Source organism: Actinoplanes awajinensis subsp. mycoplanecinus, assembly GCF_001509495.1.
In the GTDB taxonomy this organism is placed as follows: domain Bacteria; phylum Actinomycetota; class Actinomycetes; order Mycobacteriales; family Micromonosporaceae; genus Actinoplanes; species Actinoplanes palleronii.
The window spans coordinates 1-81,843 of the sequence record NZ_LLZH01000277.1; the positions used below are offsets into that span (position 1 = coordinate 1).

General features: G+C 72.2%; 73 protein-coding genes. 35 read left to right on the forward strand and 38 right to left on the reverse strand.

Features of this window, described 5'->3' with window-relative positions:
- Positions 1-17 precede the first annotated feature (17 nt).
- Both ADL15_RS27030 and ADL15_RS27035 read right to left on the reverse strand, forming a co-directional pair.
- On the reverse strand, positions 18-1,055 hold the full coding sequence (locus ADL15_RS27030) for an MATE family efflux transporter (protein ID WP_157441626.1): 1,038 nt from the start codon (positions 1,053-1,055) through the stop codon (positions 18-20).
- A gap of 6 nt (positions 1,056-1,061) precedes the next feature.
- Positions 1,062-1,505, reverse strand: coding sequence for a MarR family winged helix-turn-helix transcriptional regulator (locus ADL15_RS27035; RefSeq protein WP_067697043.1), 444 nt, complete (start codon positions 1,503-1,505; stop codon positions 1,062-1,064).
- A 140-nt stretch (positions 1,506-1,645) separates the two neighbouring features.
- On the opposite strand from ADL15_RS27035, the gene ADL15_RS27040 reads away from it, so the two are divergent.
- On the forward strand, positions 1,646-2,800 hold the full coding sequence (locus tag ADL15_RS27040; protein WP_067697045.1) for an erythromycin esterase family protein: 1,155 nt from the start codon (positions 1,646-1,648) through the stop codon (positions 2,798-2,800).
- On the opposite strand, the gene ADL15_RS27045 is transcribed toward ADL15_RS27040, so the two are convergent.
- The 3 genes from ADL15_RS27045 to ADL15_RS27055 all read right to left on the reverse strand — a co-directional run bounded on the left by ADL15_RS27045 (position 2,801) and on the right by ADL15_RS27055 (position 5,503).
- The gene (locus ADL15_RS27045; protein ID WP_067697047.1) at positions 2,801-4,114 is read right to left on the reverse strand and encodes a glycoside hydrolase family 18 protein; all 1,314 of its coding nucleotides are present in this window, start codon (positions 4,112-4,114) and stop codon (positions 2,801-2,803) included.
- A gap of 126 nt (positions 4,115-4,240) precedes the next feature.
- Positions 4,241-4,942 carry a hypothetical protein gene (locus ADL15_RS27050; protein ID WP_067697049.1) on the reverse strand — a complete coding sequence of 234 codons (702 nt, stop codon included), beginning with the start codon at positions 4,940-4,942 and terminating at the stop codon, positions 4,241-4,243.
- A gap of 129 nt (positions 4,943-5,071) precedes the next feature.
- Positions 5,072-5,503 carry a MarR family winged helix-turn-helix transcriptional regulator gene (locus ADL15_RS27055; RefSeq protein WP_083971788.1) on the reverse strand — a complete coding sequence of 144 codons (432 nt, stop codon included), beginning with the start codon at positions 5,501-5,503 and terminating at the stop codon, positions 5,072-5,074.
- 97 nt (positions 5,504-5,600) lie between these two features.
- Between ADL15_RS27055 and ADL15_RS27060 the strand changes: the two genes are divergently transcribed.
- Both ADL15_RS27060 and ADL15_RS27065 read left to right on the forward strand, forming a co-directional pair.
- Positions 5,601-6,752, forward strand: a complete 1,152-nt coding sequence (locus ADL15_RS27060) for an MFS transporter (protein ID WP_198171035.1) — start codon at positions 5,601-5,603, stop codon at positions 6,750-6,752.
- Between the two features lie 199 nt (positions 6,753-6,951).
- Positions 6,952-7,596: a dihydrofolate reductase family protein gene (locus tag ADL15_RS27065; protein WP_067697053.1), complete on the forward strand. Its 645-nt coding sequence runs from the start codon at positions 6,952-6,954 to the stop codon at positions 7,594-7,596.
- Positions 7,597-7,770: 174 nt separating this feature from the next.
- On the opposite strand, the gene ADL15_RS27070 is transcribed toward ADL15_RS27065, so the two are convergent.
- Positions 7,771-8,466 (reverse strand): alpha/beta hydrolase, encoded by a 696-nt coding sequence (locus ADL15_RS27070; protein ID WP_067697055.1) that lies wholly within the window; start codon positions 8,464-8,466, stop codon positions 7,771-7,773.
- A 67-nt stretch (positions 8,467-8,533) separates the two neighbouring features.
- Between ADL15_RS27070 and ADL15_RS27075 the strand changes: the two genes are divergently transcribed.
- Together ADL15_RS27075 and ADL15_RS27080 are read left to right on the forward strand one after the other, a co-directional pair.
- Complete coding sequence (locus tag ADL15_RS27075) at positions 8,534-9,085, forward strand: TetR/AcrR family transcriptional regulator (protein ID WP_067697057.1); 552 nt, start codon at positions 8,534-8,536, stop codon at positions 9,083-9,085.
- Between the two features lie 72 nt (positions 9,086-9,157).
- Positions 9,158-12,238 carry a tetratricopeptide repeat protein gene (locus ADL15_RS27080; RefSeq protein WP_157441627.1) on the forward strand — a complete coding sequence of 1,027 codons (3,081 nt, stop codon included), beginning with the start codon at positions 9,158-9,160 and terminating at the stop codon, positions 12,236-12,238.
- 19 nt (positions 12,239-12,257) lie between these two features.
- On the opposite strand, the gene ADL15_RS27085 is transcribed toward ADL15_RS27080, so the two are convergent.
- Together ADL15_RS27085 and ADL15_RS27090 are read right to left on the reverse strand one after the other, a co-directional pair.
- The gene (locus tag ADL15_RS27085) at positions 12,258-12,950 is read right to left on the reverse strand and encodes a DUF6928 family protein (protein ID WP_083971789.1); all 693 of its coding nucleotides are present in this window, start codon (positions 12,948-12,950) and stop codon (positions 12,258-12,260) included.
- 4 nt (positions 12,951-12,954) lie between these two features.
- Complete coding sequence (locus ADL15_RS27090) at positions 12,955-13,689, reverse strand: TetR/AcrR family transcriptional regulator (RefSeq protein WP_067697061.1); 735 nt, start codon at positions 13,687-13,689, stop codon at positions 12,955-12,957.
- A 117-nt stretch (positions 13,690-13,806) separates the two neighbouring features.
- Between ADL15_RS27090 and ADL15_RS27095 the strand changes: the two genes are divergently transcribed.
- The 6 genes from ADL15_RS27095 (at position 13,807) to ADL15_RS27120 (ending at position 20,626) form a co-directional block, all read left to right on the forward strand.
- On the forward strand, positions 13,807-15,237 hold the full coding sequence (locus ADL15_RS27095) for an MFS transporter (protein ID WP_067697063.1): 1,431 nt from the start codon (positions 13,807-13,809) through the stop codon (positions 15,235-15,237).
- 429 nt (positions 15,238-15,666) lie between these two features.
- Entirely contained in the window at positions 15,667-16,362 is a 696-nt protein-coding gene (locus tag ADL15_RS27100) for an FHA domain-containing protein (RefSeq protein ID WP_157441628.1), read from the forward strand.
- Complete coding sequence (locus ADL15_RS27105) at positions 16,352-18,097, forward strand: serine/threonine protein kinase (protein WP_067697068.1); 1,746 nt, start codon at positions 16,352-16,354, stop codon at positions 18,095-18,097. The genes ADL15_RS27100 and ADL15_RS27105 overlap by 11 nt, the downstream gene beginning before the upstream one ends.
- A gap of 56 nt (positions 18,098-18,153) precedes the next feature.
- Positions 18,154-18,729 carry a GTPase family protein gene (locus ADL15_RS27110; RefSeq protein ID WP_067697070.1) on the forward strand — a complete coding sequence of 192 codons (576 nt, stop codon included), beginning with the start codon at positions 18,154-18,156 and terminating at the stop codon, positions 18,727-18,729.
- Between the two features lie 82 nt (positions 18,730-18,811).
- Positions 18,812-19,735 (forward strand): CHAP domain-containing protein, encoded by a 924-nt coding sequence (locus tag ADL15_RS53270; protein WP_067697073.1) that lies wholly within the window; start codon positions 18,812-18,814, stop codon positions 19,733-19,735.
- A 33-nt stretch (positions 19,736-19,768) separates the two neighbouring features.
- Positions 19,769-20,626 carry a hypothetical protein gene (locus ADL15_RS27120; protein ID WP_067697075.1) on the forward strand — a complete coding sequence of 286 codons (858 nt, stop codon included), beginning with the start codon at positions 19,769-19,771 and terminating at the stop codon, positions 20,624-20,626.
- Positions 20,627-20,761: 135 nt separating this feature from the next.
- On the opposite strand, the gene ADL15_RS27125 is transcribed toward ADL15_RS27120, so the two are convergent.
- The 3 genes from ADL15_RS27125 to ADL15_RS27135 all read right to left on the reverse strand — a co-directional run bounded on the left by ADL15_RS27125 (position 20,762) and on the right by ADL15_RS27135 (position 22,839).
- Positions 20,762-21,838, reverse strand: a complete 1,077-nt coding sequence (locus ADL15_RS27125) for a hypothetical protein (protein ID WP_067697076.1) — start codon at positions 21,836-21,838, stop codon at positions 20,762-20,764.
- A gap of 49 nt (positions 21,839-21,887) precedes the next feature.
- On the reverse strand, positions 21,888-22,274 hold the full coding sequence (locus tag ADL15_RS27130; RefSeq protein ID WP_083971791.1) for a hypothetical protein: 387 nt from the start codon (positions 22,272-22,274) through the stop codon (positions 21,888-21,890).
- 115 nt (positions 22,275-22,389) lie between these two features.
- Entirely contained in the window at positions 22,390-22,839 is a 450-nt protein-coding gene (locus tag ADL15_RS27135; RefSeq protein WP_067697161.1) for a hypothetical protein, read from the reverse strand.
- Between the two features lie 63 nt (positions 22,840-22,902).
- Here ADL15_RS27135 and ADL15_RS27140 point away from each other — a divergent pair, with 63 nt between their 5' ends.
- Positions 22,903-23,892 carry a helix-turn-helix transcriptional regulator gene (locus ADL15_RS27140; RefSeq protein ID WP_067697078.1) on the forward strand — a complete coding sequence of 330 codons (990 nt, stop codon included), beginning with the start codon at positions 22,903-22,905 and terminating at the stop codon, positions 23,890-23,892.
- Here the strand turns inward: ADL15_RS27140 and ADL15_RS27145 are convergent.
- Positions 23,880-24,617 (reverse strand): class I SAM-dependent methyltransferase, encoded by a 738-nt coding sequence (locus ADL15_RS27145; protein WP_067697080.1) that lies wholly within the window; start codon positions 24,615-24,617, stop codon positions 23,880-23,882. The two genes, ADL15_RS27140 and ADL15_RS27145, sit on opposite strands and share 13 nt — an antisense overlap.
- A gap of 22 nt (positions 24,618-24,639) precedes the next feature.
- Here ADL15_RS27145 and ADL15_RS27150 point away from each other — a divergent pair, with 22 nt between their 5' ends.
- The gene (locus ADL15_RS27150) at positions 24,640-25,623 is read left to right on the forward strand and encodes a hypothetical protein (protein ID WP_157441629.1); all 984 of its coding nucleotides are present in this window, start codon (positions 24,640-24,642) and stop codon (positions 25,621-25,623) included.
- Positions 25,624-25,692: 69 nt separating this feature from the next.
- Positions 25,693-26,868 carry a PP2C family protein-serine/threonine phosphatase gene (locus tag ADL15_RS27155; RefSeq protein ID WP_067697084.1) on the forward strand — a complete coding sequence of 392 codons (1,176 nt, stop codon included), beginning with the start codon at positions 25,693-25,695 and terminating at the stop codon, positions 26,866-26,868.
- 4 nt (positions 26,869-26,872) lie between these two features.
- On the opposite strand, the gene ADL15_RS27160 is transcribed toward ADL15_RS27155, so the two are convergent.
- The 5 genes from ADL15_RS27160 to ADL15_RS55655 all read right to left on the reverse strand — a co-directional run bounded on the left by ADL15_RS27160 (position 26,873) and on the right by ADL15_RS55655 (position 31,459).
- Complete coding sequence (locus ADL15_RS27160) at positions 26,873-27,436, reverse strand: DUF305 domain-containing protein (protein WP_067697086.1); 564 nt, start codon at positions 27,434-27,436, stop codon at positions 26,873-26,875.
- A 28-nt stretch (positions 27,437-27,464) separates the two neighbouring features.
- Positions 27,465-28,772 carry a copper amine oxidase gene (locus tag ADL15_RS27165; RefSeq protein WP_232344346.1) on the reverse strand — a complete coding sequence of 436 codons (1,308 nt, stop codon included), beginning with the start codon at positions 28,770-28,772 and terminating at the stop codon, positions 27,465-27,467.
- An 8-nt stretch (positions 28,773-28,780) separates the two neighbouring features.
- Positions 28,781-29,473, reverse strand: a complete 693-nt coding sequence (locus ADL15_RS27170; protein WP_232344348.1) for a hypothetical protein — start codon at positions 29,471-29,473, stop codon at positions 28,781-28,783.
- Positions 29,474-29,942: 469 nt separating this feature from the next.
- Complete coding sequence (locus ADL15_RS27175) at positions 29,943-30,851, reverse strand: S1 family peptidase (protein ID WP_232344350.1); 909 nt, start codon at positions 30,849-30,851, stop codon at positions 29,943-29,945.
- A gap of 71 nt (positions 30,852-30,922) precedes the next feature.
- Positions 30,923-31,459: a hypothetical protein gene (locus ADL15_RS55655; protein WP_157441630.1), complete on the reverse strand. Its 537-nt coding sequence runs from the start codon at positions 31,457-31,459 to the stop codon at positions 30,923-30,925.
- A gap of 108 nt (positions 31,460-31,567) precedes the next feature.
- On the opposite strand from ADL15_RS55655, the gene ADL15_RS55660 reads away from it, so the two are divergent.
- A complete protein-coding gene (locus tag ADL15_RS55660; RefSeq protein ID WP_157441631.1) occupies positions 31,568-32,704 on the forward strand; it encodes an NAD(P)-binding domain-containing protein in 1,137 nt (378 codons plus the stop codon).
- On the opposite strand, the gene ADL15_RS27190 is transcribed toward ADL15_RS55660, so the two are convergent.
- Complete coding sequence (locus ADL15_RS27190; protein ID WP_067697092.1) at positions 32,668-34,068, reverse strand: LysM peptidoglycan-binding domain-containing protein; 1,401 nt, start codon at positions 34,066-34,068, stop codon at positions 32,668-32,670. The two genes, ADL15_RS55660 and ADL15_RS27190, sit on opposite strands and share 37 nt — an antisense overlap.
- 207 nt (positions 34,069-34,275) lie before the next feature.
- Between ADL15_RS27190 and ADL15_RS27195 the strand changes: the two genes are divergently transcribed.
- Entirely contained in the window at positions 34,276-38,571 is a 4,296-nt protein-coding gene (locus ADL15_RS27195) for an FtsK/SpoIIIE domain-containing protein (RefSeq protein ID WP_232344352.1), read from the forward strand.
- A gap of 49 nt (positions 38,572-38,620) precedes the next feature.
- On the opposite strand, the gene ADL15_RS27200 is transcribed toward ADL15_RS27195, so the two are convergent.
- From ADL15_RS27200 to ADL15_RS27210, 3 genes are read right to left on the reverse strand one after another with little or no spacing between them, the layout of a single operon-like run.
- On the reverse strand, positions 38,621-38,917 hold the full coding sequence (locus ADL15_RS27200; protein WP_067697096.1) for a WXG100 family type VII secretion target: 297 nt from the start codon (positions 38,915-38,917) through the stop codon (positions 38,621-38,623).
- A gap of 29 nt (positions 38,918-38,946) precedes the next feature.
- Positions 38,947-39,549, reverse strand: a complete 603-nt coding sequence (locus tag ADL15_RS27205) for a hypothetical protein (RefSeq protein WP_067697099.1) — start codon at positions 39,547-39,549, stop codon at positions 38,947-38,949.
- Positions 39,550-39,551: 2 nt separating this feature from the next.
- Positions 39,552-39,851, reverse strand: coding sequence for a hypothetical protein (locus tag ADL15_RS27210; protein WP_067697101.1), 300 nt, complete (start codon positions 39,849-39,851; stop codon positions 39,552-39,554).
- Between the two features lie 136 nt (positions 39,852-39,987).
- On the opposite strand from ADL15_RS27210, the gene ADL15_RS27215 reads away from it, so the two are divergent.
- Complete coding sequence (locus ADL15_RS27215; RefSeq protein ID WP_067697103.1) at positions 39,988-44,472, forward strand: DUF6531 domain-containing protein; 4,485 nt, start codon at positions 39,988-39,990, stop codon at positions 44,470-44,472.
- 10 nt (positions 44,473-44,482) lie between these two features.
- Positions 44,483-44,941, forward strand: a complete 459-nt coding sequence (locus ADL15_RS27220; RefSeq protein ID WP_232344354.1) for a type VII secretion system-associated protein — start codon at positions 44,483-44,485, stop codon at positions 44,939-44,941.
- Between the two features lie 4 nt (positions 44,942-44,945).
- On the opposite strand, the gene ADL15_RS27225 is transcribed toward ADL15_RS27220, so the two are convergent.
- Genes ADL15_RS27225 through ADL15_RS54465 form a run of 3 tightly spaced genes read right to left on the reverse strand, consistent with a single transcriptional unit; the run spans position 44,946 to position 46,493 of the window.
- Positions 44,946-45,326, reverse strand: a complete 381-nt coding sequence (locus tag ADL15_RS27225; RefSeq protein ID WP_067697105.1) for a PPOX class F420-dependent oxidoreductase — start codon at positions 45,324-45,326, stop codon at positions 44,946-44,948.
- A 10-nt stretch (positions 45,327-45,336) separates the two neighbouring features.
- Complete coding sequence (locus ADL15_RS51785) at positions 45,337-45,672, reverse strand: STAS domain-containing protein (protein WP_198171037.1); 336 nt, start codon at positions 45,670-45,672, stop codon at positions 45,337-45,339.
- Positions 45,669-46,493: an ATP-binding protein gene (locus ADL15_RS54465; protein ID WP_067697107.1), complete on the reverse strand. Its 825-nt coding sequence runs from the start codon at positions 46,491-46,493 to the stop codon at positions 45,669-45,671. The genes ADL15_RS51785 and ADL15_RS54465 overlap by 4 nt, the downstream gene beginning before the upstream one ends.
- A 263-nt stretch (positions 46,494-46,756) precedes the next feature.
- Between ADL15_RS54465 and ADL15_RS27240 the strand changes: the two genes are divergently transcribed.
- The 6 genes from ADL15_RS27240 (at position 46,757) to ADL15_RS27265 (ending at position 52,677) form a co-directional block, all read left to right on the forward strand.
- Positions 46,757-48,115, forward strand: coding sequence for a YcaO-like family protein (locus ADL15_RS27240; protein ID WP_083971795.1), 1,359 nt, complete (start codon positions 46,757-46,759; stop codon positions 48,113-48,115).
- Positions 48,116-48,123: 8 nt separating this feature from the next.
- Positions 48,124-48,753 carry a TOMM precursor leader peptide-binding protein gene (locus ADL15_RS27245; RefSeq protein ID WP_067697109.1) on the forward strand — a complete coding sequence of 210 codons (630 nt, stop codon included), beginning with the start codon at positions 48,124-48,126 and terminating at the stop codon, positions 48,751-48,753.
- A complete protein-coding gene (locus tag ADL15_RS27250) occupies positions 48,750-50,372 on the forward strand; it encodes a hypothetical protein (protein WP_067697111.1) in 1,623 nt (540 codons plus the stop codon). The genes ADL15_RS27245 and ADL15_RS27250 overlap by 4 nt, the downstream gene beginning before the upstream one ends.
- Positions 50,369-51,091 (forward strand): nitroreductase family protein, encoded by a 723-nt coding sequence (locus tag ADL15_RS27255; RefSeq protein WP_083971797.1) that lies wholly within the window; start codon positions 50,369-50,371, stop codon positions 51,089-51,091. The genes ADL15_RS27250 and ADL15_RS27255 overlap by 4 nt, the downstream gene beginning before the upstream one ends.
- 248 nt (positions 51,092-51,339) lie before the next feature.
- Complete coding sequence (locus ADL15_RS54470; RefSeq protein WP_198171038.1) at positions 51,340-51,489, forward strand: hypothetical protein; 150 nt, start codon at positions 51,340-51,342, stop codon at positions 51,487-51,489.
- 75 nt (positions 51,490-51,564) lie between these two features.
- Complete coding sequence (locus ADL15_RS27265) at positions 51,565-52,677, forward strand: site-2 protease family protein (protein WP_067697117.1); 1,113 nt, start codon at positions 51,565-51,567, stop codon at positions 52,675-52,677.
- An 890-nt stretch (positions 52,678-53,567) separates the two neighbouring features.
- Here ADL15_RS27265 and ADL15_RS27270 read toward each other — a convergent pair.
- Positions 53,568-56,306 (reverse strand): ATP-binding protein, encoded by a 2,739-nt coding sequence (locus ADL15_RS27270; RefSeq protein WP_232344355.1) that lies wholly within the window; start codon positions 56,304-56,306, stop codon positions 53,568-53,570.
- Positions 56,273-56,476, reverse strand: a complete 204-nt coding sequence (locus ADL15_RS27275; protein WP_067697119.1) for a hypothetical protein — start codon at positions 56,474-56,476, stop codon at positions 56,273-56,275. Before ADL15_RS27275 ends, ADL15_RS27270 begins: the two co-directional genes overlap by 34 nt.
- 186 nt (positions 56,477-56,662) lie before the next feature.
- Here ADL15_RS27275 and ADL15_RS27280 point away from each other — a divergent pair, with 186 nt between their 5' ends.
- Complete coding sequence (locus ADL15_RS27280) at positions 56,663-57,418, forward strand: GNAT family N-acetyltransferase (protein WP_067697121.1); 756 nt, start codon at positions 56,663-56,665, stop codon at positions 57,416-57,418.
- Between the two features lie 231 nt (positions 57,419-57,649).
- Here the strand turns inward: ADL15_RS27280 and ADL15_RS27285 are convergent, their stop codons facing one another.
- On the reverse strand, positions 57,650-58,360 hold the full coding sequence (locus tag ADL15_RS27285; protein ID WP_067697123.1) for a CPBP family intramembrane glutamic endopeptidase: 711 nt from the start codon (positions 58,358-58,360) through the stop codon (positions 57,650-57,652).
- Positions 58,357-59,268: an NAD(P)H-binding protein gene (locus ADL15_RS27290; protein ID WP_232344357.1), complete on the reverse strand. Its 912-nt coding sequence runs from the start codon at positions 59,266-59,268 to the stop codon at positions 58,357-58,359. The genes ADL15_RS27285 and ADL15_RS27290 overlap by 4 nt, the downstream gene beginning before the upstream one ends.
- 155 nt (positions 59,269-59,423) lie before the next feature.
- Here ADL15_RS27290 and ADL15_RS27295 point away from each other — a divergent pair, with 155 nt between their 5' ends.
- From ADL15_RS27295 to ADL15_RS27305, 3 genes are read left to right on the forward strand one after another with little or no spacing between them, the layout of a single operon-like run.
- Positions 59,424-61,625, forward strand: coding sequence for an Ig-like domain-containing protein (locus ADL15_RS27295; RefSeq protein WP_067697126.1), 2,202 nt, complete (start codon positions 59,424-59,426; stop codon positions 61,623-61,625).
- 45 nt (positions 61,626-61,670) lie between these two features.
- Positions 61,671-62,057: a PadR family transcriptional regulator gene (locus tag ADL15_RS27300; protein WP_067697127.1), complete on the forward strand. Its 387-nt coding sequence runs from the start codon at positions 61,671-61,673 to the stop codon at positions 62,055-62,057.
- Entirely contained in the window at positions 62,054-63,109 is a 1,056-nt protein-coding gene (locus ADL15_RS27305; protein ID WP_067697128.1) for a hypothetical protein, read from the forward strand. Before ADL15_RS27300 ends, ADL15_RS27305 begins: the two co-directional genes overlap by 4 nt.
- Here the strand turns inward: ADL15_RS27305 and murQ are convergent.
- Together murQ and ADL15_RS27315 are read right to left on the reverse strand one after the other, a co-directional pair.
- Positions 63,106-64,005, reverse strand: coding sequence for an N-acetylmuramic acid 6-phosphate etherase (murQ, locus tag ADL15_RS27310; RefSeq protein WP_067697176.1), 900 nt, complete (start codon positions 64,003-64,005; stop codon positions 63,106-63,108). The genes ADL15_RS27305 and murQ overlap by 4 nt on opposite strands.
- Before the next feature lie 92 nt (positions 64,006-64,097).
- Entirely contained in the window at positions 64,098-64,952 is an 855-nt protein-coding gene (locus ADL15_RS27315) for a MurR/RpiR family transcriptional regulator (RefSeq protein ID WP_067697129.1), read from the reverse strand.
- 48 nt (positions 64,953-65,000) lie between these two features.
- Here ADL15_RS27315 and ADL15_RS27320 point away from each other — a divergent pair, with 48 nt between their 5' ends.
- A complete protein-coding gene (locus tag ADL15_RS27320) occupies positions 65,001-66,077 on the forward strand; it encodes an N-acetylglucosamine kinase (protein WP_198171039.1) in 1,077 nt (358 codons plus the stop codon).
- Here ADL15_RS27320 and ADL15_RS27325 read toward each other — a convergent pair.
- Together ADL15_RS27325 and ADL15_RS27330 are read right to left on the reverse strand one after the other, a co-directional pair.
- The gene (locus ADL15_RS27325; protein ID WP_232344359.1) at positions 66,056-67,294 is read right to left on the reverse strand and encodes an exo-beta-N-acetylmuramidase NamZ family protein; all 1,239 of its coding nucleotides are present in this window, start codon (positions 67,292-67,294) and stop codon (positions 66,056-66,058) included. The two genes, ADL15_RS27320 and ADL15_RS27325, sit on opposite strands and share 22 nt — an antisense overlap.
- Entirely contained in the window at positions 67,291-68,973 is a 1,683-nt protein-coding gene (locus ADL15_RS27330) for a glycoside hydrolase family 3 protein (RefSeq protein WP_067697134.1), read from the reverse strand. Before ADL15_RS27330 ends, ADL15_RS27325 begins: the two co-directional genes overlap by 4 nt.
- Positions 68,974-69,082: 109 nt before the next feature.
- Between ADL15_RS27330 and ADL15_RS27335 the strand changes: the two genes are divergently transcribed.
- The 4 genes from ADL15_RS27335 to ADL15_RS27350 are packed head-to-tail and all read left to right on the forward strand — an operon-like array spanning position 69,083 to position 74,012.
- Positions 69,083-70,867 (forward strand): serine hydrolase domain-containing protein, encoded by a 1,785-nt coding sequence (locus ADL15_RS27335; protein ID WP_067697137.1) that lies wholly within the window; start codon positions 69,083-69,085, stop codon positions 70,865-70,867.
- Positions 70,864-72,273 carry an N-acetylglucosamine/diacetylchitobiose ABC transporter substrate-binding protein gene (ngcE, locus tag ADL15_RS27340; protein ID WP_198171040.1) on the forward strand — a complete coding sequence of 470 codons (1,410 nt, stop codon included), beginning with the start codon at positions 70,864-70,866 and terminating at the stop codon, positions 72,271-72,273. Before ADL15_RS27335 ends, ngcE begins: the two co-directional genes overlap by 4 nt.
- Positions 72,274-73,179: a carbohydrate ABC transporter permease gene (locus tag ADL15_RS27345; RefSeq protein WP_067697139.1), complete on the forward strand. Its 906-nt coding sequence runs from the start codon at positions 72,274-72,276 to the stop codon at positions 73,177-73,179.
- Positions 73,176-74,012, forward strand: coding sequence for a carbohydrate ABC transporter permease (locus ADL15_RS27350; protein ID WP_083971799.1), 837 nt, complete (start codon positions 73,176-73,178; stop codon positions 74,010-74,012). Before ADL15_RS27345 ends, ADL15_RS27350 begins: the two co-directional genes overlap by 4 nt.
- Before the next feature lie 1,018 nt (positions 74,013-75,030).
- On the opposite strand, the gene ADL15_RS27355 is transcribed toward ADL15_RS27350, so the two are convergent.
- Positions 75,031-75,459, reverse strand: a complete 429-nt coding sequence (locus ADL15_RS27355; protein WP_157441633.1) for a hypothetical protein — start codon at positions 75,457-75,459, stop codon at positions 75,031-75,033.
- Positions 75,460-75,589: 130 nt separating this feature from the next.
- Here ADL15_RS27355 and ADL15_RS27360 point away from each other — a divergent pair, with 130 nt between their 5' ends.
- Positions 75,590-76,408 carry an ATP-grasp domain-containing protein gene (locus tag ADL15_RS27360; RefSeq protein WP_067697142.1) on the forward strand — a complete coding sequence of 273 codons (819 nt, stop codon included), beginning with the start codon at positions 75,590-75,592 and terminating at the stop codon, positions 76,406-76,408.
- On the forward strand, positions 76,405-76,914 hold the full coding sequence (locus ADL15_RS27365; protein WP_067697145.1) for a GNAT family N-acetyltransferase: 510 nt from the start codon (positions 76,405-76,407) through the stop codon (positions 76,912-76,914). The genes ADL15_RS27360 and ADL15_RS27365 overlap by 4 nt, the downstream gene beginning before the upstream one ends.
- Here ADL15_RS27365 and ADL15_RS27370 read toward each other — a convergent pair.
- From ADL15_RS27370 to ADL15_RS27390, 5 genes are all read right to left on the reverse strand, one after another.
- Positions 76,909-78,081, reverse strand: coding sequence for an FxsB family cyclophane-forming radical SAM/SPASM peptide maturase (locus ADL15_RS27370; RefSeq protein ID WP_067697147.1), 1,173 nt, complete (start codon positions 78,079-78,081; stop codon positions 76,909-76,911). The two genes, ADL15_RS27365 and ADL15_RS27370, sit on opposite strands and share 6 nt — an antisense overlap.
- A 204-nt stretch (positions 78,082-78,285) precedes the next feature.
- Positions 78,286-78,894: a vitamin K epoxide reductase family protein gene (locus tag ADL15_RS27375; RefSeq protein WP_067697149.1), complete on the reverse strand. Its 609-nt coding sequence runs from the start codon at positions 78,892-78,894 to the stop codon at positions 78,286-78,288.
- The gene (locus ADL15_RS27380) at positions 78,891-79,643 is read right to left on the reverse strand and encodes a DsbA family protein (protein ID WP_067697182.1); all 753 of its coding nucleotides are present in this window, start codon (positions 79,641-79,643) and stop codon (positions 78,891-78,893) included. The genes ADL15_RS27375 and ADL15_RS27380 overlap by 4 nt, the downstream gene beginning before the upstream one ends.
- A 164-nt stretch (positions 79,644-79,807) precedes the next feature.
- The gene (locus tag ADL15_RS27385; protein WP_067697151.1) at positions 79,808-80,641 is read right to left on the reverse strand and encodes a patatin-like phospholipase family protein; all 834 of its coding nucleotides are present in this window, start codon (positions 80,639-80,641) and stop codon (positions 79,808-79,810) included.
- Between the two features lie 233 nt (positions 80,642-80,874).
- Positions 80,875-81,843 (reverse strand): LarC family nickel insertion protein (locus ADL15_RS27390; RefSeq protein WP_157441634.1); only part of this gene is annotated, 969 nt, incomplete at its 5' end.

The following is an 81,843-nucleotide window of genomic DNA, read 5'->3' on the forward strand; positions in this document are numbered from 1 at the left end:
GGGCGGGGCGGGGCGGGTCAGGCCAGCACCTGCTCGGCGCGGGCGGGACTGCCGTCGGCCAGGCCGCGGTCGATGGCTCGCCGGGATGCCAGCCACATCGCGGTGCCGACGACGAACACGATGCCCTCCGTGACGGTCAGGGCCCAGATAATGCCGGACAGGCCGAACCACACGTTGCCGAGCAGCACGGTCGGGATGAACAGCACACCCTGCGTGACCGACATGACCGTGGCCGGCAACGCCCGCCCGGTCGCCTGGAACAGCGAGGTGAGCAGGCCGGTGAAGCCGTTCGCCAGCATCGCGATGAGCTGCGCGGTGAGGACCGTGACGCCGATCGCGAGCACCGAGTGGTCCGCGGAGAACGCCGCGAACACCTGCTCCCGGAAGACGATCACGGTGACCGAGAAGAGCAGGCCGATGCCGCCGACGGTCAGGGCCGCGGCGCGCAGCGCGGTGGTCAGCCGCTTGCGGTCGCCTTTCCCGTACGAGTAGGCCAGCAGCGGCAGCACCCCCAGCGTCACGCCCATGATCAGGAACTCCGGCACCTGGGCGATGCGGACCGCGACGCCCATGGCGGCGAGCGGGCCGTCGCCGTACCCGGCTGCCAGGTTGTTCAACACCAGCGAGGTGACGATCAGGAACGCGGCCTGCAGCAGTTCACTGACCCCGACGCCGAAGACCGGCTTCAGCACGACCGGCGCGAGGGCGAACCACCGCGGCGCCAGGCTGAGGTGCTCGCTGTGCCGGTGCAGCCACGTGGCGAAGTAGCCGATGACCACCAGGTTGGACAGGCCGACCGCCAGTGCCGCCCCGGCCACGCCCCAGTGCAGGACCAGGATGAACAGCACGTCGAACAGCACGTTGGCGATAGTGGAGGCGATCAGCCCGACCATCACCTGGCGGGCGGCGCCCTCGGAGCGGACGAGTTGTTCCAGGCAGAACGCGGCGGCCAGCACCGGCACGAAGATCAGCAGGACGGTGACGAAGTCGGTGGTCGCCGCGACGGCGGAGGTGTCCGCGCCGAGCAGCGACACCAGCGGGTGCAGCAGGAGCAGCCAGGGCTACCTGGTGGGCTGCGGCAGCTCTGCGGTGATCTTTTCGAGCAGGGTCTGCAGGGTGGCTCGTTCGGCCTGGTCGAGCGGGGCCAGGATGGTCTCCGAGACGCCGGCCATCGCCGTGTCGAACCCGGCGATGAGCTCGACGCCGGCCGGGGTCGGGTGGATCCGTTTGCTGCGCGAGTCACCGTTCTCGGTGCGGCGCTCGACCAGGCCGCGGCGTTCGAGGCCGGTCAGGAGGCTGGAGACGCTCGCCGCGCTGGTCCGGGTGATCTCGGCGATGTCGCGCTGGATCGCTCCGGGGTTCAGGCGCAGATAACCCAGCACGAAGCTCTGCTCGAAGCTGAGCTCGCGCTCCCGCATCCAGTCCTCACCGGCTTTGCGCTGGGCCCAGCCGACCCAGCGCATCAGGTCGAGGCTGCTCGTGGGGGAGGGTTCCGGCGTGTTCATGGTTAGAACTCTAACCATTCGAGCTCTAACCGTCAATGCTCTAACTAAGCCCAGAACTCGGTTTTGAGGGTTTGACTGCTCTGGCCGTACCACATGGGGGTTGAGGTTTAAACCGAGAGTTCAACGATATCGTTGAGGGAATGACTGCCTCAATCGAAGATGCCACGTGTGCTGTCGATGCTGCGACACTGCTGGGGCTGCTGCCGGCGCGGCCGCGGCTGCTCGCGGTGGGTGAGCCGACCCATGGTGAGGACGTGCTGCTGGAGCTGCGCAACGACCTGTTCCGGCAGCTCGTCGGCGAGGGCTACCGGACGATCACGATCGAGAGCGACTGCCTGCTGGGCCTGATCGTGGACGACTACGTCACCGCGGGCGAGGGCGATCTCGACGACGTGATGGCGCGCGGGTTCAGCCACGGCTGGGGCGCGTCCGCGGCGAATCGGGAGCTGGTGCGCTGGATGCGGGCGTACAACGCGGAGCGGCCCGCGGCGGAACAGGTGCGGTTCGCGGGTTTTGACGGTCCGCTGGAGCTGGCCGCCGCTGCCAGCCCGCGGCAGGCGCTCATGTTGTTGCACGGCCACCTCGCCGCCCGGGTCGACCCGGACCTGCTGCCCTGCACCGCGGAGACGCTCGACCAGCTGCTCGGCGCCGACGAGTCATGGACCGAGCCGGCCGCCATGCGTGATCCTTCCCGGTCCGTGGGCCGGAGCGTGGAGGCCCAGCAACTGCGCCTGCTCACCGATGATCTGGCCGCCCTGCTCGCCACGCAGGCACCCGAGCTGACCGACCGCGCCCTGCTGTATGCCCGCACCGCCACCGGCCTGCTGCGCTACCACGCGGCGATGGCCGATCCCGCGCCGAGCCGCCTCAACCGGATGTGCGCGCTGCGCGACGGGATGATGGCCGCCAACCTGCTCGCCACCGCCGACCGGGGCCCGGCCCTGGTGCACGCCCACAACTCACACCTGCAGCGCGAGCTCAGCACCATGCAGCTCGGCCCGCACCGCCTGCAGTGGTGGAGCGCCGGCGCGATCGTCAGCGCCCGGCTGGGTCAGGGGTACGCGTTCGTGCCCACGGCTCTCGGCACGATCCGTCACCACGGGGTGGGCACTCCGGCCGCGGAGACTTTCGAGGGTCTGCTCTACGCGCTGGCGGGCGACCGTCAGCTGGTCGACACCGGGCGGCTGGCGAAGACGGCACCGGTCGCCCGGGTCTCGGAGTGGTTCGGTTATGCCCCGCTCGACCCGGCCCGGATCACCGCGACCGAGGGCATCCTGTTCGTCCGGGGCGTCTAGCTACAGGCCGGTCGCCGCCTTGAGCAGGGTCGCGGACGCGTCGTCGCTCTCCAGCGAGTACATCATCACGCCGGCCAGCCCGTTGGCCTTGATGTAGCGGCGCTTGCCGGCCAGCGAGAGCGGGGTCTCGACGGAGAAGAAGTTCGTGCCGTCGTGGACCCAGGCGCTCGTGGACACCGGGTCGTAGTGCGGGTTCGTCAGCTTCCCGGCGGCCAGCAGCTCCTTGTACATGGCGACGCCCTCCTGCTGGGAGAACGGGAAGGCGGCGGTCGGGCCGGTGACCGGCTGGTACAGGCCGAACGTGTCACCGGCCGGCACCCCGGTCCAGCCGCGGGCGTAGAACGGCACGCCCAGGGTCAGCTTGCCCGCCGGGAACCCGCCGGCCAGGTACGCCGTGACCGCGTCGTCGGCGGTCATCCTCCCGCCCGCGGACGGGCTGGCCGGCGAGTCGTACAGCGGGGCGTTGAAGTTGGTCGGGCCGGCGGTCTCCCAGGCGCCGTGCATGTCGTACGACATGACGTTGGCCAGGTCCAGGTAGCTGCCGAGCTGGGACAGCTGCAGGTTTGCGATGGCGTCCGGCCCGGCCGGCACCGCCGCGGTCAGCGACCGGTGCGCGCCGCCGAGCGCGTCCAGCTGGCTGCGGAACTCGGCCAGCAGCGCGGTGAAGTTCGCGGTGTCCTGCGGGCCGTAGTGGTTGCCGGGCCGGGCCTCGGTCGCCGGGAACTCCCAGTCCAGGTCGATGCCGTCGAAGACCCCGGCGGCCGCGCCGGTGCCGCCGGCCGGGTCGTCACCCAGCTGCGGCAGGTTGCCCAGGATGAACATGTCGACGCAGGAGGTGACGAACTTCTTGCGGGAGGCGGCGGTCGCGGCGGCGTCGGAGAAATACTTCGAGTACGTCCAGCCGCCGATCGAGACGAGCACCTTGAGGTTCGGATATTTCGCCTTCAGCTTCCTGAGCTGGTTGAAGTTGCCCTTCAGTGACTGGCCCCACTGGTCGGCGACCCCGTCGACGCTGTTCTCGGCGGTGTAGCTCATCTGGTAGTCGGCCCACGCGTCGCCGGCGCCGTCGTTGCCGGTGGTGTCGGTGTCGTCGCTGCTGCCCGGCTTGTTCACGGCCATGCAGGTCAGGTTGACCGGGTCGATGTTCGCGAACGCGTACATCAGCGTGGTGAGCCGTGCCGCCGTGCCGTTGGTGTCCAGGGTCTTCGGGTAGAGCGCGTTGCCGTACACCGACCAGCTCGGGTAATACGCGATCCGTTGGGCCGGCGCACCCGGGTCGGGAGGGGTCTCCGCGGTCTTGTCCACACCCAGCATGAGATAAGCATGCCCGAGCCGGTGATCGAGAGCGAGTCGTGAGTGCCCGGGAACAATGTGGCAAGGGGCCGTGAGGCATTCATCGCTGTCACCGTCACGACCCGCTGCTATGCGTCAGTCCATCGTCTATTCGTGACTCTTGAAATGGCCCGCCAGTTTCTCGGAAATGACATTGTTCGCGGCGGTCAGGAGCGACACTCCCCGGTCGGCGGCGTGCAGGCGCAATTCCGGGTAGGCGTGGCGGGCGCCGACGTCGGGCCGTTCGCCGACCAGGTCGAGGGCGAGCTGGATGGTGGCGCGTACCGACAGCGCCTCGGCGAAACCGGCGATCAGTTCCTCGCTGCCGGCGTCCAGCTCCGGCGACTCTTCGTGGTCGTTCTCCGGTGCCAGGTCGGCGTCGTAGGCGGCGCCGATCCCGGCGGTCAGCGGCGCCATCGCGTCCGCGTCCCGGCCGTAGAGGTCGAGGGTCGCGATCGCCGCACCGCTGCCAGTGAACAGCGGAACCGACACCACCTGCAGACCCATCCCGGCAGCGGCCTCCCGGAACCCCGGCCAGGTGATCATCGTGGACGAGTCGCGGCCGTCGTCGTCGAGCGGCGGCAGTGACGGACAGTCGTCGACCGCGTCGACAAGCTCGTTACTCGCGGCGACCATGCTGCAGCCGTTGCCGGGCCGGGTGGAGACCGCCGCGTATTCGGCGGCGCCGATCCGGTCGGCGGCCAGCTGCGCCAATGCCTCGAGCCGTTGGTCGATTCCCGGCACGTCATCGGGCGTTTCGGCGAGCGCGACGATCGATGCGGCCAGCGGTTGCGGAGTGCCGATTCGCATTTGTGTCGATGGCCGGGTCATCGGTCCGCCCCCTCAGTTTGGGTTCATGGTGACGCTGTGGTGGTACCCGAGTGATCTCGTTTCACACGAATTCACCAACGCCGAGTAGTTGCGGAACCTCCCGGGCCGTCAGCGCCGGGTGGCGGCGGCGTTGTCGCCGACCCGTTCGAGCAGCTGTTTGAGCAGAGTCAACTCGGATGCGGAGAGTCCGGCGCTCAGGGCCACATCCAGCTCGGCGACCCGGGCGTCGGCCTGCTCGAAGGCCGCCCGGCCGGCCGGGGTCATCCGGATCTCGATCAATGTGCCGTGCATCGGGTGCGGCCGGCGCTCGATGAGGCCGCGCCGGTCCAGCCGGCCGAGGGTGCTGTTCATCGTCTGTGGCGTCACGGCGCACTCCCGGGCCAGCTGCGCGGCCGTGATCCCGTCATGGTCGGACAGGATCGCGAGCGCGCTCTGCTGCGCCGGGGTCATCCCGAAGTCGCGCAGCACGAACTCCTTCGCCGCCTGGGTGACCTGTTCCGCCCGCTTCACGTGGCCGAGAAGGCGCTCCGAGTAATGCATGCCACTCAGCGTAGCGGGAAGCATCCGCATGCTGTTAGCTATCAGGCATCGAATAACTAACAGTATGCTGAGGAGTTCTGGTGAATCGACGGAGTTCGTGAACGCCGGGCGGCGGCGCTGGGCCGTGCTGGTGATCGGCATGGTGGCCATGACCGCCGGCTGCGCCTTCCAGTTCGGACTGGCCTACCTGATCCCGGCCCTGATGGCAGACGGGCTCACGCTGGCGCAGGCCGGTCTGCTCGCCGCCGCGCCGACCGTCGGACTGCTCGCCACCCTGATCGCGTGGGGCGCCGCCGCCGACCGCTGGGGCGAACGGTGGGTGCTGACCATCGGGCTGGCCACGGCGGGCGTCATCCTGCTGGCCGGCATCGCGGCCGGTGGCCCGGTTGCGCTGGGCGTCTGCTTCCTGCTCGCCGGGGCGGCCGGCGCCGCCGTGCACGCCTCCAGCGGTCGCCTGATCCTCGGCTGGTTCGCGGCCCACGAGCGCGGACTCGCGATGGGGCTGCGGCAGACCGCGCAACCGCTCGGCGTGGCCGTCGCGGCTCTGGTGCTGCCGTCCCTGGCCCGCCCCGCCGCGCTGCTGTTCCTCGGGGCGTTCTGCCTGGTGGCGGCGGCGTTGGTGGCCATCGTCGTACGAAATCCGGAAGCGGCCCCGGCCACCGCCGGGACGGCGACCGGATCGCCCTACCGCACGCCGGTGCTCTGGCGGTTGCACGCCGCGAGCGCTCTGCTGATCGTGCCGCAGTTCACGGTGGCCACGTTCGCCCTGGTCTTCCTGGTCGAACGACACGCCTGGGAGCCGTCGGCCGCGGGCCGGGTTCTGGCGGCCGGTCAGATCGCCGGCGCGCTGGCCCGGCTCGGCGCCGGCTGGTGGTCCGACCGGGTGCGCTCCCGGACCCGGCCGATGCGGATCGTGGCACTGGGAATCGCGCTGGTCATGGCGTTGCTGGCGGCCGGCGCGACCACCTCGGTGGCGGTCGCCGCCCTGCTCGTCGCGGGCGTGCTGTCGGTGAGCCCGAACGGGCTGGCGTTCACCGCGGTCGCCGAATACGCCGGGCGGGCCTGGGCCGGTCGTGCCCTCGGCGTGCAGAACACCGCACAGAACGCGGTCGCCGCCCTCACCCCACCGATCATGGCGGCCGTCATCGGCACCGGCGGCTATCGCGTCGCCTTCGCCGCGGCCATCGTCTTCCCGCTGCTCGCCACGGTCGTCATCCCCGGCGCACCGTTGTCGCAAGGAACCTCATGACCGCCATCCGCCACATCCCCGCCTTGACCAACGGGCCCTTCACCTGGTGGTCGTCGCGGCCCGACCTTCCTTGACACACCGGTGACGGGTTCAACAGAGAGGTGATTCTGCCGGTGCGGGTCAAGATCCGTCGACCGGCTCCGACCTCATGGTGACGATCCCAGTCTCACCACCGTTATCGCCATCACAGGAGGAGCACGTGGCCCAGCTACTGAAAGTCCAGAACTTCAACGTCTCGAGTGACGGAATCGGTGCCGGTGAAGACCAGACCCTGGAGAGGCCATTCGGTCATGTCGACCCCGAGAGGCTGTTCGCCTGGGCCGGCGCCACGGCCAGCTGGCCCATGCGCACCGATCCCGGGGGCAGCCGGGGTCTCGACGACTACCTCACCCGGGACTACGCCCACAACATCGGCGCCGAAATCATGGGCCGCAACAAGTTCGGTCCCCAGCGCGGGCCCTGGCACGATCACGAATGGTGCGGCTGGTGGGGTGACGAGCCCCCGTTCCGCACCCCGGTGTTCGTCATGACCCATCACCAGCGTCCTGCATTCACGCTCTCCGACACCACGTTCCACTTCGTCGACGGCGACCCGGCCTCGGTCCTCGAGCAGGCCCAGGAGGCGGCGCAGGGCAAGGACGTCCGACTCGGCGGCGGGGCTACCACCATCCGTCAGTTCCTCGACGCCGACCTCGTCGACACCCTGCACGTAGTGGTCTCGCCGGTGAAGCTCGGGTCCGGAGTACGACTCTGGGAGTCGCCCGATGAGCTGCTCGACCGATTCCACCTGGAGGTCGTTCCCAGCCCGAGCGGGGTGACGCACCACCTGTTCTGGCGAAAGTGACCGATCCTCAGGGGTGGCCCCGGGCCTGACCGAGAAGATGCGCGGGGCCTCGGCCAAGTCGGCCGAGGCCCTGGGGCGCGGCCGGGTCCGGTGGGGCGCGATGTCGCGGTGGCCTCATGGACGGGACGCGGCTCGTAGCCTGCGGACGGGACTCGGTATTCGTACCAAAGGGGGTTAAAGGGTGAGCAGGAGGTCGCGGACTGCGGTGGGTTGGGACAGGAACGGGTGGTGGCCCGCGTCGATCTCGACGGTGTGGGCGGCGCGCTGGGCGAATTCGCGCTGCAGGCGTGCCGGGGTGCCGCGGTCCTGGGCGCAGACGAGGTAGGTCGACGGGATGTCGTGCCAGGCGGCGGCGCTCACCGGCTGGGCGGTGACCTGCACGGACTGGCGGGCGAGGTGATCCGCGCCGGCGGCCCGCACCTCGGCGTCGCAGTCGTGCAGGAACGTGTCCACCAGCAGTTCCGGGCGCACGCCGAACGTCCCGGCCTCGGGGTCCACGTCGAGGAACGGGGCGGGGGCGCCGTCACCGAAATCGGACAGGCTCTGGCCCGGCTCGGGCAGATAGCTGGAGATCAGCAGCAGGTGCCGCACCGAGGCGATGTCGGCGGCCGCCTCGGCCGTCACGATCCCGCCGTAACTGTGTGCGACGACGATCGTCGGCTCGGCACTGTCCAGCAGCACGCGGCGGACCGCGCTGACGTCCTCGGCCAGGCCGGGACCGCCGGCGCCGCCCGGCACACCTGTCTCGCCGCAACTCGGCAGGGCCGGGGTCACGCTCGGCACCCCCTTCTCCGCGAGGAGTGCGCCCGTGCGGTGCCACCACCACGAACCGTCCTTGACGCACGCCCCGTGCACGACAACGACCCTCATCCTGACCTCCACTTTTGCTGGTCCCTCAACCGTAGACGTAGCGCCAGTTACGTGAAAAAGTGCGCCGGTGGGACGGCGACCTCAACCCGAGATCAAGCAGCGGCTGCTGGACGCGTGCACGGATCACGCGCTGGAGCACGGCCTGCCCGACCGGCTCGAGCCGCTGGTGTCCGGGACCGGCACCTCGGCCCGGATGCTGATCTACCACTTCGGGACGCGCGACGCCCTGCTGCGCGCGGTGCTGGGGAACGCGCGGGAACGGCAGCTGGCCACGTTCGGCGGGCTGCTGCGGGTGCGGGCGGATCAGGCTTATCCGGGCACGCTGGCGGATGCCTGGACCTTCATCGCCGGTCCGGGTGGGCAGCCCTACCTGCGGATGTTCGGCCAGTGGGGTACGAGCGCGGCCCAGCAGCTGCTGCCGGACTTCCGCCGGGCGGCGACGACCGACTGGCTCGGCCCGCTGGAGGAGGGCTTGCGGAGCATCGGGCGGCCGGAACTCGCCACCCTGGTCCTCGCGGTCATCCGCGGCCTGCTGATGGACCTCGACGCCACCGGTGACACGGCACGGACCGGTCAGGCCTTCGCCGACTTCCTTCGTACGCTGGAACAACCTCGCTGATCGGTTCCCTCCGGTGTCGGATCGAGGCCAACATGCTGCCGGTGCCCGAGTGGTGATTCCTAGGCTGCGGTCGTGGTGATCCTGGATCGGGGCGCTCGGCGATGGGCCCGCCGGATGCGGCTGCTGGCACGGGCCACGGTCGTGCTGCTGGTCGCGGTCGGACTGATCAGCGTGCTCGCCCTGCTGCTCGACGAGCACCGCCGGGACGGCGTGCTGCAGTTCCGTCAGGCCGGCCTGGCGCTGCTGCAGGTCGGCGGCATCCTGCTGCTGCTGTTTCTGGCCATCGGGCTGATCACCTGGCTGTCCCAGCCGATGGGGATGGCGTTCGAGAACGCCACCGGCGATCCGGAGCTCAGCGGCGCCACCCTGGCCCAGTCGATCGCCGGTGAACTGCAGCGCATCGAAGCGGTGCACGCCGCCGAGGCGCAATCGCGCAAACGCCGGGCGGCCGTCCCGTCGGTCAGCCTGCAGCCGGCCGTGCTGAGCCGGCGGGAGACCATGGCGTCCAGCGTGCTGGCACCGCTGGCGCCGAGCGGGCGGGCCGACGCGGTGGCCGCGATCGGCACCATCGACGTCGCCGGGGCGAGCCTGCCGCTCGGCTCGATGCTGGCCGCGGTCAAGCAGCTCTGGCCGCTGCCCCGATCCGGCGTGATGATCGCCGGTCGGCTCCGCCGCGAGGGCGAGAGCCTGGCCCTGACCGTCCACGTGCGCCGGGGGCGGAAGGCCATGCCGCACGAGTTCACCGTCACCGCGCAGTCCGGTGACACCTGGCGCAGCTACAACGCCCTGGTCACGGCGTCGGCGATCCGGATCGCCTACGGGCTGACCCCGGACGACCGGGGCATCAGCAACGCCGGCTTCGGCCATCTCACCCGCGCCCTGGAGTTCTACCACGACTTCCAGCGGATCGGCGATCGGCAGGCACTGGAGTCCGCGGTCGGTGAGGCGCACGCGATCCCGGCCGGCGACGACCGGCAGCCGGACGTACGCGGGCTCATCTACAACCTCGGCATCTGCTGCCTGCAGGTGCGCGACCTCGCAGGCTCGGAGCGGTTGCTCCTGCGGGCCCGCCGCGCCGACCCGTCCGACGCGGTCATCGGCAACGCGGTGGGCATGCTGTACTTCGAGCAACGGCGGTTCACCGAGGCCAAGGAGATCCTCCTGGTCACCACGAGGCTGAACCCCTCACACCTGTGGGACCGGCTGTCCAACGGCGAGTGCCGGTACGCGTCCTGGAACCAGCTGGGCAACACCTACGTGGAGCTGGCCGACTACGTCCGGGCGATCGAGGCGTACCAGGAGGCCGTGAAACGCCCGCGGGACTGGGCGGTGCCGCACAGCGGGCTGGGCAACGCCTACCTGCAGCAGCACCGGTGGGACGACGCCGAGCGCGAGTACGACCGGGCGCTGGCGATCGACGAGACGTCCGCCTACGCGCGGTGCGGGCTCGGCAACCTGGAGGCCCGCCGGTCCCGGTTCCAGAAGGCGTTCGACCACTACAACGAGGCGCTGCGGCACGACGTGCTGTTCGCGTCGGCCTGGAACGGCCTCGGCGAGGTGCACGCGGCACTCGGGCGCTACAAGGAGGCGGTGGCGGCACACGAGCAGGCGCTCGAGCTGCGCCCGGACGACCTCTACTCGCTGAGCAGTCTCGGCGACACCTACCGCAAGCAGCGGGACCTGGACCGGGCCCTCGAGGTGCTGGAACGCGCGCGCGGCATCGACGACAGCGCCGCGTACGTCTGGCGCAACCTCGGCGAGCTGCACCTGGCCCGGAACGACCCGGCCGAGGCGGCACACGCCTTCGCGGAAGCCGTCCGGCGTGACCCGCGGGACGCGGTGGCCTGGGACGGGCGGGCCCGGGCGGCGCGGATCCTGGACAACAGCGGCGAGGAGCAGGACAGCCTGCTGCAGGCGGCCAGGGAGAACCCGATGGAGCCCTGGGGCTGGAACCAGCTCGGTGACGCCTACCGCCGGGGCGGGCTCCACCAGGAGTCACTGCAAGCGCACGAGATGGCGCTGAGCCGGGACCCGGACAACTCGTACGCGCTCGACGGTATGGGCAAGGCGCTGCTGGCCCTCGGCGACTTCGACCAGGCGCGGCGGATGCACGAGGCCGCACAGCGGGCCGACCCCGCCAACGCGTTCGCCGCGCACGGGGTCGCCGACGTGTTGATGGCCCGCGGCGACTACCGGGGTTCGATCGCCGCCAACGAGCGGGCGCTGCGCATCGACGAGCAGGCCGCGTACGCGCGCAACAGCATCGGGGACGCCTACGAGCGGCTGCGCGAATACCCCGAGGCGGAAGGGCAGTTCCGCGCGACGCTGGAGAAGTCCGGCCAGGACGGTGCCGCGACGGCGTACGCGTATGACGGACTGGCCCGGGTCGCGCTCGCCCAGGGCCGGCACGCTTCGGCTCTGGACGCCGCCCAGCAGGCGTACGACCTGCGGCCGCGGCTGGCCTTCCCGCTGGTCACGATCGGCAACATCCACCTGGCGCAGGGCACGTACGACGAGGCCGTGGAGGCGTTCCGGCAGGCTCTGGCCCGGAACCCGGCGAAGATGGCAGCGTGGGACGGGCTGGGCCGGGCGTACGTCTGGCAGGGTGACTTCGCCACCGCCTCGGAGACCTACCAGAAGGCGGTGGCCGCCTGCGGCGACGACGGGCGGCTGTCGCTGGGAGCCGCCGACGTGGCGGTGCGCAGCGCGGTGGCCCGCAGCGAGGGTGGCAGCCTCGACAATGCCCTCAAGGACTACGAGACCGCGATTGCGATGAATCCGGCGTTGTCGACGGTGGCGCACGTCCGCCTCGCGGTCCTCGCCGCGCACCGGGGCGACCCGGCGACCGCCCGGCAGCACGCCGGCGCGGCCCTGCACGACTTCCCTTGCTGCTGGCAACGCCGGCCGTTGCCCGACGCCGACCTGCGGGAGCTGCGGGCGCTCGCCCTGCTGATCACCGGAGACCGGAAATCCGCGGCGGCCGCCCGGGACAAGGCGCGGGCCACCCTGCCGATCGGCGCCCGGTTCGACTCGGTCCGGGTGGGCGTCTACGACCTGCTCACCGAGGACCAGGTGCCGGGCTTCACCGAGTTCGCAGCGGAGATCCCGCGCGGCCCCGAGCTGGTGGGGAACACCCCGCCGGACGGCGGGTAGGTCGGCTGTTCCCGACGGGTCACGTCCCTATCCGGCCGCTGGACGAAGACCGCCGCGCCGACCAGCCAGACGCGGCCGGCTCGTCGCCGACGCGGAAGGTGTGCATCTCGACGCTGGTGGGGTCGACGCTGTCCGGCTCCGGGAAGCCCTCGATGGCGAAACCGAACAGGGCCTGCAGGGCCTCCTCGCCCAGGTCCAGAGGATGGAACGGAAGCGGATAGGGCTCCTCGTCCTCCCACTCCGCATCCGGCTCGACCGGGTGGTGGCCCGCCCAGTACGGGCGCTCGAAGGCGTACGGCTCGCCGATGTTCTCCGCGATGCCGCCGTCGGGGGACAGGCTCAGCGAGCGCACCAGCGTGCCGTTCTCCCAGACGGCGAAGCAGAGCCAGTCGACGACCGAGTGCATGCCGTGCATGACGAAGCGACGGCCGGTGCCGAGCTGCAGCAGGTGGGCGGGCAGCTCGGACGGGCGGTCGAGCACCAGCCTGCGGTCGCACAGCAGTGCAGCGCCGGGCAGCAGCGTGACCTGGGTGATGCCGTCGGGCGGGTAGGTGACATCCAGAGTGCTGTCGCCGGCCGGCTTCACGTCGTACCCGGGAAAGGTTTTTCGCACTAAGGCTTCAGACTCTGCCTGGTCGGACCGGGTCGCGGCCCGCAACGCCGGACGCAGGTCGCCGTCGGCGAACGCCAGCAACGCGCTCTTCGCACCCATCGGATCACGCCCCCGTGAGGCCGTCGAGCATGAGGCCGATGGTGAAGTCGAAGCGGTCGGTGACGGTGCCGCCGGTCAGCTCGGCCGCGTAGCGCTTGGTCTGCGGGAAGTCCTCCGGTAGCGCCGCGAACCGCTCCAGCGCCTCCGCGTGGCTCAGGACCCAGTCGTCCTCGCTGCTGTGGCGCCGGGTCCGGGCCACCGACACCTCGAGGCAGAACGCGTTCACGTAGAGGTTGAGGGAGTCGATCGCCCACGCCGCGACCTGCGGGGCCAGCCCGCCGGCCAGCAGGATGGCGAGCATGCCCTCGCCGACCCGCAGGGTGTCCAGGTTCGACGGGGCGGCCGCGAACGTCGCGCGGGAGATCCCCGGGAACCGCAGGTACTGATCACGCAGCTGGGTGCACACGCTGATGATCTGGGCACGCCAGGTGGCCGGGTCCGGTGACGGCAGGGTGATCTCGGCGCACAGGCGGCCGATCAGCAGCTCGTCCAGGTCGTCCTTGTTGACCACGTGGGCGTAGAGCGAGGCCGGGCCGGTCTCCAGCTCGGTGGCCAGCCGGCGCATGGTCAGGGCGTCGTAGCCCTCGCGCTCGACGATGCCGAACGCGGTGCTGATGATCGCCTCGACCGTGATCGGCTTCTTGCTGCCGCCGGAGGGTCCGCGGCGGGTCGCCGGGGCGGCCGTGGCGGTGCCCAGCTGGTGTCGCGCCGCGCGGCGCTGCTCCGGGGTCGGTGACATGCGGGCCAGTCTAGCGCCCTTGCGAACAGTGTTCTATGTCATTAGGAACGGTGTTCGTATTGCTAGGAACAGCGTTCGGGAGTAGAACTCCTGGTACCCCACCCGAGAGGAGCGCCGATGAGCGCCCCACCCGAGAACACGCTGCGGGGGTCCTGGGTCGCCCTGGCCGGACTCTCCGCCGTCTTCCTCTTCGAGATGCTCGACAACTCGATCCTGAACGTCGCCCTGCCGGTGATCGGCCGGGAACTGCACGCCTCGACGATCGCCCTGCAGTGGGTGACCGGCGCGTACGCGGTCGTCTTCGGCGGCCTGATGCTGGCCTTCGGCGCGCTCGCCGACCGGTTCGGGCGGCGCCGGATCATGCTGGTCGGCCTGGTGCTGCTCGGCCTGGCCAGCCTGGCCACCGCGTTCGTCACCACGGCGGAGCAGCTCATCGCGGTCCGCGCGGTGATGGGCGTCGCCGCCGCGATGACCACACCGGGCTCGATCGCCCTCGCGTTCCGCCTCTATCAGGAGGACGGCCTGCGGGTCCGCGCGATGAGTCTGATCACCACGGTCGGCCTGGTCGGGCTCGCGATCGGCCCGACCGCCGGCGGCTTCGTCCTCGCCGTCGCGCCCTGGCAGGTGCTGCTGCTGGTGAACGTGCCGATCGCGGCGCTCGCGTGGCTCGGCATCCGGTCCGGCATCGCCGCCGACGACCCGGCCGACTTGCACCGCGACCCGCTCGACCTGCCCGGCGCGCTGCTCGGCACCGTGACGATCGTGCTCGCCCTGGTCGCGCCGACCCTGTTCGTCGACCGGGGCGCCGGCAGCTGGGCGCCCTGGACGGCGACCGCCGCGGCGGTCCTGGCCGCGATCCTGTTCGTGCGGCGAGAGCGGTCGGCCCGCTACCCGATCCTCGACCTGACGCTGGTCACCCGCCCGCTGGTCTCCGCCGGGCTCGCGTACAAAGCCGCGTCCGGGCTCGCCGTCGCCGGCCTCGGCTACATGGTCACGCTCCAGCTGCAGCTCGACTGGGGCTGGTCGCCGGCCCTCGCCGCGGCCGGCATGCTGCCGCAGGTCGTCGTCCTGATCGGCGCCGGCCCGTTCGTCGGTCGCTTCGTCGACCGGTTCGGCCTCGACCGCGCCGCCCAGCTCAGCGCCGCGACGATCGTTTCCGGACTCGCCCTCTACGGCTTGCTGGGCCGCTTCGGCTACGTCTTCGTCGCCGTGGCGCTCGCGCTGGTCGCCGCCGGCATCCGGGTGGTCGGCGTCGTCGCCGGCGTCAACGTCCTGCGCGGCCTGCCGGAGAACCGCACCTCGATCGGCGCCGCCCTGGTCGACACCGCCTCCGAGGTGACCTCCGCGGTCGGTATCGCCGTCACCGGAACCATCCTGGCCAGCCTGTTCACCGGCACGATCGCCAGCGGGCACTGGACCGCGGGGCAGACCGCGTCGTTCCGGGAGTCGGTCACCCTCGCGGCCCTGGTGCTCACGGTGGTAGCCGCGGCCCTGGTCGGCTGGGCCATGCGCCGCACCCGCCACACCGCCGCGGTCCTGGTCAGCTGACCTCCGGGCCGCTGCCCCTCACGACCGATCATTTTCGGTACGTATACGGAGCGCCTGTCCGCAGGCTACAAGCCGCGTCCCGTGGTGATCTCGCGCCAGACCGACCTGCTCTGGGCCCGGCCGCGCCTTGCGGTTTCGGGTGGGTCTTGCGCGAGACCGCAGCATGCGACTCGCGGCCGCGCCGTGCGGTTTCGGCTGGCGCTGAGGGGTGTGTCCGCCACGCGGACACACCCCTCAGGCCCAGCCGGGACCTGGACCGCGCCGCGGTCCGGGCCATGGCGGTGCTTGCGGGGGTCTCTCGTCGGTTCGCCCGATCGGTGGAGAAAGGACGTCCGGATGGGCCGGTTTGCCGATGGAATCTGGTGATCTGACCTTGCGGCCTGCAAGACTTCGGCGCCCGTCGGGGGCGGGGGCGAGAGGGCGGTGCGGGTGGCAGGCGCAGCGGCTACCGTCAGCTATCAAGCGGGGCGCTGGACCCTGGTGGCGGGGGAGAAGGTGACCGTCGGGCGCAGCAGCGCGTGCACGGTCCAGTTGCCGAACGACGGCCACTTCTCCCGGCTGGCGGTCGCGATCGAGCTGGTCAACGGCGTGGTGCTGGTCAGCAACACGTCCGGGAGCAAGCCGTTCGTGGTGCGGCCACCGGCCGGGGAGGACCACGTGGTGGCGCCGCGGGCGGCGATCTCACCCCCGTGCGCGCGGTTCGACATCGTGCTGGCCGGGTCGCGGCGTGACGAGAGCGTCGGCGTTGATGCCTCCGCGCTGCGGGCGGAGCCGAGCGGCGAGCCGGCGGCAACCCGGTCAGCGGACACCTTCACCGGGCCAGGGCAGTTCTCCGCGGCGCAGCTGCGCGTCGTGGTGGAGCTGTGCCGGCCGCTGCTCACCGAGTCCGGTGCGGCGGCCCGACCGGCCACCTACGCCGAGATCGGCGAACGCCTCGCGCTGAGCCCGCAGTACGTCCGCAACGTGCTGAAGGCGATCCGGGAGAGCTTGACCGGCTATGGCATCCCCGGCCTGGTCTCGGCCGACCAGAACCCGAACGACGACTTCCGGCTCTCCCTGGCCCGCTGGGCGCTGTGGAACGGCTGGGCCGTGGCTGCGGATCTAGGAGACCCCCGTGGAAAGTGACACCGGCGCGGCCACCGAGGGACCGGCCGACCTGCCCGCCCCACGCCCGAACGGCCTGTTCGCCGGCCCGGCTGACGCCCCGGACCGGTTCGAGCTGCTCGGCGAGGGCCGCCGCGGCGGTGAGGGCCTGACCTGGCGGGCCAGCTACCACGGTGAGCTCCGTGCGGCGGTGCCGCTCGCGGTCAAGGCGCTGCACCGGCCGGACGGCGTGGACGACAGTTGGCCGTCCGGGGAGATCCTGCAACGGTGGAAGGACCGTACGGTCCTGCTCCAGCACTTGCACCTGGACCGCGTGGTCTGGCTCAACGAGGTGTTCGTCGGCGCCGCACCGCACCGGAAGGGCGCGGACGGTGACGGCCCGCCGGTGCCGTACCTCGTGATGGAGTGGGTCGACGGCCCGAACCTGGTCGAGCTGGTCGGCGGGGAACCGGCCACCGCCGCCACCGTGGGGCAGCGCATGCAGTACGTCCACGAGATCGCCGAGGCCCTGCACGAGCTGCACGCGGCGAGCCGTTCGGCGGGCAACCCGAGCCTGCACCGTGACGTCAAACCCGGCAACTGCATCGTGCACCCGGCGCGGGGCGTGGTGCTGATCGACGTGGGCGGGATGCGGACCGCCGACGACGGGTTCGACCCGGCCGGCATGCACACCCCGGGTTACACGGCGCCGGAGATCCTGCGGAATCCGTTCCGGCGGCGCGAGGCGTCCGGGGACTGGTACGCGCTCGGCGCCCTGGCCGTCTTCTGCCTGCTCGGCAAGCACCCGAAGCCGGCCGGTGCGGCCCTGCCGGACCTGGTCGCGCCCCAGCTCCGCGCGGTCGCCCGCAGCGCCGGGGTCACCGATCCGGACGCCCTGACCGCGCACGTAATCGCGATGCTGCGTTCCGACCCGGCCAGCCGACCGGCCGACGGACCGCGGTGGGCCGCGGAGCTGCGGCAACTCGCGGTCGTCGGCGCTGTTTCCGGTGCGAGCGCCACGTCCGGTACGAAGGGACGAGCCCGTCGCCGGTCGATCCTGGCCGCCGCGTCGGTGATCGCTCTCGCCGCGATCGGCGGTGGGGTGGCGGTGGCCGCACCGTGGAAGCCCGCACCACCCGGCGCCGACCTCGCCGGGCCGGTGGTCGTGTCGTCCTCCGCCGCGCCGGCACCGGTCGCGGGGGATGCCGCGCCGCCGTCGAGCGCGCCCAGCACCGGGCTCGTCGCCGGCACCGTCACGCCCGAGCCGCCCACCAGCGCCGCCCCGGTCCTGACCGTCGACGCCGGCGTCACCGGGCCCGAGGTGCCGCCGGCGCCGTCGACCAGCCCCACCCCGCGGGTGGTGACCACCACCGCCCCCGCCACGATCACCACGACCGGGAAGATCAGTGCGCCGGCGGCCGGCACCGGCGTACAAAAGTGTGCTTTTGTGTCCGGAACGGCCCGCCTGGCCGCCGGCCAGACGCTGATCCTGGCGGCCCGCAACCTGGACAACGACGAGCCGGACGCGTGGTACGTGCAGTATCCGCGCGGGTGGAACGACCCGTCGACGCTCGCCTCCTGGCAGGGCGTCGAATACTTCCCGGGTGCGGTCGGCCAGCACTACGAGATCGGGTTGTTCGCGGTGGACCTGGACGCCGCCGAGACCGCGCACGCGGGCGGCGACAAACCGTCCGACGATCTCGCGGACGTGGCCACCCCGCTGGCGACCCGGCGGGTCGTCCAGATCGCCGGCGGCAGCGGCAGCGACTGCGACTGATCACCGGGGTACACCCCCGCACTGACGCCCGGCCCACGATCACGCCAGGCTGGGCCATGTCTGTTCATCTGCCCACCATCGGCGTGGTCGGGGTCTCCGGCGTCGGTAAGTCCAGCACCGTCAGCGCGCTGTTCGGGGCCTCGCCCACCGCGCTGACCGTGCAGACCGTCCCCGGCCTGGGCGAGGACTTCCGCCGCGATCCCGGCCTGCTGCGCGAGTACGCCGCGCGACTGCCGCTCTGTGACGTGATCCTGTGGGTGCAGGACGCCCGCGCGCGCGGCCTGGCCCTGGACCAGTCCTACCTCGAGACGCTGCGACCACCCCGGGACCGCCTGGTGTTCGGCGTCAACCAGGTCGACCTGATCGCGCCCGGCGACTGGGCCGGCGGGCCGTCGCCGGAGCAGGCACAGCACCTGCTCGAAGTCCTGGAGGAGCGCAAGGCCCGGCTGCCCGGCCCGGTCGTCGGCTACTCGGCGCTGCGGGCGTACCGGTTGCAGGAACTCTTCACCGCGCTGGCCGGCGCCTGCCGGCCGTCCGCGGTCGCGGCGCTGCGCGCCGCCAAGAGTCTGCGCCCCGACCCGGCTGACCGGCGCGAACGTCTCTACCTGCGGCTCGAGGGGGTACACCCCTGAACTATTGAGCGACCCCGGGTTCGCGGTGAACTGCTCTCGTCGTTCGCCGAAGACCTTCACTCGTGAACCCGCAGGAGTAGCCATGCGCCACCTTGTCCGCCACGCCGTCCGCCTCACCGTCGCCGCCCTGACGCTGGGCCTGCTGCCATTCGCGGCGGCTCCCGCCCAGGCAGCGGCGGGAACCTTCCGGCTCAGCGCCGGGGAACAGCTGGGGACCAACGCCCGGCTGGTCTCCCCGAACGGCCAGTTCGCCCTGGTCATGCAGTCCGACGGGAACCTGGTCGAGTACGCACCCGGCAACCGCGCGGTGTGGTCGACCGGCACGAACCGGGCCGGGTCGATCGTCCGGATGCAGTCCGACGGGAACCTGGTCGTGGTCGCCCCCGGCAACATCTCGGTCTGGTGGACCGGCACCAACGGCAACCCGAACGCCGCCCTGGAACTGCAGGACGACGGCAACGCGGTGGTCTACGGCGCCGGGCATGTCGCCCGCTGGTTCTCCGGCGTCCGCACCGGCGGCGGGGACAGCGGCGGCAGCGGCGTCGGCGCCCGGATCGCGTCGATCGCCCGCGGCGAGGCGGCCAACGCCACCCGCAACCACGAGACCGGCACGAACTGCAACTACTACTCGGGGGCGCTGTCCGCGGGCAGCAAGTGCGCCGGCGGCTGGCGGTCCGAGGCGTGGTGCGCGGACTTCGCCCGCTGGGTGTGGGGCCAGGCGGGCGCGAACACGGCCGGGCTGACCGCCGGGGCGATCAGTTTCCAGGGGTACGGCACGAAGCGCGGCACCTGGCACGCCGGGGCGTCGCTGACCGGGGTGCAGGCGGGAGACGTACTGGGCTGGCGGTTCGGCGGTGGCACCGCGGACGACCACGTCGGCGTGGTGGTCGCGGTCGGCGCCGACTCGGTGACCACCGTCGACGGCAACTACCAGAACCGGATCACCACCCGCACGATCCGGCGCGGGACGGCCGGAGTCGCCGGCTACACCCACCCGCAGAGCTGACATCCCCTTTTTTTGAGACGAAGGACTTTCCTCATGCGACTCCCGTGGCTCTCCACCCTGACCGCCGTGATCGTGGCCGGCACCCTGGCCCTGGCCGCACCCGCCCGGGCCGATGACGGGCGGGCGGTGTCGCCCACCGGCGAACTGCGCTCCTTCTACCGGCACGCACTCAACCGCACCCCGGATGCCAGCGGTCTGAACACCTACCTCGGGCTGGCCGGACAGGACTGCCGGGCCGGGGTGCTGCGATTCAGCTACGACCTGCTGAACAACCCGGAGGCCGCCCGTTTCCTCAACGCGCCGGACCGGCAGACCAACGCCGTGTTCATGGCCCTGCTCAACCGGGCACCCGACCCGAGCGGCTGGGCGACGTACCTGGCCATGGACCGGGCGGAGGGCATCGACCGGTCCACCGTCGACATCATGAAGTCACCCGAGTACCGCAGCCGGCTGAACGCGATCTGCGCCGGCCGGACCTCGCCCAGCCGGGTCGGCGTCTACAACGGCGCCGAGGTGGCCGACATCGTGCAGAACCTGCTCACCGCCGCGTCGATCGGCATGCTCAACTGCGGGGTCACGTCGGTCGTGAACAAGATGAAGAAGAAGGCCAAGGGCGCCGTGGGCCTGCCCGCGATCGCCGCCTACTCCGCCGAGATCAGCTCGATGGCCGCCGGCACCAGCGCGTCCTGCAAGCTCGCGAAACAGCTGGCCCTCGGCGCCGCCTGGGCCGCCTACATCGGCAGTCGCAACCACCCGGTCTACGTGTACGACCTGCAGACCGAGGACAAGCCGGGCACCATCAGCAAGACCGTCCGGTCCACCTACAAGATCGGTTGGACTCCCGCCGACACCCGGACCTTCGCCGGAAGCGTCAAGGTAGCCCCGTTCTGAGCAGCACCCCGCCGCCCGGGCCGGCCGTCCTCGACGGCTCGCCCGGGCGGCGTGCTGTCCGGAGCCGGCCGATCCCGGCTGGCGCTGAGGGTTGCCTCCCGGCTCCCGAGACAACCCTCAGCACCAGCCGGGGTCCTACTCGTTGGGGACTACGGCGCGGAACGCCGTGGGGTCGTCGGTGGGGTAGAGGGCCCAGCGGCGGATCGGGCCGGCTGCTCGGGTGAGGAAGGACGGGACCCGGCGGGGGTTGATCTCCTGATACCAGAGGGCGCCGTTCTCCCGGCCCTCCAGGAAGCCGTGGTACTCCTGCGCCTTGACCGGGGAGTATCCCTCCGTGGGGCGTTCGACCGGCGGGTCGGTGAAGACCGTGACGACGGTGCCGGGCCGCAGTGTCGTCCGGATCGAGGTCAGGTCGGCTCCGGCCGGCGCGAGCCGCCACTTGTGCGCCCGGGCGCCGGTGGTGACCAGCAACGCCAGGTCCGCGGCGGCCGCCGTTGTCCGAATCTGATCCCAGAACGCGTCGTCGGCCGGCGGGAGTCCGTCCGATCCGGGCACCGGCTCGAGGGGCTGGAGCGCAGCCGGGGTGACGTCTGCGAGCGCCACGCCCTGGCCCGCACCGACCGCGCCTGCGCCGGCCGCTACCGGGGCGGGTGCTCGGACGGGGGTGAACGGGAGGACCGGGCGGGGCGTGGCGATTGCCTGGCGGACCTGGTCGCTGATCTGGATCACGCCGATCAGCAGCACGACCAGGCCGGTGATGCGCAGGGCGCACCGGAGGGCGTCGACTCCCAAGGCGTAGACGAGCTCGTCCAGGGTGTCGGGCTGGTCGCCGAGGCCGGCCAGGGTGACGACCGCGGCGGTGCCGATCGCCGCGTTCCAGACGGGGATCGACCAGTGCCGCATCGGGGTGTGCGCGTCGGCCACGTAGCGGCCGAGCATGTCCCTGGTGCGGTGGCGCCAGAGCAGGAAGCCGCCGAGGTACGCGACCAGCAGGAGCAGGTTCAGGGTGGAGAGGCCGTTCTGGTGGTCGCCGACCCAGCGCAGGGGCGGGGAGACGCCGTCGACGCCGCCGTTCTGCAGGGCGTGCCGCAACGCCAGGTCGCCGATGAGGTAGAGCACGCTCAGCGCGGTGGTCGCCCCGACCGCCAGGAGCAGGGCGTACGTGCCCAGCTCCCAGCCGCGCGGCGGTCGTACGACGGGGGTGTTCGTCATGGATCTTCCCGGTGATCGATGAAAGACGATCACCCTAGTTGATCAACGGTCAGATCGTTCCGGTGAGGAGGGCCTCGGCGTACTCGCGCTTGGCGGGCGTGTCCCGGGTGGAGCGCAGGTAGCGGGTCCACGCCGCGTGCTCGTGTGCCACCACCCCGAACTCCCACATGCAGATCACCCCGCGGTGGGTGGTCTGCGGCATCAGGGCGAACGTGTCGTCGCGCCGGAGGTCCCGGACGTAGACCGTCTCCCACATCTCGTTGTCGTCGCGCCACGTGCACACCAGCAGCAGGTGGACGTGCTCGCCGGAGCGGTGGTGGAGGACAAAACCGAGATCGCCCGAGATCGGCAGCCGTCCGGCGGTGATCTCCGCGGTGAGGAAGGCGCGCGCCCCACCTCGTGCACGGCCTGATCCGTACGCCGCAGGTCGTACCACTTGAGGTAGGTGGCCGGCAGGACCAGCGGGGCGCCGGGCGAGAACTGTTTGGTGACGTGGCGATATCCCGGCTGGACGACGTTGCCGGTCGCGGCGAGCTGTTCGTCGGTGACGGTCACGCGCGGCTGAACTCCATCACCCAGTTGGACTCCCACGTCAGCCCGCCGTCGGCGGAGAACTCCTGCTCCCACCGGGCCGATCGGGGCGTGATGCCGGACCAGACGAAGTGCGCCCGGATCGGCTTGCCCTCGTGCGTGTCGTCGCCGTAGAAGTCGCCGCGGCCGTCGGCGAACGTGCCCGTCACCGGCGGGAACAGCACCCCGGACCGGTCGTTCGCCCAGTAGAGCGACCACTCGGCGCGCTCCACGTCGTACAGGCGAAGGGTGAAACCCCGGGTGCCCAGCGTCGGGAAGAGGATCTCGTCGGTGTTGCCGCCGCCGTTGAAGATCGACCGGCAGGTCGTGGTGCCGGGGAACGTCTGCCAGTCGTCGCTGCCGGCGAACAGCGTGGTGAGCCGATGGTTGACCACGGACCAGGAGCCGACGAGGAAATCGAAGTCGTTCATGCCGGTCATCCTGGGGCGCTACCCCTGACATCTTCTGTCAGTGATGCCTGACAGACTCCGTGGATGCGCGCCAGCCGACTGCTCTCCCTGCTGATGCTGCTGCAGAACCGGGGCCGGATGAGCGCGCCGGCGCTCGCCGCCGAGCTGGGCGTGAGCGTGCGGACCGTCTACCGCGACGTCGAGGCGCTGGCCGCGGCGGGCGTGCCGGTCTACGCCGAGCCCGGGCCGACCGGCGGCTACCAGCTGCTGGACGGCTACCGCACCCGGTTGACCGGGCTGACCGCGGACGAGGCCGAGACGCTGTTCCTGACCGGCCTGCCGCAGCCGGCCGCCGAGCTCGGCCTCGGCGCCCAGGTGGCCGCCGCCGAGTTGAAGCTGACCGCGGCGCTGCCCACGCCGTACCGGGTGGCGTCGAGCCGGATCCGGCAGCGGTTCCACCTGGACACGCCCGGCTGGTTCCGTGAGCCGGACGCCGTCCCGCACCTGCTGGCCGTGGCCGAGGCGCTGTGGCAGGACCAGGTCGTCGAGGTCCGGTACCGCCGCTGGTCCCCGGAGCCCGGCGAGGTCACCCGGCGGCTGCACCCGCTCGGCCTGGTGCTCAAGGCCGGCACCTGGTATCTGGTCGCCGCCGGGACCGACCGGCCGGGTGACCGGCCGCGCACCTATCGCGTCTCGTCGATCCGGCGACTGCGGGCGCTGCCCGAGCACTTCGTCCGCCCGGACGGGTTCGACCTGGCCACCACGTGGCAGGAGCACGTCGACCGGTACGAGTCGGCGGACACCGGTGCGGTCGCCGTCGTACGCCTGACTGCTCTGGGGGTTGATGCCCTCCCGGAGGTCCTCGGGCCGAAAGCCGCCCGGACCGCCCTGACCACCCTCGGCCCCGCGGATCCGGACGGCCGGCGGCGCGCCACCATCCCGATGGAGAGCGTGCCGCACACCGCCGCGACGGTGCTCCGGCTCGGCGCGCAGGCTCAGGCGCTCGCGCCGCCGGAGCTCGTCACCTATCTGACCGAGCACGTCCGCGCCCTGGCCCGGCTCTATCCCGGCTGACGCGTCCGCAGCACGCCGGTCAGCATCGGCAGGGTGAACTCGCCGGTCGCGGTCTCCGGCCGGCTCGCCAGGTAGTCGCGGATCCGGCCGAGCGCGGCGGCCCGCTCCGGCTCCGGCATGACCAGCATCCCGGCGCGCGTGCCGAGCGTGGCGACCAGCGAGTCGGCGGTGCGCCGCTGCCCGTGGGCGAACTCGGCCTGCTCCGGCGCGCTGACCAGGTGCGACGTCGCAGCCCGCCAGCTGCGGAGGGTGTCCCGGGGGCCGATCGCCGCGCTGCCGCTGACCCGTTCGAGGCCGGCGACCCAGTCCACCCGGTCGTCCAGGACGTTCCACAGCCCGGCGAGCACACCGCCGGGCGCGAGCACCCGGGCGATCTCCGGGCCGGCCACGGCCATGTCGAACCAGTGCATGGCGTTCCCGGCCAGCACGGCGTCGACCGAGCCGTCCGGCAGCGGGATCGCCTCGGCGCCGCCGGCCACGGAGCGGACGCCGGGCAGCGCGCCGCGCAACTCGGCCAGCATCGCCGGGTCGGGTTCGGCCGCGACCACGTCCAGCCCCAGCGCGCGCAGTGTGCCGGTGAGTTTGCCGGTGCCGGCACCGAGGTCCAGCACACGTGGGCCGGGCGCGTGCTCGAGGGCCCAGCGGGCCGCGGCGGGCGCGTAGTCCGGGCGGTGCTCGGCGTAGGCGACCGCGGCCGTTCCGAAGGAGGATGCGTGCTGATCCATGCCCAGACCCTAAGGTGTGCCGATGATCAACAGACGGGGCAGGCGTTTCCTCACGGCCGGCGTGATGCTCGCGGTGACTGCCGCCGTGCTGCCGGGCCGATCGTACGGGTCAGCGCAGCCGCCGGTCGGCCACACCTGGGGCTGCTTCGTCGTCGCGTCCGGGCCCGCCACCGACCCGCCCTGTCCGGAACCGATCATGCCCAGCCGGGGCCCGGTGTCGCCTCCGCCGCGGCCTACCGGCCTGGCCACCGACGGTGTCCCGGGCTGCGTGACCGGCCCGGCCCGCCCGGTGGTCGGCACCACCCGCCCGAGCCTGTCGGTGTCGTTCGCGCCGGACGGCCCGCAGCCCACCGAGGTCACCGTCGAGCACGAGTCGCTGGACGGCTCGGAGGAGCCGTATCAGAGCTCGGCGCCGGTGGAGCCGGGGAAGCCCGTCGTGCTGGAGGCCGACGAGGAGGGCCTGGCCCCGGGCGTGTCGTACCGGTGGCGGGTCACGGGGACGTCCGCCGACGCGGCCGAACCCGGCTGGTCGCCCTGGTGCGAGTTCACCGTCGTGGCCGGGCTCCTCGACCTGAGTGCGGCCACCGACCTGGACGCGGTCCGCGAACTCGGTGTCGACCCGGCCCGCCGCTACCCGGTCACGCTGCCGGTGCGGCAGTGGCGGCTGCTCCTGGACGCGCTCACACCCCCGGACGAGGGTGTCACGCTGGACGACGAGTTCGACGACGGCGCCGACGTGGTGACCGAGCGGCTCCGCGGGATCGGTGCCGGCGTGCGGGCACAGATCGCCGGACGGTCCACCGGCCAGGTGGCGACGGTCACGCTGACCGGCGACGAGTGGGCGTCGGCGGCGATGGAGCTGGCCATGATGGCCGGCGTCTGGGACGAGACGGCCGAGGAGGACCCCGAGGCCGACGAGGACGGCGCCACGCGCTGGGCGGCGGTCGACCGGCTCTCCGCGGCGCTCGGCGGCCCGGCTCACCCCGGCCTCGGTCACGATCGCTGAGGTCGCCGCGTCGACCTCGTGAGTGGGGCGGTGCTGCGCTTTCGGCCGCCGGGTTGGAAGATGGGTCCGATGCTCTCGTCAATGATGGCCGTACGCCGGCTCATGGATCTGCGGCACCGCGGCCGGGCCGAAGACCTGCCCGCGGTTCTCGCGGCGACCGCGCCGCTGCTCGACGTGGAAACCGCGACCGTGCTGCTCGTCGACTACGCGCAGCTCGCGCTGCATCCACTGCGCGGCACGACGCTGGACACGACGACCGCGCAGGCGGTGGAGGACACCCCGGCCGGGCTGGCCTTCACCACCGCGGAGACGCAGTGGGCCGACGAGGGTGACGGCGGGATGCTGTGGCTGCCGCTGCTGCACGGGGCGGAACGGCTCGGTGTGCTGGAGTTCCGGGTCAAGGCGTATCCGCCGGAGACCACCCGGCACGACCTCGAGGTGATCGCCGCCCTGGTCGCCGAGCTGATCGCGAGCCGGCGCTTCTACGGCGACGCGGTCGAGCAGACCCGCCGGCGGCTGCCGATGCAGCTGGCCGCCGAGATCATCTGGAATCAGCTGCCGCCGCTGACGTTCGCGGTCGACGGCACGATCGTCACCGCCGTGCTCGAACCCTGCTACGACGTGGGCGGCGACGCGTTCGACTACGCGGCCAACGACGACGTGCTGCACGTGGCGATCTTCGACACGGTCGGGCACGGGATCAGTGCCAGCGCGCTGACCACGCTGACGCTGAACTCCTACCGCAACGCCCGCCGGTCCGGGCTGTCGCTGGCCGACACGTGCCGGTCGATCGACAAGTGGATCCGGTCGCAGCACCCGGGCGCGTTCGTGACCGCGCTGCTGGCCGAGCTGGACATCCCGACCGGGATGTACCGGCGGATCAGCGCCGGCCACCCCGCCGAGCTGTTCCTGCGCGACGGGGTGGCCCTGCCGGCGCTGCCCACGCCCAACACGCTGCCGCTCGGCCTCGGCCACATGCTCACCCGGCCGCCCACGGTGATCGAGGTGCAGCTCGAGCCGGGCGACACGCTGGTGCTCTACACCGACGGCATCACCGAGGCCCGGGACGCGGCGGGGGACTTGTTCGGGGTGGACCGGCTCAGCGCGTTCCTGCTGGGGGAGTTGCGCCAGGGCGCGGCCGCCCCGGAGGTGATGCGCCGCCTGATCCAGACGATTGTCTCGTACGAGAACGACGACCTGCGCGACGACGCCACCGCAGCGATGCTCCAGTGGCGCCGGCGCTGACCGGTCACGACGCCAGCAACGCCGCCATCGCCTCGTTCTCCGCGGTCTGCTCGTTGATCACGTGCTTGGCCAGGCTGTGGACGTACGCGTTGCGCCCCGGCCCGTCCAGCAGCGACCGGGACATGGTGATCGCACCCCGGTGGTGTTCGATCATGAGCCGCAGGAACACGTCGGGTGCGGCCTTGGCGTCGGCGTGGTCCAGTTCGGCCAGCTGCGCGGTGGTCAGCATGCCGTGCCCGTCGTCGCCGTTGCTGTCTCCGGGCGGCTGATGCCACGCGTTCAGCCAGTCGTTGGTCTGGTCGATCTCGCGTTGCTGGTCGTGGATGATGAAGTCGGCGATCAGCCGGATCCGCTCCGGCACCTTGCCCTTCGCGATCAGCGTGCGGCTCATCGCGACGGCCTGCTCGTGGTGCTCGACCATCATCTGCGCGTAGTGCACGTCCACCCCGGCGGGTCCCGCCGCGGCGACCGGCTGGGGCGCCGGTGGCCGGGCGGGCTGCCGCAGCAGGACGACGGCCACGGCCGCCAGGACCAGGACCAGCCCGGCGGCGAGGCGACGGGACGTCACTCGGGTACGGGCCGGTCCGGTCACCGGGTCAGCCCTGCGAGCCGTCGTCGCTGGTGTTCCCGTTCGCGCCCTCACGGCCGGCCGGGGTCAGCGGGTTCATCTCGGTGAAGTCCCGCGGGACCAGGTCGAAGCCCTGCCAGTGCATCGGCATCGGGCTCTGGTCCTCGTCGCGGGGCACGTGGTGGAAGCCGACGCGGACCCACATCACCGGGTCGGCCAGCTTCTCCTTGTCCTTGACGAAGTCCACGACCGTCTTGATGTCCAGCGGGCACTCCGGGTCGGCGGCGTTGTCGCTGGCCCACTTCTCGCACAGGTTCTTCTGGCTGAAGGTCACGTCCGGCTTGGTCTCCGGGTGGCCCTCGTACTTGTCACTCGCGCCGAGTGCCAGCTCGTACGACCGCTGATGTCCGTCGGCGTTCTTGCTGGTCGGGCTGACCAGTCGCCAGAAGCGCTGGTTCGCCTTGGTGAACGTGCCCTCGGTGCCGAGCGTCTTGTGCGTCGTGGTCAGCGCCGCGGCCATCGAGCCCCGGCCGGACGTGGTGGTGTCGAACTGCTCGACCTTCTCACCGCCCTTGCCGGCGATGTTGAAGTCCACCCGCCAGAACGCGTTGTGGTAGTGCATCGTCGAGTAGTCCTTGGCCTCCTTCCCCAGCGGCCAGCCGTTGTCGGCGGTGGAGTACTCGCTCGGCGCCAGGTCACCGGTGGCGCCCAGGCGCGCGGAGATCTGGCCGTCGTCGTGCAGGCGGTACTCGGTCACGTACTCGTACCAGCCGAGCTTGCTGATCGTGCGCAGGACCAGGTCGTGACCCTCCTGGGAGTAGACCTTCTCGGTCTGCTCCTCGGTGGTGTCGTCCCACTCGTACTCGTGCAGGCGGTAGGCCAGGCCGCGCGGCTCGGCGCTGACGCAGAGCACGTCACGCACCTGCGGGTCGCCGCCGCCGTCCGAGCCCTGGCGCACCGAGCCGCCCTTGCAGTCGTCCCCGGTGATCGTCTCCAGGCCGTAGCTGCCCAGGCCGATCGCGGTCAGGTCGTTGTACTCGGTGTCGCCGGTGTCATACGGCACGTTGAGCTGGGCGAGCCGGATCGAGTCCAGCACCTGCACCTGCTCCGGGTAGCGCTTGGTGGCGACGAAGACGTGGTCCAGGACCAGCCCGGCCTTGTCGTTGATGCGCCAGCAGAGCTGCCAGGTGGTCCCGTTCGGCAGGGTCTCCTTGACCATCGCCGACGCGCCGCACGGTGTCGCCGCCGGGGCGGCCTGCGCCGCGACGGGCGCGGTCACGCTCAGCGTCGCCGCGGTCAGGAGCGCAGCGGCGCCGGCGATCTTTCGGTACCTCACAGGGGTCCTCACTTCAGGCGGGCGATCTTGCGACCGGACAGGTCGACGATCAGGTCGGTGACGTTGATGAAGTGACCGTCGCCGGTCTTCACGATCAGTTGCACGCAGCGGCTCGTGCCGCATTGGCTCGCGCCCCGGTCGGCGGGCTTGGCCGTGTAGATGTGCGCGGTCGGCACCAGACCGTCAGTTCCGGTCAGCTGCTCGCCGGTGGCCTTCTGATAGGCCGTCTTGAAGTCCGCGCTGAGCGGGTCGGCAATCAGCAGGTCCAGCGCGACCTTGGCCTCCTGCTCCGACGCCGGCGGCTGCATGCCGGTCGCCGCGAACGATCGGGCCAGCTTGCCGGTGGCCAGGTCGACGACCTGTTTGTGCAGCTTGCCGGTCTTGTAGTCGTAGAAGTACAGCTCGGCCTCGCGCCCGGTGCCGTCGGTGTCCAGGTCGGCCGCCAGGTACTCCGGCCCGGCCTTGCCGGTCACGTCGGTGGCGTTCGCGGCCAGTTCCGGCGTGAGCGCGATCGCGCGGGCCTTGTCGACCTCGCTGCCGGTCAGCGGATCACTTCCGGTCCCGGCGGCGGCCTCCGGCACCCGGCTCGGGTCGGACACCCGGGGCTGCTCAGCGGTCTTCGCGGCGCTTGTCGCTCCGGGCGTGCTCGGCGTGCTGGGCGCGGCGTTCGCCTGCCACGAGGCGACCCCGAAGGAGGTCACCGCAGTGACAGTCGCGATGCCGAGCCCCCAGCCCCATTTTCGGTAACGATCCTCCACGTTTGCCATTCCTCCCCATCGCTCAACAGTGCGCCGCAAACCATTACGAGGGGCAAGTAAAATTCACGTGAGGTGATCCCTGGCATTGACGCTGATCCGCTATGTCCTGCCTGGTAGAGGCGATCTTTGAAAACATTGAAATTCATTCTGAGACATTCGTCGAAATAACCGGAAAATGGCAGGCGTCAACGACGGACAACCCCTATTCGGTACGAATACGGAGCGCCCGTCCGCAGGCTACGAGCCACGTCCCGCCCGTGCGGCCGCCGCGAGGTGGCTGCCCACCCCGGACCGCGGCGCGCCTCCGGGTTCCCGGCTGGCTCTCAGGGGTGTCTCCGCGCCGCGGAGACACCCCTGAGGCCCAGCCAAGACCGGGAGACGCGCTGCGGTCCGGGGCGGTCGCGGTGTGGCGTCACCTTCCGGTCAGTTGCGTCGTGCGGCGTCTCCTTCCGGCGGGTCGGGCTGTGCGGCGGCGGGTGGCCACCAGGACCACGCCCGCGAGCAGCAGGGCGAGGGTGGTCAGTAACAGCGGACGGGCCCAGCTCCACGCCGACCGGCCGGCGACCGTGTCGGTGATCCAGGCGTTCAGGTTGTCGACGCGGGCGCTGTAGTCCGGGCCGGTGTGCGGGCAGCCGGGACCGTTGCTGACCACCGCCACCAGCACCGGCGCCGCGCCCCGCGACTCCCGGAAGTACGGGCCGCCGGAGTCGTGCGGGCACGGGCTGGTGTCCGGGCGCGGGGCGTGACCGGACGTCTCCAGCAACGAGTCCCGCACCGCGTCGACGGTGAACTGCCCGGTCTGCATCCGGGTCGTCGGCGCCACGTCACCGCCCTGCGTGGTCAGCCCGAACCCGGCGAGCCGCAGCACGTCACCGACCTCCGGCGGCGCGGTGGCGAGCTGGATCGGGGTGATACCGGTGACCGGTGAGGCCAGCTCGGCAAGTGCCACGTCCGCGTCCTCGGCCTGGTGCACGCCGATCACGTCGATCACGTAGCCGTCCCGGCTGTCCAGGTCGGCGCGCCCGATCGTGGCGGTGGTGCGCTCGGCCACCGTACGGTCCACGTGCTTGTCCCCGTCCCGGAAGCAATGACCGGCAGTGATCACCCAGCGGGGTGCGATCAGCGCGCCGGAGCAGGAGCTGTCCCGGGTGCCGCCGTCGTCCGCGGGCAGCCCGGTCATGGTGAGCTTGACCGCGAACCGGTACCCGCCGTCCGGCGCGTCCGTGCCGTACGCGATCGCCGCCGCCGGTCGGGCGCAGCAGGGCACGGCGAGCACGGCCACCACCAGGACGAGCAGACAGTTCTTCAGAATCCTGAGCACGATGGGACATGCTGCTGATCGCGCCGTCGGGGGAGCGTCAGCGCCGTCTTTACGGTTTCTTTATCCACGCGCTAGTTCTTCCGCGCCACCTCGCGCTGACATTCGTCGAGGTGGTTCCCGGTGGCCGTCACCGAATCGTCGCCGGCCTCGATACCGGTGCCGTTCTCGCCGACGGTCACGTGCTTGACACCCTTGGCGCGCAGGCAGGCGACCACGTCGTGGGCGAAGTCCTTGGCCGCCGGATTCGCCGGGTCCAACTCCCAGGCCGGCAGCGGCCAGAACGGCAGGCAGGCGTCCTGTGCCGCATCGAGTTCCGGCGGAACGTCGTCGCCGGCCATGAACGAGCCCTGGGAGCCCACCCCGTGCTCGCCCATGCACTTGTCGAACGCCTTGTTCAGGGCGGCCAGGTCGGCCGCGGTTTCGTCGAGCCGGTGCCGGGGCCGCTCGACCCTGGCCTTGCCCGCGGCCGGACCGGACGCCGACGGCGACACGGTGACCAGCGAGGCGATGGTCGGCGCCGCGGCCGGCGGTGGCTCGGCGGCCGAGCAGGCTCCGAGCCCGCCGACGATGAACGCCGCGGACAGGCTCCAGCGAAAAACCGATTTCACCACGTGACTCCTCCGCCCGGTGTGCTGTGCCGGACCAGCCTCGGCGACGAGTGTCAGGAACTTGTGAGGCCCGGAAATACCGGCGCCGGTGGAAGGGTTGCCGTGCTCGTGAGCGACGCGACGATCGTGGTGGTGGGTGCCGGTCAGTCCGGACTCTCCGCGGGATATCACCTGAAACGACGCGGGTTCGTCAGCGCGCTCACCGACCCGGCCGCCGGCCGTACCTTTGTGATCCTCGACGCGGCGCCCGCACCCGGCGGCGCCTGGCGGAACCGGTGGGAGTCGCTGCGGATGGCGACGGTCAACGGGATCTTCGACCTGCCGGGCTTCCCCAAGCCGCCGCTCGATCCGGCCGAGCCCAGCCGGACCGCGGTGCCCCGCTACTTCGCCGCGTTCGAGCAGGCGACCGACCTGCCGATCGTGCGTCCGATTCAGGTCACCGCGGTGCGCCCGGCCGACGGCGGCGGGCTGATCGTGGAGACCGACCGGGGCTCCTGGGCGACCGCGGCGATCATCAACGCCACCGGCACCTGGGACAACCCGGTCCGCCCGCACTATCCGGGGCAGGAGACGTTCGCCGGGCTGCAGCTGCACACCCGCGACTACGTGTCGGCGCAGCAGCTGGCCGGGCGGCGGGTCGCCGTGGTGGGCGGCGGGATCTCCGGGCTGCAGCTGCTCGAGGAGATCTCCCGGGTCGCGAAGACGTTCTGGTACACCCGGCGTGAGCCGGTCTTCCGGGCCGGTGAGTTCGACCCGGAGGTCGGCCGCGAGGTGATCGCCAAGGTCACCGCCGACGTCGAGGCGGGCCGGCCCACCGGCAGCGTGGTGTCCTACACCGATCTGGCCTGGACGCCGTACGCCCTGGCCGCCAAGGCGCGCGGTGCTCTGGAGCGCCGGCCGATGTTCACCGCGATCGAGCCCTACGGCGTGCGGGAGGCGGACGGCTCGTTCACCTCGGTCGACACCATCCTCTGGGCCACCGGGTTCAAGGCCGCGCTCACCCACCTCGACCCGCTGGGCCTGCGCACCCCGGGCGGCGGGATCCGGATGATCGGCACCCAGGTCGCGGCCGACCCGCGGGTGCACCTGATCGGTTTCGGCCCGTCGCAGTCCACCGTCGGCGCCAACCGGGCCGGCCGGGACGCGGTCGCCACCCTGGTCAGGTACCTGTCCCGCGGCGGCCTCGGCGCCGCCGCGGGATCACGCGGTCAGTTGCCGGCGCGGGCCGGCGAGTTGCCGGTGTAGACGGTGAGGCCGAGCGCCCCGGTGTCCAGCTTGCCGTCCGGGCTGACCGTGAAGCGCCAGCGGTCGTACCGGGTCTGACCGAGCACGATCACCACCCACGCGGCGTCGGCGCGGTTCACCAACGACTGCGCGCGCTCCAGCTCCCGGTTACCCGGCGTGGTGCCGAGGATCAGCACGCCGAGCTTGCGGTCGGTGTCCGAGCCCCCGCCGCGCAGCGTGTACGCGGTGTCCGCGCCCTCACCCTCGGCCAGCGAGATCGCGTCCCGGATGGTGACCCGCTCGCCGCCGGTCAGGTGCGGCCGGATGTCACCGGCGACCACCTGCACACCACCGGCCCACGGGCTGCTGCTCAGTTCCTCGGTCCACGACGCGACGAGCTCACGGGCCGCCGCCTTGTCACCCTGGATGCTGACCAGGCCGGTCGCCTGACCGAGGTCGATCAGCTCCCGTACCCCGCCGGCGGTGCCGAGCGTGACCAGCCGCGGGCACGGGCTGGCGATGTCGTTGCTGGCCGGCAGCGCCTGCAGGTCACGCAGCGAGGCCTGCCAGACCCGGCCGTTCTCCAGGGCCTCCCACGGCTCGCTCGGCTCCTCGTCCGGGGCGGCCAGCCGCAGCGCGATGCGGCTCTCGTCGAGGGACACGCCGTACACCGACGGGGTCGGACGCCCGGCCGCCTCGGCGCCGGTGACCAGCACCTGCAGCGCGCGGTCGATGGTCCAGGCGGCAGCGGTGTCGAAGGTGCGGGCCGGCGCGGCGGCCGCGGGCTCGGCCGGCTTGCCCGGCTTCGGCGCCTTCGGTGCGCCGCCGGTCGTGGTGGGACGACGGCGCAGGAACCACCAGGCGCCGCCGGCCAGCGCGGCGAGCAGCAGCACACCCACGATGATCCACACGAGAGCGCCGGAGGAGGAGTCCTTGGCCGGCGCGGCGGCGGCGGGTGCCGTGGTCTCGGCCGGGGTGGACGCGGCGTCCGACGGCGCCACCGGGGTGGTCGCCGGCAGTTCACCGGTCTGCACACCCTCGCCCTTGGCGTCCGGCGGCAGGATCAGGTACCAGCCCGGCGTGATCACCGCCGCGTCGGTCAGCGCGCCGCCGTCGGGCTGCTTGCGTCCCTTGTTGAGGTCGAAGATCTCCTGCCAGCGCTCGCCGTTGCCGAGCACCCGCTTGGCGATCGCGTAGAGGAACTCCGGCTGGCCCTCGTACTCCGGGAGGACCTGGTACCACTTGGTCTCGGCGCGCAGCTCAAGAGCGGCGGGCCGGGCGGCGAGCGGAGCCGCGACAGCCGGGGCAGCGGTCATACCCACCGCCGTGGAGAGCATCAGTCCCAGCAGGACAAGTCCGCCGCGACGGAATGTTCGACGGTGCATATGGCATCTTCCTCGCGCAGAGTCGATCGTGACGCCGACACCTTACATTCACCGTGTGCGATAACGTTTGGCGACTTTCCGCGCTCCTCGGCACCCCCTGCGGCCACCGTCACGACGGCGTCACGAGGCGTGCGGATCACCGTTCCTGGAGGCCTTGTGCAGCTCTTATTAACCATTGTCGACCCCGTGACGGGGGATGCCGCAGACGTGGCGCTGGTCACAGACGGTGATGCCACCGCGGAAGCGCTCGCGCACTCTGCGCAACACCTGCTGCGCGACGCGAGCCAGCGTACGAGCGCACCGGTCCTCTATGCCGACGGCAAGCCACTCGACCCGGCACTGTCCCTGACGGACTCCCCGGTCCGTGACGGCGTGGTGCTCGGCCTGGACGCGGCACCCGGCTGGCCGGCGCCGGAACAGCCCGGTCTGCTCGAGGTGCGGGTCGTCGGTGGCCCCGCGTCCGGCAGCTTCGTACGGCTCAGCGCGGGCAGCGGCGACCTCGGCGGCGACCGGGACGCCTGGGTGGTGATCGGCGACGCGGCGCTGCCGGCCGTGGCCGCCTCGATCAACGTGGACGTGCGGGCCCGCTGCACGATCGAACCGGCCGCGGGAGTGGCGCTGACCCTGGACGGCGAGGCGGTCTCCGACGCCGTCGAGTGGCGTCCCGGCCAGCTGGTCCGGGTCGGCGGCTCGCTGCTCGACCTGGCCGGCTACACCCGGCCGGACGCGTCCCTGGTGCCCTCCGCGGACGGCACCGGCCTGGACTACAACCGTCCGCCGCGGATCCGCCCGCAGCGCCACCAGACCAAGTTCCGGCTGCCGATGCCGCCCAAGGAGCCGCAGCGCAGCCCGGTGCCGTGGCTGATGGCGATCGTCCCGGTGGTCGGCGCGGTGGCCGCGATGCTGGTCACCGGCAACAAGACGCTGCTGCTGCTCGCGCTGCTCAGCCCGATCTCGCTGTTCGGCAACTGGCTGATGCAGCGCAAGCAGGGCAAGCAGTCGTACGGCCAGCAGCGCAAGGAGTACCTGGAGCGCAAGGCCCGGATCGAGCAGGACGCCCGGGAGGCGCTGGACCTGGAGAAGGTCGAACGGCGCGGGCTGTGTCCCGACCCGGCGCTGATCGCGGTGATCGCCACCGGCCCGCGCCGCCGGTTGTGGGAACGCCGCCGCCGCGACACCGACCACCTGCTGATCCGGGTGGGCAGCGGCGAACTGCCCGCCGAGGTGGCCCTGGACGACCCGGAGCAGGACGAGCACCGGCGCACCGTGCACTGGTCCATCCCGGACGTGCCGGTGACGCTGTCGCTGCGCGAGCACGGCGTGATCGGGTTCGCCGGCCCCGGCGACAGTGCCCGGGCGCTCGGGCGCTGGGCGGTGCTGCAGACCGCGGTGCTGCAGAGCCCGGCCGACGTACAGGTGACCCTGCTGACCGACCCGGCCGGCCGGGCGTCGTGGGACTGGGTGCGGTGGCTGCCGCACGCGCGCTCCGGCAACCCGAGCGCCCCGCCGGTGCTGATCGGCCACGACGCCGACTCGGTCGGCCGCCGGGTCGCCGGCCTGCTCGAACTGGTCGAGCAGCGCGCCGCGGTCCGCAAGGAGACCGGCTCGGCCGGGTTCCGCGAGCCGGACATGCTCGTCGTGCTGGACGGCTCGCGCCGGCTGCGGTCGCTGCCCGGCGTGGTGCAGCTGCTGCGCGAGGGCCCGGCCATGGGCGTGTTCGCGATCTGCCTGGACACCGACGAGCGGCTGCTGCCTGCCGAGTGCCAGGCCGTCGCGGTGGTCGAGGGGTCCCGGCTGCGGATCTCGCGGACCGGTTCGGATCAGCTGACCGACGTCGAGCCGGACTTCCCGGCCGCCGACTGGTGCTCCCGGGTGGCCCGCTCGCTGGCCCCGATCCGCGACGTCAGCGACAACGAGGACGACGCGGCGCTGCCCTCGTCCAGCCGGCTGCTCGACGTGCTGGCCCTGGACCCGCCGCGGCCCGAGGACATCCTGGCCCGCTGGGCGATCCGGGGCGCCAGCACGTCGGCGGTGGTCGGTGAGTCGTTCGACGGGCAGTTCGAGATCGACCTGCGCCGCGACGGCCCGCACGGCCTGATCGCCGGCACCACCGGCTCCGGCAAGTCCGAGCTGCTGCAGACCATCGTGGCGGCGCTCGCGGTGGCCAACCGGCCGGACGCGATGACGTTCGTGCTGGTCGACTACAAGGGCGGCAGCGCGTTCGGCGACTGTGTCCGGCTGCCGCACACCGTCGGCATGGTCACCGACCTGGACGAGCACCTGGTGCGCCGGGCCCTGGAGTCGCTCTCGGCCGAGCTGCGCCGCCGTGAGCACGTGCTGGCCGCGGCCGGCGCCAAGGACATCGAGGACTACACCCGGGTGGCCGCCCGGCAGCCGGGCGCCGACCCGCTGCCCCGGCTGATGATCGTCATCGACGAGTTCGCGTCGATGGCCCGGGAGCTGCCGGACTTCGTCACCGGCCTGGTCAACATCGCGCAGCGGGGCCGGTCGCTCGGCATCCACATGCTGCTCGCCACCCAGCGGCCCAGCGGCGTGGTGTCACCGGAGATCCGGGCGAACACCAACCTGCGGATCGCGTTGCGGGTCACCGACGCGTCGGAGAGCCAGGACGTGCTGAACGCCCCGGACGCGGCCCGGATCGCGAAGAGCACGCCGGGCCGGGCGTACGTGCGGCTCGGGCACGCCTCGCTGGTGCCGTTCCAGGCCGGCCGGGTCGGCGGGCGCCGTCCGGGCACCGCCGGGCCGGCCGAGGTGGCCGCGCCCGACCTGCGGGTGCTCGACTGGGCGGACCTGGTCCGGCCGATCGAGACCACCAAGGCGTCGCAGCAGGTCCGCCAGGAGGAGGTCACCGACCTGCAGGTGCTGGTCGAGGCGCTGCGGGTGGCGTCCGAGCAGGCCGGCGTGCCGGTGCAGCACAGCCCGTGGCTGCCCGCGCTGCCGCCGTCGGTGCTGCTCGGCGACCTGGACGCGACCGACGGTGTCGCGTACGGCGTGGAGGACCTGCCGGCCCAGCAGCTGCAGCGCACCGCGGCACTGCGGCTCGACCAGTTCGGTCACCTGATCGCCGCGGGCGCGCCGCGGACCGGGCGTTCGCAGCTGCTGCGCACCCTGGCCGGTTCGCTGGCCCGCAAGTACTCCAGCGCCGACGTGCACCTCTACGGCCTGGACTGCGGCAACGGCGCGCTGCTGCCGCTCAACGGCCTGCCGCACTGCGGCGCGGTGGTCACCCGGACCGAGGTGGAGCGGGCGCTGCGCCTGATCGACCGGATCGGTGAGGAGATCCGCCGCCGGCAGGGTGTGCTGGCGGCCGGCGGTTTCGCCGACGTCACCGAGCAGCGCAAGGCGGCCACCGAGGCCGAGCGGCTGTCGCACGTCTTCCTGCTGCTGGACCGCTGGGAGGGCTTCCTGTCCACCCTCGGCGAGCTGGACAGCGGCACGCTGACCGACAAGATCTTCACGTTCCTGCGCGAGGGCGCCAGCGTCGGCGTGCACGTGGTGATCACCGGCGACCGGTCGGTGCTCAGCGGCCGGATCTCCACCCTGACCGAGGACAAGATCACGTTCCGGCTGGCGGACAAGACCGACGTGGCGATGCTCGGCCTGCACCCGCGCAACCTGCCGGACGAGATCGCTCCGGGCCGGGCGTTCCGCGCCGAGACCGGCATCGAGGTGCAGGTGGCGCTGCTGACCGCGGATCCCAGCGGTGCGGCGCAGGCGGCCGCGCTGTCCGCGATCGGCCGGGAGACCACCGAACGCGACGCCGCGGTGCCCGGCGCGTTGCGGCCGTTCCGGCTCGGCGAGGTGCCGACCCAGATCGGGTACGCCCAGGCAGCCGCCCTGCCGCAGGCCTCGACCGGCGACGGCTGGCTGATGGCCGGCGTCGGCGGCGAGAACCAGCTGCTGCAGTACGGCCCGGACCTGGCCACCGGAGTGCCGGCGTTCGGCATCGGCGGCCCGTCCAAGTCGGGTCGCAGCACCATGCTGCTGAGCATGGCCCGGTCCGCACTGGACCGCGGCCAGCAGGTCATCGTGCTGGCCCCGCGTACCTCGCCGGTCCGCGACCTGGCCGGCAAGCCCGGCGTGATCACCGTGCACACCGGCACGGACGTGACACCGGACGAGCTGACCGCGGCACTGGCCCAGGTGACCGGCCGGGCGTTGATCGTGGTCGACGACGCGGCCGCGCTGCGCGACATGGCGGCCTCCGGCGAGCTGCGCGACGTGATCCGCAACGGTGAGGCCAAGCGCCTCGCGGTGATCTACGCGGGTGACCCGGAGGACCTGGGTGTCGGGTTCAGCGGCTGGCTGGTCGACGCGCGGCGCAGCCGGCGGGGCGCGCTGCTGTCCCCGCAGAACCGCACCGACGGCGACCTGATCGGCCTGCGACTGCAGCGCACCCAGATCGGCCAGCCGGTGAAGGCCGGCCGGGCGATGCTGCACCTCGGTGACGGCGAGCCGCTCACCGTGCAGGTGCCGGAGTAATACCGAAGGGGGCGGGCGCCGAAGCGCCCGCCCCCTTGTCACCAGACGATCAGCCGCGCAGGGCCTTGGCCAGCTCGTCGTCGGCCTGCTGGAACGTGTCCGCGGCGGTGGTCAGGTACTTGCCCATGCCCTCGAGGCCCTCGAGCATCTTGCTGGCACCGTCGTTGAACTCGGTGTACGACTGGTCGAACTGCTTGCTCGACGAGTCGGTCACGTAGCCGCCGTTCACCAGGCCGTTGACCATGTTCTTCAGCTCGCTGAGCTTGGAGATGATCTCTTCTTTGCCGTTGGTGAGCTTGGTCGCGGCGTCGCGCATCTCCTGGTACGTCACATTGACGTTAGCCATGTCAGTCTCCTTCTCAGGCTGGGTGAATCTCAGGCTTCGGTGAATTGAAAAGTGCCGGTGACCGCGTCGAAGACGTCGAAGAACTCGGTCTCCAGCGCCAGCACCGGGGAACTGCCGGTGATCAGGGCCACCCGCGAGGGGTCGGGCCCGGGAAACGGCACGAAGGTCTGCATGATCAGCGACCGGACCCAGCCGGCGCCGTCGGGCAGCGTGATGTCGTCCACGCCGCGGGTGCGGGGCACCCGGCCGGCGCCGGTGAGCTCGACCGACTCGACCTCGCGCCAGATCGAGTCGGTGCCCCGGCGCGGCTGGGCGGTCAGGTGCGGGGTGATCGCATCGGCGGCGGCCTGCCCGTCCGGGGCGTCCACGATGGTCACCGTCACGGTGGCCGACATGATCGCGTCGCCGACCGGGGTGACCAGGGTGCCGCAGAACCGGGCGCCGCTGTCGTACGCCCGGCGGGCCGTCTCGCGCAGCACCTTGGCCAGCGCGGACCGGTGCTCGTATAGGGCGGGGACGTCCTTGAGGCGCGCCTCGACCAGTTTGCCGACCGCGGCGTTGCGGGCGTCCGGGTGCAGCTCGAGCTCGAACCACGAGTCCGGGACGGTGATCGAGAAACCGGTCACGGTCATGCTCAGCCCTTCGTGCTCTCGCGCAGCTGCGCGGCCAGGTCGTCGTCGGCCTTGTGCAGGTTCTCGACGGCCTGTTTCGCCATCTTGATCAGCGCGTCACAGTTCTTGTCGACCTGTCCGCGTCCGTCGCGCCAATGTGACTCAAAGTTACCAATAGCGCCGTCGATCTCACGGCCGCCGAGGTCGCCGGAGTACTCGTTCATCCAGGACCGGGCCGAATCCATACCGGCTCTAATGTCTTCCAACTGGACAGCGAAGTCCGACAGGCCGTCCAGATTGACCGTTAAGCGGTCGCCAGCCATGGGTCTCCGTCCCTGTCGATCTGTTGCGCCCCGGGCAGAGTACGCGGCCCGGTCCAGATCATCCACTCCCATGATCGGAACACTGCGTGACGAGGCACGTTAGACTCCCGGCGTCGTACGCAGAGTGGAGGCACCAATGGCGAGGCCGACGGACTGGTATGTCCTCGACATGGACGGCGATCCCACCCCCGGCGACCCGGACCGGGTGCGGCAGCTCGCGTCCCGTTTCCACGACTTCGCCGAGCACGCGCACCGGGCCAAGCTCGCCGTCGACTCGCTGCAGGGCGACGGCGCCGTGCTCACCTGGATCGGCAAGTCCGGCGACGCGTTCCGCGAGCAGTTCGGCGCGTTCCCCGACCAGGTCAACAAGCTGTACCGCTCGCACCTGATGGTCGGTGACGCGCTGGAGACCTTCGCGCCGGTCCTGGAGAGCGCGCAGGCCCAGGCCGACCGGGCCCTGGCCGACGGCCGGGTCGCGGCCGACAAACTGAAGTCGTTGCAGGGTTCTCTGAGTCTGGCCGAGACCGATTTCACCGGTGCCGCGCAGGCCGCCGACCGGGCCCGCGCGCAGACCCAGGCGCCCGACCCGGAGCAGGTCAAGCAGGCGGTCCGCGACTCCGAGGCGGCGCAGCAGAAACGCGACCAGGCGCGCAGCGCGGTCTCCGGCGCGCAGGGCGAGCTGGACCTGGCCAAGCAGCTGGCCGACCAGGCCAAACAGCTGCGTGACGGCGCGGCCCGCACCTGCGCCCGGGAGATCGACGACGCGTCGGACGCCGGCATCCAGCCGCGCTCGTTCTGGGCCAAGCTGGCCGAGGCGTTCAAGGAACTCTGGGACATCATCTGCGAGGTCGCCAAGTGGGTGGCCCTGGTCGCCGGCATCATCGCGATGATCATCGGTGGCCCGCTGGCCTGGGTGGCCCTCGCCGCGGGAGCGATCCTGCTGATCAAGGCGGTGGTCGACTTCGCCCAGGGCAAGGGGTCGGTGATGGACCTGGTCTTCGGCATCCTCGGGGTGATCCCCGGCGTCAAGGGCCTGACGTCGCTGACCAAGCTCAGCGCGCTCTACAAGGCCGGTGGCCTCAAGGAGATCGGCAAGGCCGCGCTGACCGGCATGAAGACGATGGCCAACGACATGGTCAATATCGTCAAGCAGGCCGGCGTCGGCGCGGTCACCGTGGTCAAGAACCTCGGCGGGCTGGCGACGCTGGGCGCCGCGAAACTCTCCGACCTGTTCCACGTCAAGGTGCCGCCGGTGCCCAAGGACGTGTCCCGGTCGATCAACATCCGGGAGTGCGTCACCGATCCGATCGACGTGGCCACCGGCGAGATGGTGCTGTCCGAGATCGATCTCGAGTTGCCGGGGCCGCTGCCGTTCCGGCTGGAGCGCACCCACCTGTCGTCGTACCGCGGTGGCGGGCTGTTCGGCGCCTCCTGGGCGTCCACGCTGGACCAGCGGATCGAGACCGACAGCAAGGCCAGGCTGTTCTTCGCGGCCGACGCGATGGTGCTGGTCTATCCGATCGGCGCGCCCGGTGCCGCGGTGCTGCCCGAGGAGGGCCCGCGCTGGCCGCTGACGATCGCCGTGGACGGCAGCGCGCGACTGGACACCGGCACGCAGGTGCTCGGGTTCACCGCCGAGGGCCGGCTGGCCACGGTCGCCGACCCGGCCGGTGACCTGCTGCGGGTCGAGCGCGACGCGGACGGTGTGCCGCGCGCGCTGCACCACCCGTCCGGGCGCCGGGTCGTCTTCACCGCCGAGGACGGCCGGATCACCGGGATCACCCTCGCCGCCGCCGGGTCCGGCCGCCGGACGGCGATCGCCGCTTTCGGGTACGACGGTGACGGCCACCTGACCACGGTGCGGAACATCTCGGGGGAGCCGGCGACGTTCCGCTACGACCACGAGCACCGGATCACCCAGTGGATCGACCGCACCGGGTACGGCTACCGCTACACCTACGACGAGGACGGCCGCTGCGTCGGCACGGTCGGCGAGGACGGTTACCTCAGCGCCACCCTCGCCTACGAGCCGGGCGGCACCACCTGGACCGACTCGCTCGGGCACACCACGGCGTACACGTTCGACGAGTACCACCACAAGACGAGCGTCACCGACCCGCTGGGCAACACCACGCGCTACGTCTGGGGCCGGCACAACCAGCTGCTGTCCGAGACCGATCCGCTGGGCCACACCACCAGCTACGCCTACGACGAGCAGGGCCGCCCCACCACGGGCACCCGGCCGGGGGTCGCGCCGACGCTCGACCTGGGCCGGTTGCGCGGCGGCCGCCTGCGCAACCCGGAACGCGTCGAGGCCCTCGCGGGCTGGGTCGCCACCACCGCGGACGGCGAGACGATCAGCTACGACCCGGAGGGCTACCCGATCGAGCGGGCCGGCGCCGCCGGGGGAGTCTGGCGCGGCGAGTACGGGCCGTTCGGCATCCTGCTGGCCACCGTCAACGCCGAGGGCGGGCGCACCGGCTACACCTACGACACCGAGCTGCGGGTCACCTCGGTCACCGACCCGCGCGGGCTGGTCTGGCGCTACGTCCACGACCCGGCCGGCCGGCTGGTCGCCGAGACCGACTTCAACGGCCGGACCCGGACGTTCACCTACGACGCGGCCGGCCGGCTGACCGCCACCACGAACGGGCTCGGCGAGACCGTCGACTACGTCCGCGACCCGGTCGGCAACCTGCTGGAACGGCGGACCCCGACCGGCACCACCACCTACCGGTACGACGCGGACGGCCACCTGATCGCGGCCACCGGCGACGACGCCGAGCTGACCTTCGTGTGGGACGGCGCGGGCCGCCGGATCGCCGAGACGGTCAACGGCCGGACCGTACGCCTGGACCTCGACGAGACCACCGGCACCATCACCCGGCACACCCCGGCCGGAGTCACCGGCGCGTGGACGCTCGACCCGTTCGGCCGCCCGTACGCGCTGCGCAGCGGCGGCCACGAGCTGACCGTCGGCCACGACGCGCGGGGCCGGGAGATCCACCGGGCGGTCGACGGCCGGCCGGTGCTGGCCCAGCGGCACGACGACGGCGACCGGCTGCTCGAGCAGGACATGCCCGGCGTCGGCATCCGCGGTTTCGAGCACCGGGGCGACGGCGTGCTCAGCGCGATCACCGACGGGACCGGCCGCCGCGAGTACGGCCTGGACCGCACCGGCCGGGTCACCAGCACCGGCGACGAGACCTACCACTATCCGCAGGGCCGCCTCGACGGCGAGTACGACGGCACGGACCTGCTCGCCGGCAACGGTGTCACCGCGACGTACGACGGGCACGGGCGCATGCTCACCCGTACCGTCGACGGTTGTGGATCGTGGGTTTTCACCTGGAACGCCGACGATCAGATGGTGGCGGCACGGACCCCGGGCGGCGCGGTCTGGCAGTACCGGTACGACCCGCTGGGCCGCCGGATCAGCAAGCAGAGCGGCACCGAACGCTACGACTTCGCCTGGTCCGGCAGCAGCCTGGTCGAGCAGGCGCACGTCGGCGCGGACGGCACCCTGCGGATCACCACGTGGGACCACCACCCGGCCGACGGGCGCCCGGTGGCCCGCACCGTGCGGGTCGGCGCCGACCTGGACTACGCCACAGTGGTCACCGACCAGATCGGCACGCCGACCGAGCTGCTCGGCGCGGACGGCGCGCTGCGCTGGCAGAACACCGCCACGCTGTGGGGCGCCACCGACGCACCGGCCGCCGCGCAGCCGCTCGCCTTCCCCGGGCAGTACCGCGACGACGAGACCGGTCTGCACTACAACGTCTACCGGTACTACGACCCGCTGACCGGGCGGTACCTGAGCCAGGACCCGCTCGGGCTGGCGCCGGCCGTCGACCCGGCGGCGTACGCGGCGAACCCGCTGCTCTGGGCCGACCCGCTCGGCCTGATGTGCACCGGGCCGGGCAGCACCGCCGGGCTGAACATCCCGAAGGGTCTGAGCCCGACCGACATCGCCGCGATGATGGACACCGCCGGTGACATCAGCCTGATCAACACGTTCAAGCAGCCGCTCGAAGTGATCCCGGACCTCAAGCTCAACCAGTCGAAGCCGCAGTGGCTCTTCCACGGCTCGGACGTCCCGCCGGACAAGATCTTCAAGGAGGGTCTCGTCTCGAACGCGGTCTACAACAAGGCCGGGTCGCACTACGACATCAAACTGCACCAGCAGAACAGCTCCAAGGTGCGCGACGGCGGCACCTACAGCGGGTTCGTCTCGACCACCGAGGACTGGAACACCGCGCTGCAGTTCGTCCGGGACAAGGACATCTCGTTCCAGCTGCAGAAGCTCGATCCCACCGGCGTCGACTTCGTCAAGAACGTCGGCGGCAAGGACTTCAAGATGCACTTCGGCTACGTCTACGTGGTGAAGGCCGACAGTCAGCCCTTCGTCGAGCTGAACGTCCAGGCGATCAACGACATCAGCAAGATCTCCCAGAAGGAGTTCGCCGCGCTGGACCACATCCCGGGCTTCAACATCTCGCACGCGTTCAAGATCGATACGCCGTACAACGTCGGGATCAAGAACGGTGTGCAGCAGCTGGACATCCCGCCGGGCAACTTCCAGATGGAGCAGTTCGACAACCCCGGCTTCGCACGTTAGGACATCGGTTATGCAGTGGATGTATGCGATCGACCCGGCCTACGACGGCGTATCGGACGTTCCGCCGTACGCGATCGCCGGGGCCTACCCGCTCGACGCCGACGGCACGCCCACGGCGGAAATGATCCCGAACCCGGACTACCGGCCGTCGCCGCGGGTCCTCGGCCTGCCCGCGCCCGCCAACGACGTCGAGGCGGCCATCCAGAACGCGGCCACCGGACACGGTGACGACGCCGCGGTCCGGGCCGCGCTGCTGGCCGGCACGGTCTTCGTCGACCCGGCCGCGCCCGCCGACGACCTCGAGCTGCGGGCCTGGACCTCGGACCGCCACCTGCCGGCCGCCGGGCACGACCAGGTCTGGCGGCGGCTGCCGGTCGCCCGGTTGGCCGCCGAGCTCGACGACCGGGCGCTGCTGCTCAACCCGGGCACGGACCTGGAGGTACGGCTGCCCGCCGCGGCGCTGCGCTGAGAGCTCAGAAGCTGACTTCGATGCCCATCAGCGGCGGGCGCTTGACGTGGAACGTCCGGTTGAACCAGGCGCCGATCCGCGAGGTGATGTAGCGGCGCTGCAGCAACCGGTGGGCCGCCAGGGTCTCCTCCGGCGACAGCAGCCGGGCGGTGCCCTGGATCGGCTGGGCGCCCGCCGGGACCTTGCCGCGGATGTCGCACGCGACCACCTCGACCCGGGGGTTGCGGCGGATCCGCTTGACCTTCCAGGCCTCGGCCTCCGAGACGGTGGTCAGCACGTCGCCCTCGGTGACGTGCCAGACCGGCGTCGCGACCGGGGTGCCGTCCTTGCGGAACGTGATCAGGCTGACCTGCTTGCTGGCGACGATCTCTGCGGGGACGCTCATGACGGCGATCCTAGTGCTCGTCCGGCAGCAGAACGGCCGCGCTCTCGCTGAACTCCAGCAGCCAGAGCACGTGCGGCTGCGGCTCGCACAGCCGCAGCGTGACACCGCGCTCGGCGCACCACTGCTGGGCGCTCAGCAGCACCCGCAGGCCGCGCAGGTCGACGAAGCTCACCTGGGCCATGTCCACCTCGACCCGCCGGACACCGTCGTGCACCGCGTCGTCGAGGAACGTGGCGAGCAGCGGCCCGCCGGTCAGGTCGAGTTCACCGCTGAGCACGATGGCCAGCCGGTCGTCGAGGGCGTCCTTCACCGCGGCGTGCAGCCGGGCGCCGCCGTCGGCCGTCACGACGCACTCTCCGGACGGGTGGCCGCGGCCGGCTGGGTGGCGACGGTCGCCCAGACCACCTTGCCGAGCCGGCAGGGCAGCACGCCCCAGGTCCGGGCCGCCGCCGCGACCAGCCGCAGGCCCAGCCCCCGGCGGCCCAGCCAGTCACCGGGCCGGCCCGGATCGTCCTCCACGAGCCGCGGGAACGTGGCGTCCCGGTCGTGCACGGTCAGGTGCAGCACGGCCCCGCGCAACGACACCCGCACGTCGAGGTCGGTGGCCGCGTGTTCGATGGCGTTCATGACCAGCTCCGACATGATCAAACGGGCCTGATGGGTCAGCTGCGGCACCCCGAAGGCCAGGCACGCGTCGCCGGCCAGGGTGCGAGCCAGGGCGTTCGAGCGCAGTTCCGGCGGCAGCGCCAGGTGCCAGTGCCGGCGCTGCCCGGTGGCGCCCCACACCGCGGCGCCGTCCAGCGGGGCGGCGGCGGCCAGCGCCTCGCCGACGCTGGCGGCCAGCCGGATCCGGCTCTCCGGCAGCCGCCGGGCCACCGCCGGTGGCGCGCCGATCAGCACCAGCACGGTCGGTGAGCCGGTCTCCCGGACGTAGCGGGCCGCGGTCTGCCAGGTCGGCGCGGACTCGCCGGCCGGATCGTCCAGCCGGGCCAGATCGACGATCAGCAGCTGGGGTGTCTCGGCCAGGCAACCGCGCAGTGCCGCGGCGGTCTCGGTGCGCAGCCGGGCGTCCCAGCCGCCGTGCACTTCCAGCTGTGTCACCGCGTGGTCCGGGTCGTTGACGCACACGACCTGTGCCACACCGGAGACGAGAAAAGCGTTGGTCATTACTTCGAGTCTTTCGAAGGGGCCGTCGCGGGAACCGTCCGAGCATGGCGTGCTCCGTGGCCCCGCGCCAGGCACATCCCCTGATCGGGTCGTCCGTTCGGCCTATGTAGATCCACTCGAAAGGCGGGCGAAAGCGCTTACCCGCTCGCAGTTTCCGCAAACCCCGGCGACGGTCCCAGTTGAAGATCAAGACTGGCGGCGTCGAGTTCCCGGCTGGCCGGTGGGCTCGCGATTCCACCGGACCTGACGGAAAGAGCGGGCCTATGAGCGCGGTTGTCGCGGAGCAAGCCCTCAATGGAGCGGAAGCGGCCCGGCGGGACGCGTCGGCGCCCCGGCTGCGGGACCTGGTGTCCCCGCTGGGTGGCCTGGTCAACAACGTCTACCAGCTGCCGGTCGAGTCCTCGGACCCGCCGCTCGCGGTGTTCTCGGCTGACCTCGGCGACGTGTCGACGGTGCTGCCGAACCTGTGCGGCCCGGACTGCCTCGGCACCCTGGACGGCACCGGCACCGGCGTGGACCCGGAACGCTCGGCGATCGTCGGCATCGCCGAGGGCCTGGAACGCTACGCGAACTGCGTCTACGACGACCGCCAGCTCCGCTGGGCCACCGCCGACGAACTGGCCGCCGAGGGTGCCGCGGCGCTCGACCTGGACAGCCTGCCGCGCTGCTCGCCGGCCGAGCTCGAGGACCCACACAGCCCGCTGGTGCTGCCCGAGCGCACCGCGCGGATGCGCTGGATCCGCGGCCTGGACCTGGCCACCGGCACACCGTCCTGGGTGCCCGCGTCGCTGGTCTTCATGCACTTCTCGGCACACGACGGCGAACGGATCACCAACCCGATCTCCACCGGGGCGGCCACCCACCCCGACCCGGCGGTGGCGGTCCGCGGCGCGCTGTGCGAGGTGATCGAACGCGACGCGATCAGCCTCACCTGGCTGCACGAGCTGCCGTTGCCCCGGATCGAGCTCGACACGGTCGGCCCGGAACTGCAGCGCTACCTCGACCTGTGTGCCGGGCGCGACGTCGAGATCCAGCTCTACGACGCCACCACCGACCTGGGCATCCCGACCGTGTACGGCGTCTCGATCGCCCGCAATCATCCGACCTGTCGTACCGTCGTGTCCTGCGCGACCAGCCTCGATCCGCAGACCGCGGCGGCGAAGGCGATCTGCGAGACCGTGTCGGTGCGCATCGCGCTGCGCGGAGCGCAAGCGCCCAGTGAGGACGTCCGGACGTTCACCGGGGTGTCCGACGGCGCGGCCTACATGGCGGTGCCGGAGCGGGCCGCCGCCTTCGACTTCCTGCTGTCCAGCCCGGCCCGGCGCCGGCTGTCGAAGATGCCGGTGCTGTCCACCGGGGACTCCACTGCCGACCTGCGCCTGGTGCTCGACCGGCTGGCCGAGCGGGACCTGGCCGCGTACCTGATCGACCTGAGCACCGACGAGGCGATCCGGGCCGGGATGACCGTGGTCCGCGCGGTCGTGCCCGGGCTGCAGCCGCTCTGCTTCAACTACCGGGCCCGCTACCTCGGCTCGCCCCGGCTCTACCGGGCGCCGGTCGCGATGGGCTACCCGTCCAGGACCGAGGCGTCGTTGAACGCCTGGCCGCAGCCATTCGCGTGAGGATCGCCATGTATCACCTGTTCGTCACACCCGTCGGCCCGTTCGGCTTCGCCGTCGCCGAGCGGCTGCGTGACCTGGTCCACGACGTCGAGATCGCCGGCGCGCCCGGCGCGGTGGTCCGGCCCCGGACACCGGAACCCCGGCTGCACGTGCTCATCGCCTGGCGCCGGATCCCCGAGCTGGAGCGCGAGTGTGACGAGGAGTCGTTCCGCACCGGCCAGCCCTGGCTGCCGGTGATCCTGGACCACCCGGTGCTGGAGATCGGCCCGGCCGTGGTCCCGGGCGCCGGCGCGTGCCAGAGCTGCTACCGCGGCCGGCAGGCACAGCACGACCCGGCCCGGACCGTCCGCGCCGCGGTGGACCGGCACTACACCGCGGACGCGCAGGCCGGTCCGGCCGGATACCTGCCGTCGACCGCGCTGCTCGCGGCGGCCGCCGTCGCCGAGGCCGTCGACCGGCTCCGGACCGCTCCGGAGGACGAGGCCGGTCGGGTACGGCAGATCGACGTGCCGACCCAGCAACTACGCGCCGGCCGGGTGGTCGGCGTGCACGGATGTCCGCGGTGCGGCCTGGGCCGGGACGAGACCACCCGGTCGTACGTACGGCTGCCCGACCTGCTGCAGGGAGTGTGGGGATGATCGGAACCGAGGAAGCGACCCGGCACGAGGGCCGGATGTCGGCCGCCACCATGGCCTACGTCACCGGCGTCGACCCGCAGTTCCAGGTGCCGGACCGGCCCTGCCTGGTACCCGGCCTGGTGACCGTCCCGCTCGACGACGGCCTGGCGTTCGCCGGCGGCGGCAACCGCAATACCGCGCTGCGTGGCCGGACCGCGACCACGCTGATCCCGCGGCTGCTGCCCGAGCTGGACGGCGCCCGCACCGTCCCGGAGCTGGCCGCCGCGCTGCCCGGGGTGTCCGAGCGCACCCTGTACGCCTGCGTCTCGATGCTCTACGTCAGCGGCCTGCTGCAGAACGGCCCGGCCGGCGACGAGCTGACCCTGATCCCGGCCGAGGTGATCGACTACCTGGGCCGGAACCTGGACACCACCCGGGTCAACCGCAGCCGCAGCGAGGCCGGCGACCGGCTGGCACAGATCCGGGTGCTGCTCGCCGGGCCCGGTGCGCTGACCGGCGTGCTGCGCACCGAGCTGGCCGCGTCCGGCGTGGACGTGCACGGCTGGACCGGTGCGGACATGCCGATCGGGGCCGGAGACTTCGTGGTCGCCGTCGACGACGGGGACGCCGCGGCGATGGCCCGGGTCGACGAGGCGTGCCGCCGGGCCGGGATCGGCTGGCTGCGCACCGCGGCCGGTGAGCGCACCGCCGAGGTCGGGCCGCTGTTCGACGCCCGGTACACCGGCTGCTACGACTGCTTCGCCGGTCCGTTCGATCGCGGCGAGCCGTCGCCGGCGCGGGTCGCTGCCTGGGCCGCCCTGATCACCACGGAGATCGTGCACCTGCTGTCCCGGGTCGGCCAGACCCCGTCGCTGACCGGCTGCGCGGTGTACGACCTCGTCGACTGGACCCAGTCCACGCGCAGCGCGTACCGCCTGCCGGGCTGCCCGGTCTGCCTGCCGTCCGAGCTGCCGGGACCGGCGCTGGCCCACGTGTACGAGCAGGCGGTGGCGTTCCCGCCCCGCGAATGGCTCAACCCCAAAGACCACCAGATGCACTTCAAACCGTCGAACGTGGCGCTGCAGCGCTACAACCGGGACTTCCCGGCCGCCGTGAAGGTCCCCCTCGGCGAGGAACAGCCGATCGGGGCGCTGCTGCGGCGTACCGCCGGGCTCCGCGAGGAGCGCGACGGGCAGGTCCGCCGGTGGGCGCCGACCGGCGGGAACCTCGGCTCGGTGCAGGCCTACCTGCTCGCCCTGGACGTGCCCGGGACCGACCCCGGCTGGTACTTCTACCAGCGCGGCGACCACAGCCTGGCCCGGATCCGCCCGCTCGACGACACCGGCGGCGTGGTGGCCGCGGTCAGCCCGGCGCTCGCCGCGGACCGGCCGTCGGCACTGCTCGTGCTCACCGGCGCGCTCGGTGTGGTCGCGGCCAAGTACCACGAGTTCGCCTACCGGATCCTCTGCCTGGACGCCGGCGCGGCGCTCGCCCAGCTGACCGCGCTCACCGACGAGCACGGCGCCACGGCCCGGATCGCCGACCGCTGGGACGACACGGCGATCGCCGCCGCGCTGCGCCTGGACGACAGCGAGCCGGTCACCGCCGTGGTCGCCCTGACCCTTAGGAACGACGCATGAGCGTGGACACCGCCGACGAGCGCCTGCACCTGCTGGAACGGCTGCTGGCCGACACCAAGCGGGACCCCGGGCCCCGGATCCTGGTCCCGGCACACCTGCAGCCGCCGCCGCACGAGGGGCCGTCGATCGCGCTGCCCGCCCCGGCCGGCCCGCGCCTGGCCCTGGACGACGTGCTCGCCGAACGCACCTCGACCCGCGACTACGCACCCGCCGCGATGTCCGCCGAGGACCTGTCCGCGCTCGTCGCGGCCGCCGACCGGATGGACGCACGCGGCTGGGCGGGGGAGCGCGAGGCCGGTGTCGGGCTGGAGCTGTACTGCGCGGCCTGGCGGGTCACCGGCGTGGACACCGGGCTGTACCGGTACCTGCCCGAGCAGTCCGCGCTGCGCCGGGTGGCGAGCCTGCCGTCCGGCGCCCAGGCCGAGGAGCTCGTGCTGCAGCGGGAGTTCGCCCAGGCGCCCGCCCTGCTGGTGATCACCGGCAACCTGGCCGGTGCGCTCGCCCGGCACGGCAGCCACGGTCACCGGCTGCTGCTGTCCCGGGCCGGCGCGGCCGGGCACGCCGCCTGGCTGGCCGCCCTGCGCCTCGGGCTGGTCGGCACGGTCTTCGCCGGTCTGCTGCCGCACGTCCTGCGGGAACGGGTCGGCGCCGACGGCTACCACCGGGCCCCGCTGTTCGCGTTCGCCGCCGGTCACCCGGCGCCGGAGTGGACGGCGTAGCCCGGCACAGAGCTGGGGTCCGCGCTCTCGCAGCCCGGGCCCCGGCCGGCGGCGACCGCCGACCGGCAAGACACATCAAAGGAGATGAGTCGCGTGAAGAGTGACCTACCGATGCCCGAGATCCACGACGAGCTGGACCTCTGGCTCGAGGACGACCTGACCGCCGAGCTGCTGCCGACCGTGGTGAGCGCGTCGCTGCTCGGCACCGGTGGCTGTGGCCCGTGCCACGGCTGCGGTCCGTGTGGCGGATGCCGCGCCAGCGGCGGCTGTGCCCCCTGTGGTCCCTGTGGCGGTTGCCGGGGCTGCGGTCCCTGCGGCGGCTGCGGCGGCACCCGGGGCTGTGGCGGCTGTGGCGGCTGCGGTGGCACCCGGGGCTGCGGCGGATGTCGCTGATCTGAGGGTCTGACCCAGCCGGGGGCGTGCTGTCACCAGTGCGCCCCCGGCGTCCTACTGCCCGTTGGAGAACGACACCCATGTCTGCCGAACAGAGCACGCTCGACTGGCTCGACGAGCCGGTGGAGCTGGCGCCGGAGGTCGAGCTGGTCGACGGCGCCGACGGCCACCCGTTGCTGTTCAACGCGGCGTCCGGCACGTATGTCCGGCTCAGCCCGACCGGGGTGCGGGTGGTGCCGTTGCTCGACGGCAGTCGTACCGGCACCGCGCTGCTGGACGCGGCCCGCCGTTCCCGGGGACCGGACGGCACCCGGGACCGGTCGCCGGTGCTGCTGTCGTTCCTCACCGACCTGCGCGCGGCCGGGGTGCTGTGCGTACCGCCGGAACCGCTGCGGGGCCGGCACCTGGCGCTGTCCTGGCTCTTCCGGCTCACCCCGCGCCTGCGGATCCCGGCCCGGCACCTGAATCTGCTGCTGCGCCCGCCGGCCCTGCTGCTCGCCCGTTTCCCCCGGGCTGCCTTCGCCGTCGCGGTGCTGGTCGCGGTCGCCGCCACGGTCGCCATCGTGCTGGCGATGACGCTGCCCGCCCCGATGGTGTTCGCCGGCCCGTCCTGGCTGCTGCTGATCGCGGCGCTGCTGGTGCAGGCGACCGTGCACGAGATGGGGCACGCCGCGGTGTGCCAGTCGCTGGGTGTGCCGGTCCGCGAGGCCGGCGTGAAACTCTTCTTCTACCTGCTCCCGCTGACCTACGTGGACCGCACCGACGCCTACCGGGTCCGCTCCCGCACCGCCCGCAGCGCCGTCGCCCTGGTCGGCCCGCTCGTCGACCTGGCCGCCGCCGGCCTGTCCGGCGCGCTGATCGTCGTCGACCCGGTGCAGTTCGGCTGGCTGCGCTGGCTGCTCGGCATGCAGCTGTTCGTCATCCTCAACAACCTCAACCCGCTGCTCCCGCTCACCGACGGCCATCACGCGATGGAGGCCGCCCTCGGCGAGTTGAACCTGCGCCACCGCGCCTTCGCCTACCTGGGCCACCTGCTGTTCCGCATGCCCCTGTCCGCGGCCCACCGCGCGGTCACCCCGGCCCGCCGCCGCCTGTACCTGACCTACGGCCTGATCAGCGCCACCTACCTGCTCCTGGTCCTGTCACTGATCGCCATGAACTACTACCGCCTGCTGGCCCAATTCACCCATTAACCCCATTTGGTACGAATACCGAGCGCCCCGCCGCAGGCTACAAGCCACGCCCCGGGCCGGTCCCGCGCGACGCCCGCGCGACCCGCGGTCCGCAGCGCGCTTCCCGGCCCGGGTCGGTCCCCGCGCGAGGCCCGCGCCACCGCGGTCCGCAGCGCGCCTCCCGGCCCAGGTCGGTCCCCGCGCGAGGTCCGCGCCACCGCGGTCCGCAGCGCGCCTCCCGGCCCAGGTCGGTCCCCGCGCGAGGTCCGCGCCACCGCGGTCCGCAGCGCGCCTCCCGGCCTCGGCTGGTGCTGAGGGGTGTCTCAACGCCGTTGAGACACCCCTCAGCACCAGCCGGTCTCGCTCGCTGGGTCGCTTCCGGTTGGCGGGTGGCCGGGGTCGGCCGCTAGGCCGGGCGGGCGCGGGGTTGCGGTGCGCCACGCCGCCCGCGGCCCGTCCGGGTGCGCGGCCGTCCCGCAAGGTGGCCAGCTCGTCCCGGTAGTCGGTCGCCCTCCGGGCCCGGCTGGTCCTCACGGCCGCCAACCCGCCCCGATACGGCCGTCAGGACCAGCCCGGCGACTCCGGCTGGGCCTGACGGCCGTTATGGCGTCCTCATTAGGGCTGTCAGAGCCAGCTGCGGTCGCCGGGCTGGTTCTGACGGCCGTTATGGCGTGCTCATGAGGGCCGCAAGAGCCAGCCGGGCTTGTTCGGGTGCGCGCCTCCCGGCACCGGCTGGTGCTGACGGTTGTGTCGGCGGTCGGGAGGCAGCCGCCAGCGCCAGCCGGGTCCGTGGGCTGGTTCTGAGGGGTGTCTCGGGGGTGCCGAGACACCCCTCAGCGCCAGCCGAGGTCCGGGGGCGCGCTGCGGTCTGGGGTGGGGCGGGGCTTGCGTGGGCCCTACGGGCGGGAGGGTCAGGGGTGGGCGAGCAGGTCGCTGACCTCGGTGCGGGAGGAGACGCCCAGCTTGCGCAGGATGTTGGAGACGTGGACGGCGGCGGTCTTCGGGGAGATGTAGAGGCGGCGGGCCAGCTCCGTATTCGTCAGGCCGTCGCTGATCAGGACGGCGACCTCGCGTTCGCGCGGGGTCAGGGCGGCCGGGCCGGTGACCGCGGGCGCGCCGCCGGCCGGTGCCATCCCGAGCTGCGCGCGGACCGCGTCGAGCTGGGCCACCCGCCAGCCGCCCCACCCGGCCAGCAGCGCCGCGGCCGCCTCGGCCTGGGCGGCGGCCTCGCTACGACGATCCGCGGCCAGCAGACAGCGCGCCGCCCCGAGCCGCACCGTGCCCCGCACGAACGGCGCCAGGATGTGCGCGTCCGTGATCGAGAGATACCCGGCCAGCGCCTCGGCGTGCCGCCCGTGCGCCTCGGTCACCTGGGTCTCGACCAGCGTGCGCAGCGCATCCCACACCTCGGCGTCGAGCAGCGCCGAAGCCATTCTGTCCAGGCGCTCGGCCGGCAGTCCGAGCTGGAGTGCCGCCGAGATCAGGTCGTGGGCCTGTTCGCCGCTGCGCCACGGCTGCGGGGCGATCAGCGTGATGAACTCGTCCAGGGCGGCCTCGGCACCGGCCAGGTCACCGCGCCGGCACGCCAGGTTGAACACCAGCCCGGGGATGGTGGTCGGCATGTTGCTGGGCAGCGTGGCCAGGTCGGTGATCAGCTGCTCGACCCGGTCCAGCTCGTTGGCCTCCAGGTAGAGCCCGGCCAGGAAGACGCCGTGGTAGTCGGCCCACCGGCCCCGGCGCTGGTAGCCGTGGTCGTGCTCGCGGCCCTCCTCCAGTGCGGCGATCGCGGCGCGCAGGTCACCGGAGCGCAGCGCGAGCCGGGCCCGTCCCTGGAAGTACGTGGCCACGGCGAGCGACTCGAACCCGGCCCGTTCGGCGTCGACCCGCATCCGCTCCAGGGTTTCGGCGTGCTCGACCGGCGAGGCCGGCGGCTCGCCGTGCACCAGGGCGTTCAGGGCCCGGGCGGCGAGCACCCACTCGCCGGCCTGCTCGGCCTCGTCGACCAGCCCGGCGAGCATCTTGCGGCCGTCGGCGGCGGTGTGCGGGCGCTCGGTGAGCGTGGAGCCCTTCTCGACCAGGGCGGCCAGGCGTACGGACGGCAGGTCGAACTCGTCGGCCAGTGCCAGCGCCCGGTCCGACCAGTGCAGGGCCGCGTCGAGCTCGTCACGCAGGTACGTCGACTGGGCGATCGCGGTCATCGCCCGGGCCTGGTCGGCGCCCGGCGGCAACTCGGCGATCAGCGTCTCGATGTGCTGGGTCAGGGTGCGCATCTCGTCGGTCTCCCGGGACTCCCAGGCGATCCGGACCAGCAGGTACAGCGACTCGGCCCGGTCGGTGCTGGTGCCGGCCAGGTCCCGCCAGCGCCGGCCGTGGCGCAGCGCATCGTCGAGCAGCCCGGCCAGCCACGCGGCCCGGGCCGCGGACGCCAGCAGGTCGGTGTCGTCGGGCGCCTCGTCGAGACCCATCTCGGCCAGCTGCAACGCCTGGTAGGCGGAGCCGATCGACAGGTACAGCGCGGCACCCCGCCGGGCCGCGGTGATCATGTCGTCGTACCGGCCGGCGCCGCGGGCGTGGTGCGCGACCATGGCCGGGTCGGAGGCGCCGCCGCGCAGCAGCACGTCGAGGGCCGCCTCGTGCAGCCGGCGCCGCTGCCGGCCGAGCAGCTGACCGGCGATCGCCTCGCGGACCAGCGCGTGCCGGAACGCGAACTCGTCCTCGCCCGCCTCGACCAGCACACCCCGGGTGACCAGGTCGCGCAGCACCGCGATCAGCGCGTCCTCGCCGGCCCCGGTCACGTCGGCGAGCAGGTCGAACGGGATGCGGTGGCCGAGCACGGTGGCCGCCTCGACGATCCGGTGGCTGACCGGGTCGAGGTCGTCGACCTGCCGGCGCAGCACGTCCGCGAGGCTCCACGGCAGCGGCTGCTCGACGAGCGCCTCCACGTCGTAGCCGGGCAGCGCGCGGAGCAACTCCTCCAGGAAGAACGGATTGCCGCCGGTCCGATGATGCAGAGCGGTCGCGGCACGCAAGGCCACGGGTGCACCGGTCGCGGCGGCGAGCAGGGCCGCGGTCTGCGCGGGGGACAAGCGATTCAACCGTACGTGGGTGACCGCGTGCCGGCGCTCCAACCGGGCCAGCAGACCGGCCACCGGCTGGCGGCGGGTCACCTCGTCCGGCCGGTACGTCCCGATCAGCAGCCGTGGCCCGGGCTGGTCGGCGATCCGCTCGAACAGTGCCGCGCTCTCCGAGTCGGCCCAGTGCAGATCTTCGAAGACGATCACGGCGGGGGCGTCGCCGATCAGGTCGGCCACCACGGCCAGGCCGGTGTGCAGCCGCTCGATCGGGCTGCGCCGCGGATCGCCGAGCGCGTCCAGTTGCGCCTCGTCGACCCCGGCCCGCCCGTCGATGGCGTCGAGCAGCACCTCGTACGGCCGGGACAGCGAGCCGGGCTCGGCCTGGCCGATCAGCACCACGGCCTGCGCCGGGAGGGTGGACAGCAGCTCCTGGACCAGCCGGGTCTTGCCGATGCCCGGCTCGCCCGCGATGATCGCGACGGCCGGCTCACGCGAAGCAGCGAGCCGCGCCAACCGGCGCAGCTCGCTGTCCCGGCCGATCATCACCGGGCTGGCACCGCCGCGGAGGGTTCGCACGACGCCAGGGTACCGGTGGGGTGTCCGCGTACCGCCGAGGCTTTCCCGGCCCGGCGGGACACGCGGTTGCGCCGGGCGCCGGCGAGCAGGCGCTCCTTGTCGGCCTCGGCGATCAGCTCGCGCTGCCGGTCGTTCGCCAGGGCCAGCATCAGTTCCGGGTGCATCAACATGACTTGTCTCCTCGTTCGTGGCTGATGGGTCAATCCTCGGCCGGAACGGGACCCGCCACATCGGAAGCTGTTACCTATCTTCGCTGGTCAGAACGGTTTAGCCGGCGACGCGCGGGTGGCCTAGGCATACCTAGACGGAACCCGATGACCTAGGGTGGCGGCGACCACGAGCACGGGGGTACGAGCATGGGAACGACCGCTGACCGGCTGGCGGCGGCGTATTTCGACGCCATCGCGACGCTCTGCACGGTGACCCCGAAGGGCTGGTACGCCGAGCGCGGCACCGCCCGCGCGGCTCTCACCGGCGCCAGCCTCGCCACCCTCAACTGCGTGTACGACACCACCCTGGACCCGGACCTGGAGTCCCTCGAGGAGCTGGCCGCCGACGTCAGTGACCGCACCGCCGACTGGTCCATCATGATCCGCGGCGCGGCCAGTCCGGAACTGATCGCCCTCGCGGCCCGGCACGGCCTGACCCGGCACGGCGACGTGCCGCTGCTGGGCTGCGCGATCGGCGACGTCGAGTTCCGCGACGACGAGCGGCGCGTCTCGGTCCGCCGGATCGGCGCGGCCGAAAGTGACCTGTACACGCAGGTGCTCGCCGAGGGGTTCGGGGCGCCCGCGGCGGCGTTCGGCTCGCTGATGGGCGGCACGGTGCTGGACGCCCGCCCGGTCACCGGCTATCTGGCCGAGTCCGGCGGCCACCCGATCGGCACCGGCCTGGCCATGACGTCCGGCGATGTGGTCGGCGTGTTCAACATCGCGGTACGCCCGGCCGCCCGCAGCTTGGGCGCCGGCCGCCGGATCACCGAGGCGGTGCTGCACGGCGCCCTGGTCTCCGGCGCGACCTGGGCCTACCTGCACCCGAGCGAGATGGCCCGCCCCCTCTACGAGTCGATGGGCTTCCACCTGGTCGAGACCTGGACCGCCTTCACCGCCTGAACCTCACTGCCGCGAGGTAGGTGCCACGCGAGGCCGCAGCGCGACTCACCGGGTTGGCTGGCTCTCAGGGGTGTCTCCGCGACGCGGAGACACCCCTGAGGCCCAGCCGGTGACCGGGAGGCGCGCTGCGGTCCGGGCTCGAGCGGGTGTCGCGGCGGCCTCACGGGCGGGACTCGGCTCGTAGCCTGCGGACGAGCGCTCCGGCTTCGTACCAAAAGGGTGGTGAAGCGGTCAGGGATGGACGACCGCCGGGAGGACGAAGAGCATCGTGGTGGACCAGGTGATGTGGGTGAGGATCGGGGCGAGGATGCCGCCGGTGGCGCGGCGTTGCAGGGCCAGGATCAGGCCGAGCAGGGCGGCCGCGAAGACCAGCATCGGGTTGCCGGTGGCCAGCGTCGCGGCGGCGTAGACGAGCGTGGAGATCGGTACGGCCCAGCGGCGGCCGATCGCGGCGAACAGGGCGCCGCGGAAGAAGACCTCCTCGGCGATGCCGTTCAGGACGGTGATCGCGGTGATCGGCACGATCGCGCCGTAGCGGGCGTGCGCGAGGACGCTGTTGACCGCGTCGCGCAGCGCCGGCACCTCCCGGACGACAAGCGAGCCGGCCACGAAGACGGCCGCGATGACCAGGCCGGTCAGCACCGGTACGACGATCGGGCGGCGCAACCGGCCCCGGAACGGCGTCCAGCCCAGGTGCAGCGGCCCGGACAGCAGCGCGCCGCCGATCCAGGTGAGCGCGACCAGCACGGTCAGCGGGTAGAAGACGGCGTCGCCGGGACGCACCGAGAGTGAGACGCCGAGCAGGATCGCGCCGGCCACCAGGGTGAGCGCGGCGACGATCCGGCGGCGGCGGAACTCCCGGTCGGACTGCTGATGATCGCGCTCGACCCGGTCGACGAACGACGAGGCGAGCACGTCGCGGGTGTGGGTCAGCCAGGTCATCGGCCCGGCCGGACCTGGTCGTGTCGCTGTTGCGAGGCCAGCGCCAGGCGGACCGCTTCGTCGTAGCCGATGGTCGGGCCGGGCAGTAGCGACGTGATGCTGCGATCCCGGACCACCACTTCGGTGGCCATCGAATCGACCAGATTCCGCGCGGTCGCCAGATCAACATCGGTCACGAAGCGCAGCCACGCCGACGACAGCCGCGGGGTCAGCAGTGGCACGGTCAGGTTCGGCAGCCGCTTGCCCATCACCGCGGCGGCCCGCTGCAGCATGTCGAGATAGCGCAGCACCTCCGGCCCGCCGATCTCGTAGACCCGGCCGCGCGCCTCGGCCGGTTCCAGCACACCGATCAGGTACCGCACCGCGTCCGGCAGCGCGATCGGCTGGGTGCGGGTCCGGACCCAGCGCGGCGTCACCATGATCGGCAGCCGGCCGGCCAGCTCGCGGGTCATCTCCCAGGAGATGTTGCCGTGCCCGATCACCACGGCGGCGCGCAGCACGGTGACCGGCACCGGCCCGGCCTGCAGGATCTTCTCCACCTCGCGGCGCGAGCGCAGGTGCGGCGACAGGCGCCGGCCGTCCGGCCCGAGCCCGCCGAGATAGATGATCCGTTCCGCGTGCGCGGCCGCCGCGGCCTCGGCGAAGTTCCGGGCCGCCTGCGCGTCGCGCTGCTCGAAGTCGTCCGAGTCCAGCGAGTGGACCAGGTAGTAGGCCGCGTCGACCCCCTGGAACGCGGCGCGCAGCGACGCGGGGTCGCCGACGTCACCGCTGACCGGCTCACCCGCGCCGGTGTATTCCGCCGGGTTCCGGGTCATCGCCCGCACCCGGTAGCCCTGTTCCACGAGACCGTCGGCGACGTGCGAGCCGATGAACCCGGAAGCGCCACTGACCAGCACAGTTTTCGTCACGGTCCTGCCCATACCCGATTCGGCCGGACTGAGTCGGCCCTGTGGAGATCTGCACATGATCGCCCGGCGTTCCGCATTTCCCGCCCAGGCGAAGATCTCCTCGGGTACGGATTTCCGACAGCGTCGCCACCCGGCCGGTGTGACACCTTCGGCGCATGCACCGTCGTCACTGGATAGTCGCCGCCGCCCTGGTCGTCTACCCGGCCGGCGTGGTGCCTGCGCCGGCACACGCCGCGGACCCGCCGCCGTTCGCGCTCAACGTCGACTTCTCCGACGCGGCCACCGCCCCGGCGCCCGGATACGTCCGGGACTCCGGCGGCGCGTACACCGCGGCCCGCGGTTACGGCTGGATCGACCTCGGCGAGGGCACCCCGGCCGACCTGACCGGCAACGGCCGCAACCGCAACCCGGCCGCCGGGCAGAGCGACCCGCGGCTCGCCACCCTCATGCATGCCCAGCTTCCCGCCGGGTCGGCCGGCGTGCACACCCCGGGCGCGTGGGAGGCGGCCGTGCCGAACGGCGTCTACACGGTGACCGTCGCGGTCGGTGACGCCGGTACCGCGGTCGACAGCGTGCACTGGGCCAATGTCGAGGACCAGAACGCGATCGCCGGGTTCCGCCCGACCGCCGCGGTCAAGTTCGCCACCGCCACCCGGACCGTGCGGGTCACCGACGGCAAGCTGACGCTCAGCCCGGCCGGGGGAGTCAACACCAAGTTCGGCTACATCGACATCGCGAGCGTTGCAGGCTCCGGCGCTTTTCCTTCGGTACGCACGAGCAGCCCGCCCAACGGCGCCACCGGCGTGTCACTCACCACCAGCGTGGTCGAGGACCTGGTCCTGCCGAACGGCGGTGTCGCCGCGTCCACGCTGACCGCGTCCACCGTGACACTGACCAGGCTCAGCACCGGCGCGCCGGTGCCGGCCACCACGATCACCAGCGGCGGCGGTGACGTGATCAACCTGTCGCCGACCGGCCCGCTCGCCGCGAACACCGCCTACCGGTTCACCGTCACCAGCGGGGTCACCGACGTGACCGGCGCGCCGTTCCTCCCGTACTCGATCGTCTTCACCACCGGCGCGGGTGGCACCCCGGGCGGGCCGGTCGCCTTCGACAAGACCGTCGGCGTCGCCACCGGCGCGTCGTTCACCACGGTGGTCAAGGGCCCGGACGGGCGGCTCTACGCCGGCACCCTGGACGGGTACCTCCACCGCTTCCCGATCAACGCGGACGGCACCCTCGGCCCGGCCACCGTGATCGGCACGGTCCGGGCCAACGCCACCGCGCTCGGCCTGCCCGGCGCACCGGCCCGCACCGTGATCGGGATGGCGTTCGACCCAGCGTCCACCGCGTCCGCCCCGATCCTCTGGGTCACCGACAACTACGAGTACGTCGGCCCGCTCGACGTGCCCGACTGGTCCGGCCGGATCGGCAAGCTCACCGGGCCCGACCTGGGCACGTACACGCCGGTGGTGACCGGGCTGCCGCGCTCGGTCAAGGACCACGAGACGAACTCGCTGGCGTTCGGGCCGGACGGAGCGCTCTACCTGACCCAGGGCGCCAACAACGCGATGGGCGCCGCCGACGCGACCTGGGGCAACCGCCCGGAACGCCTGCTCAGCGCGGCCGTGCTGCGCCTCGATCGGGCGAAGTTGCCAGCCACGTTGCCGCTGGACGTGCAGACCTACGACCCGTACGCGGCCGGCGCGCCGCTCACCCTCTACGCCACCGGGGTGCGCAACGCGTTCGACCTGGTCTGGCACCGCAACGGTCACCTCTACACGCCGACGAACGGCTCGGCCGCGGGTGGCAACACCCCGGCCACCCCGGCGACGCTGCCCGCCTCGTGCGCCCGGCGCGGCTACACCGGCCCGGCGGTCCCGGCGCTGACCAGCGTGCCGACCGCCGAGACCGACTACGTGTTCGACGTGAAGCCGGGCCGGTACTACGGCCACCCGAACCCGGTCCGCTGCGAGTGGGTGCTGGCCGGTGGCAACCCGACCAGTGGTGTCGACCCGTTCCAGGTGCCCGCGTACCCGGCCGGCACCGCGCCGGACCCGAACCTCGACCTGGCCGGCATCTACGACGCGGGCCTGCACGCCTCGGCGAACGGCGCGATCGAGTACCGCGGTGGCGCGCTCGACGGCAAGCTGCTGGTGGTCCGCTACTCCGACGGGCAGGACATCGAGACGTTCGACGTGGCGGCCGACGGCACCCTGTCCGGCCGGACCACCGGGATCACCGGGCTGACCGGGTTCAGTCAGCCGCTCGACGTCACCCAGGACCTGGTCACCGGCAATCTGTACGTCACCGAGCTCGGCGCCGGCCGGATCACCCTGCTGAAGCCGCGCCCCTGATACTACGGTTGACGTTATATAACGGCGACGGTACTGTCCCGGATCATGCAGGAGCCGACGTTCTTGATCCTCACCGCCCTGGCGGCGGAACCCACCCACGGCTACGGCGTGATCCGCGCCGTCGAGGAGTTGTCGCAGGGTGAGGTGGTGCTGCGGCCCGGCACCCTCTACGGCGCCTTCGACCGGCTCACCGAGCAGGGCCTGATCGTGGTGGACCGGGAGGAGGCGGTCGACGGCCGGCTCCGGCGGTACTACCGGCTCACCGAGTCGGGCACGGCGGCGCTGACCGCGCAGGTCCAGCGCCTGCGCCGCAACGCCGACGCGGCGGCGTCCCGGCTACGCCTGGCGTTCGACGGTGTTGCGTTCGACAGTGCCGCGTTCGGTGGTGCCGGCCTCGGGGGAGCCGGCACCACCGTCGGTGGTGTCGCGTGAGCGCCGGGCTGGAGCGCCGGTATCGGTGGTTGCTGCTGGCGTTTCCCCGGGCCTACCGGGAGCACCGCGGCGTCGAGATGCTCACCACCTACCTGGACCTGGCCGCCGCGGGCGGCGGCCGGCTCGGCCGGCGGGAGTCGGCCCATCTGATCCTTTGCGGACTGCGGCAGCGCTTCCGGCTGCCGGCCCGGCGGCCACTGGCGTGGGTCGGTGCCCTGCTGGCGGCGGTGGTGCTGGGCGCGTTCGGCGCCGCGGCCGGCACCTGGACCGGCTGGCAGACCGCCACCGCCATCCCCGCCGACGGGAATCTGCGCGATCTCAACGCGGCGGCCAGCGGCATCACGGCGCCCACGCTCGTCGCCGTCTATCCGGACGACTCCTCGGCGATCCAGGGCCCGAGCGCGCTGGCGCGGACGTTCGGTCCCAGCGACTACTCCGCCGAGCGGATCCGGGCCGCGCTGACCGCCGACGGCTGGCGGATCACGTCGTTCCGGGACGAGGCCGGAGCCACGATGGCCTTCCCCAGTGACACCGCGGTGGACATGGTGAGCATTCCCACCACATTCGTCTATTACACGGCGGTCAAGGACGGTCTGAAGCTCTCCGGATCCGGCGACGTCGTGACCGGCACCGAACTCGGACTGGCCGGACAGACCAGCTTCGGCACCATGGTCTGGCCGGTCGAGGCGGCGGCGGTCCGCCCGCTGACGCTCGCCGGAGCGCTCGCCGGTGCCCTCGCCGGATGGCTGCTGGCCGCGGCGTTCGCCCGCCGGATGCGTGCCGACGACCGGCGGCGGCGCTGGTCGGCGACGGTGTTGTGCGCCGCCGGGTTCGCCGCGGTGGCCGTCCCGGCCTACCGCCTCTACTGGGACGCCTATCAGGTGCTCGCCTACGCCCACGGCTCACCGGAGCCATATGTCGTCTACAGCCCCACGATCAGCTTCCCGATCCCCGCCTACGCGGCGCTCGGCCTGCTCGCCGCCCTAGCCGTCGCCGCGGGGATCCGGCGCCGGCCGCCCCACCGCGAACCGGCGCCATCCGTCGCCCGCTAGCCGGGCGCCGGCAGCTCGTCGAGCAAGCGCAGCGCCCGGTGCACATGCCCACCGCTCGCCGCGAGGGCACGCTCCGCCTCCTCCGCGCTCGCCCCGGCGATCAGCGTCACCACCGCCACTTTCGCGTCGCCGCCGGCCTCGAGCAGTGCCTCCCGGCACTGTTCCGGGTCGGCGCCGGTCGCCTCGGCCAGGATCCGCAGCTGACGATCCCGGAGCTTGGCGTTGCTGGCCAGCATGTCGGTCATCAGGTTCGAATACGTCCGCCCGAGCCGCACCATGGTCGCCGTCGAGAACGCGTTCAGCACCAGCTTCTGCGCGGTGCCGGCCTTCATCCGGGTCGAACCGGTCAGCACCTCCGGCCCGGTGTCCGGCGCGATGTGCACGTCGACGAGGGGCGCGATCGGGGAGGCCGGGTTCGCCGAGACGAGCACGGTGCGCGCGCCCCGGGCCCGGGCCACGATCAGCGCGGCCCGCACGTACGGCGTACGCCCGCTCGCAGTGACCCCCACGACCACGTCTCCCGCGGCGACGTCGGCGACCACCGCCTCCCCGGCGTCCTCGTCGTCCTCGGCGGCCTCGGACGGGTTGGTCAGCGCCCGGGTCCCGCCCGCGATGTGCGCCACCACCCGCCCCGGTTCCAGGCCGAACGTCGGGATCAGCTCGGCCGCGTCCAGCACCGCGATCCGCCCGGACGTGCCCGCGCCGACGTAGTGCACCCGGTGCCCGGCGGCGAGCGCGGCCACCGCCAGTTCGACCGCGTCGGCCAGCTCGGGCAGCACGCCGGCGACCGCGATCGGCACCTGCCGGTCCTCCGCGTTGATCAGGTGAAGCAGCTCCAGCGAGGACATCCGGTCGATCGTGGCGCTGTGCGGATTGCGTTGCTCGGTGCGCGACAGCGGCGCCTCACCCGAGGAACCGCGCGGATCGCCCGGAAGGCCCGGAGAGGAGCCCGGCGGCGTGCGTGACAGTGGTACCTCGTCGACCGGCCTCACCCGCGCCTCCGGTCGGTGATCGCGGAGTAGGTGACCTCGAGCGCGGTCCGGGTCGCCTGATAGGTGCGCTGGGCGACACCGACGAACACGCAGTCGATGACGGTCAGCTGGGCGAGCCGGCTGGCCATCGCGCCGGAGCGGAACGTGGTCTCCCGCGCCGCGGTGGTCAGCACCAGGTCGGCGACCCGGGTGATCGGCGACTTGGGGAAGTTGGTCAGCGCGACGGTCCGCGCCCCGCGCCGTCCGGCCTCGGCGAACGCGTCGATGGTGTCGCTGGTCGTGCCGGTGTGCGAGATGCCGAACGCTACGTCCCGCTCGTCGAGCAGCGCCGCGCTGGTCAGGGCCAGGTGGGTGTCGCTCCAGGCGTACGCGATCCGGCCGATCCGGAACAGTTTCTGCTGGAAGTCGGTGGCCACGAACGCGCTCGCGCCGACGCCGTAGATGTCCACCCGCCGCGCGTTGGCGACCAGGCCGACGACCTGCTCCAGCACCGCGATGTCGATCTGCGCGGCGGTCTCCTCGACCGCCCGGGCGTCCGCGAAGGCGATCTTCCGGACCACCTGGGCCAGGTCGTCGCCCTCGCCGATGTCGCTGCCCACCACCGGGTCGTCCGGATCGGAGCGCCCGGCCTCACCGGCCAGGGTCAGCCGCAGCTGCGAATACCCGTTGAAGCCCAGCGCCCGGCAGAACCGGATCACCGTGGTCTCGCTGGACCCGGCCCGCTCGGCCAGGTCGGTGATGGTCAGCCGGGAAGCGGTGGCCGCCTCCTCGATGATCACCCGAGCCACCCGCTGCTCGGCCGGCGAGAGTGACGGCAACAGACCGCGCGCCCGGACCGTGGTATCCGTCATGAAAAAAATCTTCCTTTGCTCGGCCTCGGTGGTCAATATTCTTCACCCATGAGCACGACGATGGTGGTCGGGGTGGATGCCGGGGCCACGAGCACGCGATGTGTGGTCGCCGATCTCGATGGCACGGTGCTGGGCCGGGGCACGGCCGGCGGGGCGAACCGCAACAGCAGCGGGGGCGAGGTCAGCGCGTCCCTCACGGCCGCGTTGGGCGCGGCATTGCAAGCCCTTGATCGTACGAAGGTGAGCTGCGGCGTGCTCGGCGCGGCCGGTTCGGCCGGTGCGGGACGGGCCGCGTTCCGTGCCGCCGCGATCAGGGCCTGGGCCGACGCGGGCCTGACCGGTGAGCTGGTGACGGTGACCGACCTGGAGGTGGCGTACGCGGCCGGCACCGCCGAGCCGGACGGTGTCCTGCTGCTCGCCGGGACCGGCGCGCTCGCCGCCCGGTTCGCCGCCGGGGAGCTCTCCCGCCGCAGTGACGGCTACGGCTGGCTGCTCGGCGACGAGGGCTCCGCGGTGTGGATCGCGGTGCGGGCCCTGCGCGCGGTCCTCGCCGCCCTGGACGGCCGCGGCGAGCCGACCGCGCTGCTGGCCGCGGCCTGTGCCCACTTCGACGTGCCCGACCTCCTGCCGCCGGCCCGCGATCCCGTCGACGACCACGACCTCCGGCCGCCGGCCCGCGTTTTCGTCGACGCGCGCGCTCTGCTGCCGCCGGTCGGTGACGACGTGCGGTGTGAGGACGTCGCTCAGGGGCTTATCGCGGCCACCTTCGCCGTCCCGCCCGCCGCGCTCGGCGGGTTCGCGCCCGCGGTCAGCGCCGCCGCCGAGCGCGGTGACCGGGTCGCCGAGCGGATCTGCGCGGCGGCCGCCGAGCGTCTGCTGCACACCTTCGACAGTGTCGGGCCGCCACCCGGCGCTGCCGTGGTGCTGGCCGGTTCGGTGCTGCTCAGCCCGGGTCCGGTCAGCCGGGCGGTGCGTGCCGGACTGCTGGCACGCACCGCCGCGACTCCCCGGACGGCGCTGGACGGCGCCGCCGGGGCGGCCGGGCTGGCCATCGCCCGCATCACCGGAGCCCCCGTGCCGCCGGTGGTGCACGCGAGGCTGACTCACGCCCCGGACCGTGGATAGAGCAGGTACTTGCGCCGCTGCGCCTCGAACGCGGCGAGTTCGCCGGACCACGCGCCGACGACGTCCGCGACCGAGCCGCCCGCGTCGATCGTGGTGCGCAGCCGGGTCGACCCGGTGAGCAGGTCGATCCAGTAGCGGCTGCCGTCGAGCCGCCAGCGGAACGCCGCCTCCTTCCGTGCTTCGACGAGCATCCCGACCGCCGTACGAATGGGATCAAAAGCGGTCCGGTCCACCACCTTGACCTCGACCCCGGCGCACAGCTCGCCGACGAACTTGTTGAAGGTCGGCGTGAAGTACGCCTCCCGGAACGCCACGCCCGGCAGGTTCAGCGCGGCGACCCGGTCACCCCAGCGGTAGTCGAAGCCCGGCCCGCCGATCAGCTCGAACGGCCGGGTGGTGCCGCGCCCCTCGGACAGCGCCGAGACGCCCTCGAACATCCCGGTGCCGGGGTAGACCAGTGCGGTGTCCGGGGTGGGCACGTTCGGACTCGGCAGCACCCACGGCAGGTCGAGCCCGCCGGTGAACCGCCGCGCGTCCCAGCCCCGGCAGGTGACCAGTTCGAGGTCGACCTTGCCGCCGAGGAACTCGCCGTTGTAGAAGCGGGCCAGCTCACCGACGGTCATCCCGTGCTGCTGGACGAGCTTGAGCCGGCCGACTCCGGAGGTGAAGCCGTCGGTCATCATCGGCCCGTAGGCGCGCCCGCCGATCGGATTCGGACGGTCGAGCACCAGGTAGCGCAGGCCGAGCCGGGCCGCGGCGGCCATCGAGTCGTAGAGCGTGTAGATGTAGGTGTAGAACCGGGCACCGATGTCCTGGATGTCGAAGACGATCACGCGCACCCCGGCCGCGGTGAACATCTGCGCCCACGTGTCCACGGTGGCCAGGTAGGCGTCGTAGACGGTCAGCCCGGTGCGGGCGTCGACGCCGGCGCCCTCGCTGCCACCGGCCTGCGCCGAGCCGCGGAAGCCGTGCTCGGGGCCGAAGATCCCGCCGATGGTCACCCCGTCGGCGTGCATCCGGTCGACCAGGTGCCGGTATTCGCGGTCCACGGCGGTCGGATTGGCGACGATCCCGGCCCGCTCGCCCCGCAGCGCCGCCCAGCTGTCCGCCGCGAGCCGATCCATCCCGGTCAGCAGCCGCTGGGCGGGTTTCGCAGCACCGATCGACAGGCCGGCAGCGCCGCCCAGGGTCGCGCTGAGCAGTCCGCGGCGCTTCACGGCGTGCTCCAGGTCAGACCGTGTCCGTACGGATAAAGTCCCGGAATCGCCACGGGCAGCTTGCCGCGCGGGGGAGTGATGCCGAGCAGCACCTTGGCGAGCGACCGCATCGACACTCCGGTGTAGCTGTAGGTGGCCAGGTAGGTGCGGACCCCGGGCAGCTGGGTGAGGTCGTAGGGGTTGCGCACCGCGACCACCAAGATTGGCTTACCGGTGGTCAGCAGCGCCGCCACCAGTGCCTTCTGTCGCCCGGCGGTGTCAAGATTGGTGAGCATCACGGTCACGTCGTGTGTCCGGGCCGCGGCCAGCACGTCGTCCGGCTGGTCGGTGACCAGCGCGTCACCGCCGAGCGCCCCGGCCAGCGCCGCGACGTTGCCGGTGGCGCTGGAGTTCCACCCGGTGACCAGCACCGACTTCCCGGGGCCGAGCGGCAGCAGACCCGCGTCGTTGCGGATCGCCGTGACGGTGCGGTCGGTGACGGCCTGGGCCACCCGCAGGTGCCCGGCCGAGCCGATGCCGGTCGCGTCGACCGGCTGCCACGGCGTGAGCAGGCCGCGCTTCTGCTTGAGGGTCAGGATCCGCCGCACCGACTCGTCGATCCGGGCCTCGGTGAGCTCGCCGGACGCGACCGCGTCGAGCACGCTGCGCTGGGCGAGGGGCAGGTCGGGCGGCATCAGCAGCTGGTCGACGCCGGCCTTGAGAGCCAGCACCGGTACCCGCTCGTCGCCGTACTTCTGCCGGACCGCGGCCATTTCGAGGGAATCCGTGACGATCACGCCCCGGTACCCCAGTTCGCCGCGCAACAGTCCGGTGATGATCGGTTTCGACAGGGTGGCCGGGTCACCGGACGGGTCGAGCGCGGGCACCACGATGTGCGCGCTCATGATCGCGTCGACCCCGGCGGCGATCGCGGCCCGGAACGGCGGCGCGTCCACCCGCTGCCACTCCGCACGGCTGTGCGTGATCACCGGCAGGCCGGTGTGACTGTCGGTGGCGGTGTCGCCGTGCCCGGGGAAGTGCTTGGCGGCGGCCGAGACGTTCGCGCCGGTCTCGAACCCGAGCACCTGGCTCGCGGTGAGCGCGGCGGCCAGGCTCGGGTCGCTGCTGAACGAGCGCACCCCGATCACCGGGTTGGCCGGGTTGACGTTCACGTCGGCGTCCGGCGCCCAGGCCTGGGTGATCCCGGCCGCGCGCAGCTCGGCGCCGGTGACCTGCCCGGTGCGGTACGCGTCGGCCGGGTTGCGCCCCGCGCCGAGCGCCATCCCACCGGGGAACTGCGTGGCCGGCGCGGGCATCCGGGTGACCACGCCGTGCTCCTGGTCGGTGGAGATGCTCAGCGGGACGCCGGGCGCGGCCGCCTGCAGCCCGTTGCTGAGCGCGGCGATCTGCCGGGGGTTCTGCAGGCTGTTCGTCCAGGCGAAGTAGATCACGCCGCCGAGCTGGTATCTCGCGACGACCTCGGCGGGGGTGTCCACGCCGTAGAGGCGGCGGTTCTCCGGCGACGGGGTGTTCGCGTCGCTGCCGTAGACGTACGTGGTGAAGAGCTGGCCGACCTTCTGCGGCAGCGTCATCCCGGCCAGCACGCGGTCCACCGGTGACGCCGCGGCGGCCGGGAGCGCAGCGGTCACCGCGCCGCCCAGGGCCGCGACGGCGAGAAGAGCTACGGAACGCGTGCGCATGGTTTCGGAAGGTAGCCGGATCCGCGGGTCATGGCAATAACCTTCGCCCCCCTTGCGAGTCGTGAAGGAAACCTCCATTCTCAACGGATCGACGTATAGAGGGGCGTTGATGATCAAGCTGTGGTTCGCACTGCCGATCTGCGCGATCGCCTGCGTGATGGCCGGTTCGCCGGCCGCCGCCGCGCCCGCGAGCGCGCCGGCGGTCACCCCTGCTGACCTGGTGTTCCGCCACGACGTGCTGCGCGCCGGGACCGCCCGGCAGGCCGGGCTGCGGCCGGAGCCGATCGCCGCGCTGCCCGGTCTCACCGCGTCCTACCTGGCGCCGAAGCCCGATCACCCCGACCACCCGGCATACGCGGGGGCTGCCGTGCTCGCCGCTCACCATGGGATCGTGGTGTCGCGGTTCGCCGTCGGTGACGCGGTCCGGTACACCGCGGACGCCGGCGGGATCGTCGAACTGCCCCCGGACCAGCGTGTTCCGGCCCGTACCGACACGCTGTGGGACCTCGCCTCGATCTCCAAGCTGTTCACCACGATCGTGGTGCTGCAGCAGGCCGAGGCCGGGCGGGTCGACCTGGACGCGCCGGTCGCGAGCTTTTTGCCGGAGTTCGCGGCCGGCGGCAAGGACGCCGTCACGGTCCGACATCTGCTCACCCACACGTCCGGGCTGCCGCCGTTCCTGCCGTTCTACTCGCGGTACGCCACACCCGCCGAACGGTTCGCCGCCGCGCTGGCCACCCCGGTGGTGGCCGGCTCCACCCCGGGCGGGCAGTACGCCTACTCGGACATCGGGCTGATCGCGCTCGGCGTGCTGGTCGAGCGGATCACCGGCCGATCACTCGCGGACGTGGTCCGGGACGGGGTGACCGTTCCGCTCGGGATGGGCGACACCGGCTACACCCCCGGGCCGGCCCAGTTGGAGCGGGTCGCGGCGACCGAGTACCAGCCGTACGTGAAACGGGGTGTGGTCCGGGGTTCGGTGCACGACGAGAACGCCTGGTCGCTCGGGGGCGTCGCCGGGCACGCCGGGGTCTTCTCCACCGTCGACGACCTGGCGATCCTCTGCCAGACGCTGCTCGACGGCGGCAGTTACCGGGGCCGGCGGATCCTGTCCGAGGCGATGGTCCGGGCGGCGCTGGTCAACTACAACGCCGACCTGCTGCCGCGGTTCCCGGACAGCGCGCGGGGGCTGGGCTTCGAGCTGGCCAAGCATCTCTACATGGACGGGATGGCCTCGCCGGTCACTTTCGGCCACACCGGGTTCACCGGCACGTCCGTGGTGATCGACCCGCTCGACCAGTCGTTCCTGATCCTGCTGAGCAACCGGGTGCACCCGGACCGGGGCTGGGGCACGAACACGGTCGCCCGCGCGGCTCTCGCCCGTACCTTCGCCTCGGCCCACCCGGCCCGGATCCCACCCGGCGGCGAACCATGGCGGACCGACCGGCGCGACAGCGCCGCGATGACCTTGACCGCTCCGCTGCGGCGCGCGGCAGGCGATCACGCGCGCGGTTCGTTCCTTCTCTGGTACGACACGCAGCCCACCGCCGACACGCTCGCCCTGGAGTCCTCGCCCGACGGCGTGACCTGGACACCGGTGCCGATGACCCTGCACGCGGGCCGTGCGGAGTTCCGCAGCGACGGCACGCTCACCGGTTTCGGTGGCCGTCGCTGGTGGCGGGTCACCGCCGACGTGCCACCCGGCGCCACGGCCCTGCGCCTCGCCTACCGCACCGACGCCGCCGCACAGGGCCGCGGCGTGCTGCTCGACCAGCTCCGCGTGGTGGAAGCCGGCGCGATCCTCATCGACAGCCGGACCACGTTCGCCGCCAACGGCTGGACCGTGGACGCAGCCGGAGACGGGACCACCTCACACTTGGGAGCGGAGACATGAGTTCTGCCATCAGCCGGCGCGGGCTGCTCCAGGGCGCGGCCGGTGTCGCCGCCGCGAGCGCCCTGGGCGGGTGCGCGATGGGCGGCGCCGACGACGACGGCACCACACCCGATGCCAAGGGTTCGACCAGCGCCGACAACCCGCTCGGCGTGAAGGAGGACGCGCCCCTCGAAGTGGTCATCTTCAACGGCGGCTTCGGCGAGGAGTACGCCAAGGCGCACGAGGCGATGTACGAGCAGCGCCACCCGCAGGCACACGTCAAGCATTCGGCCACCCAGCAGATCGCCGAGACGTTGCAGCCCCGGTTCGTGGCCGGCGACCCGCCGGACGTGGTGAACAACTCCGGCAGCAGCCAGATCGACTTCAACGGCCTGGTGTCGCAGGGCGCGCTCACCGACCTCGGTGAGCTGCTCGACGCGCCGAGCCTTGACGACCCGGCGACGAAGGTCCGCGACACCCTGCTGCCCGGCATCGTCGACGTCGGCTCGTACGACGGGAAGTTCCTGTCGCTGAACTACGCCTACTCGGCCTACGGCGTCTGGTACTCGCAGAAGCTCTTCGACGCCAAGGGCTGGGAGTACCCGAAGACCTGGGACCAGATGATCGCGCTCTGCCGGACGATCAAGGCGGCCGGGATCGCGCCGTGGACCTATCCCGGCGTGCACGCCCGCTACCTGAGCTGGGCGATCCTCGCCTCCGCCGGCAAGCTCGGCGGCCTCGACGTGATCAAAGCGATCGACAACCTGGAGCCGAACGCCTGGAGACACGACGCGGTGAAAACGGCAGCCGAGGCGTACTACCAGCTCGCCGTCGACGGATTCCTGCAGCCGGGCGCCGAGGGCATGGACCACATCCAGTCGCAGACCGAGTGGTGCCGGGGGCACGCCGCGTTCCTGTCCAACGGGTCGTGGCTGGAGAACGAGCAGAAATCGGTCACTCCGCCGGACTTCCGGATGACCGTCGCGCCCACACCCAGCCTGACCACGAGCGACACGATGCCGTACGAGGCGTTCCGCGGCACCGGCAGCGAGCCGTTCATCGTGCCGGCCAAGGCCAAGAACGTCCGTGGTGGCCTGGAGTACCTGCGGATCATGCTCTCCCAGAAGGGCGCCGCCGACTTCACCCGCAAGGTCAGCAGCCTCACCGCCGTGCAGGGTGCCAGCGCCGGCATCCCGCTCGGCCCCGGACTCACCTCGGTGACGAAGCTGATCGACGCGTCGAAGGGCAGCGCGTTCACCTGGCTGTACTCGTCGTACTACCGCAAGCTGGAGCGCGAACGGGTCAACGCCGCGTCGCTCGAGCTGTTCACCAAGCGGATCACCGCGGCGCAGTGGTGTGACAAGGTGCAGAAGTCCGCCGACGAGTTCGCCAAGGACCCCGCGATCAAGAAATACAAGCGGGCCTAGGTGCGTGGCAAACGGCTGTTCATCGCCGTCTTCCTGATCCCCGGCCTGCTGCTCTACGCGCTGTTCGTGGTCTCGCCCTACGCGCAGGCCTTTCAGATCTCCGGGACGGACTGGAGTGGGCTGTCACCGTCGTACGAATTCATCGGTCTGGAAAATTTCCGTCGTCTCGTCGGCGATGGCTATTTCTGGAACGCGCTGCGCCACAACGGACTGCTGCTGGTGCTGCTGCCGGTGGCGACGATCCTGCTCGGGCTGTTCTTCGCCTCGATGATCAGCGTCGGTGGCCGCGCCGACCGGGTGGGTGTGCACGGTGTCCGCGGCGCCGGCTTCTACCGGGTCGTCTACTTCTTCCCGCAGGTGCTGTCGGTGGCGATCATCGGCGTGCTCTGGAAGGAGATGTACGCCCCGCACACCGGCATGATCAACGGCCTGTTGCGCGGCGTGGGGCTGGACGGTCTCGCGGTCGCCTGGCTCGGTGACCCGCGGTTCGCGTTCTGGTGCGTGCTGACCGTGCTCATCTGGATGAACGTCGGCTTCTACGTGGTCCTGTTCAGCGCCGCCATGCAATCAATACCCCGTGACCTGTACGAAGCGGCCCTGCTCGACGGCGCGACCCGGCTCACCACGCTGGTCCGGATCACCGTGCCGCTGGTCTGGGACACCATCCAGGTGGCCTGGGTCTACCTGGCGATCGTGGCCATCGACGGGTTCGCCATCGTGCAGATCATCACGGACGGCGGGCCCAGTTCGTCGTCGGACGTGGTCGGGCTGCGGCTCTACAAGACCGCGTTCGCGGACGGCCAGTTCGGTTACGCCTCGGCGATCGGCGTCGCGATGTTCTTCCTGACCCTGACGGTCGCCGCGATGTTCCTGCGGGTCACCCGCCGCGACCGGGTGGAGTTGTGAAGGGCCGCTCGGTGCCGGCGCTCTCCCATGTTTTCCTGATCGTGTGGGCGCTGCTGACCACTCTGCCGCTGGTCTGGGCGGTGCTCAGCTCGTTCAAGAGCGACAACGAGATCCTCACCGATCCGTGGAGCCTGCCGTCCCGGCTGCGCTGGGAGAACTGGTCCCGCGCCTGGAACGACGCCCACATCGGCCAGTACTTCCTGAACAGCGCGATCGTCGTCACCGGCGCGCTGACCCTGACCATGCTGTTCGGCGCGATGGCCGCCTACGTCCTGGCCCGCTATCCGTTCCGCGGTCACCGCGTCGTCTACTACCTGTTCGTCGGCGGCATGATGTTCCCGGTCTTCCTGGCGCTGGTGCCGCTCTTCTTCGTGGTCCGCAACCTGGGTCTGCTCGGCACCCTGCCCGGCCTCACCCTGGTCTACGCGGCCTACTCGCTGCCGTTCACGGTCTTCTTCCTCACCGCGTTCTTCCGCACCCTGCCGACGTCGGTCGCCGAGGCCGCGCAGGTCGACGGCTGCGGCCACTTCGGCCTGTTCTTCCGCGTGATGCTCCCGATGGCCCGCCCCGGCCTGGTCGGCGTCGGCATCTTCAACTTCCTGTTCCAGTGGAACCAGTACGTCCTCCCGATCGTCCTGATGCAGGGCGAAGGCGCGGAACGAAAGTGGGTCCTCGCGCAGGGCCTGACCGCGCTGGCGGTCAACGAGGGCTACCGAGGCGACTTCAGCGGCCTGTTCGCCGGCATGACCATAGCCATGCTCCCGGTGATCCTCGGCTACCTGCTCTTCCACCGCCAGGTCCAAAGCGGCCTGGCCGCAGGTCAACTGCGTTGATGGTACGAAGGGACGCCCACCCGCCCGCAGGCCACAAGCCCCGCTCCGCCCGTGAGGCCCCGCCACGCCCGCCCCACTCCAGACCGCCCCGCGCCTCCCGGCCCGCGGCTGGCTGCGCGACGCCCGTCGCCACTCCAGACCGCCGCGCGCTTCCGGGTCCGTGGCTGGTGCTCAGGGGTGCCTCCCGGGCATTGAGGCACCCCTGAGCACCAGCCGCCGACCTCCCGCCGGCGCCACGGCCGGCCCTACGACGGCAACCGCCGTCGGCGCTCGCCCCGTCGGCGCTCGCCCCGGGGCCCGAGCTGCGGCAATACCACGATGCGCGCTCGCCCGACCCGATCGGCGAGCGGCGGTGGTGGTTAAAACAGGCACGAGACAACCAGGGGCGCTCGCCAAGACCGTCCGGCGAGCAACGGTGGTGGTTATGGGGGGCTCGTGACCACGATGGGCGCTCGCCGAGCGGCGGCGGGTGCTTCCCAGCCGCCATAACGGCCGCCATAGCCAGCCGCAACCGCCGGGCTGGTTCTAGCGGCCCTTATGGCGCTCGGATAACGGCCGCCACGGCCAGCCGCGGTCGCCCGGCTGGTGCTGAGGGCCGTTATGGAGGGCGGATAAGGGCACTCAGGGCCAGCTGGAGCCTTCCGGCTGGTGCTGAGGGCTGTCATGGCGGGGCTGAGGGGACCGTGAGGGCCAGCCGGGTCGTGACGCGCGCTGGTACCGCCCCGGGACGCGGAACATCGCGGGCACCACGACGTACCGTGTGCTCGCATCGCCCCCGACGACCCGGACCGGACCACCTGCCGGGAACACCGCCCACCTCGCGGGACGACCGCGCCCGGCTGCGGTCGCGACCGGCGCGGCGGACTGCGACCACCGGCTGCCTTGCCTGGCAAGCCCCAGCCACCCACCACGACCGGCGCAGCGGACCGCGACCACCGGCTGCCTCGCCTGGCAAGCCCCAGCCACCGATCACAACCGGCCCAGTGAACCGTGACCCGGCACCCGCCGGCACCTGCCGTCAGCCGGGGCCGGCGGCTTGCAGGGAGTGCGGGTGCCCGGAAGTTCTGATCTCGTGCGCTACCTGCAGGACCAGGTTCTCCGCTGCGGCGAAGCCCGGGGCGTGCCCGAGGTGTTCCCGGCGCGCGTCGGAGCGGGGCCGGGCCACGACCGGGGTCGGCTTGCTGCCGTTCTTGCGGGCGCTCGCCACGAACGGTGTCGCCGCCAGCGAGCAGAGCCACCACGCGCCGTACCAGAGCAGGACCGGCGACACCAGGACCACGCAGATCAGGGACAAGACCAAGGCGAGCAGGCCGATGATGTTGTCCCCGGCGTCCGGGAGGAACAGCATCTTGCTGACCCGGCGCGGCAGCCACGGCCGCCAGGCCACCCGCCGCCGGAAGACCTGCCACATGCTGCCGTCCGGCGCCTGCACCAACACCGATCTCATCGATCGCCCCCTCTGTGCCGCGGGCCAGGCTATCGCCCGCTACGGACCACCGCGGAGCCAGGCGTTGGTTCAGGCGGTTAGGTTGGGCGGGCGATGTGCGTGCTCACCGTCGTACCGAAAAGGGGTTTTTGTGCGGGTGCTCTATGTCAGTGACCTCGGGTATGAGGCGCGGGGGCGGCGGTATGGCGACGAGGACATCTATCTGACCGGGCGGCTGCGCGAGGGCTTCGACCTGGCCATCTGCCATCCGCTCGACGCGCGGGCGCTGATGGCCGATTTTGACGTGGTGGTCGTGCGCAACAGCGGTCCGGTGCTGGCCTACCAGGCGGAGTACGACGCGTTCCGGGCCGCCGCGATCGAGGCCAAGGTCCGGGTGTTCACCGAGCTCAGCGGCAAGGGGGACATGGCAGGCAAGCAGTATCTGCTGGACCTGTTCGCGGCCGGCTTCCCGGTGATCCCGACCGTGGACCGGCTCGCGGATCTCGGGCTGCTGCCGGTGACCGATTCCTACGTCGTCAAGCCGAAGTTCGGTGCGGACTCGGTGGGGCTGACGTTCGTCGACCGGGCGGGGCTCGACCGGCTGACCGTCAACGGTCTGCTGGTGCAACCGCGGATCGACTTCCGCTACGAGGTGTCGTTCTACTTCGTCGGCCACGAGTTCCAGTACGCCCTGTACGCGCCGGACCCGGCCCAGCGGTGGGTGCTCGAACCCTACGAGCCCACGCCCGCCGACCTCGTCTTCGCGCAGCGCTTCATCGACTGGAACGACATCCGGCACGGCATCCAGCGCGTCGACGCCTGCCGCACCCGTGACGACACGTTGCTGCTGGTCGAGCTGGAGGACCTCAACCCTTATCTCTCCCTGGACCGGATCAGCCCGGCGGCCCGCGACCGGTTCGTGCGCAGCATGGCGGCCGGGATCGAGCGGCTCGCTGAGGTCTCGCCATGAGCGCGATCCCCGCACCCACCGACCGGCTCGCCTTCCGGCAGATGACCGCGGACGACCTCGACGACATGGCCGCACTGCTCGGCGACCCGGTCGTGATGCGCCACTACCCGCGCCCCAAGACCCGCGACGAGGCGCTGGCCTGGATCGAGTGGAACCAGCGGCTCTACCGGCAGGCGGGCTTCGGGCTCTGGCTGGTCACGCTCCGTTCCACCGGCGCGTTCGTCGGCGACTGCGGCCTGACACCCCAGGAGGTCGACGGGACCGTCGAGGTCGAGGTCGGCTATCACGTCCGGACCGATTTTCAGGGTCAGGGGTACGCCAGCGAAGCGGCCGCCGCCTGCCGCGACCACGCGCGCGACGTGCTCGGCTCGCCGCGGCTGATCGCGATCATCGACCCGGCCAACCGGCCGTCCCAGCGGGTCGCCGAGAAGATCGGCCTGAGCCACGAGCGCGACTCGGTCTACCGTGCCACCCAGCCGGTCCGGATCTACGCGGCGGTGTTATGACCCGCCGAGCCGGCTGGTGAGCCGCCCCCGGATGTGGCCGATCAGCCGGGACAGGTCGCGGCAGTAGACCGACGGGTGCCGGAAGCCGGAACCGGGTGTGTACCGGTGCGCGTAGTGCCCGCCCCCGCACACCTGCACGACCGGGCAGCTCCGGCACGTGGCGGCCAGCGCCCGTACCCCGATCTGCCGGGCCGCCACGGCCGGGTGCCGCAGCGCGTCGTCGAGGTCGTTGTCCCAGACGCTCAGCCCGGTCTCCGGCGCACCCGGGTACGTCGTCTTCAAGCTGTCGGTCTGCTGCAGCGAGCCGTCCGAGTCGACCACCAGGAACGCCGCCGGGCTCAGCCCCACCTGCTCGCACCGGCTGCCGCCACCGAGCAGCAGGCTGATGATCTCCTCGAAGAGCACCACCCCGGTCTCCCGGGCCGGCGCGTCGAACCAGCGATCGAAAACGGCCATCAGCCAGTCGGCGTAACCGTCCGGGCCGAGCGGCGGCTGCGCCCAGTTCGCGTGCGGCAGCAGCAGGTCGATCCGCGGCGGCCGGAACTCCAGCAGCGCCTCGTACGTGGCGACCGGGTCGTTGCGCAGGTCGACCACGCAGAGCACGCCGCTGAACAGGTCCCGGTGCTCGTCCCGGCTCAGCAGGCGCAGACCACGGACGGCGGCCGCGTGGCTGCCGCGCCCGTCCGGATAACGCCGATGCCGGTCGTTGCCGGTCGCGTCGCCGTCGAGGCTCACCCCGACGCGGATCCCGGCGGCCCGCAGCGCGTGCAGCATCGGCTCGTCCAGCAGCACCGCGTTGGTCTGCAGCGACAGGTCCACGGTCACGCCGTCCGGCACGGCCGCCCGCAGCTCCGCGGCGATCGCGGTGATCCGGTCGACTCCGGCGAGCAGCGGCTCCCCGCCGTGCAGCACCACCCGGATCCGGCCGAGGCCGTGCCGGGTCACGTGCTCGGCGATCCGGGTCGCGGCCCGGGCCACCGTCGCCGGACTCATGAACACCGGCCGGTCCCGCCAGGACTGGTCCGGCGAGCTGTAGATGTAGCAGTAGTCGCAGGCCAGGTTGCACCGCTGGGCGATCTTGAGGATGAACTCCTGGAACGGGACCGGCCGCCAGCCGGACGCCTCGAGCTCGGTCACGGCGAGGAGGTCACCGGGCCACTCGCCCATCCATGTCCTCCGCCGGTTCCGCAGCACTGCCCGAGCCCGCGTCGCCGCGTCTCCGCCGGAGACGATAGCAACCGGTGACGATGCCGCTGGTCAGACGATGTCCGCTCAGGCGAACAGCGGTCGGCGAGCACTGGTCGGCCTCTGATCGGCCTCGTGCTCGCCGCCCGGCGCCGGCCCTGCTCGCCGAGCCGGCGATGCCGCTGGTCAGGCGAACAGCTGGGTGCCGTACCGGGTCACCACGAGCAGGGCCAGCGCGAGCAGCCAGATGGTGACCGCGAGCGCGTCGAGGTCGGTGGCGATCGCCGACCGCAGCACCGAACGCAGCCGGGCCGGGACCGGCAGGTTCCCGTCCCGCAGGTTCACGTGGGTCAGCGTCGCGAACACCAGTGTCGTCGAGACGGTGACCAGCAGGCACCACGGGCACAGCGCCCCGATGTGGAACATCGCCTGGTAGAACAGCCAGTACGCGAAGAGCACGCCGAGCGTGTAGACGCCCTGCGCCGCGCACATGAACCAGCGCGGGAAGCGCACCCCACCCAGCGCGGCCACGGCGATCGTGATCACCACGGGTTCGGCGACCAGGCCGAGGAACGCGTTCGGGAAGCCGAACAGCTGCGCCTGCCAGGACTGGGCGACCGTGCCGCAGCTGATCACCGCGTTGATGTCGCAGGACAGCGCGGTGTGCGGATCGGCGGCCAGGCGTACCGCGTCGACGGCGAGCACGAACGAGGCGAGCAGGCTCAGGCACGCGGAGAACAGCATGGTGCCGAAGATCCAGCCGTTGGTGTGCCGGAGCCGGCGCACCGCGATCACTGCGTACCCGTCGCTGCGATGATCGCCTGGGTGAGCGGCCCGGCGGTGTAGAGGTCGCCGGTGAAGGCCGTGCCGTTGATCCGCACGGTGGGTGTGCCGGTGATCCCGGCGTCGAAGGCGGCCTTGGTCGACCGCGCGATCCACGGCTCGAAGATCCGGTCCGGGAACACGTCGACGACCTGCTGCGGCACGCCGGCCTGCTGGGCGAGTTCGGCGATCCGGGCATCGGTCAGTCCGGACTTGCCCTCTTCCGGCTGGTTCGCGAACAGTGCGGCGCTCAGCGCGGAGAGCTGCGCGGGTGCCCGGTCGGCCACCGTGACGACCGCGTTCGCCGCCCGGGTCGAGTAGCGCGAGCCGTCCGACATCCGGTCCAGGAACGCCAGCGGGTGCAGTTCGAGGCGGACCGTACCCGCCGCGACCAGCTTGTCGATCTCACCGCTGTCGGCCCGCTCGAAGCGCCCGCAGTAGGGGCACATGTAGTCCAGGTACACCTCGAGCCGCACCGGCGCGTCCGCCTGCCCGACGGTCAGCGCTCCGCCCGCGGTGGCCCCCTGCGGCACGACCAGCGCGCCACCGCTGCCGTCGCTGCCGCCGGCCGCCTTCACCACGGTGATCACGATCGCCAGCAGCAGTCCGACAATGATCAGCGTCCCGCCGATCAGGACCGGTCGCCGCCGGCCCCTTTGCGCCGCGATCGCCTCCTGCGCCTTCCGCAGTTCCCTGGACCGATCCCGCGCCTGCCCACCCACCGGCTCCACCCTCTCGCCGCGCCCGTTCTGTCACGGTCCAGCGTGGTCAAGAGCGGGCGAGGGGACCAAGGCGAGAGGTCCGGACATGAGGGGACTTTCGACCCGTGGTCCTCCGTCGGAGCAGGGCGCGGAACTGAGCCGTCGCCGGAACACGAGCGGGCGGTCTAGAGCGACCAGACCGTGCGTACCGAATCGGCCAAAGCGACGCCCTGCCGGAGCCCCGCGCGGACCGAGACCGGCCGCCGCGTCGGGTCCATGAAGTTGGTACCGAACGCCTCGAGCGACGCCTCGTCCGGCTCGATCAGCAGGCTCTTCGCGGCACCGGCCGCGGCGATCTCGTCGTGGATCCGATCGCGCCCCAGCGTCGCCAGCGGCGCGATCACCACCAGCCGCTCGGCGCCGGCGGCCAGGTCGGCGGCCGCACCCAGCCGCACCCCGCCGTCCATGTAGCGCCGCCCGTCGATGGTGACCGGCGGCATCATCCCGGGCACCGCGCAGCTCGCCGCGACCGCGCTGAGCAGCGACACCCCGGACTCCGCACCGAGAGCCACGTCCCGCCCATCGGCGGTGTCCACGACCACCAGCCGCAGGTCCCGCGCCGGCCAGTCCCGGACCGGCAGCAGCGGCTCCATCCGGGCCAGATACGCCTGCTCGTCCTGGGTGCTCGCGGCCAGCGCCATCGCACCCACCCGCGCGCGGGCCTGCTGGGCCGGCACCGCCGGGTCGACGAGCACCGCCATCGCCGCCAGCCACTGTGCGTTACCGCGACCCCGGCCGCCGGACCGCGCCGGCGCGACCTCCTGCTCCTGCTGCGCCACCGCCGCCTCCAGGTCGGTACCGGCCGCGACCACGGTGCCGACGACGGACCCGGCCGACGTACCGATGATGGTGTCGGCGTCACTGAGGGTGACGCCGGCGCGCTGCAGGCCGCAGAGCAGACCGAGATGCCAGGCGATGCCGGTGACGCCACCACCGCCGAGAACAAGAGCCTTCGTCATGATCCAGACGCTAACGACCCGCCGCGGGCGCGACAACCCCGGCAAGCCACCTCCCGATCCGCGGTCCGCTGCCGGACCGCTGCCCCTTCCGCTCCGCACTCTTGGGTACGGAGGGGAGCGGGCGGGGTGTCGCTTTCGGCCAGTGGCGGTCGCTTTTGGGTGTCCCGTCGGCGCTCGTGGTCCGGCGCCGTGCGGTTCTGCGTGTCCCGTCGGCGGGGCGTGCGCACCTGCGGTCAGGAGCTCGCGACGTGCCCCGGGGTTGCCTGTTCGTGTGCGTCGGCAACGGCGGCGCCCGCTTGTTCGCGCGTGCCGGGAGCAGCGGTGCGTGCCTGTTCGTGCGTGCCGGGGGCAGCGGTGCCTGCCTGTTCCTGCGCGCCGGGGACAGCGGCGCCGGCTACGAGTCCCGCCTCCGCTGCCGCGACCTGCGCCTCCTGCAGCACCACTCGTTCCGGGCGTCCGGACTGCCGTGACACCGCGGCGACATCCTCGAATTCCGGCGTGACCTGCAGGATCACCCCGCCCCGCGAACCCACCTTGACCGCGACGCGCCCGCCCGGCACCCGCACCGGCACGAACCGCCGATCCAGCGGCGTCTTGACCCGCGCCGACTCCCGCACCCCGAGCGTGCTGGTGCTCGCGAAGATGTAGCCCCGCAGCCGTTCCGCCAGCTCCGGCGCGCACAGCACCGACAGCGTGTGCGCGGGCCGCCCCTTCTTCATCAGGATCGGCACCAGCCAGGCGTCAGCCGCCCCGGCCGCCATCAGCCCCGCGAGCACACCCGGCCACAGCCTCGGGTCGAGATCGTCGACATTGGCCTCCAGCAGCAGCGCCGCCTCCGCCCGGGGCCCGCGGTCCGCGTGCGGCCCGGCGGCTTCCTGCGGTCCGGCCTCCTCTGCCGGTCCGGCGGTTTCCTGCGGTCGGGCATTCCTTGTCGGTCCGGCGGCCCGTGCCGATCCAACGATCACTCGCACGACGTTGGCCCGTCCGACCCGGTCCCGCCCGCCGGCACCGACTCCGACCGCCTCCACCGTCATCGTCGGCAGATCCACACATTCCGCTGCCAGCGTCCGAACCAGTGCCATCCCCGTCGGCGTCGCCAACTCACCGAGCGCACCCACGTCACCCGGCCCGCCCGCGGACACCCGCCATCCGATCGCCAGCTCCACCACCGCCGGGACCGGAACCGGCAACTCCCCGTGCGC

Excerpts from the sequence above, each read along its gene's own strand:
- ADL15_RS27035 (WP_067697043.1), bottom strand. The coding sequence starts at position 1,505 with ATGAACACGCCGGAACCCTCCCCCACGAGCAGCCTCGACCTGATGCGC.
- ADL15_RS27040 (WP_067697045.1), top strand. The coding sequence starts at position 1,646 with ATGACTGCCTCAATCGAAGATGCCACGTGTGCTGTCGATGCTGCGACA.
- ADL15_RS27045 (WP_067697047.1), bottom strand. The coding sequence starts at position 4,114 with ATGCTGGGTGTGGACAAGACCGCGGAGACCCCTCCCGACCCGGGTGCG.
- ADL15_RS27050 (WP_067697049.1), bottom strand. The coding sequence starts at position 4,942 with ATGCGAATCGGCACTCCGCAACCGCTGGCCGCATCGATCGTCGCGCTC.
- ADL15_RS27055 (WP_083971788.1), bottom strand. The coding sequence starts at position 5,503 with ATGCATTACTCGGAGCGCCTTCTCGGCCACGTGAAGCGGGCGGAACAG.
- ADL15_RS27070 (WP_067697055.1), bottom strand. The coding sequence starts at position 8,466 with ATGAGGGTCGTTGTCGTGCACGGGGCGTGCGTCAAGGACGGTTCGTGG.
- ADL15_RS27085 (WP_083971789.1), bottom strand. The coding sequence starts at position 12,950 with ATGGGTGCGAAGAGCGCGTTGCTGGCGTTCGCCGACGGCGACCTGCGT.
- ADL15_RS27090 (WP_067697061.1), bottom strand. The coding sequence starts at position 13,689 with ATGTCACCGACCCCGGAGCAGCGCCGCGCGGCGCGACACCAGCTGGGC.
- ADL15_RS27095 (WP_067697063.1), top strand. The coding sequence starts at position 13,807 with ATGAGCGCCCCACCCGAGAACACGCTGCGGGGGTCCTGGGTCGCCCTG.
- ADL15_RS27110 (WP_067697070.1), top strand. The coding sequence starts at position 18,154 with ATGTCTGTTCATCTGCCCACCATCGGCGTGGTCGGGGTCTCCGGCGTC.
- ADL15_RS53270 (WP_067697073.1), top strand. The coding sequence starts at position 18,812 with ATGCGCCACCTTGTCCGCCACGCCGTCCGCCTCACCGTCGCCGCCCTG.
- ADL15_RS27120 (WP_067697075.1), top strand. The coding sequence starts at position 19,769 with ATGCGACTCCCGTGGCTCTCCACCCTGACCGCCGTGATCGTGGCCGGC.
- ADL15_RS27125 (WP_067697076.1), bottom strand. The coding sequence starts at position 21,838 with ATGACGAACACCCCCGTCGTACGACCGCCGCGCGGCTGGGAGCTGGGC.
- ADL15_RS27135 (WP_067697161.1), bottom strand. The coding sequence starts at position 22,839 with ATGAACGACTTCGATTTCCTCGTCGGCTCCTGGTCCGTGGTCAACCAT.
- ADL15_RS27140 (WP_067697078.1), top strand. The coding sequence starts at position 22,903 with ATGCGCGCCAGCCGACTGCTCTCCCTGCTGATGCTGCTGCAGAACCGG.
- ADL15_RS27145 (WP_067697080.1), bottom strand. The coding sequence starts at position 24,617 with ATGGATCAGCACGCATCCTCCTTCGGAACGGCCGCGGTCGCCTACGCC.
- ADL15_RS27150 (WP_157441629.1), top strand. The coding sequence starts at position 24,640 with ATGATCAACAGACGGGGCAGGCGTTTCCTCACGGCCGGCGTGATGCTC.
- ADL15_RS27155 (WP_067697084.1), top strand. The coding sequence starts at position 25,693 with ATGCTCTCGTCAATGATGGCCGTACGCCGGCTCATGGATCTGCGGCAC.
- ADL15_RS27190 (WP_067697092.1), bottom strand. The coding sequence starts at position 34,068 with ATGCACCGTCGAACATTCCGTCGCGGCGGACTTGTCCTGCTGGGACTG.
- ADL15_RS27200 (WP_067697096.1), bottom strand. The coding sequence starts at position 38,917 with ATGGCTAACGTCAATGTGACGTACCAGGAGATGCGCGACGCCGCGACC.
- ADL15_RS27205 (WP_067697099.1), bottom strand. The coding sequence starts at position 39,549 with ATGACCGTGACCGGTTTCTCGATCACCGTCCCGGACTCGTGGTTCGAG.
- ADL15_RS27210 (WP_067697101.1), bottom strand. The coding sequence starts at position 39,851 with ATGGCTGGCGACCGCTTAACGGTCAATCTGGACGGCCTGTCGGACTTC.
- ADL15_RS27215 (WP_067697103.1), top strand. The coding sequence starts at position 39,988 with ATGGCGAGGCCGACGGACTGGTATGTCCTCGACATGGACGGCGATCCC.
- ADL15_RS27220 (WP_232344354.1), top strand. The coding sequence starts at position 44,483 with ATGCAGTGGATGTATGCGATCGACCCGGCCTACGACGGCGTATCGGAC.
- ADL15_RS27225 (WP_067697105.1), bottom strand. The coding sequence starts at position 45,326 with ATGAGCGTCCCCGCAGAGATCGTCGCCAGCAAGCAGGTCAGCCTGATC.
- ADL15_RS54465 (WP_067697107.1), bottom strand. The coding sequence starts at position 46,493 with ATGACCAACGCTTTTCTCGTCTCCGGTGTGGCACAGGTCGTGTGCGTC.
- ADL15_RS27240 (WP_083971795.1), top strand. The coding sequence starts at position 46,757 with ATGAGCGCGGTTGTCGCGGAGCAAGCCCTCAATGGAGCGGAAGCGGCC.
- ADL15_RS27245 (WP_067697109.1), top strand. The coding sequence starts at position 48,124 with ATGTATCACCTGTTCGTCACACCCGTCGGCCCGTTCGGCTTCGCCGTC.
- ADL15_RS27250 (WP_067697111.1), top strand. The coding sequence starts at position 48,750 with ATGATCGGAACCGAGGAAGCGACCCGGCACGAGGGCCGGATGTCGGCC.
- ADL15_RS27255 (WP_083971797.1), top strand. The coding sequence starts at position 50,369 with ATGAGCGTGGACACCGCCGACGAGCGCCTGCACCTGCTGGAACGGCTG.
- ADL15_RS54470 (WP_198171038.1), top strand. The coding sequence starts at position 51,340 with ATGCCGCGCCAGCGGCGGCTGTGCCCCCTGTGGTCCCTGTGGCGGTTG.
- ADL15_RS27265 (WP_067697117.1), top strand. The coding sequence starts at position 51,565 with ATGTCTGCCGAACAGAGCACGCTCGACTGGCTCGACGAGCCGGTGGAG.
- ADL15_RS27275 (WP_067697119.1), bottom strand. The coding sequence starts at position 56,476 with ATGTTGATGCACCCGGAACTGATGCTGGCCCTGGCGAACGACCGGCAG.
- ADL15_RS27280 (WP_067697121.1), top strand. The coding sequence starts at position 56,663 with ATGGGAACGACCGCTGACCGGCTGGCGGCGGCGTATTTCGACGCCATC.
- ADL15_RS27285 (WP_067697123.1), bottom strand. The coding sequence starts at position 58,360 with ATGACCTGGCTGACCCACACCCGCGACGTGCTCGCCTCGTCGTTCGTC.
- ADL15_RS27295 (WP_067697126.1), top strand. The coding sequence starts at position 59,424 with ATGCACCGTCGTCACTGGATAGTCGCCGCCGCCCTGGTCGTCTACCCG.
- ADL15_RS27300 (WP_067697127.1), top strand. The coding sequence starts at position 61,671 with ATGCAGGAGCCGACGTTCTTGATCCTCACCGCCCTGGCGGCGGAACCC.
- ADL15_RS27315 (WP_067697129.1), bottom strand. The coding sequence starts at position 64,952 with ATGACGGATACCACGGTCCGGGCGCGCGGTCTGTTGCCGTCACTCTCG.
- ADL15_RS27320 (WP_198171039.1), top strand. The coding sequence starts at position 65,001 with ATGAGCACGACGATGGTGGTCGGGGTGGATGCCGGGGCCACGAGCACG.
- ADL15_RS27330 (WP_067697134.1), bottom strand. The coding sequence starts at position 68,973 with ATGCGCACGCGTTCCGTAGCTCTTCTCGCCGTCGCGGCCCTGGGCGGC.
- ADL15_RS27335 (WP_067697137.1), top strand. The coding sequence starts at position 69,083 with ATGATCAAGCTGTGGTTCGCACTGCCGATCTGCGCGATCGCCTGCGTG.
- ngcE (WP_198171040.1), top strand. The coding sequence starts at position 70,864 with ATGAGTTCTGCCATCAGCCGGCGCGGGCTGCTCCAGGGCGCGGCCGGT.
- ADL15_RS27355 (WP_157441633.1), bottom strand. The coding sequence starts at position 75,459 with ATGAGATCGGTGTTGGTGCAGGCGCCGGACGGCAGCATGTGGCAGGTC.
- ADL15_RS27365 (WP_067697145.1), top strand. The coding sequence starts at position 76,405 with ATGAGCGCGATCCCCGCACCCACCGACCGGCTCGCCTTCCGGCAGATG.
- ADL15_RS27370 (WP_067697147.1), bottom strand. The coding sequence starts at position 78,081 with ATGGGCGAGTGGCCCGGTGACCTCCTCGCCGTGACCGAGCTCGAGGCG.
- ADL15_RS27385 (WP_067697151.1), bottom strand. The coding sequence starts at position 80,641 with ATGACGAAGGCTCTTGTTCTCGGCGGTGGTGGCGTCACCGGCATCGCC.